A 115,343-nucleotide genomic window follows, 5' to 3' on the forward strand; every position below is an offset into this window, starting at 1 on the left:
AACCCGGAAGCTAAGCCTCACAGCGCCGATGGTACTGCAGGGGGGACCCTGTGGGAGAGTAGGACGCCGCCGAACAATTCTTCTGAAAAGCCCCTTCCCATCCGGGAAGGGGCTTTTTGCGTTACCCTCTGCCAATGCAGAACCTGACCCTGACCTGGCAGTCCGCCGGGGCCGCCGCGATCGGTCTCCACGCGGGCGCGTACGTCGCGGCGAAGGGGCGGAAGTCGGCGCTGTCCGCGCTGCTGCGGGAGGCCGGCACGCTGCTGGCGCTGTTCGCGCTCTGGCAGTTGGTCGGGCACCTGTCGGTGATGAGTACGGACCACGCGCTGGACCGTGCGAGCTGGATCCACCACACCGAGCAGGTGATCGGGCTGCCAGACGAGGCCTCCTGGCAGAAGGCGGTCACGCCCTACCCGGTGCTGGTGAGGCTGGCGAACTACTACTACGCGGTCATGCACTTCGCCGTGATGCTCGTCGTCCTGCTCTGGGTGTTCGTGCGGCACCGCGAGCGCTACGCGTGGGTGCGCAACACGGTGGTGATCACGACCGCGGTCTGTCTGCTGGTGCAGTTCATCCCGGTGGCGCCGCCGCGGATGCTGCCGGAGAGCGGCTTCGTCGACGTGGCCGCCCAGTACGGGCAGTCGGTGTACGGCGGCGCGGTCGGCGGTGTGGTGGTGGCCGACCAGCTGTCGGCGATGCCCTCGGTGCACGTCGCCTGGTGCGTGCTGGCGGCGGTCGCGGTGATCCGGGTGTCAGGCAGTTCACTGCGATGGGTGATGGTGCTGCATCCGGTGCTGACGGTGGCGGTGGTCGTGGTGACGGCCAACCACTTCTGGTTGGACGGCATCGTGGCCGTGGCGATCCTGCTCCTCGCCTACTCCGTGCTGGCGTTGGCGGCACGCCGACGGGGCCGGGTCTCCGTCGGGACGGAGGTCCGGCCCTGCGGCACCGCCGAGGAGCGGCTGGAGCAGGTCACCTGAGCGGCAGGGCGACCTTCCCCCAGACGCCGTTGCTCAGCGCGGAGGTGGCCCAGTACCAGGCGGCGAGCCCGGACACGGCGGCGATCCAGCCGGCGGCCTTGCCCAGCCCGCCGTAGCCGCCGAAGGTGGCGATGGCGGAGAGCAGCAGGGAGACCGTCAGCAGGCCGTAGACGACGCGGCTGAGCAGGTTCGCGCCCCAGCTCGCGGCGGTGAGGGTGAGGGCGAGCAGGGCCCACAGCAGCAGGAAGAGGCCGGCGGCGTTCTTGCCGGCCCCGCCGGCCGCGGACCATGTCGCCCAGAAGGCGCCGAGGCTGGTGAAGGCGGTTCCGGTGAAGCCGTCGCCGCCGCGGAGCTGCCAGAGGCCCGCGATGAAGAGGGTTGCGCCGCCGAGCAGATGGGCGAGGTGGGCCGCGTTCCCGACTCCGACGCCGTGCAGGACGCCGGTGGAGAGCAGGCCGTAGGCGAGGAGTGTCAGGCCGAGCGCGAGGTAGCCGAGGTTACTCGCGTCGGCGCCGGTGGATCGGGCGTTCGTTGCCCCGGTAGCGTCGTTGCTCACCGGAGGCTCCTTTCACTCTGGGCGCGCGCAGGGCGCGGTGACGCCGTGGTGTCGTCAGGAGGAGTGGAGGCGGGTGGAGACGAGCGGATGCGCGCGACCGCGCCGAGGGCGCACGGCGGTGAGCGTGCGCGGGCCGCGGTCGGAGGTGATGGGCCGTCGGACGTGCCGGGCCTGCGGAGAACCCGCTGGTCGCGTCCCCGGCCGGGGGAGTTCCCGGTGAGATCGGTCTACCCGACCCGGCCCGCTTGTACCATTGTGAATATAACAATTTGTGACTGCGTCAGTACGGCATGAGCCGCGGGGGTCTCACGCCTTGCGCTGGGTGGGCACCCGCAGGGTCAGGATCGCCATGTCGTCCGACGGCGGCTCCGGGGCGAAGCGCTCGACCGCGCGCTGCACCCGTGCCGCTACCGCGCCGGCGGTCAGGCCGGTGCAGCCGGTGAGCACCTCGGCGAGGCCGTCGTCGCCCAGCATCCGGCGGCCCTCGCGGCGTTCGGTGACCCCGTCGGTGACGCAGAGCAGGACCTCGCCGGGGGCGAGCACCAGGTGTTCGGCGGTGAGGTCGAGGTCGTCCATGACGCCGAGCAGCGGCTGCGGGGTGGCGGCGCGGTCGACCTGGCCGTCGGTGCGCAGTCGCAGCGGCAGCGGGTGGCCGGCGCAGACCAGGGAGAGTTCGGTGCTGCCGTCCGGGCGGGGCGTCAGCTCGCCGTAGAGCAGGGTGAGGAAGCGGCTGCGCGCCCCCTCGTCCAGGATGGCCGCGTTGAGCCGGCGCAGCACCTGCGGGGCGTCCAGGCCCTCGCGGGCGAGCAGCCGCAGCGAGTGCCGGGCCAGGCCGGTGACCGAGGCGGCCTCGGGGCCGGTGCCGCAGACGTCGCCGATGGCGAAGCCGTAGGTGCCCTCGCGGATGGTGAACAGGTCGTAGAAGTCGCCGCCGACCTCGTTGCCCTCGCCGGCCGCCTGGTAGTAAACGTCCACCTCGACGCCGGGGATCTCCGGCAGGTCCGGCGGGAGCAGGCTGCGCTGGAGGGCCTGGCTGGTGGCGGTGCGCTCGGAGTAGAGGCGCGAGTTGTCCAGGGCGAGGGCGGCCCGGCGGGAGAGGTCCTCGGCGAGTTCGAGGATCTCCTGGCGGAACCGGACGCCGGCCGGGACGCCGAGCGCCAGCAGGCCGATCACGCGGTTGCGGGCGGTCAGCGCGAGGACGACGGTCTCGCCGAGCAGGCCGGCGAGTTCCGAGCCGTCTGTGAGGCCGCCGGCCTCGGCGGTGTCGGCGGGGGCCGTCCAGAACCGGACGCCGTGGGTGGGGCCGGTCTCCGGGACGGGGGTCTTGTCGAGCAGGTCGCGCAGCGGGTCGATGCGGTCCTCGTCCTCGTGCAGGACGAAGGCGAGCCGGGCCGGGGAGGAGTGGTCGGCGGTGGTGTAGACGGCGCACCAGGAGGCGAGGGTGGGGACGGCCATCTGGGCCATCAGGGCGAGGGTCTGCTCGTGTTCGAGGGTGCCGGCCAGCAGGTCGGAGGCCTCGACCAGGAAGGAGAGCGAGCCGCGGCGGAGCCGTTCGAGCTCGGTCAGCCGGGTGCTCTCGACGGCGAGGGCGACCCGGTCGGCGGCGAACTGGAGGCGCAGCGCGTCCTCGTTGTCGTAGCGGCCCGGCACGGCGGCGGCGATGCCGAGCGAGCCGATCAGCCGGCCCTCGACCTTGAGCGGAACGGTGATCAGGGAGCGCATGCCGCTGTCGGAGAGCAGCGGCAGGCCGGTGGGCCGGGCGGAGAGGTCCTCGTGGACGGAGGGAAGCCGGGCGGAGTCGTAGCGGTTGCCGGTCCCGACCGGGAAGCGGGCGTGCCGGCGGTGTCCTGCGGTGAGGCCGGTGGCGGCGCGGACCTCGAACTCGGCCTCGTCATCGGTGGTGAGCAGCAGGTACGCGGCGTCGCCGTCGAGCAGGTCGCGGGCGCGTTCGACGGTGCGCTGGAGCAGGGTGTCGAGGTCGTCGGTGGCGACCGGACCGGCCAGCAGGTCGAGCCGGGGGCCGGCCTGCTCGGGGCGCTCGCCGGGCAGGGCGCGGGCGGGGGAGCGCAGCACCGCTCTGTCGGGTTCGAGGACGAGCAGACAGAGCGTGGAGGGGACGCCCTCGGTGTCGCGCAGCCGGACCTGGACGCCGTACACCTCGACCTCGCGGCCGTCCTGGCGGCGGATGCCGTAGCCGCCCTCCCAACGGGCCATCCGCAGGGTGTCGGTCAGGTCGAGGCCGCGGGCCGGGGGCTGCGGCCAGACCGCGAGGTCGGCCCAGGGACGGCCGAGGACGGCGGCGGCGGGGTAGTGGAAGAGCGCCTCGGCGTCCGGGTTCCAGGCCAGCACCCGGCCGTCCTCGTCGAGTTGGACGACGGCGACGTGCACCGGTCCCGGGCCGCTGGGCAGGTCGCTGCCGGGGGTGGCGGGAACGGCGTAGCGGGTGCCGAGCACGTGTGCGGGCAGGGTGAGGCGGAACCAGACGGTCTTGCGGCCGGCCGCGTACTCGACGCCCCACCGTTCGGCGAGGGCGGAACACATCAGCAGGCCGCGGCCGCCTTCGCCGTCCGGGTCGGCGTAGCGGTCGGAGTCGGTGACCGGACCGTCGCCGAGCGAGGGCAGGCCGCGCTCGGGGTGGTGGTCGGTGACCTCGATCCGGACGCTCTCCTCCTCGCGCAGGCAGCAGACCTCCGCGGCGGTGCCGGCGTGCACGACGGCGTTGGTGACGAGCTCGCTGACCAGCACGACCGCGTCGTCGACGACCTCGGGCAGGCCCCAACCGAGCAGCGCGTCCCGGACGAAGCCCCGCGCGGCGGCCGCGGACCGGCCGTCGGGGTCGAAGGTGGCGGCTGCGCGCGCGGTGACCACGTTGCCACTTCTCCTCTGCTGCTCTTGCCCTGGCTGTCCGGGGTGCGGCGCCGAATCCCCGTGCGCGCCGTCGGGGTGATCGGCGGCGCTGGGTCGGGTCGTGGCCCGGTGCAGCGCTCCACCCTACTTTCCGCTTGGTTCCCCGTGGGGGCGGGGAGTCGAAACAGGCACCAGAGGGTGATTCTGCCCACCATGTTTCGGACGGTGCGGTACCAACCGAGCGCAACCGGCCGTGCACCCGGTGCCAGTGCTGCCAGACTGGGGGGTCCGCGACGGCCCGTGCGAGCAGTACGGTCGTGTGGGTGCCGGCGCGTCGAGGGCCGCCGGTACGCAGCCCAGCCGGGTCGGTGCCCGGGTGCGTGCCGCACCGGCACGGTCGGTCACCGGACAGTTCACGATGTGGGAGGGGCCCGTTGAGTTCGGCCACCAAGGACGCAACCGGAACGACGCCGCCCGCTCCGCGCGGTGGGCGCCCCGGGGCCGTGCCGCGGAACGCGGCCGGCCGTCGGGCGAGCCACAACCGTGGCGCGGAGCCCGCCGAGCTGCGCAAGCTGCTGTCGGCGCTGACCGCGATGCGGGACGGCAACTTCCGCCGCCGGCTGACCGTCCCGGGGGACGGGCCGCTGGCCGAGATCGCGGCGGTGTTCAACGAGGTCGCCGAGCGCAACCAGCACCTGACCGGTGAACTGGCGAGGGTGCGGCGGGCGGTGGGCCGCGAGGGCCGGCTGAACGAGCGGCTGGAGACCGGCGCGGGCGAGGGCGCCTGGATGGCGGCGGTCGACAACTGCAACGCGCTGATCGACGACCTGGCCCGCCCGATGGCCGAGGTGGGCCGGGTGCTCACCTCGATCGCCGAGGGCGACCTGGACCAGAAGATGGAGCTGCGCTCGCTGCACAGCAACGGGGTGAGCCACCCGCTGCGCGGCGAGTACCTGAAGATCGGGCGGACCGTCAACGGACTGGTGGACCAGCTCTCCGAGTTCACCGACGAGGTGACCCGGGTGGCCCGCGAGGTCGGCACCGAGGGCAAGCTCGGCGGCCAGGCCAAGGTCCGCAGCGTGTCCGGCAGTTGGAAGGACCTGGCGGACTCGGTCAACACCATGGCGGGCCGGCTGACCGCCCAGGTGCGCAACATCGCCCAGGTGACCACGGCGGTGGCCAAGGGCGACCTCTCCCGCAAGGTCACCGTCGAGGTGGCCGGCGAGATGCTGGAGCTGAAGAACACCGTCAACACGATGGTGGACCAGCTGAACGGATTCGCCGCCCAGGTCACCGCGGTGGCCAGGGACGTGGGGACGGAGGGCCGGCTCGGCGGTCAGGCCCAGGTGCCGGGCGTGGCCGGGGTCTGGCGGGACCTGACCGACTCGGTGAACTTCATGGCCGACAACCTGACCGGCCAGGTGCGCAACATCGCCCAGGTGACCACGGCGGTGGCGCGCGGGGACCTCTCGCAGAAGATCGAGGTCGACGCGCGCGGCGAGATGCTGGAGCTGAAGAACACCGTCAACACGATGGTCGACCAGCTCTCCGGCTTCGCCGAGCAGGTGACCAGGGTGGCCCGCCAGGTGGGCACCGAGGGACGGCTCGGCGGTCAGGCGCAGGTGCCCTGGGCGGCCGGGGTCTGGCGGGATCTGACCGACAACGTCAACTTCATGGCGAACAACCTCACCGATCAGGTGCGCAACATCGCCCAGGTGACGACCGCGGTCGCCAAGGGCGACCTGTCGCAGAAGATCCAGGTGGACGCGCGCGGGGAGATCCTGGAGCTGAAGAACACCATCAACACGATGGTGGACCAGCTGGGCGCGTTCGCGGACGAGGTCACCCGGGTCGCCCGGGACGTCGGCACCGAGGGCATCCTCGGCGGCCAGGCCAGCGTGCCCGGCGTGGCCGGGATCTGGAAGGACCTGACCAACTCCGTCAACCTGATGGCCAACAACCTGACCAGCCAGGTCCGGAACATCGCCGAGGTGACCACGGCGGTGGCGCGCGGCGACGTCTCCAAGAAGATCACCGTCGACGCCCGGGGCGAGATCCTGGAGCTGGTGACCACCGTCAACACCATGGTCGACCAGCTGTCGGCGTTCGCCGACGAGGTGACCAGGGTCGCCCGCGAGGTGGGCACCGAGGGCATCCTGGGCGGCCAGGCCCGGGTGCGCGGGGTGTCGGGCATCTGGAAGGACCTGACCGACAACGTCAACTTCATGGCGTCGAACCTCACCGGGCAGGTGCGCAACATCGCCGAGGTCGCCGGTGCGGTGGCCCGCGGCGACCTCTCCAAGAAGATCGCCGTCGACGCGCAGGGCGAGGTGGCGGCGCTCGCCGCGACCCTCAACACCATGGTCGACCAGCTGTCCTCCTTCGCGGTGGAGGTCACCAGGGTGGCCCGCGAGGTCGGCACCGACGGCACCCTGGGCGGCCAGGCGAGCGTGCCGGGTGTGGCCGGGATCTGGAAGGACCTGACCGACAACGTCAACCAGATGGCCAACAACCTCACCGGTCAGGTGCGGAACATCGCGCTGGTGATCACCGCGGTGGCCCGCGGCGACCTCTCGCAGAAGATCGACGTCGACGCGCGCGGCGAGATCCTCCAGCTCAAGACGAACATCAACACGATGGTCGACCAGCTCTCGGCCTTCGCCGACGAGGTCACCCGGGTCGCCCGCGAGGTGGGCACCGACGGACGGCTCGGCGGCCAGGCCCGGGTGCCCGGCGTGGACGGCACCTGGCAGGACCTCACCGAGTCGGTGAACGAACTGGCCAACAACCTGACCCGGCAGGTGCGGGCGATCGCCCAGGTCGCCACCGCCGTCACCAGGGGCGACCTGAGCCTGCGGATCGACGTGGACGCCGCGGGCGAGCTCGACGAGCTCAAGGACAACATCAACCAGATGATCGCCAACCTGCGCGAGACCACCCGCACCAACCAGGAGCAGGACTGGCTCAAGACCAACCTGGCCCGGATCTCCGGCCTGCTCCAGGGCCGCCGGGACCTGGAGGCGGTCGCCTCGCTGATCATGACCGAGCTGACCCCGGTGGTCTCCGCCCAGCACGGCGCGTTCTTCCTCGCCCAGCCGGCCGGCCGCACCGCCGAACTGATCACCGAGGACGACGACGAGAACGACACCGTGCTGCGCCTTATCGGCAGCTACGGCTACCAGCGGCGGGCGATGCCGACCACCTTCCGGCCCGGCGAGTCGCTGATCGGCCAGGCCGCGGTGGAGAAGCGGGCGATCATCCTCAAGGAGGCGCCGCCCGGGTACCTGAAGATCGCCTCCGGGCTCGGCGAGGCCTCCCCGGCCCACATCGTGGTGCTTCCGGTGCAGTTCGAGGGCCGGCTGCTGGGCGTGATCGAGCTGGCCACCTTCAGCTCCTTCACCACCGTCGCGCTGGACTTCCTGAACCAGATCGCCGACCTGATCGGCGTCACCGTCAACACCATCAGCGTCAACACCAAGACCGAGGGCCTGCTGCTGGAGTCCCAGCGGCTGACCGCCGAACTCTCGATGCGGTCCGCCGAGTTGGAGGCCCGCCAGGAGGAACTGGAGCGCACCAACGAGGAGTTGCAGGAGAAGGCAGAGCAACTTGCCCAGCAGAACCGCGACATCGAGATCAAGAACGGCGAGATCGAGGAGGCCCGGCAGGTCCTGGAGGAGCGTGCCGAGCAGCTCGCCCTGGCCTCCCGGTACAAGAGCGAGTTCCTCGCCAACATGTCGCACGAGCTGCGCACCCCGCTCAACTCGCTGCTGATCCTGGCCAAGCTGCTCTCCGACAACAACGAGGGCAACCTCTCGCCCAAGCAGGTCGAGTTCGCCGACACCATCCACGGCGCGGGCTCCGACCTGCTCCAGCTGATCAACGACATCCTCGACCTGTCCAAGGTCGAGGCCGGCAAGATGGACGTCCGCCCGGCCCGGATCGCCCTGGTCCAGCTGGTCGACTACGTCGAGGCGACCTTCCAGCCGGTCGCGCTGGACAAGAGCCTGGACTTCGCCGTCCGGGTCTCGCCCGCCCTGCCGGTCACCCTGCACACCGACGAGCAGCGGCTCCAGCAGGTGCTGCGCAACCTGATCTCCAACGCGGTGAAGTTCACCGACTCCGGAGCCGTCGACTTCTCGATTCGCCCGGCGGGCCGGGAGGTCCCGCAGCACGTGCGCGAGCGGCTGCTGGAGTCCGGCTCGATCAAGGGCCCGGACGACGAGCTGATCGCCTTCGCGGTCTCCGACACCGGCATCGGCATCCCCGGCAACAAGCTGCGGGAGATCTTCGAGGCTTTCAAGCAGGCCGACGGCACCACCAGCCGCAAGTACGGCGGCACCGGCCTCGGCCTGTCCATCAGCCGCGAGATCGCCCGGCTGCTCGGCGGCGAGATCCACGCCGAGAGCGAGCTGGGCAAGGGCTCCACGTTCACGCTCTACCTGCCGCTGCGCACCGAGGCCCCGGAGACCGTCGGCGAGCCGCGCCAGGGCGCGCCGAACGGCCTGACGCCGCGCGCCTCGGTCGGGGTGACCCCGGTGGGCCTGCCGGTGCCGGTCGGCGAGAACCCGGCCGACCACTGGGCCCAGGAGGTCCGCGAGCTGGCCGAGGAACGCCGCCGGGGCGCGCTGGAGCGCCGCCGCAGCGCCGCCCTGGAGAGCGCCGCCGGACCGCGGACGGTGGAGCCCGCCCCGCCCCGCCCGGTCGACGGGGGCCGCCGCTTCGACGGCCAGCAGGTGCTGATCGTGGACGACGACGTCCGCAACGTGTTCGCCCTCACCAGCGTGCTGGAGCAGCACGGCCTGACCGTCCTGTACGCGGAGAACGGCCGCGAGGGCATCGAGATGCTGGAGCAGCACGAGAGCGTGGCGCTGGTCCTGATGGACATCATGATGCCGGAGATGGACGGCTACGCGACCACCGAGGCGATCCGCCGGATGCCCCAGTTCGCCGGCCTGCCGATCATCGCGCTGACCGCCAAGGCGATGAAGGGCGACCGGGAGAAGTCGCTGCAGGCGGGCGCCACCGACCACATCACCAAGCCGGTGGAGACCGACCACCTGCTGTCGGTCATGCACGAGTGGTTGAGCGGGAACCGCGCGTGATCGCGAAGGGAGGAGTGAACCCCGGGCCGGGCCCCGGGGTTCGCTCCGGCCGGGCGGTCGGTTTGCTGGCGGTGGGGCCCGGGAACCGGGTAGGGTCACCGATCGTTGCGAACAGTGACCGGACGGCGACACGCTGCTGAGCGTGCGCCGGAGCACTGGCAGCGCGCCGCTCCGGATCGGTCACGACGGGGCGATGTGCCGGGCGAGGGGGTGCGGCTAGCATGACCGGGGTAGCGGTGGGCAGTACGCGGGTGCCTGCACCGGGCGGCAGGCAGGCGACAGGAGGGCGAGCCCTGATGCAGAAGGCCAAGATCCTCCTGGTCGACGACCGACCGGAGAACCTGCTGGCGCTGGAGGCGATCCTCTCGGCCCTGGACCAGACACTGGTCCGCGCGGCCTCCGGTGAGGAGGCGCTGAAGGCGCTGCTCACCGACGACTTCGCGGTGATCCTGCTGGACGTCCAGATGCCGGGGATGGACGGCTTCGAGACCGCCGCCCACATCAAGCGCCGCGAGCGCACCCGGGACATCCCGATCATCTTCCTGACCGCGATCAACCACGGTCCGCACCACACCTTCCGCGGCTACGCGGCCGGCGCGGTGGACTACATCTCCAAGCCCTTCGACCCGTGGGTGCTGCGCGCCAAGGTCTCCGTCTTCGTCGACCTGTACGCGAAGAACTGCCAGCTGAAGGAGCAGGCGGCGCTGCTGCGCCTGCAGCTGGAGGAGGGCGGCGACGGGCAGGCCCTCGGCGGCGCGCTGCTGGGCGAGCTGTCCGCGCGGCTGGCGGCGGTCGAGGAGCAGGCCGAGGCGCTCGGCAAGCAGCTGGACGGCGGCGAGGACGCCGGGGTGGCCGCCACCGCCGCGCACCTGGAGCGCAAGCTCGCGGGGCTGCGCCGGGCCCTGGACGCGATGCGCCCGGGCAGTTCCTGATCCCTGCCGCCGGTTCACCCGTCCGGGTGGTCGTGATGCGGCGACCGGGTGAATCCCGGTCAGGGTGACGGTGTGTCTGCGACACGTCCGGGCGCCCGGGCTCGGGCACATGTGCACTGGTCGCCCGCCCCGGTAGGCTGCTGACCCATGGCCACTCGCACGCCCGGGAACGCAGCACGTAAGACGAGTCCGGGACCGTCCAAGAAGGCCGCGGCGAAGGCACCGGCCAAGCCGCCCGCGAAGAAGGCGGCGGCGAAGAAGGCGGCTCCCGCGAAGCGGACGGCGGCCAAGTCGGCCCCGCCCGCCCCGAAGCCGTCCAGGTCGGTGCTGATGGGCGCGCTCAACGCGCTGGGCAGCCCGATCGCCGCGATCTTCCGGGGCTTCGGCGACGGTGCCAAGAACCTGCACCCGGACCACCGCAAGGACGGCGTGGGCCTGCTGCTGTTCGCGCTCGCGCTGGTGACCGCGGCCGGCACCTGGTTCACCCCGCAGGGCTGGCTGGGCGAGGGCGCCACCGCCGTGGTGTCCGGGCTGTTCGGCCGGCTCGACGTACTGGTGCCGTTCCTGCTGGCCGCGATGGCGATCCGGCTCTGGCGCCACCCCGAGCTGCCGGAGGCCAACGGACGGATCATGATCGGGCTGAGCGCGCTGCTGGTCGGCGTCCTCGGCCTGGTCCACATCGGCTGCGGCGCGCCCATGATGGGCAGCGGCGCCTCCCGGATACGGGCGGCCGGCGGGATCATCGGCTGGGCCGCGTCCACCCCGATGATGGCCGCCGCCGGGCCGGCGCTCGCGGTGCCGCTGCTCCTGCTGCTGGCGTTCTTCGGCCTGCTGGTGGTCACCGCCACGCCGATCAACCGGATCGGCGAGCGGGTGCGGGGGATCGGCATACGGCTCGGCGTGGTCGAGCCCAGGCCCGAGGACGAGCTGCACTGGGGGCGCACGCCGGAGCGCGAGCCGTCCACCGACCCGCCGGAGGACGCCGACCCCGACGCGCTGCCGTTCACCGTGGACACGGACGGCGACGACCCCTCGGACGAGGTGGCCGCCCGCCGTCGCCGCCGCCGGCGCAAGCAGACCGAGGAGCCGGAGGACGCCGAGCGGATCTCCCTGGACAAGGAGCCGCTGGACCCGTACGCCACCCGCGACCTCGCCGCCGGCGCGGCCGCCGACCTGGACGGCGCGCTGGTCTACGGCGTGCCCGCCTCCTCCGCGGTGGCGGACATGATGCACCAGGTGCAGGACCGCACCGCCCCGCCGGAGGAGCCCGCCGTCCCGGCCGCCCGCAGCGGTGGCCCGGGCGCGCCCGAGGAGCACGGCGCGGCGCCGGTGCGGATGGAGCAGCTCCAGCTCGGCGAGGGCATCACCTACGCCCTGCCCTCGCTGGACCTGCTGGAGCGCGGCGGTCCGGCCAAGGCCCGCAGCGCCCTCAACGACGAGGTGGTCGCCCAGCTCACCGGCACCTTCTCCGAGTTCAAGGTGGACGCCAAGGTCACCGGCTTCACCCGGGGCCCGACGGTCACCCGCTACGAGGTCGAGCTCGGCCCGGCCGTCAAGGTCGAGCGGATCACCGCGCTCGCCAAGAACATCGCGTACGCGGTGGCCAGCCCGGACGTGCGGATCATCAGCCCGATCCCGGGCAAGTCCGCGGTCGGCATCGAGATCCCCAACCGGGACCGCGAGATGGTCAACCTCGGCGACCTGCTGCGCTCGCGCACGGCCGCCGAGGACACCCATCCGATGGTCGTCGGCATGGGCAAGGACGTCGAGGGCCACACGGTGATGGCCAACCTCGCCAAGATGCCGCACATCCTGGTGGCCGGTGCGACCGGTGCGGGCAAGTCGTCCTGCATCAACTGCCTGATCACCTCGATCCTCGCCCGGGCCACCCCGGACGAGGTGCGGATGGTGCTGGTCGACCCCAAGCGGGTCGAGCTGACCGCGTACGAGGGCATCCCGCACCTGATCACGCCGATCATCACCAACCCCAAGAAGGCCGCCGAGGCCCTCCAGTGGGTGGTGCGCGAGATGGACATGCGCTACGACGACCTCGCGGCGTTCGGCTTCCGGCACGTGGACGACTTCAACGCGGCCGTGCGGGCCGGCAAGGTCACCCCGCCGCTGGGCAGCGAGCGCGAGCTGACGCCGTACCCGTACCTGCTGGTGATCGTCGACGAGCTGGCCGACCTGATGATGGTCGCGCCGCGCGACGTCGAGGACTCGGTGGTCCGGATCACCCAGCTGGCCCGCGCGGCCGGCATCCACCTGGTGCTCGCCACCCAGCGGCCCTCGGTGGACGTGGTGACCGGCCTGATCAAGGCCAACGTGCCGTCCCGGCTGGCCTTCGCGACCTCCGCGATGGCCGACTCCCGGGTCATCCTGGACCAGCCCGGCGCGGAGAAGCTGATCGGCAAGGGCGACGCGCTCTTCCTGCCGATGGGCGCGAGCAAGCCGATCCGCATGCAGGGCGCGTTCGTCACCGAGGCGGAGATCGCCAAGGTGGTGCAGCACTGCAAGGACCAGCTGACCGCCGTCTACCGGGACGACGTGACGGTCGGGGGCGGGCCGAAGAAGGAGATCGACGAGGAGATCGGCGACGACCTGGACCTGCTGATCCAGGCGGCCGAGCTGGTGGTCTCCACCCAGTTCGGCTCGACCTCGATGCTCCAGCGCAAGCTCCGGGTCGGCTTCGCCAAGGCCGGCCGGCTGATGGACCTGATGGAGTCGCGCGGCATCGTCGGCCCGAGCGAGGGCTCCAAGGCCCGCGACGTGCTGGTCAAGCCGGACGAGCTGGACGGGGTGCTGATCACCCTTCGGGGTTGACGGACCGGGCCGTGCGGGGCCCGGCCCGTGTCCTGACCCAGGTGTCACTCGTTCGGAGGAGGGTAGGCGCCGTGAGGGGAACCGAACGTCCGTACGTCGCGTCACACGGCGGAAAGCGGACGCAGGGTTCCCCGCGCGGCTCCGCTGACGGCTCGTCAGTGGAGTGTCGGATCCAGGTCGGACAGGGCGCGCGCATTCGGGCCCGTTCCGCTTGAGAAACGATCCGCCCACGCCCCTAGACTGTTCCCCAGCAGGTGGCCATCCGCTCGAAAGGCGTGCCCCGTGACCATCGGCAAGTCCCCCGACCGCGAGAACGCCACGTCGTCCGCCGAGCCGACCGACGACGCGGTGCAGGCGGCCGATGCCCCGAGCATCGGCCGGGTGCTGTCCACCGCCCGGATCGACGCGGGGCTCACGGTGGAGCAGGTGAGTGCCGCCACCCGGGTGCGGGTGCCGATCGTCCACGCCATCGAGGGGGACGACTTCGCCCGCTGCGGCGGCGACTTCTACGCCCGCGGGCACATCCGGCTGATCGCCCGGGTGGTCGGCCTGGACGGTGAGGAACTGGTCGCCCGGTACGACGCCGCGCACGGCGGCTCGCCCGCCGACAAGCGCCCGGCGACCCAGCTGATCGACAGCGGCCCGATCAGGGTGCCCCGCCGCGGCCGGCCGAACTGGGCGGCCGCCATGGTCGCCGCGATCGTCGCCGTGGTCGCGCTGATCGGCTTCAACCTGGTCAGCGGCAAGGGCGGCCACGGCACCACCGGCTCGGCCAGCGCGCCGCTGCCCAGCGGTTCCGGGACCGGCTCGCTCGCCCCCGCGTCCACGCCCGCCGTCCAGCCGCCGGCGCCCGAGCCGAGCGCCGCCGCGATCGCCGCCGTCCCGGCCGACAAGGTCACCGTGAAGCTGGTCGCCGAGGGCACCAGCTGGGTCTCGGCGATGGACGGCAACGGCAAGTCGCTGTTCCAGAACAACATCAGCAAGGGCCAGGACCAGACCTTCACCGACCCCAAGCAGATCAAGCTGGTGCTCGGCAACGGCGGGGCCGTGCACGCGTACGTCAACGGGAAGGACCTCGGTCTCCTCGGCAAGGACGGGCAGGTGGTGCACGTCACGTACACCCCCGGAGACCCGCAGGCTGGCTGACCACAGGGGTCGGAACGCCCACTGATGATCAGCTGATCCGAGGCGCGCGGCCTCCGGGGCGAACGGCACCGGAGCCCGCGCGTTAATCTTGGCCCTATGCCTGAACGCCGTACTGTCGCCCTTGTCACGCTCGGATGCGCCCGCAACGAGGTGGATTCCGAGGAACTCGCCGGGCGACTGGAAGCCGACGGCTGGTTGCTCGTCGACGACGCCGCCGAAGCGGACGTCGCCGTGGTCAACACCTGCGGCTTCGTCGAGGCCGCCAAGAAGGACTCCGTGGACGCCCTGCTGGAGGCCAACGACCTCAAGGGGCACGGCCGCACCCAGGCCGTCGTCGCGGTCGGCTGCATGGCCGAGCGGTACGGCAAGGAGCTCGCCGACGCCCTGCCCGAGGCGGACGGCGTCCTCGGCTTCGACGACTACACCAACATCTCCGACCGCCTGCAGACCATCCTCTCCGGCGGCCACCACGCCCCGCACCTGCCGCGCGACCGCCGCAAGCTGCTGCCGATCAGCCCGGCCGAGCGGCAGTCCGCCGCCGAGGCCGTCGCCCTGCCCGGCCACGGCACCGAGGCCGCCGCCGAGCCGATCGCCGACCTGCCCGACGGCCTCGCCCCCGCCTCCGGCCCGCGTACCCTGCGCAAGCGGCTGGACGACAGCCCGGTCGCCTCGGTCAAGCTCGCCTCCGGCTGCGACCGCCGGTGCTCGTTCTGCGCCATCCCGGCCTTCCGCGGCTCCTTCATCTCCCGCCGGCCCTCCGACGTGCTGAACGAGGCCCAGTGGCTGGCCGGGCAGGGCGTGCGCGAGATCGTCCTGGTGAGCGAGAACAACACCTCGTACGGCAAGGACCTCGGCGACATCCGGCTGCTGGAGACGCTGCTCGGCGAGATCGCCGCGATCGAGGGCGTAGAGCGGGTCCGGGTCTCCTACCTCCAGCCGGCCGAGATGCGCCCCGGTCTGATCGACTCGATGACCGGGACCGCCGACGTGGTGCCCTACTTCGACCTGTCCTTCCAGCACTCGGCGCCCGCCGTGCTGCGCCGGATGCGGCGCTTCGGCTCCACCGACCAGTTCCTGGAACTGCTGGGGACCATCCGCGACAAGGCCCCGCAGGCCGGCGCCCGGTCCAACTTCATCGTCGGCTTCCCCGGCGAGACCGAGGAGGACTTCGCCGAGCTGGAGCGCTTCGTCACGCACGCCGGGCTGGACGCGATCGGCGTCTTCGGCTACTCGGACGAGGACGGCACCGAGGCCGCGACCTACGACGGCAAGCTCGCCGAGGACGTGATCGCCGACCGGCTGGACCGGCTGAGCCGACTGGCCGAGGAGATGACCGCCCAGCGGGCCGAGCAGCGGATCGGCACCGAGGTCGAGGTGCTGATCGAGTCGATCGAGGACGGCGTGGTCGAGGGCCGCTCCGCCCACCAGGCCCCGGAGACCGACGGCCTGACCACCCTCACCGGTGTCGAGGCCCCCGAGATCGGCCAGTTCTGGCGGGCCAGGGTCGTCGCCAGCGAGGGCGTCGACCTGATCGCCGAGGCGCTGGAGCAGGTGCGGTCGCCCAAGACCTCGGGAGTCGGGGAATGACCAAGGGGCCCGGCGCTCCGGCCGCGGCCCACCCGGGCAGACCGGCGGCCGCGGTGCCGTCGACCCCGGGGGTCTGGAACATCGCCAACGTGCTCACGATGGTCCGGGTGCTGCTGGTGCCGGTCTTCGTGGCGCTGCTGTTCGCCGACGGCGGGCACAACCCCAAGTGGCGCTCGGTCGCCTGGGCCTCGTTCGCGATCGCGATGATCACCGACCTGTTCGACGGCGAACTGGCCCGGCGCAAGGGCCTGGTCACCGACTTCGGGAAGATCGCCGACCCGATCGCCGACAAGGCGATCATGGGCTCGGCGCTGATCGGCCTCTCGCTGCTCGGCGACCTGCCCTGGTGGGTCACCGCGGTCATCCTGGCCCGGGAACTCGGCATCACGCTGATGCGGTTCTGGGTGATCCGCTACGGGGTCATCCCGGCCAGCCGCGGCGGCAAGCTCAAGACGCTGACCCAGGGCACCGCGGTCGGCATGTACGTACTGGACCTGACCGGCTGGCTGGCCACCGGGCGGGCCGTGCTGATGGGGCTGGCGGTGCTGCTGACCGTCGGCACCGCGCTGGACTACATCGGGCAGGCGCTGCGACTGCGCCGCGAGGGACTGGCCGCGGCGCGGTCGGGCCGCTGAGCGACGGGGGAGCCGGGTGGCGGAGCGGGACGTGGCGGAGCGGGACTTCCGGCTGGCCGAGCGGGCGCACGCCGCGCTGCGCGCCGAGGGCGGCACGCTGGCCGTCGCCGAGTCGCTGACCGGAGGTCTGCTGGCCGCGGCGCTGGTGGACGTCCCCGGGGCCTCCGCGACCTTCCGGGGCTCGGTCACCGCGTACGCGACCGAGCTGAAGGCCTCGGTGCTCGGGGTGGACGAGGGCCTGCTGGACGTGTACGGGCCGGTCCACCCGGTGGTGGCCCGGCAGATGGCCGAGGGCGTGCGCGGGCTGCTGGGGGCCACGTACGGGCTCGCGACGACCGGAGTGGCCGGGCCCGACCCGCAGGACGGACAGCCGGTCGGCACCGTACACCTGGCGGTCGCCGGCCCGGGGGGAACTCTGGTCAGTTCGCCCCTGCTGTCGGGCGGTCGTGCCACAATCCGTCACGAGGCGGTGACCGCCGCGCTGGAGCTGCTGGTCGATCGCTTCGCACGCCAGGAGCCCTAGGGGAGGGCTCCACCGGAGCGGGACCCGCCGGTCCGGCGCGCGGGTACGGGACAGCTGGAGGATCGTGTTACATCCAACACCCTGGTTGGGCAGAAACCAGGTGGCGAACGAGTTGCATGACGGTGGCGGGGCGGGTCGCGACGGGTACCACGACGGACCCGCGAACCCGGGTGCGACACCGGAACGAGGAGGGGGACGGCCTTGCAGCCCAGAGTGAACACGACCAGGGTCCCCGCACGCGAAGCGGGCAAGGCGGTACGGTGGGGTCGTGACATCTCGATCCGCAGTCCGAGGAGGGAGGCACCGATGATCCTGCTCCGTCGCCTACTGGGCGATGTACTGCGTCGGCAGCGCCAGCGCCAGGGCCGCACACTCCGCGAGGTGTCGGCGGCCGCCAGGGTTTCGCTCGGGTACCTCTCCGAGGTCGAGCGGGGACAGAAGGAGGCCTCCTCGGAGCTGCTCTCCGCCATCTGCGACGCGCTCGACGTCCGGATGTCCGAGGTCATGCGCGAGGTCAGCGACGAACTGTCGCTCGCCGAACTTGCGGCGATGGCCACCCTCTCCGAAGGTGATCTGCTGAGGCCGGTACTCGAACCGGTTCCGCTGCCCGCCCCCGGCACCGACCGGGCGAACCTCTCGCCCAAGGCCGCCGCGATGGACGTGGTCGCCGCCTGATCCCGGCCTCGACTCCCGGGCGCCCCTGTCCGGGGCGAGCGAAGGGAGGGCGGTCGTGCGAACAGACGCGCAGACGCGCCCGACGGCCCGAATACTGGCCCGGGCGCCGCTGTTCCTCCGGGGACGGCGTCCGGTGCGGTGGGTGCTGGCGGTCTCGGTGGCCGGGCTCGTCTGGTGGCTCCTGGTGGTCCGGGGGCAGCTGACCGACGGTGCGGTGCTGGGGCTGCTCGCGGCCGGCGGCTGGGGGCTCGGTCTCATCCCGGTCCACGCCGACTGGAACGCGACCGGACCGTCCCGGCGCCCGCGCGCGGAGCCGGTGGGACCGGTGGAGGCGCAGCCGCCGCCGATCGGGTGATTCGACGTGGCCGGGGGCCGCGGGGTTCTCGACCCCGCGGCCCCCGGCCTTTTCCGTGCCCCGGCGGTTCGTCGGTTCAGGGGCGCAGCCGCAGGCCGCGTGGGGTGGCGTGGAAGCCGGCCTCCTCCAGGGCGCGGCCGAGGGCCGAACCCAGGGCGGGCTCGCCGTTGGTCCGCTCGACCGTGACGCTGCCCAGGGCGCCCTCCCGGACGGCGGCCGCGAGCGCCCCGGCCGCCAACGCCCGGGTGGCCTCGTCCTCGGGCCAGGCCAGCAGGGACTTCCCGCCGCGCTCGACGTACAGCGCCAGCTCGCCGTCCACCAGGACCACCAGGGCGCCCGCCTTGCGGCCCGGGCGGTGGGCCGTGGACTCCCTGCCGCCGGGGGCGGTGGGCGGTTCGGGCCAGGGCAGGGCGGCGCCGTAGGCGTTGGCCGGATCGGCGGCGGCCAGCACCAGCGTCTGCGGCGGCTCGCCGGCCGGGGCGGCCGGCCACTCGGCGGCCCGGGCCCGCTCCAGCCGGCCGTTCACCGAGCGCAGCCGGTCGGCCGCGCCCTCCATGGCGAACTGGGCGCCGCCCAGGCCCTCGACGAAGTACCCCCGGCGGGCCCGGCCGCGCTCCTCCATCGCGGCGAGCACCCGGTAGACCCCGGCGAAGCCGCCGGGCACCCGTTCGGCCGCCACCGTGCCCCGGGTGAGCAGGCCGTGCCGGTCCAGCAGGTTCTGCGCCTGGGCGGTGGCCCGGACCGTCGGGTCGGCGGCGAAGGCGGGCAGCAGCGACCAGCGCCCGGCCACCGTCGGCGGGCCGCTGCGCAGGGCGCCGCCGACCCGGTCGAAGGCACGGCCGGCACCGCCGTAGCGGCCGCGCGGGGTGGACCGGGGCGCCCGGTGGGCGGTGGCGCCCGCCGTCCGGCCCGAACCCAGCAGGGCGCGCAGCGGGGCGAGGGTGTCATTGGTGACGTAGCCCGCCCAGACGAGGTCCCAGAGCGCCTCGACGACCTCCGGCTCGGAGGTCTCCTCCGGGAGCTGCTGGACGAGTTGGCGGAAGAACAGGCCGTAGCCGCCGGCCAGCGCGGACATCAGGGCGCTGTGCACCGGGGTGAGCGTGGGCGGCACGGGCTCGGGGCGCAGCAGGTGGGCGTTCTCGGCGAGGTGCAGGCTGAGCCAGCCGTCCTTGCCGGGCAGGGCGCCGGCCCCGCACCAGCCGACCTCGCCGGCCGCCATCAACTCGTCCAGCAGCCCGGGCGCGTAGTCGGTGAGCCGGGCCGGGAGGATCAGCTTCTCCAGCGCGGAGGCGGGCAGGGCGGTGCCCTGGAGCTGTTCGACCACGCGCAGCAGGCCGTCCGGGCCGCGCAGCCGGTGGCCGGCCAGGTGCTGCCACTGCGGCAGGAAGGCGGCCAGGGCGCGCGGCGGGACCGGTTCGACCTCCTGGCGCAGAGCGGCCAGCGAGCGGCGGCGCAGCCGGCGCAGCACCTCGGCGTCGCACCACTCGGGGGCGGTGTGCTCAAGAGGGGCAGCGCGAAGCGCTTCCGGCGACGGGTGGGCGGGGGGTGGGAGGTACCGGCCCTGGACCAAGCGGCCTGCGGCGGTCAGGCGGTGCAGGGTGCCGGTGACCACGGCGGTGCCGAGGCCGTAGCGGGCGGCGGCCTCGGCGGCGGTGAACGGGCCGTGGGTGCGGGCGTGGCGGGCGATCAGATCGCCCAGCGGGTCCTTGACCGGCTCGGTGAAGGCCTCCGGGACGCCGACCGGCAGCGGGGTGCCCAGCGCGTCGCGCAGCCGTCCGGCGTCCTCGATCGCGGCCCAGCGCTGCTCGCCGGCGATCCGGACCTGGATCACCCGGCGGGCCGCCTCCAGCTCCAGGGCCCAGAGCGGCTCGGCGCCGCGGAGGGTCAACTCGGCCTCGGAGAGCGGGCCGAGCAGGCGCAGGGCGTCGGCGACGCCCTCGGCGTCCCTGATCCGGCGCTCGGGGGTGAGGCGTTGGAGCTCGGCCTCCAGCTCGATGAGCACCTGGGGGTCGAGCAGTTCGCTCAGCTCGGCCTGGCCGAGGAGTTCGGACAGCAGCCGGGAGTCGAGCGAGAGGGCGGCGGCGCGGCGCTCGGCGAGCGGGGAGTCCCCCTCGTAGAGGAACTGGGCGACGTAGCCGAACAGCAGTGAGCGGGCGAAGGGCGAGGGCTCCGGGGTGGTGACCTCGACCAGGCGGACGGCGCGGGACTCCAGATCGCCCATCAGCTCGACCAGGCCGGGGACGTCGAAGACGTCCTGCAGGCACTCCCGGACGGCCTCCAGGACGATCGGGAACGAGCCGTACTCGGAGGCGACTTCGAGCAGCTGGGCGGCGCGCTGGCGCTGCTGCCAGAGCGGGGTGCGGCGGCCGGGGCTGCGGCGGGGGAGCAGCAGGGCGCGGCCGGCGCACTCCCGGAAGCGGGAGGCGAACAGGGCGGAGCCGCCGACCTGGTCGGTGACCAGCTGCTCGATCTCGCCGGGGTCGAACAGGGCGGCGTCGGCGCCGACCGGGGCCTCGTCCCGGCCCGACTCGTCCGAGGGGCCGCCGAACCGGCTCGACGGCTCCGCGGGGCCGGCGAAGTCGAAGTCGAGGGCCAGCAGGTCGGCGTCGGGCAGGCGGAGCACGATGCCGTCGTCGGCGTGCATGACCTGGGGGTCCAGGCCGTGCTTCTCGCGCAGCCGGGCACCGAGGGCGAGCGCCCAGGGGGCGTGCACCTGGGCGCCGAAGGGGGAGTGGATGACGATCCGCCAGTCGCCGAGCTCGTCCCGGAAGCGCTCGACCACGATGGTGCGGTCGTCCGGGAGGTGGCCGCAGGCGGCGCGCTGCTCGGCCAGGTAGTCCAGCAGGTTGGCGGCGGCCCAGTCGTCCAGGCCGGCCTGCTTGAGGCGCTCGGTGGCGGCCTCGGGCCGCAGGGTGCCCAGTTCGCGGGTGAAGGCGCCGAGGGCGCGGCCGAGTTCGAGCGGACGGCCGAGGGCGTCGCCCTTCCAGAACGGGAGCCGGCCGGGGACGCCGGGGGCGGGGGTGACCAGCACCTTGTCGTGGGTGATCTCCTCGATCCGCCAGGAGGTGGTGCCGAGGGTGAACACGTCGCCGACGCGGGACTCGTAGACCATCTCCTCGTCGAGTTCTCCGACGCGGCCGCCACCCTTCTTCGGGTCGGCCCCGGCGATGAAGACGCCGAACAGGCCGCGGTCGGGAATGGTGCCGCCGGAGGTGACGGCCAGGCGCTGGGCGCCGGGGCGGCCGGTCACCGTGCCGGCCACCCGGTCCCAGACCAGGCGGGGGCGCAACTCGGCGAAGGCGTCCGAGGGGTAGCGGCCCGCCAGCATGTCGAGCACGGCGTCGAAGGCGGACTGCGGGAGGGACGCGAAGGGGGCGGCCCGACGGACCACGGCGAGCAGGTCGTCCACCGGCCAGGCGTCCAGGGCCGTCATCGCGACCAACTGCTGGGCGAGCACGTCCAGCGGGTTGCGCGGGATGCGCAGCGCCTCGATCCGGCCGGCCCGCATCCGCTCGGTGACCACGGCGGACTGGACGAGGTCCCCCCGGTACTTGGGGAAGAAGACGCCGGTGGAGACGGCGCCGACCTGGTGGCCGGCCCGGCCGACGCGCTGCAGACCGGAGGCGACCGAGGGCGGGGACTCGACCTGGACGACCAGCTCGACGGCGCCCATGTCGATGCCCAGCTCCAGGCTGGAGGTGGCGACCACGGCGGGCAGCCGGCCGGCCTTCAACTCCTCCTCGACGAGCGACCGCTGCTCCTTGGAGACGGAGCCGTGGTGGGCCCGGGCGATGACCGGGGGCGCGCCCCTGGCCGCGCCCGAGCCGCCCATCAGCTCGGCCGGGGCGTGCGCCTCGGGGATCGCGGTGCCGGTGGCGCGCTCGTGGGCGATCTCGTTCAGCCGGTTGCACAGCCGCTCGGCCAGCCGGCGGGAGTTGGCGAACACGATGGTCGAGCGGTGCGACTCGACCAGGTCGACGATCCGCTCCTCGACGTGCGGCCAGATGGAGGCTTGTCGCTGCGGGTCGCCGCCGGCGGCGGTGCCGGGGCTGCCGTCGGCGGCCGGGGCGGCGGGCAGGTCGTCCAGGTCGGGGACCGGGACGACCACCGAGAGGTCGAACTCCTTGGCGGCGGCGGGCTGGACCACGGTGGCGCCGCGCCGGGGGCTGAGGAAGCGGGCCACCTCCTCGACCGGGTGGACCGTCGCGGACAGGCCGATCCGGCGGGCCGGGCGGTCCAGCAGTTCGTCCAGCCGCTCCAGGCTGAGGGCGAGGTGCGCGCCGCGCTTGGTGCCGGCGACGGCGTGCACCTCGTCCAGGATCACGGTGTCCACTCCGCGCAGGGCCTCCCGGGAGGCAGAGGTGAGCAGCAGGAACAGCGACTCGGGGGTGGTGATCAGGATGTCCGGCGGGTGGGTGGCGAAGCGGCGGCGGTCGGCGGCCGGGGTGTCGCCGGAGCGGATGGCGACCTGGACCTCGGGCTCGGGCAGGCCGAGCCGGACGGCGGCCTGGCGCAGGCCGGCCAGGGGGGCGCGCAGGTTCCGCTCGACGTCCACCGCGAGGGCCTTGAGCGGGGAGACGTAGAGGACCCGGCAGCGGCGCCTGGGCTCGGCGGGGGGAGGGGTGTTGCTGAGGCGGTCGAGGGCGGAGAGGAAGGCGGCCAGCGTCTTGCCGGAGCCGGTGGGGGCGACGACCAGGACGTCCGTCTCCCGCTGGATGGCCTGCCAGGCCTCGGCCTGGGCGCTGGTGGGGGCGGAGAAGGCACCGGTGAACCAGGCCCGGGTGGCCGGGGCGAAGCCGGCCAGGGGGTCGGGGGTGGACGAGGTCGGGTGCTGGGACGCCATGCCCCCATGGTGCCGGGTGGGACTGACATGCGGGGGTGCGGCGGGACGGGGGCCGAGAGGGGTGCAAGCCGGGGAGCGGAAGTGATGATCCGCTCATATGGTGAGGAATCGGATGCTTGATCCATCCGTGACCGACCGGACCGACGAGCGGAGACCGTGCGATGGTGCAGGCGCACTCGTCGGGCGGGACCGCCCGGCGCCGCCGGGTCCGCGGGCCCGCCCGGGCGCTGCTCGCGATGTTGCTCACCGCGCTCGTGGTGGGGGGCGCCGTTCCGTACGTGTCCGGTCCCGGGCGGGCGTACCTCAGCTACCTGGTGCTGGCCGAGGGCGAGGACGCCGCCGGTGCGGCCCGGGCCGGGGCGGAGAGCCGGGCGGCGGGCGGGCAGGTGGTCCAGGAGTACCCGCAGATCGGGGCCGTGCTGGTGTACGCGACCGGGCCGTTCGCCGACCGGGTGCGGGCCCGGCCCGGGATCGCCGCCGTCGGGGCGACCAGGACCGCGCCGGTGGTCGCGCCGCCGCGGGCGGTGGCGGGGGCGGGGGGCTTCACGGCGGCGACGGCCGCGGCGGCGCGCGCGGGCGCGGGGCCCGGCGGGAGACGGGGCGGCGACCGGGCGGACACGGGGACCCAGACGGTGCCCGATCCGGGGGAGGGGGACGCCTGGAACATCGCCATGGTCGGGGGCACCGCCGCCCGGACGGGGGACGCCTCGGCGCTGTCCGGCGGTGGGGTGCCGAGCCCCGACGCGCTGCGCAAGGTGCTGGTCGCGGTGCTGGACTCCGGGGTCGACGACACCCACCCGGACCTGCGCGCCGCCGTCGATCCGAAGGCCTCCGCCTCCTGCGCGGACGGCCGGCCCGACGGACGCACCGGCGCCTGGCGGCCCGAAGCCGGGGTGGTCGAGAGCGGCCACGGCACCCACGTCGCCGGGATCGTCGGGGCCGCCAGGGACGGCCACGGGGTCACCGGGGTCGCTCCGGGGGTGCGGATCGCCGCCGTCCGGCTGCTCGGGCCGCTCGGCCAGTACTACGCGGAGAACATCGTCTGCGGCATGCTCTGGGCCGCCGACCACGGGGCCAGGGCGATCAACAACAGCTACTTCGCCGACCCGTGGAAGTACAACTGCCCGGAGGAGCGGGACCAGGCCGCGCTGATCGCGGCCGTCGGGCGGGCCGCGGGGTACGCCCGGCGCAAGGGCGCGGTGGTGGTCGCCTCGGCGGGCAACGACGGGCAGGACCTCGGTGCCTCGCGGACCGACGACCGGAGCCCCAACGACCGGCTGTCGGGGCCGGCGCTCGTCCGCCACCTGGGCACCGAGTGCGTACGGCTGCCCGGCGAGCTGCCCGGGGTGGTGACCGTCACCGCGGTCAACCGGGACGGGCACCCGGCGGCGTACTCCAACTACGGGCGCGGGCGGGTCTCGCTGGCCGCCCCGGGCGGCGATCCGGACGGCGGGCCGCACGGGGCGATCGTCTCCGACTGGCCGGAGGGGCAGTACGCGGCGCTGGCGGGGACCTCGATGGCGGCCGCCCATGTGACCGGGGCGGTGGCGGTCGCGGCGGCGTCGCATCCGGAGCTGGGGGCGGACGAGCTGGCGGGGCTGTTGGCGAGGGGAGCGGTGGCGGGGTGTCCGGTGGCGGCTCCGGGGTGCGGGGAGCGGCAGTACTTCGGGGCGGGGCTGGTGGCGCTGCCCCGTTGACCGGGGGGCGGGCGCCGGCGGAAAAGCGGGTGACGGGGTGGTGGGACGGGGGTGAGGATCGGGGCATGGATGATTCGGGTGGGGCCGTGTTCCTGGCGACGGAGCGGTTGCTGTTGCGGCGCTTCACACCGGCGGACGTGGACCGGCTGGTGGAGTTGGACGGCGATCCGGAGGTCATGCGCTTCCTGACCGGGGGGAAGCCGAGCGCGCGGGAGTGGCTCGAGGAGGAGGTGCTGCCGCTGTTCCTGGAGCACTACCGGCGGTACGGCGATCTCGGGTGGTGGGCGGCCGAGGAGCGGGTCGGCGGGGCGTTCCTGGGGTGGTTCGAGTTCCGGCCGACGCGCGAGGGGGAGCGGGGCGAGGTCGAGCTCGGCTACCGGTTGCGGCGGGCCGCGTGGGGGCGCGGGTACGCGACGGAGGGCGCGCGGGCACTGGTCCGGCGCGGGTTCGCGGAGCTGGGGGTGGAGCGGGTGGTGGCGTACACGATGGCGGTGAACGCGGGCTCCCGGCGGGTGATGGAGAAGAGCGGGCTGTCGTTCGTCCGCACGTTCCACGAGGACTATCCGGAGATGATCCCGGGGAGCGAGCACGGTGAGGTCGAGTACGCGGTGACGGCCGAGGAGTGGCGGGCCCGGTCCGGGATACTTGGGGCATGAGGCTGACGGAGTTCTGGCGACGGATGCACGCGCACTTCGGGGAGGCGTACGCGGAGTCGTTCGCGACCGACCACGTGATGAGCGAACTGGGCGGGCGGACGGTGCGGCAGGCGCTGGAGGCGGGCTGGGAGGCCAAGGACGTCTGGCGGGTGGTCTGCGACACCCAGGGCGTCTCCGGGTCGCTGCGCTGAGTGCCGGCCTCCGGGCGGCATGGGACAGACTGTCCGGGTGACAATTAGCGCGGAACAGAAGAATTCGGACCGGGACACCGACGGCGCCCCGGCGGGTGGGGGACCGTGGGGCGGGATGCCGCGTTGGCTGCCGCGGGCGATGGTGCTGTTCCTGGTGCTGGTGGGGCTGTTCCAGCTCGCCGACTGGGCGTTCCGGCAGCTGATCGACCTGTTCGTGATGCTGCTGGTGTCGTTCTTCCTGTCGTTGGCGCTGGAGCCGGCCGTGGACCGGATGGCGGCGCGGGGGGTGCGCCGGGGCGTCGGGACCTTCCTGGTGTTCGTGGCGGTCGGGGTGGCGGTGGTGGGGTTCCTCGCCGCGCTCGGCACGCTGCTGGTCGACCAGGTGGCGAAGATCGCCGGGGACCTGCCGCACCTGGTCGACAGTCTGATCGGGTGGATCAACCGGACCTTCCATCAGGAGCTCTCGCTGGGTGAGCTGCAGAATCGATTGCTCAAGGACTCCGGGGCCATCGAGAGCTACGTCCAGCAGGCCGCCGACAACGTCTGGGGTGTCTCCTCCACCCTGATCGGCGGGCTCTTCCAGGCCTTCACGGTCGGGCTGTTCACCTTCTACTTCACCGCCGAGGGGCCGCGGGTGCGCCGGACGGTCTGTTCGATGCTGCCGCCCGCGAAGCAGGGCGAGGTGCTGCGCGCCTGGGAGATCGCGCTCGCCAAGACCGGCGGCTACCTGTACTCCCGGGCGCTGCTCGCGGTGGTGTCCTCCGCCGGGCACTGGGTGATGTTCGAACTGCTCGGCCTGCCGTACGCGGCGGCGCTGGCGGTCTGGGTGGGCGTCATGTCGCAGTTCGTGCCGACCATCGGGACCTATCTGGCCGGGGCGCTGCCGGTGCTGGTGGCGCTGACGGTGGATCCGGTGGACGCGCTCTGGGTGCTCGGCTTCGTGGTGGTCTACCAGCAGATCGAGAACTACCTGCTGCAGCCGCGGATCACCGCGCGGACGGTGGACGTGCACCCGGCGCTGGCCTTCGGCTCGGTGATCGCCGGGGCGGCACTGCTCGGCGCGGTGGGCGCGGTGATCGCGATCCCGGCGGCGGCGACGCTCCAGGGCTTCGTGGGGACGTACGTCCGACGGTACGAGGTGGCCACCGACCCGCGGATCGACCGGGGCGAGCAGCGCAGGGTCCGGCGGGAGCTGCGCCGGGAGGCGGCCCGGCGGCTGCGCCGGATGGTCGCCGGCGACGGGGCGAGGCGCGGGGAGTGATTCGGAGGCGCCGTCCCCGGGGTGTCCCGGGGGCGGCGTGGGCCGGACGTGCGACGCTTGAATCGAACAGATGTTCTTTGTACTCTCCGGCGTGGAGTTTTCCACAGGCCGGGTCCGATCGGGCTCGTTTGTCAGTGGGACGCGCTAGCGTCGAGGACGATGAAGCGCACAGCACAGAACCCGAGGGAAAAAGCCATGGCAGGTACGGACCGCGAGAAGGCCCTGGAGACCGCTCTCGCCCAGATCGAGCGGCAGTTCGGCAAGGGCTCGGTGATGCGCCTCGGCGAGAAGGCCAACGAGCCGGTCGAGGTGATCTCCACCGGGTCCACCGCCCTGGACGTCGCCCTCGGGGTCGGCGGCATCCCGCGCGGCCGAGTGATCGAGATCTACGGCCCCGAGTCCTCCGGTAAGACCACTCTGACCCTGCACCTGGCCGCCAACGCCCAGAAGGCCGGCGGCACGGTCGCGTTCGTCGACGCGGAGCACGCGCTCGACCCCGAGTACGCCAAGAAGCTCGGCGTGGACACCGACGCCCTGCTGGTCAGCCAGCCGGACACCGGTGAGCAGGCGCTGGAGATCACCGACATGCTGATCCGCTCCGGCGCGATCGACCTGGTGATCATCGACTCGGTCGCGGCGCTCGTCCCGCGCGCCGAGATCGAGGGCGAGATGGGCGACTCGCACGTCGGTCTGCAGGCCCGACTGATGAGCCAGGCACTGCGCAAGATCGCCGGTGCGCTGAACCAGTCGAACACCACCGCGATCTTCATCAACCAGCTGCGCGAGAAGATCGGCGTGATGTTCGGTTCGCCGGAGACCACGACCGGTGGCCGCGCGCTGAAGTTCTACGCCTCGGTCCGCCTCGACATCCGCCGGATCGAGACCCTGAAGGACGGCACCGAGGCGGTCGGCAACCGCACCCGCGTCAAGGTGGTCAAGAACAAGGTCGCCGCGCCGTTCAAGCAGGCCGAGTTCGACATCCTCTACGGCGTGGGCATCAGCCGCGAGGGCGGCCTGATCGACATGGGCGTGGAGCACGGCTTCATCCGCAAGTCGGGTGCCTGGTACACCTACGAGGGCGACCAGCTCGGCCAGGGCAAGGAGAACGCCCGCAACTTCCTGCGGGACAACCCGCAGCTCGCCGACGAGATCGAGCGGAAGATCAAGGGCAAGCTCGGCATCGGCCCGAAGGTGGAGGAGCCGGCCGAGGCCGGGGCCGAGGCCGCCGCCGACGGTGCCGCCAAGCCGATCACCGCGACCGCCACCAAGACGGCCGCGGCGAAGAAGACGGCGGCGGCCAAGGCCTGAGCCGTTGACGCAGCACGACAGGGTGGGCGGCGGCCCGGAGGACGACGACTACGGGCCGCCGGACTGGTTCGCCGCGGTCGCGGAGGAGCCGGAGCCGGTGGCCGAGGCGCCCTGGGGAGCGCGCCCCCGGCGCGGTCGGCGGTCCACCGCGCAGTGGGCATCCGGCCCCGAGCCCGAGCTCGACCGGGCTCCGACCCGGGCGGTGCGCGGCGCGGCGTCCGGGCCGGAGCCGGCGGAGGCGTCGGTCGAGGCGCTCGGCCTGGTCTCCGCCTCCGAGCTGCCCACCGGCCGTCGCCGACGGCGCTCGGCCCTCGCGGCCGAGGAAGCCGAAGCGGTCGGGGGGGCCGCTTCGACACCGACGGCCGTGGCGAGCGGCCGCGGCGGGGCCGAGGCGGCCGATCGCGAGGGTGCGGCCGCCTCGGCCTCCCGTCGTGGCGGGCGCCGGGGCCGTGGCGCCACCGGGCGCGCCGGGGATGAGGACGCCGGCCGTGCCTCCCGGAAGCAGGCCGAGGAGTCGGCCGATCCGGAGAGCCGCGCCCGGGACATCTGCCTGCGGCTGCTGACCGGCGCCGCCAAGACCCGCAAGCAGCTCGCCGATGCCCTGCGCAAGCGGGAGATCCCGGAGGAGGTCGCCGACGAGGTGCTCACCCGGCTCGAAGAGGTCGGGCTGATCGACGACGCGGCCTTCGCCGCGGCCTGGGTGGAGTCCCGGCACGCCGTCCGGGGCCTGTCCCGGCGGGCACTGGCCCAGGAGCTGCGCACCAAGGGCGTCGCCGCCGACCTGGTCGAGCAGGCCGTCGCCCAGCTCGACCACGACGACGAGACGGACGCGGCCAGGGCGCTGGTCGAGCGCAAGCTGCGGTCCACCCGGGGGCTGGACCCGCAGGTGCGCACCCGGCGGCTGGTGGGGATGCTGGCCCGCCGCGGTTACTCCGAGGGGCTGGCGTTCCGGGTGGTGCGCGGCGCGCTGGAGGAGGAGCAGGGTGAACCGTCGGGTCGGGAGTAGTGGCAGTTCTGTAGGTGTCTTGGAGTGAAACAGGTCAACTCTTGACCGTTTCGTGACCCCCACCTAGCCTCGCCTTCAGCGCCAGGGGGGCCTGTGGACGGCACCCGTGCGGCGACGGGGGAGTGGGCGGCAATGGGGATCTCGGCGGGCACCGGCTCGAGTGGCTCGCTGGTGTCGATCGCCGGATCGGCCGCGCTGCTCCTGCTGGCGCTCGCGGTGGCCGCCGGGCTGGCGGTCAGACGGCTCCGGGCGGCCCGGAGCGGCGCGCTGGCCGAGGCCGAGCGGGCCCGCCGGTGGGCCGAGGAGCAGACCGCCGGGCAGCGGGCCGAACTCGCCCGCCGCGAGGAGGACCTGGCCGAGGAACTGCGCAGGCTGCGCCGCCGGGAGGACGAACTGGCGGAGCGGTCGGCCGAGTTGGAGCGCTCCCGGGGCGAGGCCGAGGCGCTGGTCACCCGCCGGGTGAGGGCGCTGGAACGGGCCGCAGGGCTCTCCGCCGAGCAGGCCCGCGCCGAACTCCTGCGGGAGGCCACGGAATCGGCCCGGCGGGAGGCCGCCGTCACCGTCCGGGAGATCGAGCGCGAGGCCAGGGAGGAGGGCGAGCGCCGGGCCCGGGACATCGTCGCCGGGGCGGTCCAGCGGCTGGCGACGGAGCAGACCGCGGAGAGCGTCGTCACCGTCCTGCGGCTGCCGAACGAGGACATCAAGGGCCGGATCATCGGCCGCGAGGGCCGCAACATCCGTGCCTTCGAGGCGGTCACCGGCGTGAACCTGATCGTCGACGACACCCCCGCGTCGGTGCAGCTGTCCTGCTTCGACCCGGTCCGCCGGGAGACCGCCCGGCTCACCCTGGAGCAGCTGGTCGAGGACGGCCGGATCCACCCGAGCAGGATCGAGCACCTGCACGAGCGCAGCCGCGAGGAGGTCGGACAGCGCTGCGTCCGGGCCGGCGAGGACGCCCTGCTGGAGGCCAGGATCGGCGGGATGCACCCCGAACTCGTCCGCACCCTGGGCTCGTTGCGCTACCGGGCGTCGTACGGGCAGAACGTGCTCGGGCATCTGCTGGAGTCCGCGCACCTGGCCGGGATGATGGCCGCCGAACTCGGGGTGGACCCGGAGCCGGTGCGGCGCGCGGCGCTGCTGCACGACATCGGCAAGGCGCTCACCCACGAGTCCGAGGGCAGCCACGCCGCGATCGGCGCGGAGCTCGCCCGGCGGTACGACGAGTCCCCCGAGGTCGTGCACGCGATCGCCGCCCACCACAACGAGGTCGACCCGCGCACCGTGACGGCCGTGCTGACCCAGGCCGCGGACGGCTGCTCGGGCGGCCGGCCGGGCGCGCGCAAGGAGTCGCTGGAGCTGTACGTCCGGCGGCTGGCGCGGCTGGAGGAGATCGCGCGCTCGCACGAGGGCGTCGCCGAGGTGTACGCGATGCAGGCCGGTCGGGAGGTGCGGGTGATGGTCCGTCCGGACGCGGTGGACGACCTCGGCGCGGAACTGATCGCCCGGGAGGTCGCCCGCCAGGTCTCCACCGAGCTGACCTACCCGGGCCGGATCCGGGTGACGGTGGTCCGCGAGAGCCGGGCCACGGCGGTGGCGGGCTAGGCGGCCTTCCTAGGAGACGCCCTGGCTCGGGGAGTCCACCTGCCGGGCCGCGGGCCGGTCGGACGGGTCGGGGGCCGGAGTGAGGGTGGCCGGGCCGCCGCGGGCGCGGTCGGCGAGGGCGAGGAGCTCCTCGGCGACGGCACCCTGGGTGACGCCGACCAGGTGGCCGTCCGGGCGGATCAGCAGGACGGTGTGCGGGCCGGCGCCCGGGTAGTCCTCGGTGACCAGCACCTCGGCGGGGACGGGCAGCGCGGCGGCGACCTCGGCGAGGCGGGGCATCAGGCCGGCGCCGAGCCAGTGCTCGGAGGACCAGACGGCGGTGCCGGGGGCGACCAGCAGCAGCAGGAAGGCGGTGCCGAGCCGGGCGTGCAGGTGGTCGGGGGTGCCGTCGTCGGCGAGCACCGGCAGGTCCGGGACGAGCACGCCGGGGGCGGTGGCGGGCAGCAGCTCGCTGAGCGAGGTGGTGCCGCGCGTGCCGCGCTGCGCCGGGACCCGGCCGGGGACGCCGGAGGGCGCCGCCGGGTAGGCGGGCGCGCCGCCGAACCGGCCGGTGCCGAGCTGGCCGTCGGCGAGCAGCGGGGCGTGCTTGCGGAAGCCGCCGACCAGCAGTGAGCGCCGGGTCTGCTGCCAGCCGCGCAGCGGGCGCAGCAGCGGCATGGACTGGTCGACCGCGCGCAGTCGGGCGCCGACCGCCCCGCGCCGCTCGGCCTCGTAGCCGTCCAGCAGGGCGCCGCCGGGCTGCGGGCCGCCGGAGTGGAGGTGCCAGGCGAGGGCGAGCCGCCAGGCGAGGTTGTCGGCGTCGCGCAGCCCGTCCACGAGGTTCTGCATGCCGAGGGCGCCGTGCAGGTGGGCGGCGTCGCCGGCCAGGAAGCAGCGGCCGACCCGGAAGCGGGCGGCGAGCCGCTGTTGGGCGGTGTGGTCGGCGGCGGCCAGCAGCTCGAAGCGGGGCAGTTCGCCGCACCAGCCGGTGAGGGTGGAGGTGACCCGGTTGAGCAGGGTGTCGCCGGTGACGATGCCGGGCCAGGTGGCGTGCGGGTCCACCGTCTCAGTGGCGGCGGGGCGGCCGGGGGGCAGCCGCCAGTCGAGCCGCCAGACGCCGTCCGGCAGCGGGCGGGCGGAGGCCTCGCGGTCGCCGCGCCACGGGGGCTCGCGGTGCAGCCGGGCGCCGTCGAAGGGCAGGTCGACCCGGACGGTGGCGATGGCGTTGCGGTCGACCGCCGGGCGGCCGGGGAAACGGATCTTCAGGAGCTTGCGGACGCTGGATCTCGCGCCGTCGCAGCCGACCAGGTGGCTGCCGCGCCACCAGGTCGTGGAGCCGTCCTGGGTGCCCGTGGTGCGGATGCTGACGCCGTCCCGGTCCTGTTCGAGTTCGACGACCCGGTTGAGCGGGACCAGCCGGATCAGCGGGGTGCCGGTCAGGGCGTCGCGCAGCCCGCGCTGGAGGCGGTGCTGGGGCAGGTGGAAGGTGGGCGAGTCGGTGAGGTCGATCCGCAGCATCTCCTGGCGGCGGCGCCAGACGGCGAAGGAGTCCCACAGCGCGGAGTCCGAGACGGCCCGCGAGTAGCCGATCCGGGTCAGGAAGGCGGCGGTGTCGGCGCCGAGCACGAGGCTGCGGGGGCCTTCGGGGCAGAGTCCGGAGCCCTCGTCCAGGACGATGGCGGGCACCTCGTGCCGGGCCAGGGCGAGGGCCAGGGCCAGACCGACCGGTCCGGCCCCGACCACGATCACCGGGTCCATGAGGGAACCTCCGGGCACGAACCGGCCGATCGGCCGGCGTCAGTTACCGCTGCCGCATATGCCGTGTGGATGCTCCCGGGAGGTGTCACGAAGAGCAATGCAACAGTTCACCTGCGTGTCCGTCAAGCAGAAGCCGAAGTGCGCCGGTTCGCGCCGCGACGGCCGCGTGCTTCGATCCAGCGTGCGAGCGCGGTCAACAGCAGGCACATCGCGATGTAGATCGGGCCGATCACGAGCACCACGGGGATGTAGGGGAAGCCCGCGGCGTTGATCGGCTGGCTGGCGAGGGCCTTTCCGACGAACAGCAGCTCGTGGTAGGTGATGATGAAGCCGAGCGAGGTGTCCTTCAGGGTGACGACCAGCTGGCCGATCATCGAGGGCAGCATCGAGCGGACGGCCTGCGGCACCAGGATCGACGTCATCACCTGCGTCTTGCGCATGCCGAGCCCGTACGCCGCCTCGCCCTGGCCGCGCGGGACGGCGTTGACGCCGCTGCGGATGATCTCGGCCTGGACCGCCCCGTTGTAGAGGGTGAGGCCGAGCACCAGCGCCCACATCGGCTGCTGGGCGAAGAAGGCGTAGTAGAGCCCGACGATCAGGATCAGCAGCGGCATCGCCCGGAAGAACTGGGTGAAGGCCGTGCAGACCCAGCGGACCGGCCGGTGGTCGGAGAGCTGACCGGCCGCCAGCAGGGCGCCCAGGGTGAGCGAGAACGCCGCGGCCAGCCCGAAGGCCTCCAGGGTGGACAGCAGGCCGTCCACGATCTGCTGCTGGACGTAGGTGTACTGGAAGGCGTCCCAGAGACCGGGGTCGAACTGGCCGTTGTCGTTCAGCGCGCTGAAGACGTACCAGAGGAGTCCCGCGATGGCGAGCACCGAGAGGACGCCGAGCGCGCGGTTGCGGGTGCGGGCCTTCGGGCCGGGGGCGTCGTAGAGGACGCTGGCGGAAGCCTGGCGCTGGAAGATGCTCATGCGCCCACCTCGCTGCGCTCGGCAGGGGCGTGCGCCCGTGCGCGCCGTTCGATCGTTCGCTCGCTGCGCTCGCTCATCGGGCCACCGCCAGTCGGGATTCCAGGAAGCGGAAGAACGTGGCGACCGTCGCGCTGATCAGCAGGTAGGCGCAGGCCACCCAGAAGAAGATGGCGAAGATCGAGTAGCCGCGCTCGGAGAAGGTCTGCTGGGCGCTGTACAGCTCGGGGACGCTGAACGCGCCGGCGATCGCCGAGTTCCTCGGCAGGGCGATGAACACGCTGCTCATCGGGCCCAGGACGGTCCGGGCGGCCTGCGGCAGGACGACCAGGGTGAGGGTCTGGCCGAAGCCCATGCCGAGGCTGCGGGCGGCCTCCGCCTGGCCGAGCGGCACGGTGTTGATGCCGGAGCGGATCACCTCGCAGACGAACGAGGCGGTGTACGCGCCGAGCGCCAGCACCGCGAACGCCAGGTGGCTGAAGTGCACGCCCAGCGGCGGCAGCCCGAAGGTGACGGCGAAGAACAGCAGGGTCAGCGGGGTGTTGCGGAAGAGCGTCACCCAGGTGGTGCCGAAGGCGCGCAGGACCGGCACCGGGGAGACCCGGAAGGCCGCCAGCAGGGTGCCCAGCAGCAGGGCGAGCAGCGCGCTGAGCGCGCTCACCTCGATCGTCTGTAGGAAGCCGTCGCGGAACAACGCGAAGTTGTCGTCCTCGAACAGGAACCCCATCCGGCGGCCCTCCTCTCAACTCATGGTCGGGAAACCGACGTACGGCGGGCGGATCAGTAGCGCTCGAGGGCGGGGACCTCGGGCGCCGGGGAGCCGGAGGCGCCCAGGGTGGCGTCGTAGGCCTTCTTCCAGTCGCCGTTGTCCTCGTGGGCCTTGAGGGCGTCGCTGATCGCGTCGCGCAGGGCCTTGTCGTCCTTGTTGAGGCCGACGCCGTAGTTCTCCTTGGTGAACGGCTTGCCGACCACCTTGAGCTTGGGGGCGTACTTGGAGGCGTAGCCCTTGAGGATCGCGTCGTCGGTGGTGACCGCGTCGACCTCGCCGGACATCAGCTTCTCGACGCAGGCCGAGTAGGTGTCGAACTGGGTGACCTTCGGGTTGTACTGCTGGATGTTCTTGATCGAGGTCGAGCCGGTGGCGGTGCAGACGTTCTTGCCGCCGGTGCTCTCCGGGCCGGTGATCGAGGTGTTGTCGGCCTTCACCAGCAGGTCCTGGCCGGCGATGTAGTACGGGCCGGCGAAGGAGACGCTCTTCTTGCGCTCGTCGTTGATGCTGTAGGTGCCGACGTAGAAGTCGATCTGGCCCTTGGCGATGGCCGGCTCGCGCTGCGAGGAGACCAGGGTCTGCCACTTGATCTGCTGCGGGGTGAAGCCGAGGTCGGCGGCGATCATCTTGGCGATCTCGATGTCGAAGCCGCTGCGGTCGCCGCTGGCCACGTCCTCCCAGCCGAGGTTCGGCTGGTCGGCCTTGGCGCCGATGATCAGCTGGCCGCGCTTCTTGGCCTCGGCGAGGACCGCGGAGTCGACCTTGACGTCGGTCTTGACGGTGTAGCTCGGCAGCGCCGGGGCGGCGGCGCCGCTGCTCGCGGCGGTGGCGCCGGGCTTGCCGTCCTTGCCGCAGGCGGCGGTGGCGGTGAGCGCGACGGCACAGAGCGCGACGGCGAGGGTGCGGGAAGTCCTCATGAGGTTCTCCTGGGGGTGGGCCGCGGTGTCAACCGGGCTCTGGCGTCTGGAAGGCGGGCACGGGGCAGGGCCTCCGGCGCCGATGCCGGAGGCGCCCCGCTGGTCTCGAAGCGTCAGTGGTGGAGGATCTTCGAGAGGAAGTCCTTGGCGCGGTCGGAGCGCGGCGCGGTGAAGAAGGCGTCCGGGGTGTTCTGCTCGACGATCCTGCCGTCGGCCATGAACAGCACGCGGTTGGCGGCGGAGCGGGCGAAGCCCATCTCGTGGGTGACCACGACCATCGTCATGCCGTCCGCGGCCAGCTGGCGCATGACCTCCAGCACCTCGTTGACCATCTCCGGGTCCAGCGCCGAGGTGGGCTCGTCGAAGAGCATCACCTTGGGCTTCATCGCCAGTGCCCGGGCGATCGCCACGCGCTGCTGCTGGCCGCCGGAGAGCTGGGCCGGGTACTTGTCCGCCTGCGCGCCGACGCCGACCCGCTGCAGCAGCTCCCGGGCGGTCTTCTCGGCCTGCGGGCGGGGCACCTTGCGCACCTTCACCTGGCCGATGACCACGTTCTCCAGCACGGTCTTGTGCGCGAACAGGTTGAAGCTCTGGAACACCATGCCGACCTCGGCGCGCAGCCGGGCCAGTTCCCTGCCCTCGTCCGGCAGCGGGCGGCCGTCGATGGTGATCGTGCCGGAGTCGATCGTCTCCAGCCGGTTGATCGTCCGGCAGAGCGTCGACTTGCCCGAGCCGGACGGGCCGATCAGCACGACCACCTCGCCCTGGCCGATCCGCAGGTCGATGTCCTGCAGCACGTGCAGCGCGCCGTAGTGCTTGTTGACGTTGCTCAGCACGACCAGTGGGGCGGCTGCGGGGGTGGAGTCCTCGACCGGGCTCTCGGTCATCGCGCCTGCTCCCTCTGTCGTCGAATCACGCCTGCCCGAGAAGTCTCAACTCCCTTGGGAGGCAATGGTGGTACGAAATCCGGGGGCCGCGGCCGGCGGAGCCGCAGCCCCCGGTGGGCCGACCTTAGGAGCCACGGCCGCGCGCCGTCAGCCGATCTGAGCGGAACTTGAGGATCACGAAACGGCCACACGGCGCCCACCTGCTGTTCGTGCGGACGCCGACGGGGCATGTCACAGCGGGAATCCGTTCCGGTGCTCCCCGTTCCGCACGTGCCCGGTGCGCGGTCGAGCCTGGCGTCGGGCCGTTCACTGGCCCATACTGCGCAGGACCGGGACCTGAACGATCGGCCCGGTGATCACGGGTGATCACGTGGGGGAAGGAGGAGAACAGGATGCGACTGCTGCTCGTCGAGGACGACGAACGCGTGGCCGCCGCGCTGGTCGCGGTGCTGGGCCGGCACGGCTTCCAGGTCCGGCACGCCCGCAGCGGGCACGAGGCGCTGGACGCCCTGGTGCCGGACGGCAACGAGCCGTACCGCGTGGTGCTGCTCGACCTCGGGCTGCCCGACCGCGACGGCTTCGAGGTGTGCAGCCGGATCAGGGCGGGCAGCGGCGTTCCGGTGATCATGGTCACCGCCCGCGCCGACGTCCGCTCCCGGATCCACGGCCTCAACCTGGGCGCCGACGACTACGTCACCAAGCCGTACGACATGGGCGAACTGCTCGCCCGCATCCACGCCGTGGCCCGCCGCGGCGCCGCCCCCGCCGCGGTGCCTGCGCCCACGACCGACACCGTGCCCCAGCAGCGCGGCCCGCTGGAGTCCCGCGGCATCCGGATCGACCGGGAGCGCAGGCGGGTCAGCGTGGACGGCCGCGACGTGCCGCTCACCCGCAAGGAGTTCGACCTGCTCGCGCTGCTCGCCCAGAGCCCGGGCGTGGTCTACCGGCGCGAGCAGATCTTCAGCGAGGTCTGGCGCAGCGGCTGGGAGGGCAACGGGCGCACCCTGGAGGTGCACATCGGCTCGCTGCGCAACAAGCTGGCGCTGCCAGGCCTGGTCGAGGCCGTGCGCGGGGTCGGCTACCGGCTGATCCCCGACCGTCCGACGGCCCCCGCGCCCGAACCCGCCTCGCCCGCACCCGCGGAGCACTGACCGCACGTGCGCACCCGCCTGCTCGGCATCCTGATCGCCCTCATGCTCTGCGTCCTGGCCGCCCTGGGGCTGCCGCTCGCGGCGGCGGTCGCGGCGGCCGAGCAGACCAAGGTGGTCGTCGACCGGCTCGACGACGCGGCCCGCCTCGCCCAGGACCTGCCCACCTCCGGCGCCGCCGACTCCGCCCGCAAGGGCGACCCGGAACCCGCCCCGGGCGACCTCAGCCGCAAGCGCGCCATCGAGGCCGAGGTCCGCCGCTACCACGACCTGTACGGCGTGCGCCTGGGCATCTTCCAGCGCGACGGCCAGCCGATCGCCGCCGCCCCGAAGGACTGGCGGGTGCCCGTCGGCGGCTGGGGCGCCCAGGCCTTCCAGGAGGCGCTGGACGGGCGGCGCAGCCACAACCCGCCGCAGGTCTGGCCCTGGACGCCGGACCGGACGGTCACCGTCGCCGCCCCGGTGGTGCGCGACGGCGACGTGGTCGCGGTGGTGCTGAGCGAGTCCCCGACCGAGGCGCTGCGCACCCGGGTGCTGCACCAGTGGCTGGTGATCGGCGGCGGCGAGGCCGCCGCGATGATCGTCGCCGTGCTGCTCGCCGTCCGGCTCACCGAGTGGGTGCTGCGCCCGGTGCGCACCCTGGACCGGGCCACCCACGACATCGCCACCGGCCGGATGGCCGCCCGGGTCGCCCCCGGCGGCGGACCGCCCGAACTCCAGCGGCTGGCCCGCTCGTTCAACGAGATGGCGGACCACGTGGTGCTCGCCATGGACCAGCAGAAGGCCTTCGTCGCGGACGCCTCGCACCAGCTGCGCAACCCGCTGTCGGCGCTGCTGCTGCGGGTCGAGCTGCTCGGCCTGGAACTGCCCGAGGGCCACGAGGAGGAGCTCAGCGGCGTACGGGAGGAGGGCGCCCGGCTGGCCCGGGTGCTGGACGACCTGCTCGGACTGGCCACCGCCGAGCACGCCCGCCCCGAACCGGAGCGCACCGACCTCGCCGAGCTCACCCTGGCCCGGGTGGACGCCTGGCGGCCGACGGCGGAGCAGTGCGGGATCGGGCTGCGCTGGGAGGGCCCGGCGCGGGCGATCGGGATGGCCGACCCGATCGGCTTCGGCTCGGCCCTGGACGCCGTGCTGGACAACGCGCTCAAGTTCAGCCCGGCCGGCAGCGAGGTGCGGCTGCGGGTCGCGGTTCGCCGGGACGAGGTCGCGGTGACCGTCACCGACGCCGGGCCCGGCCTCACCGAGGACGAGCTGTCCCGGGCCGGGGACCGGTTCTGGCGCAGCCCGCGGCACCAGAACGTGGACGGGTCGGGGCTCGGGCTGTCCATCGCCCGCACCCTGCTGGCGGCCGGCGGCGGCTCGCTCGGCTTCGCGCCGGTCACGCCGACCGGGCTGGCGGTGACGCTGGCGGTGCCGCGGCCGGAGTAGCCGCGGCCGGAGCGGTGCGGGCCGGAGCGGTGCGGGCCGGAGGGGGCCGAAGCCGCCGCGGCCGGAGAGGTGCGGGCCGGAGCCGTGTGGGCGGCCCCTACGGCTTCACCGAGCGGTAGTAGCGCGCCGCGCCGGTGTGCAGCGGCAGCGGGTCGGTGTAGACGGCGGTGCGCAGGTCGACCAGCTGGGCGGCGTGCACCTGGGCGCCGATCTGGTCCCGGCTGTCGATCACCGCGCGGGTCACGCCCTCGACCAGACCCGGGTCCGCGTCGTCCCGGGTGATCAGCAGGTTGGGCACGGCCACCGTGGCGACGGCGTCCTTGGGCTCGGCGTTCGGGTAGGTGCCCTTGGGCATGGTGGCCGCCCGGTAGGCGTCGGTGCCGCCGCCCTCGGCGTTGTGCAGGGCCTCGGAGAGGTCGCTCAGCGGCACGAGCCGGATCGGGAAGCGGTCGGAGAGGTCGGTGAGCGCGCTGGTGGGCAGGCCGCCGGACCAGAAGAAGGCGTCCAGCCTGCCCGCGCGCAGGTCGTCGGCGGCCTCGCCGATCCCCTTCGGCACCGGGACGATGTCGTGGTCCGGGTCCAGTCCCGCGGTGGCCAGCAGCCGCTTGGTCACCAGGTTCACCCCGGACTGCGGCAGGCCGACGCCGACCCGCAGGCCCTTGAGGTCGGCGGTGCGGCGCACCGGCGAGGAGGCCGGGACGATCAGCTGCAGGTAGTCGTCGTACAGCCGGGCGATCGCCCGCAGCTTCTCCTTGCCGGGGCGCTGGTAGTCGGCGACCGCGTCGGCGGTGGCTATCGCGAAGGTGTCCCGGCCGTCGATCACCCGGGTGAGGTTGTCCACCGAGCCCTCGGAGTTGTCCAGCGCCAGCCGTACGCCCGGCATCGCCCGGGAGACGTGCGCCTGGAGCAGCTGCCCGTACCGGTCGTAGACGCCGCGCTGCACCCCGGTGGCGAAGCGGACCTCGCCGCGCGGGTACCCGGGCGAGCGGCCCGCCGACAGCCACCAGCCGCCGAACCCGGCGACCAGCAGTACCAGCACCAGCACCGTCCGCCACAACGGGCTGCGGGCCGCGGCGCGGACGGCGGCGCCGAGACGGGACGGGGTGGAGTGGGCCATGCAGGGATACTGCCAGGCGCTCCGGCCGAACGGGAGTGGAACGGGGGGTGGAAGCTCCGGGAAAAGCGCTTCGCCGCTGCCCGTACCCTGGTCTGGTGAGCGGTGAGAGCGGATTGAAGAGCTACAAGGTCGTCACGCACGGCTGTCAGATGAACGTCCACGACTCCGAGCGGCTGTCCGGCCTGCTGGAGGACGCGGGCTACGTCAAGGCCGGGCCCGAGGGCGACCCGGACCTGGTGGTGTTCAACACCTGCGCGGTGCGCGAGAACGCCGACAACAAGCTGTACGGCAACCTCGGCCAGCTCGCGCCGGTCAAGACCCGCCACAAGGGCATGCAGATCGCCGTCGGCGGCTGCCTGGCGCAGAAGGACCGCGAGACCATCGTCAAGCGCGCCCCCTGGGTCGACGTGGTCTTCGGCACCCACAACATCGGCCACCTGCCGGCGCTGCTGGAGCGGGCCGCGGTCGAGCGCAGGGCCCAGGTCGAGATCCTGGAGTCGCTGGAGACCTTCCCCTCCACGCTGCCGACCCGCCGCGAGTCCGCGTACGCCGCCTGGGTCGCCATCTCGGTCGGCTGCAACAACACCTGCACCTTCTGCATCGTCCCCGCGCTGCGCGGCAAGGAGGAGGACCGCCGCCCCGGCGACGTCCTCGCCGAGATCGAGGCGCTGGTGGACGAGGGCGTCATCGAGGTGACCCTGCTCGGCCAGAACGTCAACGCGTACGGCTCCGACCTGGGCGACCGCGAGGCCTTCTCCAAGCTGCTGCGCGCCGCCGGCCAGATCGAGGGCCTGGAGCGGATCCGCTTCACCTCGCCGCACCCGCGCGACTTCACCGACGACGTGATCGCCGCGATGGCCGAGACCCCGAACGTGATGCACCAGCTGCACATGCCGCTGCAGTCGGGATCGGACCGCGTCCTCAAGGCGATGCGCCGCTCCTACCGGCAGGAGCGCTTCCTCGGGATCATCCGCAAGGTCCGCGAGGCGATGCCGGACGCGGCGATCTCCACCGACATCATCGTGGGCTTCCCCGGCGAGACCGAGGAGGACTTCGAGGAGACGATGCACGTCGTCCGCGAGGCCCGCTTCACCAACGCCTTCACCTTCCAGTACTCCAAGCGCCCCGGCACCCCCGCCGCGGAGATGGAGGACCAGGTGCCGAAGGAGGTCGTGCAGGCCCGCTACGACCGGCTGATCGCCCTCCAGGAGGAGATCTCCTGGGAGGAGAACAAGAAGCAGGTCGGACGCACCCTGGAGATCCTGGTCGCCGAGGGCGAGGGCAAGAAGGACGACCAGACCCGGCGGCTCTCCGGGCGCGCGCCCGACAACCGGCTGGTGCACTTCAACCCGAGTCTTCGAGGGTTGAACGACGAGCACAGCGCGAAGCCGGAGGAGCCGGTGCGTCCCGGCGACATGGTGACCGTCGAGATCACCTACGCCGCCCCGCACCACCTGCTCGCCGAGGGCCCGGCACTCGCGGTGCGCCGCACCCGGGCCGGCGACGCCTGGGAGAAGCGCCAGACCGCGGCCGCCGCCAAGCCGGCCGGCGTGATGCTGGGCCTGCCGAAGATCGGCGCCCCGGCCGAGCTGCCGCTCGCCGCGCCGGCGGGCGGGGCCTGCTGCGGCGACTGACGCCACGGTCCGTACGGCGGCCCGGCCGGAGCTCCCCAGCTCCGGCCGGGCCGTTCGGCTTCCCGGCTAGAGTGATCCGCATGCTGGTAGCCGCCGCCGTGTGTCCCTGTCCGCCGCTGCTCGTCCCCGAGGTCGCCGCCGGGGCCGCGCCCGAGCTGGACGGCCTGCGCGCGGCCTGCGACGAGGCGCTGGCCGCGCTGGTCGAGGCCGCCCCGCAGCTGGTCGTGGTGGTCGGCACCGGGCCGGCGGCCGAGGTGTGGACCGAGGGCGGGGCCGGCTCCTTCCACCGCTACGGCGTGCCGCTGGTCGCCAAGCTGCCCGGCGAGCGGGTCGAGGGGCCGGAGCTGGCGCCCTCGCTGACCGTCGGCGCCTGGCTCCTGGAGCGCGCCGGGGTGAGCCTGCCGACGCACGCCTGCGCGGTGCCCGCGGACGCCCCCGCCGACCGGATGCTCGGCCTCGGCCAGGGCCTGGCCGGCCTCGCCGACCGGGTCGCCCTGCTGGTGCTCGGCGACGGCAGCGCCTGCCGTTCGGTGAAGGCGCCCGGCTACCTGGACGAGCGGGCCGAGGACTTCGACACCGCCCTGGCCGCCGCCCTGGGCACGGCCGACCTGCCCGCCCTGGCCGCCCTGGACCCCGGCCTGGCCGCCGAACTCAAGGCCGACGGCCGGGCGCCCTGGCAGGTGCTGGCCGGCGCCGCGGAGGGCGCCGGCCTCACCGGGCGGCTGGGCTACCAGGACGCGCCGTACGGGGTCGGGTACTTCGTGGCGTCCTGGTCCTAGCCGACCGGGACGGGGGCAGGCCGCGAGGCGGGAACGGCCGGGTCGGGACTGTCGGTCAGGACTGCCGGTCAGGACTGCGGGGGCTGCTCCGCGCCGCCCGGCTTCGGCTTGTGGGCGAAGTCGCCGACCGCGCCCTTGGCCTTGTCCGCGCCGTGCTCGATCTTGTCGCTGTACTTGCCCTTGGTCGCCTTGTCGATCGCGCCGCCGGCCTTGTCCACGGCCTTCTCGATCTGGTCGCTGTGCTTGCCCGCGAACTCGCTGGCCTTGTCCTTGAGTTCCTCGGCCTTGCCCTTGAGGTTGTCCATCAGGCCCATGGCGTCTCCTTCGTCCGCTGTTTCCCGGAGAACGTCCGGGCCCGGCAAAGCGTTCGCAAAACCGGCTCAACCGGGGAAACGGCCGGAAAATGTCCGGGAAACAGTCATATCGTCGCGCAGCCGCAGGCGGGTGGCAGCCCGGTCTCCGGTCACCCGGCGGTTTTGGGAGACTGGAGCGGTGAGCAGCTCCAGTACCCCGCATGTCGTCTCGGTTGTCGGCGCGACCGCCGCCGGCAAGTCCGACCTGGCCGTCGCCATCGCCCGCAGTCTCGACGGCGAGGTGATCAACACCGACTCGATGCAGCTGTACCGGGGCATGGACATCGGCACCGCCAAGCTCACCACGGCCGAGCGCGGGGGAGTGCCGCACCACCTGCTGGACATCTGGGACGTCACCGAGGCCGCCAGCGTCGCCGAGTACCAGCGGCTGGCCCGGGCCGAGATCGACCGGCTGCTCGCCGCCGGCCGCACGCCCGTCCTGGTCGGCGGCTCCGGGCTGTACGTCCGGGCGGCGATCGACGAGATGGAGTTCCCGGGCACCGACCCGGCGGTGCGGGCCCGGCTGGAGGCCGAGCTGGAGCAGTCCGGCCCGTACGAGCTGCACCGGCGGCTCGCCGAGCTGGACCCGGCGGCCGCCGAGGCGATCCTCACCGGCAACGGCCGGCGGATCGTCCGGGCCCTGGAGGTCATCGAGATCACCGGGCAGCCGTTCACCGCCAACCTGCCGAGCAACACCGCCGTCTACCAGGCGGTGCAGATCGGCGTCGCCGTGCCGCGCCCCGAGCTGGACGAGCGGATCGCCCTGCGGGTCGACCGGATGTGGGAGGCCGGGCTGCTGGACGAGGTGCGGGAGCTGGAGAAGGCCGGGCTGCGGGAGGGGCGGACCGCCTCCCGGGCGCTCGGCTACCAGCAGGTGCTCGACCACTTCGCCGGCGAGTGCACCGAGGACGAGGCCCGGGCCGAGACCGTCCGGGCCACCAAGCGCTTCGCCCGCCGTCAGGAGTCCTGGTTCCGCCGCGACGACCGGATCAACTGGCTCTCCCGACCGGCCGGCACCGACCCCGTCGAGCTGCTGGAACTGTCCCTCGAACTGATCGGCCGTCAGGGAGTTCCGGCCGCGTAGGAAGGGTTTCCGGCCAATCCGGCGGTGCACCTGCGCGCGCAGGGGACCGTGCAGGACGAACCGGCGGTCACGGCCCGATCACGTGATGGCCACGGATCACCCGTCGACCCCGGTCAGGCCGGGAACGCCCCTCTGGACATGCCATCATCGATGCCGTAGGGGTCGGCCGAACGGGCCGACCGTGCCCGGCCGCGAGTCCGCTCGTGTCGAACTGTCAGGGGAGGCCGTGTGTCGACGGGTACCGGCCCCGATTCCGGCCAGAGCGGAAGCGTCACCGCACCGGCCGAGGAGTTCGACGAGTCGACGATGGGCGACCTCCCCGTGCTGACCGGCCTGGAGGCGCCGACCTCCTACGCGGCCGCGGTGCCCGCCCTGGACACCCGCACCCCGCCCGGCGGCGCGGTGCACGAGCGGGAGATCCGCCCGCTGCGCCGGCTGCGCTGGTGGCAGACCCTGCCGATCGCGCTGCTGGGCACCCTCGGCTCGCTGATGTTCGCCTTCCCGCTCGCCTTCGGCTCGGCCGGGGCGCGCGCCACCATGGTCGGGATGCTCGGGCTGCTGCTCACCGCCGCCTCGATGGGCTGGGGCGCGATGGCCGCCCGGCACGCCGGCTACAAGTGGCCGGGGCTGCCGCGCCGGGGCTCCGGGCAGCGGGCCGGCTGGAAGGCCATCGTGGTCTACACCCTGATCGCGGTGGCCGCCTGCGCGCTCGCGGTCTGGCGGGTCGCGTACCTGCGCTGAGCGCCCACCGGTGGCGCCGGTCCGGGAGCGTCCACCGGCGGCGCCGGTCCGGGAGCGTCCGGGGTGGCGCCGGTCCGGGAACGCCCGGGGCGAGCGGGTGGTTCGCCGCTCAGTACCATCGGAGGGGTGAGCGCATCCTCTCCCCAGCAGGTCGGCATCCCCTTCTTCAAGGGGCACGGCACCCAGAACGACTTCGTCATCGTCCCGGACCCGGACGGCGCGCTGGAGATCGGTCCCGAGACCGTCGCCGCGCTGTGCGACCGGCGGGCCGGTGTCGGCGGGGACGGGCTGCTGCGCGTGGTGCGCGCCGCCGCCGACCCGGCCGCCGCGGGGATGGCCGACCGGGCCGAGTGGTTCATGGACTACCGCAACTCGGACGGCAGCATCGCCGAGATGTGCGGCAACGGCCTGCGGGTCTTCGCCCGCTTCCTGGTCGAGGCCGGCCTGGCCGAGCCGGGCGAGCTGGCCGTCGCCACCCGCTCCGGGGTGCTCACCGCGAAGGTCGCCGGGGCCGCCGAGGACGGCACGCCCGGCGACGTCACCATCGACATGGGCCGGGCCCGGCTGCCCGGCCCCGACGGCATCGAGGTCGCGGTCGGAGAGCGGCGCTGGCCGGCCCTGAACGTCAACATGGGCAACCCCCACGCGGTGGCCTTCGTGGAGAGCCTGGACCACGCCGGCGACCTGTTCGACGCGCCGCTCACCAGCCCCGCCGACGCCTACCCGGAGGGCGTCAACGTCGAGTTCGTGGTGGACCGCGGGCCGCGGCACGTCGCGATGCGGGTGCACGAGCGCGGCTCGGGCGAGACCCGCTCCTGCGGCACCGGCGCCTGCGCGGTGGCGGTGGCCGCCATCCGCCGGGACGGCGCCGACCCGGCCGTCACCGGCCAGGCGGTCTCGTACACCGTGGACGTGCTGGGCGGCCGACTGGTCATCACCGAGCACCCGGACGGCCGGGTGGAGATGGCCGGGCCGGCGGTGATCGTGGCCGAGGGGCGCCTGGACGGGCGCTGGTGGGAGTCGGTGCGCTGAGGTCTGCCGGGCCCGAGGCCCGGTTTGCCCAATTCGTGCGGTGACGAATCCCCCCGATCGGGTGATACCGGTCGCGGACGGGAATCAGGGCGTCGCGGAACGTGCTCTGCTCGGTAGCATGGACCACCGGGTCGATCACCCCATGGGGAGGGGTGTCGAGATCACCCCCCTCGCGCGGGGCGGCGCCCGGCGACCGTTGCCGGAGGTGCCGATGACCATCGAAGCAGCCGGGCAGCCCCTGACGGGGCAGCCGACGACCGTACGGCCGGCCGGGGCCAGGAGGCCCCTCGGAGAGCTCGGCCTGGCCGCCCTCGGCCGGGCCGGGCGGGCGGCACTGCTCGCCACCGGCCGGCCACCCGTGCCGGACGCCCTGGAGCCGCTCGTGCGGGTGCACCGCCGGCACCATCCGCAGGCCGACCTCGGCCTGCTCGCCCGGGCGTACCGGCTCGCCGAGGCCAGCCACCGCGGCCAGAAGCGCAAGAGTGGCGAGCCGTACATCACCCACCCGCTGGCCGTCACCATGATCCTGGCCCAACTCGGCGCCGGGACGACCACCTTGGTCGCCTCGCTGCTCCACGACACGGTCGAGGACACCGAGTTGACGCTGGACCAGGTCGGTGCCGGGTTCGGGCCCGAAGTCGCCTACCTGGTCGACGGGGTGACGAAGCTGGAGAAGGTCGACTTCGGCGCCGCCGCCGAGGCCGAGACCTTCCGCAAGATGCTGGTCGCCACCGGGGACGACGTCCGGGTGATGGTGATCAAGCTGGCCGACCGGCTGCACAACATGCGCACCATCCGGCACATGAAGCCGGCCAGCCAGGTGCGGATCGCCAAGGTCACCCGGGACGTGCTGATCCCGCTGGCCGAGCGGCTCGGCATCCAGGTGCTCAAGGCGGAGCTGGAGGACATCGTCTTCGCCACCCTGCACCCCGAGGAGCACGCCCGCACCCGCGCCCTGATGGCCGGTCACGAGTCCGAGCCGGACACCCTGCTGGAGCCCTTCGCCCGCCGGCTGGCCCGCCAGCTGGCCGAGGCCGGGGTGTCCGCCGAGGTGACCGTACGGCCCCGGCACTGCGTCTCGCTGCACCGGGTGCTGCTCCGGCGGGCCGCCGTGCCCGGCCCGGACGGCCGGCCGCAGGGGCCGCGTCCGGCCGACTTCGGGCGGCTGCTGGTGGTGGTCGAGGAGAACGCCGACTGCTACGCGGTGCTCGGCGAGCTGCACACCTGCTGGACGCCGCTGCCCGGGGAGTTCAAGGACTTCGTGGCCGCGCCCAAGTTCAACCTCTACCAGTCGCTGCACACCGCCGTGGCGCTCAGCGGCGGCGCGGTGGTCGAGGTGCTGGTCCGCACCCGGCGGATGCACGAGGTGGCCGAGACCGGGGTGGTCGCGCTCGGGGACCCGTCCCCGGCCGGCGCCGTGCAGGACACCGACGAGCTGGACCGCACCGACCCGGCCCGCCCGGGCTGGCTCAGCCGGCTGCTGGAGTGGCAGCAGGAGACGCCCGACCCGGACGCCTTCTGGTCCACGCTCACCGCCGACCTGGCCGGCGACCGCGAGATCACCGTGGTGACGGAGGGCGGCGAAACGCTTCAGCTGAGGGCGGGCGCCACCTGCGTGGACGCGGCCTACCTGCTCGGCGAGGAGACCGGCCACCGGTGCATCGGCGCGCGGGTCAACGGGCGGCTCACCGCGCTCTCCACCGTGCTGGAGGACGGCGACCAGATCGCGGTGCTCACCGAGACCCTCCCGGCCGGCGGCGGGCAGCCCTCCGGCCCCGCCCCCGAGTGGCTGGCGCACGCCCGCACCCCGGCCGCCCGGCTGGCCATCGAGCGCTGGCTGGCCGGCCACCCGGCCCGGCAGCCGGTGGTCCGCACCGGCCCGGCCGGCGGCCAGCCCGCCCCGCCCGGGCGCCCCGCCACCCGGCGGCCGGGCGCCCCGGTCGCGGTGGCCGGCCGGCCCGGGGCTTCGGTCCGGCTGGCCCGCTGCTGCACCCCGGTGCCGCCGGACGAGGTGGCCGGCTACCCGATCCGCGGCGGAGCGGCGGTCGCGGTGCACCGCACCGGCTGTCCGGCGGGGGAGCGGATGCGCGCGGACGGGCGGGTCGAGCTGGAGGTCCGCTGGTGCCCGGAGGGCGCGCCGGCGGCCGGACACCGGGCGACCCTGCGGGCCGAGGCGCTGAACCGGCCCCGGCTGCTCGCCGACCTCACCGCGGCGATCTCCGGCGCGGGCGTCGGCATCGTCTCGGCCGAGGTCGAGCCGCCGCAGGAGTCCAGGGTCCGGCACACCTACACCGTCGAACTGCCCGAGCCGGCCGCGCTGCCGGGGCTGATGCGGGCGATGCTCAAGGTGTCCGGGGTGTACGACGTGAGCCGCCCGCACGCCCCGGAGGGCGCCCGGGAACCGGGGGAGCGGCCCCCGGGGCGCGCCCCCGGCCCGGTGGCGCGGGGGAAATGGGGATGACCGGCCCGCGCCGGGCGTGCGACCATCATGGGGAATTCACGGCCGGTCCACGGCGTTCTCCGGGCACAGGAGCCCGGGTTCGCGTCCGCGGACCTGAGGGGTAGCTCACCCCGCCCGGACGGTAGCCGGGGCGGCAGCTGGGCAGACTCCGTACGGGACCGCCACCGCGGCCCCCGAAGGCCACCCGTACCAGCGAGCCAAAGGACAGAATGACCTCCACGTTCGACACCCGCGACCACGCCGACGCTCCGCGCCGCCTCGACGGTCTGCGGGCGGAAGCCCTCATGGACGAGGACCTCGCGGCCATCGACGAGGACCTCGGCCACCACTACGACGGCGACCAGTACGACCGCAGCGAGCGAGCCGCCCTGCGCCGGGTCGTCGGCCTCTCCACCGAACTCGAAGACGTCACCGAGGTCGAGTACCGCCAGCTCCGCCTGGAGCGCGTGGTGCTCGTCGGCGTCTGGACGGACGGCACGCTGGAGGAGGCGGAGAACTCGATGGCCGAGCTCGCCGCGCTCGCCGAGACGGCCGGCTCCCAGGTGCTGGACGGCGTCATCCAGCGCCGTGACAAGCCCGACGCGGCCACCTACATCGGCTCCGGCAAGGCGAAGGAGCTGCGGGACATCGTCGCCGCCAGCGGCGCCGACACCGTGGTCTGCGACGGTGAGCTCACCCCCGGGCAGCTGATCCACCTGGAGGACGTGGTCAAGGTCAAGGTCGTCGACCGCACGGCCCTGATCCTGGACATCTTCGCCCAGCACGCCAAGTCCCGGGAGGGCAAGGCGCAGGTCTCGCTCGCGCAGATGCAGTACATGCTGCCGCGGCTGCGAGGCTGGGGTCAGTCGCTGTCCCGGCAGATGGGTGGCGGTGGCTCCGGCACCTCGGGCGGCGGTATGGCCACCCGTGGTCCCGGTGAGACCAAGATCGAGACCGACCGGCGCCGGATCCGCGAGAAGATGGCGAAGCTCCGCAAGGAGATCGCCGACATGAAGAAGGGCCGCGACACCAAGCGCCAGGAGCGCAAGCGCCACCAGGTGCCGTCCGTGGCCATCGCCGGGTACACCAACGCCGGCAAGTCCTCCCTGCTCAACCGGCTCACCGGCGCGGGCGTGCTGGTGGAGAACGCGCTGTTCGCCACCCTGGACCCGACCGTGCGCCGGGCCGAGACCCCGAGCGGGCGGCTCTACACCCTGGCCGACACCGTCGGCTTCGTCCGGCACCTGCCGCACCACCTGGTCGAGGCCTTCCGCTCGACCATGGAGGAGGTCGCCGACGCGGACCTCATCCTGCACGTGGTGGACGGCTCGCACCCCGAGCCGGAGACGCAGCTGGCCGCCGTCCGCGAGGTCATCGTCTCGGTCGACGCGCAGAACGTGCCGGAGATCGTGGTGATCAACAAGGCGGACGCCGCCGATCCGCACGTGCTCCAGCGGCTGCTGCGCCGCGAGCCGCACGCCATCGTGGTGTCGGCCCGCAGCGGCGCGGGCATCGATGAGCTGCTGCAGCTGATCGACGACGAGCTGCCGCGTCCGGCGGTCGAGGTGCGGGCCCTGGTGCCCTACACCCAGGGCGCGCTGGTCTCCCGGGTGCACGCCGAGGGGGAGCTGCTCTCCACCGAGCACACCGGCGAGGGCACCCTGCTGCACGCCAAGGTGCCGGCCGAGCTGGCCGCCGAGCTGGAGTACTTCGCGGTGGCCCTGCAGGGCTGACGCCGGAGCGTACGCGGGGCCCCGGGACGGTGTTCGTCCCGGGGCCCCGCGCGTGCCCGGGCGGGCCGGGTCACCTGACGTTCTTGGCGAAGTAGTCGAAGGCCTGCTTCGCCTGGTCCTGCAGGGAGGGGCCGGCCTGGTAGCCGGCCGGGTTGCGGTCGCCGACCGCGCCGACGCTGATCAGGTTGGGCTTGCCGTCCCTGGTGACGAACCAGCCGCCGCCGGCGGCGCCGGCCGTCATGGTGCAGCCGATCACGTACATCGGCGGCCGGGTCCGGTCGAAGGACAGCCGCCCGGGTGCGGCCGGGGAGTCGCAGTGCGCGAGCTCCAGCCCGTCGAACGGCCGCTCGGCCGGATAGCCGTAGGCGGCGGCCGCGGTGATCTGCTCGCGCGGGGCGTTGAACCAGATCGGCACCGCCCCGCCGACCGCCTCTTCCAGGGACCTGCCGGAGCCGTCCTCGCCGCTCACCCGCAGGACGCCGTAGTCGTACTGGTGGCGGGCGCCGACGCCGCCCTCCTGGAGCCAGGTCGGCGAGACCAGCGCGCGCACCGCCGTCCACCGGCCGTACGGGGCGGCCCGCTGGTCGGGGTTCGGCTTGCCGTGGACCAGCAGGCCGTCCCGGTTGTAGCCCGGCACGAAGACCAGGTTCCGCAGCCAGCCGCCGCCCTTGCCGTCGTGCAGGCAGTGCGCCGCGGTGTACACGAGGTTGCTGCGGCCGGGGTTGACCGGGTCGGAGACCACGGTGGCGGAACAGGCCGCGTCACCCTGCGGCGTGGTCATGAAGAGCCGGCCGACCACCGAGCCGGCCGGGCCGTACGGGTGCGGCTGCGGCGCGGCCGGGACGGCGGCGGGCGGGGCGTCCCGCTCGACGCCGGGCGCGGCGGGGGCGGTCAGGGAGTGCTCCGGGGTGGGCCGGGGCCTGGCGGCGTCCATCCGGGCCGCCGTCCAGGGGCGGGGCGCCGGATCGTCGGCGAAGGCGCTGTCCGCGACGTAGCGGGCCCAGTCCTCCACCTTCCAGCCGCTCAGGTCGCCGGTGCTGGTGGGCGCGGACCGCGGCAGGGCGAGTGGCGCGGTGGGGGGCCGGGCGGGGCCGTCCGGGCCGCACCCGGCCGCGCCCAGCGCGAGCGCGGCGAGCAGCGCGGCGCCGGCCGTCGCGGCCCGGCGCCCGCGGCTGGTGGTTCTCGGCATGCTGGCTCGTCCCCCGTGCTGTGCTGGTGGTTCCGTCACCGCCCCCGGTGGCGGCCGCTGCCGCGTCCCGGGTGGCCGGTCACTTCTTGGAGATCCAGTCCAGCGCCTGCCGGGCGACCGCCTCCAGGTACGGGCCGCTCAGCGAGGTGTGCTCCTGGGTGCCGATCGAGGTGTTGCTGACCAGGGCGGTCCTGCCGTCCGGCATGGTGGCGAACCAGCCGCCGCCGCTGGCGCCCTGGGTCATGTTGCAGCCGATGGTCAGCATGGTCGGGCGCTTGGCGTCGAAGGAGAGCCGGGTGGGCTTGCCGCCTTCGCACCTGTACAGCTCCTGGCCGTCGAACGGCTTCATCAGCGGGTAGCCGACGGCCGCGACCTTGAGCTGGTCGCGCGGGGCGTCGAACCAGACCGGGACGGCCGAACCGACCGTCTCCTCCAGGGACTTGCCGGTGTCGTTCTGGTTGTGCACGCGCATGACCGCGAAGTCGTACTGGTTGGCGGCGTCGCCGCTGCCGCCGCCCTCGACCATCCACTGCGGCGAGGTGGTGACCTGGTCGGCCCACCAGGTGCCGAGCGGGGCCAGCTCGGACAGCGGGGCGCGCTTGCCGCCGCTGGAGGCACCCGAGTTGTTGTAGGCGGGCACGAAGACCAGGTCCTTGTAGAAGTTCCCGCCCTTGCCCTCGTGCACGCAGTGGCCGGCCGTCCAGACCAGGTTGCTCTTGCCCGGGTGCTGCGGGTCGGCGATCACCGTCGCCGAGCAGTTGCCGCGGCCGCCCTGGGCGGAGAAGAACACCTTGCCGGAGGGCTGCTTCGTGTACGGGCGGGGCATCGCCACGGCCTTGACCAGCGCGGGCTCGGGGTCGGTCACGCCGTCGTCGGTGGCCGGCGCGGGCGTGGCCGGGGCGGGCTTGGCGGCGGGCGGCGCCGGGTCGGCGGGCTTGGAGTCGCCCATCTTGTCCGGGTCCCAGAAGTCCTTCACCACCGGGTTGTTGAAGACGTGCTTGGACGCCCACTTGTCCCAGTCCTCGTACTTCCACTTCTTCAGGTCGTCCCAGCTCCTGGGCAGCCCCTCCAGCAGGCTGGTCGGGATCCCGGACGGGAGGGTGATCCCGCCGATCACCCCGCCCGAGCCCGCGGCCGGGGCCGTGGAGGAGGAGGGCGGTGCCGCGGCGGCGGTCCCGCCGCCGCCCGCCGGGCCGTCCGGCCCGCAGGCGGTCACGGCGAGCAGGGTGCCCGCGGCCAGGGCGGCGGCCAGGGCTGACCGGTGGATCGTGGGCATCTGTGCGCTTCCCCCTGTGCTCGTTCGATCGGTGCCGGGTGCCGGGCGGTGCCGGGCCCCCTGACGGTGCCGGGCCGGCGGCTTGGGACCGGAGCGGTACGGGCCCGGCCGGTTCGCGGTGCGGCGCTCCGCCGTCCTGGAGTCTTCCATCGCAGACGAGGACGGCGGTGCCCGCCCCCCGGGTTGCGCCGCGGGCCGGAGGTCACCGATCCGTGACCCGGGCTCGGCCGGCGCACCGGCCCAGCAGGGCGATCGGCCCCGGAGGTGGACAATCGCCGATTCTCACCCGGACGAGTGAGCCGTCCTTGTGATCACCCGTCATGGATAGGTAACCCTTACCTGACGCGACGGTGCGGGTGCCCGCCGATCCCCTCCACCACAGTGCGCGTCCGCACCCCCACGCGCCCCAAGGAGCAGCCTTGAGCACCGCCGCCCTCACCGGAGCCCCGCCCGTACCGCCGCCCGCTGTGGAACGGGCGGACCCCGAGCACGACCTGCTGCTGCACCCCGACCCGGCCGTCGCCGCCGAACAGGCGGGACTGGAGGCCCTGCTGCGCTGCTGGACGCGCGAGACCGGAGCCCGGCCCGGACCGGACGGCCGGCTGCGGATCGCCGTCCTCGGCGGGGCCGCCCGGCTCACCGCCCCCGTCCGCTACTGGTCGCCCGGCGGCTGGCACCGCTTCGGGCCCGCCACCCTCGCGGTCGGGGAGGCCACCGCGGCGGGCGACGTCTCCGAAGCCCCGGTGGACGCCGTCACCACCGCCGCGCTGCTCGCCGCCGCGGCCGCCGAACGGCCCGACCCCGGGCAGGTCGCCGACCTGGCCGCCAGGGTCGCCGACTCGGTCGTGCGCACCGCCGAGATCCTCGCCCACCGCCGCACCGCCGCCACCCCCGGCGGCCCCGAGCGCTCCCGCTTCCTCGCCGCCGAGCAGTCCCTGCTGCTCGGCCACCCGCTGCACCCCACGCCGAAGAGCCGTGACGGCCTCGGCCCCGCCCAGAGCGCCGCCTACTCGCCCGAACTGCACGGCTCCTTCCAACTGCACTGGTACGCCGTGGACCGCGAGCTGCTCGCGGCCGGCTCCGCCGTCGCCGAGAGCGCCGAACAGCTCACCGCCGGCCTCCTCGACGGCGGCGCGGCGCTGCCGCCCGGCACCGCCGCCGTCCCGCTGCACCCCTGGCAGGCCCGCGAACTCGCCCACCGCCCGGCCGTCGCCGCACTGCTCGCCGACGGGCTGCTGCACGACCTCGGCCCGGCCGGCGAGCCCTGGTACCCCACCTCCTCGGTGCGCACCGTCTACCGGCCCGGCACCCCGTGGATGCTCAAGCTCTCGCTCGGCCTGCGGATCACCAACTCCCGCCGGGAGAACCTGCGCAAGGAACTCCACCGCGGCCTGGAGATGCACCGGCTGCTGGAGAGCGGACTGGCCGCCGAGTGGCGGGCCGCCCACCCCGGCTTCGACATCGTCCGCGACCCGGCCTGGATCGGCGTCGACCACCCCGACCTCGGCGACCCGGGCGGCCTGGACACCGTGCTGCGCGCCCAGCCCTTCGCGCCCACCGAGCGCGCGCTGTGCGTCGCCGGACTGGTCGCCGAACAGCCGCTGGGCACCGGCGACACCGTGCCCTCCCGGCTCGGCGACACCCTGCGGGCGCTCGCCGCCCGCTTCGCCCGCCCGCTGCCGACCGTCGCCGCCGAATGGTTCCTGCGCTACCTGGACGCGGTCGTGCTGCCCATCCTCTGGCTGGACGGGCGGGGCGGCATCGCCCTGGAGGCGCACCAGCAGAACAGCCTCGTGCTGCTGGACGCCGCGGGCTGGCCGCGCGGTGGCCGCTACCGCGACAACCAGGGCTACTACTACCGGGAGAGCGCCACCGCCAGGCTCGCCGCCCGGCTGCCCGGGCTCGGCACGGACAGCGACACCTTCCTGCCGGACGAGGTGATCGACCACCACTTCGCCTACTACCTCGGCATCAACCACGTGCTCGGCCTGATCGGCGCCTTCGGCTCCCAGCGGCTCGCCGACGAGACGGTGCTGCTGGCCGCGCTGCGCCGGTTCCTGACCGGCCCGCGGGTCGCCGCCACCGGCTCGGCGCTGCCCGCGCTGCTGCTGGACGCGCCCACTCTGCCCTGCAAGGCCAACCTGCTCACCCGGATCAACGGCATGGACGAGCTGGTCGGCCCGGTCGCCAGCCAGTCCGTGTACGTGGACATCCCCAACCCGGTGGCGGGCGCCTGATGCTCTGCGACCCGCCCGGGTGGGGCTCCGTCCCCACCCCGGCCGGCGAGTTCCGGCTCGGCCCGGTCCGGCTGCCCGCCGACCTGGCACTGCTCGCCGGGTGGATGAACGACCCCGAGGTCGACGCCTTCTGGGAACTCGCCGGGCCGCCGGAGGTCACCGAACGGCACGTCCGGGCCCAGCTGGACGGCGACGGCCGCAGCACCCCGTGCCTCGGCCTGCTCGACGGCGAGCCGCTGAGCTACTGGGAGGTCTACCGCGCCGACCTCGACCCGCTCGCCGCGCACTACCCGGCCCGGCCGCACGACACCGGCGTGCACCTGCTGCTCGGTCCCGCCGCCAGCCGTGGCCGCGGGCTCGGCGCCGTCCTCCTGGCCGCCCTCGCAGAATTGATTCTGCTCCGGAACCCGCGCTGCGAACGGGTGGTGGCCGAGCCGGACGTCCGCAACCGGCGGTCCGTCCGGGCCTTCGAACGAGCCGGATTCCGGGCCGTCGCCGAACTCGACCTGCCCGACAAGCGCGCCGCCCTGATGGTCCGCGACCGGGCCGACGGGCCCGTCGCGCAGGCCCAACTCCCCGCCTAGGACAACCCTGTGGACACCACGACACCCCCTCCGTACGACCTGCTCGGCGTCGGCATCGGTCCGTTCAACCTCTCGCTCGCCGCACTCGCCGAGCCCGTCCCCGGCCTGCGCACGCTCTTCTGCGACCAGCGCCCGGAGTTCCGCTGGCACCACGGGATGCTGGTGGACGGAGCCCGGATGCAGGTGCCGTTCCTCGCCGACCTGGTCTCCCTGGTCGACCCGACCAGCCCGTGGTCCTTCCTCAACTACCTGCGCGACCAGGACCGGCTGTTCCCGTTCTACTTCGCCGAGCGCTTCCAGCTGCCGCGCCGCGAGTACGACCACTACTGCCGCTGGGCCGCCGAGCGGCTCGCCAACTGCCGCTTCGGCACCGAGGTCACCGCCCTGCGCTGGGACGCCCCCTGGTACCGCGTCGAGCTGACCGACACCGCCACCGGCCGGCGCTCCGAGGCCAGGGCCCGCAACCTCGCCCTCGGCGTCGGCACCCGGCCGGTCCTGCCCGAGGCCTTCGCCGCGCTGGCCGGCCACCCCCGGGCCTTCCACTCCGCCGAGTACCTGGACCGCCGCGCCGACCTGGCCGGCACCCGGGACATCACCGTGGTCGGCAGCGGACAGTCCGGCGCCGAGGTCTTCCTCGACCTGCTCCGGCACCACGAGGGCGACGGCGTCCGGCTGCGCTGGCTCACCCGCACCAGGGCGCTCGCCCCCATGGAGTACTCCAAGCTCGGCCTGGAACACTTCACCCCCGACTACACCCGCTACTTCCACGGCCTGCCCGCACCCGTCAGGGACGCGCTGGTCGCCGCCCAGTGGCAGCTGCACAAGGCCGCCAGCGCCGAGACCCTCGCCGAGATCCACGACCACCTCTACGAGCGCACCATCGGCCGCCCGATCGACACCGCCCAGGTCGAGATCACCCCCGGCACCGCCGTCACCGCCGCCCGCCCCGGCCCCTGCGGCGGCCTCGAACTGCACTGCCGGCACACCGACTCCGGCGCCGAACACCTGCTGCGCACCGACGCCGTGGTGCTCGCCACCGGCTACCGGGCGGCCCGCCCGGCCGCCCTCGAACCGCTCGCCGAACTGATCGACTGGGACGAGGCCGGGCGCTACCGGGTCGACCTGGACCACCGGGTCGCCACTCGGCCCGAACTCACCGGCGGGCTGTACGTCCAGAACGCCGAACTGCACACCCACGGCGTCGGCACCCCCGACCTCGGACTCGGCGCCCACCGGGCCGCCGTGATCCTCAACGCCGTCACCGGGCGCACCGTCCACCGGCTGCCCGGCCGCACCGCCTGGACCGGCTTCGCGCCGCCCGTCACGGCCGCCGCGTCCGCGACCTTCGACCAGACCACCGTCGTCCCCCGCCCCCAGGAGTTGACCCGTGCCGCAACCGTCGGCCGCTGAACCGCCGCTCCACCTGCCCCCGCACCTCACCGCTGGGCACTGGCAGCGGGCCGGCCGCGCCCTGCTGGCCAAGATGCTGGGCGAGTTCGCCTACGAGGAGCTGCTCCGGCCCGTCCCCGGGGACGCGCCCGGCGAGTACCGGCTGGAGCTGCCCGAGGCCGAGTACCGCTTCACCGCCCGGCGCGGCGCCTACGACAGCTGGCAGGTCGACCCCGAGTCCGTCCGCTGCTCCCGCCCCGACGGCCTGGACCCGCTGCGCTTCCTCCCGTACGCCCGGCAGACCCTCGGCATGCGCGGCGAGACCACCGGCCACCTGATCCGCGAGCTCTCCGCCACCCTGACCGCCGACGCCCGCCAGCTCGCCACCGCGCTGACCGCCGCCGAACTCGCCGACCTCGACCACACCGCCCTGGAGGGCCGGCAGACCGGCCACCCCTGGATCGTCCCCAACAAGGGCCGGATCGGCTTCTCCTCCGCCGACGCCGCCCGCTGGGCCCCCGAGGCCCGCAGCCCCCGCCCGCTGCCCTGGATCGCCGTCCACCGCCGGCTCGCCGAGTACCGCGGCGTGCCCGGACTCGAGCGGCCCGAGCAGCTGTACGCCCGCGAGCTGGACGACGTGGACGCGCTGCGCGCCGCGCTCGGCCCGGACGCCGAGGACTACCTGCTGCTGCCCGTCCACCCCTGGCAGTGGGACGAGACGATCCTGCCGCTGTTCGCGCCCTGGATCGCCTCCGGCGAGATCGTCCCGCTGCCCTCGGACGGGGACCCACGGCTGCCCCAGCAGTCCATCCGCTCCTTCTTCAACACCGCCCACCCCGAGCGCTGCACGGTCAAGCTGCCGCTGTCCATCCTCAACACCCTGGTCTGGCGCGGCCTGCCGGTCGAGCGCACGCTGGCCGCGCCCACCGTCACCGCCTGGCTGCTCGGAGTGCGCGACGCCGACCCGTACCTGCGCGACGAGTGCCGGGTGATCCTGCTCGGCGAGATCGCCTCCGTCACCGTCGACCACCCGCTCTACCGCGAGCTGCCCGAGGCGCCGTACCAGTACAAGGAACTGCTCGGAGCGATCTGGCGCCAGCCGCTCGGGCCCTTCCTGGCCGAGGGCGAGCGGGCCCGCACCCTGGCCGCGCTGCTGCAGACCGGTTCCGACGGGCGGGCGCTCGCCGCCGAGCTGATCGACCGCTCCGGCCTCGCCCCCGCCGAGTGGACCGCCCGGCTGTTCGCCTCGATGATGCCGCCGCTGCTGCACTTCCTCTACCGCTACGGGCTGGTCTTCTCCCCGCACGGCGAGAACGCCATCGTGGTCTTCGACTCCTCCGAGGCGCCCGCCCGGCTCGCGGTCAAGGACTTCGTGGACGACGTCAACCTCAGCGCCCAGGGCCTGCCCGAACTCCACGGCCTGCCCGCCGAGGTGGCCGAGGTCCTGCTGCGGGAGAGCCCGCAGGGGCTCTGCCAGTTCATCCACTCCGGGCTGTTCATCGGCGTCTTCCGCTACCTCGCCCCGCTCCTGGAGGCGCAGACCGGACTGCCCGAGACCGAGTTCTGGGCGCTGCTGCGCGCCGAGGTGCTGCGCTACCAGGACCGCTTCCCCGAGCTGAGCGAGCGCTTCGAGCTGTTCGACCTGTTCCGCCCCCGGATCGACCGGCTCTGCCTCAACCGCAACCGGCTGCTGCTGGACGGCTACCAGGACCGCCCGCACCGCCCGCACGCCGCCCGGTACGGGACCGTGCCCAACGCGCTGGTCGCCGTGGACGTGCGACTGCCCGGGCAACGGAACCGGATTGTCACCCCCGCCCCGTAGGGTGGGAGGGTCATGACGAACGACTCCGAATCCCACGACTCCGAATCCCAGCGGGCGGCGGACCTCGGCGACGAGGCCGAGGAAGCCGTAGCCGTCCCGCGCTCGCGGATCCCCGAACTGCTGCACGCCGCGGTGGCGGCCGTCGGCGGTGTGGAGCGCCCCGGTCAGGTCCGGATGGCCGAGGCCGTCGCCGATGCCGTCGACCACGGCGAGCACCTGCTCGTCCAGGCCGGCACCGGCACCGGGAAGTCCCTGGCCTACCTGGTGCCCGCGCTCGCCCACGGCGACCGCGTGGTGGTCGCCACCGCCACCCTGGCGCTGCAACGCCAGCTGGTGGAGCGGGACTTGCCGCGCACCGTCGACGCGCTGCACCCGGTGCTGCGCCGCCGCCCGCTGTTCGCGATGCTCAAGGGCCGCTCCAACTACCTGTGCCTGCACCGGGCCAACGAGGGCACGCCGAGCGACGAGGGCGAGGGCCTGTTCGACCCGGTGGACGCGCTCGGCGGGCCCACCGGGAAGCTCGGGCAGGACGTGCTGCGGCTGCGCGACTGGGCCGACGAGACCGACACCGGGGACCGCGACGACCTCAGCCCCGGCGTCTCCGACAAGGCCTGGGCCCAGCTGTCGGTCACCTCCAAGGAGTGCCTGGGCGCCACCCGCTGCCCATACGGGCAGGAGTGCTTCGCGGAGAAGGCGCGGGAGCGGGCCAAGCTGGCGGACGTCGTGGTCACCAACCACGCGATGCTCGCGATCGACGCGATCGAGGGCGCGCCGGTGCTGCCCGAGCACGGGCTGCTGATCGTGGACGAGGCGCACGAGCTGGTCAACCGGGTCACCGGCGCGGCCACCGCCGAGCTGACCGTCGGCGCGGTCAACCGGGCGGTGAAGCGGGCCGCGCGGCTGGCCAACGAGAAGGCCGTCGACGCGCTCCAGGCCGCCGCCGAGAACTACCACGGCCTGATGGAGACCGCCCAGCCCGGGCGGGTCGAGGAACTGCCCGAGTACCTGGCGTACGCGGTCACCGCGATCCGGGACGCCTCCCGGCAGGTGATCACCTCGCTCGGCGAGACCAGGGACAAGGGGCTCAGCGACGAGGACGCCGTCCGCAAGCAGGCGATGGCCTCGGCCGAGGCGCTGCACGAGACGGCCGAGCGGCTGTTGGAGGACTCCGAGTACGACGTGGTCTGGATCGAGCGCAGCGACCGCTACGGGCTGGGCACCGCCTCGCTGCGGGTCGCCCCGCTGAGCGTCTCCGGGCTGCTGCGCGAGGGCCTGTACAAGGAGCGCTCGGTCGTCCTCACCTCGGCCACGCTCAAGCTCGGCGGGGACTTCAACGGTGTCGCCGCCTCGGTCGGCCTGCCGTCCGAGACGCGGCTGCCGGACGTCCGCACCGACGGGGACAACCCCGAGCCGGGCTTCGGGGAGGACGCCGTCCCGCACTGGCGCGGGATCGACGTCGGCTCGCCGTTCAAGTACCCCAAGCAGGGCATCCTGTACGTCGCCAAGCACCTGGCCGACCCCGGGCGGGACCCGGAACGGCCGGACATGCTGGACGAGTTGGCCGAACTGATCGGCGCGGCCGGCGGGCGGACGCTGGGCCTGTTCTCCTCGATGCGCGGCGCCCAGACGGCCGCCGAGGCGATGCGCGAGCGACTGGACAACCGCGTCCTGCTCCAGGGCGAGGACACCCTGGGCGAGTTGATCCGGGAGTTCGCCTCGGACGCGACCACCTGCCTGTTCGGCACGCTCTCGCTCTGGCAGGGCGTGGACGTGCCCGGCTCGGCCTGCCAGCTGGTGGTGATGGACCGGATCCCGTTCCCCCGGCCGGACGACCCGCTGATGAGCGCCCGCCAGAAGGACGTCGAACAGCGCGGCGGGAACGGCTTCATGGCCGTCGCGGCGACGCACGCGGCACTGCTGATGGCGCAGGGAGCGGGCCGGTTGGTGCGCGCGGCCGACGACCGGGGCGTGGTCGCGGTGCTGGACCCGCGGGTGGAGACCAAGCGGTACGGGGGCTTCTTCCGGTCCTCGATGCCGGAGTTCTGGTACACCACGGACCGCAACCAGGTGCGCCGCTCGCTGGCGGCGATCGACGCCTCGGCGGCGCCGGTGCGGCCGGTGGTGAAGCGGGGCTGAGGGCCCCGCCGCGGTACACGACGCCGGAGGGGCTCCCCGTGGTCGCGGTGGAGCCCCTCTCCCGTGTACGGCGGCCCCGGGTACGGCGGCCCGGGGTACGGCGGCCCGGGTGCGGTGGTCTGTGGCGGTGCGCGCCGTACGTCAGAGGCGGCGCAGGACCGCGACGACCTTGCCCAGGATGGTCGCGTTGTCGCCGTTGATCGGCTCGTACGCGGAGTTGTGCGGCATGAGCCAGATCCGGCCGTCCTCGCGCTTGAGCCGCTTGACGGTGGCCTCGCCGTCGATCATCGCGGCGACGATGTCGCCGTTCTCGGCGACCGGCTGGCGGCGCACGGTGACCCAGTCGCCGTCGCAGATGGCCGCCTCGATCATCGAGTCGCCGCGCACGGTGAGCGCGAACAGCTCACCCTCGCCGACCAGCTGGCGGGGCAGCGGGAAGACGTCCTCGACCGTCTGCTCGGCCAGGATCGGCCCGCCGGCGGCGATCCGGCCGACCAGCGGGACGTAGGAGGTGGACGGGCGGCCGGCCGTCTCGGCGGTGTTCGGGCGGGCCACCTCGACGCCACGGACCTCGTAGGCGCGCGGACGGTGCGGGTCCCGGCGGAGGAAGCCCTTGCGCTCCAGGGCCATCAGCTGGTGGGCGACCGAGGAGGTGCTGGACAGGCCGACGGCCTGGCCGATCTCGCGCATGGACGGCGGGTAGCCGCGGCGCTGCACGGAATCCCGGATGACCTCGATCACCCGGCGCTGGCGCTCGGTGAGCCCGGCCTCGTCGGTGCGGATGCCGGGCGGGCGGCCGGGCATGGCGCGGGCGGGGGAGGAGTGGCTGTCGTCCATGGCGGCGGAGTGTTCGATCGGCTGGTCGGGGACGCGGGGCGCCCCGGAAAGGGCCGCGCCGGAGAGACGGTGGTCTTCGCTACGGTCCATGTTGATGTCCACACCCTGCTGATTCATGGTGCGCTGCCCCACCTTGAACTGGGAGTGTTCCTGCACCGGGATGGTGTTGCTTTCGATCGTGTTCACGGCGGCCCCTCTCGACGGCTGTCCTCTCCCTTTTCCAGCCCAACGCGCCTCCTATCGAAAGGTTGCGCCAAACACACGTTCGAGTGAATTATTCGGGAGTTGACTGACTCGATCAAGGCTTTGTTGTACATCGAGTAAATGTTCGAGCAGAACTCGACCTCGGCAGTCTAATCGGCACCGACACGCCAGGGCGCCCACCTCCCCCTGAGACCTAGATGTAGTGGCTACAGTCCTCTCCGTGCCCAGTACTAGTGGTCACCCCGCATGATCAGCTTGCCGAGGCCGGGGGCACATCGCATAGACTCGACTGGTCCGAACGTTCTGCCAGGGAGGGATCCCGAGGTGCACTGCCCCTTCTGCCGGCACTCCGACAGCCGTGTTGTCGACAGCCGGACCACCGAGGACGGCAGCTGCATTCGCCGCCGTCGGCAGTGCCCGGACTGCGGTCGCCGCTTCACCACGGTGGAGACGGCCGCACTGATGGTCATCAAGCGCAGCGGCGTCACCGAGCCGTTCTCCCGGCAGAAGGTCATCACCGGCGTCCGCAAGGCCTGCCAGGGCCGTCCCGTCACCGAGGACGCGCTGGCCCAGCTCGGCCAGCGGGTCGAGGAGTGCGTGAGAGCCAGCGGCAACGCCGAGCTGACCACCCACGACGTGGGGCTGGCCATACTCGGCCCGCTCAAGGAACTCGACGTGGTCGCCTACCTGCGCTTCGCCTCCGTGTACCAGGCGTACGACGGACTGGAAGACTTCGAGGCCGCCATCGCGGAACTCCGCGCCGAGCGGCCCCACACCCCGGAGACGGACGACACCTGCGTGTCCGTCTCCGCCGCCGCGCCCTAGCCGGCGCCGGGCCCCTGGCCCGCCCTGTTCCGCAACACCACGGCCCCGCGGGGCCCACGCGTGCCCGAAATCGGGGCACGAAACACTACAAACCGTGCGCAAGCAGGCTGGGTCTCCGCCTGCCCGCACACCGGAAGAACGAACCAGCAGTGCCCGGACTTTTAGGGGCACTTCGGGCGTTTGCCCAGGAGGAGGAAAAGTGACAGACACCACGAGCGGTTCCGCGCGCGGGTCGAAGTCCGAGAAGGCCGCGGCCAAGGGCGCCAAGGCCCCGAAGGGCGGTCTCCGGATGGAGCGCATCTACACCACTCCTGGCGTGCACCCGTACGACGAGGTCCGCTGGGAGCGGCGCGACGTCGTCATGACCAACTGGCGCGACGGCTCGATCAACTTCGAGCAGCGCGGCGTCGAGTTCCCCGACTTCTGGTCGGTCAACGCCGTCAACATCGTCACGTCCAAGTACTTCCGCGGCGCCGTCGGCACCCCGCAGCGCGAGTGGAGCCTGAAGCAGATCATCGACCGCGTGGTGCTCACCTACCGCGCCGCCGGCGAGAAGCACGGCTACTTCGCCTCCAAGGACGACGCCGAGATCTTCGAGCACGAGCTGACCCACGCCCTCCTCCACCAGGTGTTCAGCTTCAACTCGCCGGTCTGGTTCAACGTCGGCACCAAGCAGCCCCAGCAGGTCAGCGCCTGTTTCATCCTGTCCGTCGACGACTCCATGGAGTCGATCCTCGACTGGTACAAGGAAGAGGGCATGATCTTCAAGGGCGGCTCCGGCGCCGGCCTCAACCTCTCCCGGATCCGCTCCTCCAAGGAACTGCTCTCCTCCGGCGGCAACGCCTCCGGCCCGGTCTCCTTCATGCGCGGCGCCGACGCCTCGGCCGGCACCATCAAGTCCGGTGGCGCCACCCGCCGCGCGGCCAAGATGGTCGTCCTCGACGTCGACCACCCGGACATCGAGGCCTTCATCGAGACCAAGGTGAAGGAGGAGGAGAAGATCCGCGCCCTGCGCGACGCGGGCTTCGACATGGACCTCGGCGGGGACGACATCACCTCCGTCCAGTACCAGAACGCCAACAACTCCGTCCGCGTCAACGACGAATTCATGACCGCCGTCGAGAACGGCACCGAATTCGGCCTGCGCGCCCGGATGACCGGCGAGGTCCTCGAGACCGTCGACGCGAAGAAGCTGTTCCGCAAGATGGCCGAGGCCGCCTGGGCCTGCGCCGACCCCGGCATCCAGTACGACACCACGATCAACCACTGGCACACCTGCCCGGAGTCCGGCCGCATCAACGCGTCCAACCCCTGCTCCGAGTACATGCACCTGGACAACTCCAGTTGCAACCTCGCCTCGCTCAACCTGATGAAGTTCCTGCGCGAGGACGACTCCTTCGACGCGGAGGCCTTCGCCAAGGTCGTCGAGCTGGTCATCACCGCGATGGACATCTCCATCTGCTTCGCCGACTTCCCCACCGAGAAGATCGGCGAGACCACCCGCGCCTTCCGCCAGCTCGGCATCGGCTACGCCAACCTCGGCGCCCTGCTGATGGCCACCGGCCACGCCTACGACAGCGAGGGCGGCCGCGCCCTGGCCGGCGCCATCACCTCGCTGATGACCGGCACCGCCTACCGCCGCGGCGCCGAACTCGCCGGCGTGGTCGGCCCGTACGACGGCTACGCCCGCAACGCGACCGCCCACCGGCAGGTCATGAAGCAGCACGCGGACGCCTCACTGGACGCCGTCTCGGTGGACGACCTGGACTCCCCGGTCTGGCTGGCCGCCAACAGGACCTGGCAGGACGTGCTGCGCCTCGGCGCGCAGAACGGCTTCCGCAACGCCCAGGCCTCGGTGCTCGCCCCGACCGGCACCATCGGCCTGATGATGGACTGCGACACCACCGGCGTCGAGCCCGACCTGGCCCTGGTCAAGTTCAAGAAGCTCGTCGGCGGCGGCTCGATGCAGATCGTCAACGGCACCGTCCCGCGCGCCCTCAAGCGCCTCGGCTACCAGGACGAGCAGATCGAGGCGGTCGTCGCCCACATCGCCGAGCACGGCAACGTGGTGGACGCGCCGGGCCTGAAGCCCGAGCACTACGAGGTGTTCGACTGCGCGATGGGCGAGCGCGTCATCTCGGCCATGGGCCACGTGCGCATGATGGCGGCGATCCAGCCGTGGATCTCGGGCGCCATCTCCAAGACCGTGAACATGCCCGAGAGCGCCACCGTGGAAGAGGTCGAGGAGATCTACTTCCAGGCCTGGAAGCTCGGGGTGAAGGCCCTGGCCATCTATCGCGACAACTGCAAGGTCGGCCAGCCGCTCTCGGCGAAGACCAAGTCCTCCGAGGCCGCCGAGGCCAAGGTCGAGGAGGCCCCGGCCGCCGCGGTCGAGAAGGTGGTCGAGTACCGCCCGGTCCGCAAGCGCCTGCCCAAGGGCCGTCCGGGCATCACCACCTCCTTCACGGTCGGTGGCGCCGAGGGCTACATGACCGCCAACTCCTACCCGGACGACGGTCTGGGCGAGGTCTTCCTGAAGATGTCCAAGCAGGGCTCGACCCTCGCGGGCATGATGGACGCCTTCTCCATCGCCGTCTCGGTCGGCCTCCAGTACGGCGTGCCGCTGGAGACCTACGTCTCGAAGTTCACCAACATGCGCTTCGAGCCGGCCGGTCTGACCGACGACCCGGACGTGCGGATGGCGCAGTCGATCGTCGACTACATCTTCCGCCGCCTGGCGCTCGACTTCCTGCCGTTCGAGACCCGCTCGGCGCTCGGCATCCACTCCGTCGAGGAGCGCCAGCGCCACCTGGAGACGGGCTCGTACGAGCCGCTGGAGGCCGAGGAGCTCGACACCGAGTCGCTCGCCCAGTCCGCCCCGGTCGCCGCCAGGCCGGCCGTGGTCCCGGCCCCGGCCGTCGAGGCGCCCAAGGCGGCCCCGAAGCAGGCCCACAACTCCACGGAGCTGATGGAGATCCAGCTCGGCCTCAACGCCGACGCCCCGCTCTGCTTCTCCTGCGGCACCAAGATGCGCCGCGCCGGCAGCTGCTACCTCTGCGAGGGCTGCGGCTCCACCAGCGGCTGCAGCTGACCGCGCCCGACCCCGGTGGTCGCCTCCTGAGGTGACCCCCTGAAGCGGGGCGAGGACCTTTCCCGGTCCTCGCCCCGCTTTTTCGTGTGCCCGGGCGTGTTCTTCGTGTGCCCGGGCGTGCCGATGTCACGTCCGGGGGTGGTGTCCGGTCCGTAGGGGGTGAAGGCATGTGACGAGAGGAGCGGGGCGATGGCCGGGACGGTGCTGGTGACCGGGGCGACGGGGACGTTGGGGCGGGAGGTGGTGCGGCTGCTGGTGGCGCGCGGGGTGGCGGTGCGGGGGTTGAGCCGGCGGGTGCGGGACGGGGGCGACGGGGTCGAGTGGGTGGTCGGGGACCTGGTGAGCGGGGCCGGGATGGCGCGGGCGCTGGCCGGGGTCGAGGTGGTGGTGGACTGCGCGACCACCCAGAGGAAGGAGGACGTGGCCGGGGTCCGGACGCTGGTGGCGCGGGCCGGCGAGGCCGGGGTGCGGCACCTGGTGTACGTGTCGATCGTCGGTATCGACCGGGTGCCGATCGCGTACTACCGGACGAAGCTCGCCTGTGAGCGGGTGGTGCGGGAGTCGGGCCTGGGCTGGACGGTGCTGCGGGCGACGCAGTTCCACGACCTGGTGCTGAAGGTCTTCGACGCCTCCGTGCGGCTGCCGGTCTTCCCGGTGGTGAGCGGGGCGGCGTTCCAGCCGGTGGACGTCCGCGAGGTGGCCGAGGCGGTCGTGGACCTGGCGGGGCGGGAGCCCGTCGGCTTCGCGCCGGAGGTGGGCGGTCCACAGGTGCGTTCGTACCGGGAGCTGGCCGGGGCCTACCTTCGGGCGGCGGGCAAGCGCCGGGTGCTGCTGCCGCTGCGCCTGCCGGGAGCGGCCGGCCGCGGGCTGCGGGAGGGCGGCAACCTGACGCCGGACCGGGCGGTGGGCCGGGGGACCTTCGAGGAGGCGCTGGAGCGGCGGTTCGGCGGTCGCCGAGGCCGTTCGCACGTCAACCGGAGTTGACGGCAGGAGCGAGAGCGGAGAATTCGCGGCTGCGGCGAGCAGCCGGGGCCCCCGCGGGTGATGGCGGGAGACTGGCCGTCAACTGGCCGCTTGAGGCCTATGTCTGAATCGATATGATCGGCCGAAAGCGTGAACCGATCAGATGCCCGGAGACGATTCGCTGCGTCGCCGGGCGGTCCGGTATCGCGCCCGACCAGCTGTCGGCGGCCGCGACCGTCGCCGACCCGCTGCCCGCGCCGCCGCCCGCCGACGTTGCCGAGGACCGCACCGATGAGAGAAGCCCCCAGCCCCGACGGCCGATCGCGCCGACGGCCCGCGCCGCGCACCGTCGCCCTGACCGCGGTGGCCGTGCTGCTGGCGCTGGTCGCCGCGCCGGTCGGCGTCACCCGGGCGTTCGGCGCGCACCAGCCGCTCACCGCCCTCGCGGTGGTCGCCGTCACGGTGCTCTGGCTGATCGCCGTCGGGCTCGCGGCGACCGGCGTCGAGCGCAACCGCGGGCTGACCGAGGAACTGGCCGCGCAGCACGAGGAGACCCGGGCCGCGCTGGTCGCCGCGGGCAGGGCCCGGCAGGCCGAGACGGCCGCCGCCGACCACGCCGCCGCCGCGCTCGCCGAGCGGGACGCCGCCCGTGCCGAGCAGGCCAGGGCGGAGGCGGACGTCACCGCCGCGCACGCCGAGCTGGCCCGGCTGCGGGCCGAACTCGACGCCGAGCGCGCCGGGGCGGAGGCGGAGCGGACCAGGGCCGAGGCCGAGCGCGCCGAACTGGCCCGGATCGTCGACGGCGTACTGCCCGAGGTGGTGACGAAGCTGCGGGCCGGCGCGGCCGTGGACAGTGCGCTGGCCGTCCACCGCAAGCACCCCCAGTACGCGCTGCTGCGTGCCGTCGGCGAGGAGATCGGCCGCGGCGAGCGGCTGCGGGCCGCCGCACTCGCGGTCTGCGCGACCGCCGCCGGGCGGGTCCAGGCGCTGGCCACGAGCATGCACGCCGAGTTGCGCGAGATGCAGCACCGGCATGACGAGGAGGTCCTCGGCGATCTGCTGAGCCTGGACCACTCGACCGCCCAGGCGGGCCGGATGGCCGACAGCATCGCGGTGCTCACCGGTGCCCGATCGGGGCGCCGCTGGGCCAAGCCGATCTCGGTGGAGTCGGTGCTGCGCGGTGCGCTCGGCCGGATCGGCGCCTACCAGCGGGTGCGGCTGCACAACGCCAGCACCGCCGCGGTCGCCGGGTACGCGGCCGAGGGCGTGATGCACACGTTGGCCGAACTGCTGGACAACGCCACCAACTTCTCCGCCCCGCCGGCCGAGGTGCACGTCTACGTCGAGGAGGTGCCGGCCGGACTGGCGGTCACCGTCGAGGACAGCGGGCTGGGCCTGAGCGACAGCTGGCTGCGCCGGGCCGAGCGGGCCGTCTCCGCCGAGCCGCTGGATCTCACCACGCTCTCCGCCGGGACCCGGCTGGGGCTGGCGGTGGTCGGAGTGCTGGCGCGCAAGCACGGGCTGCAGATCTCCTTCCGGCCGTCGGCGCGTGGCGGCACCGGGGTGGTGGTGCTGATCCCGCAGCAGCTGGTCACCCACCCGGCGCCGGCCGCCGCCCCGGCGCCCGTCCAGGCGTCCGTCCCGGCGCAGGCGCCGTCCGTGGAGAACGCGCGCCCGGCGCTCACCTCGGCGCGCCCCGCCCCCGCCTCCCTGCCTCCGGTGCCCTCCGCGCAGCGGACCCCCGTCGGGGCGGGAACCGGGGCACAACCGCTGCCCAAGGCGCAGACCGCCACCGCGCCCGCGCTGCCGGCCGCGCCCGCCCGGATGACCGACAGCGGCCTGCCGCAGCGCCGTCGCGGGCAGACGCTGGCCACCGCCGCCCCCGCGGCGGACCGGGCCGCGAAGCCCGCAGGAACCGACACGGCGGTTGCGGCCGCCCGGTTCGGCGCGTTCCGACGGGCCGCCGCCCGTCCCGTAGGGGCCGAGCAGCCCCCTGCCGGGGCGCCGACCACGGACCCCGACACCATGCCCGACGCTTCCCCCGTCACCGAGAAGGACACCTGATGAGCAGTGCCAACGACCGCGACCTCGACTGGCTGTTGGAGAACCTGCTGGCGGCGACCCCCGGCACCCGGCACGCCCTGGTTCTCTCCGCCGACGGCCTCAAGCTCTGCCACACCGCCGGACTGAGCGCCGACCAGGCCGACCAGCTGGCCGCCATCGCCTCCGGCCTGCAGAGCCTGGCGCACGGCGCCTCGATCGAGTTCGGTGACGGCAGCGGCGGCGTGCGGCAGTCGATGACCGAGTTCCACGGCGGCATCCTGTGCATCGTGGCGGCCGGCGAGGGCGCCCACCTGGCGGTGGTCACGGACGACGAGGCGGACGTCGGCGTGGTCGGCCACAACATGCACGGCCTGATCGAGCAGATCGGGGTCCACCTCAGCGCGCCCGCCCGGGGTACGGAAGGCGAGGCCGTGCGAGAGAGCGCGACGATATGACCGCGGGGCCGGTGCTGCCGGGGCGCGACGACGACCCCGACCGCCTCTACACCATCACCCGGGGACGCAGCCGGGCTCCGGAGAACGCCTTCGACCTGGTGACCCTGATCGTCGCCGAGCGGCAGCCGGCGCCCGGGATGCAGTCGGAGCACGCCCGGATCCTGCGGATGTGCGAGGCCCCGACCGCCGTGGTGGAGGTGGCGGCGGAGCTGGCGCTGCCCGTCTCGGTGGTGAAGATCCTGCTCGGCGACCTGCTGGAGTCCGGGGCCGTCACCGCCCGCCACCCCCGGTTCGCGCCGAACAAGGCCCGGCTGCCCGACCTCGACACGCTGAAGCAGGTGCTGCATGGCCTCCAACAGCTCTGACGTCCGGGCCGCCGATGACGTCCGGGCCGCTGATGATGTCCGGATCGATGCCGACGTCCGGATCGATGCCGACGGCCGGCCCGATGCCGACGTCCGGTCCGCCGCCGGGGACGGCGTGCGGCCCGCCGGCTCGCGCACCCCGCTGCGGGCGACCGCCGACAACGCGCTGAAGATCGTCGTGGTCGGCGGCTTCGGGGTGGGCAAGACCACCCTGGTCGGGTCGGTCAGCGAGATCCGTCCGCTGAACACCGAAGAGGTGATGACCAGGGCGGGCGAGGGCATCGACCCGGCCGGCACCTGGGGCAAGCGCTCCACCACGGTCGCCTTCGACTTCGGCCGGATCACCCTCTCCGAGCGTCAGGTGCTCTACCTGTTCGGCGCGCCCGGGCAGGAGCGCTTCTGGTTCCTCTGGGACCGGCTGTTCAGCGGCGCCCTGGGCGCGGTCGTCCTGGTGGACACCCGGCGGCTGGAGGAGTCCTGGTACGCGATCGACCGGCTGGAGCACCACGGCACGCCGTTCATCGTGGCCCGCAACAACTTCGGCGAGCCGAGCCACACCCTGGAGCAGGTCCGCGAGGCGCTGGACCTGCCGGCCGAGGTGCCGCTGGTGGACTGCGACGCGCGCGACCGCGAGTCCGGCAAGCGGGTGCTGATCGCCCTGGTCCACCACCTGGCCGCCCTGGCCGGGGCCGACGCGGCGAGCCTGGCCGACGGGGCCGCCCCGGTCACCGCCGACGGGTCCGCCCCGGTCGCCGCCGGAGGGGAAGAGCCCGCCCCGGCAGGGTCCCGAACCGCGATCTACGAGGAGAGCACCCCGTGACCGAGCCCGCCGCCACCCCGCCCCCGGGCTGCCCGGCGCACGCCGGCGCCACGCCGCTGTACGGGCCGCGCTTCCAGACCGACCCGTCCCAGCTCTACCGCGAGCTGCGTGCCGCGCACGGCCCGGTCGCCCCGGTCGAGCTGGCCGGCGGGGTGCCCGCCTGGCTGGTGATCGGCTACCGCGAGCTCCAGCAGGTGACCGGCCAGCCGCAGCTGTTCGGCCGCGACTCCAGCCGTTGGCACGCCTGGGCGACGCTGCCCGCCGACTGGCCGCTGAAGCCGATGATGGCGCCCGTCCCCTCGATCCTCTACGCCGAGGGCGAGGAGCACGTCCGGCGCTCGCGCGCGGTCACCGACGCGCTGGCCGGGATCGACCCGTACGAGCTGCGCAAGCATGCCGAGGAGATCGCCGACCGGCTGATCGACGAGTTCGCCGGCCGCGGCGAGGCCGACCTGGTCGCCGAGTACGCGCACCGGATGCCGCTGCTGGTGCTGTGCCGGGTGCTCGGCCTGGACGAGGAGCAGGCACCGCAGCTGACCGCGGCGCTGCTGGCCATGCTGGACGGCGGCCCGGACGCGCCGGCCGGCGCCCAGCGGCTGCTGGAGCTGATGCTCGCGCTGGTGGAGGAGAAGGCCGAGCACCCGGGCGCCGACATCGCCTCGCGGATGCTGGCGCACGAGGCCGGGCTGACCCACGACGAGGTGATGCGCGACCTGCGGGTGCTCTTGATCGCCGGCCACCAGCCGAGCTCGTACTGGATCTCCAACGCGCTGCGGCTGATGCTCACCGACGAGCGGTTCGCGGCCTCGCTGGCCGGCGGCCGGCGCAGCATCAGCCAGGCGCTGAACGAGGCGCTCTGGGAGGACACCCCGACCCAGATCTTCGCCGGCCGCTGGGCGGTCAGGGACACCCAGCTGGGCGGTCAGCGGATCGGCGAGGGGGACATGGTCCTGCTCGGAATCGCCGGGGCCAACGCAGACCCGGCGGTCCGGCAGGCGGACGGCCGCCCGGCGGAGGGGAACCGGGCGCACATGAGCTACTCGTACGGCGAGCACGGCTGTCCCTTCCCGGCCCAGGAGGCGGCGGAGGTGATCGCCACCACCGCGATCGAGGTGCTGCTCGACCGGCTGCCGGACCTGAGGCTGGCGGTGGCCGAGCACGCGCTGGTGTGGCGGCCGTCGGCCTGGGTGCGCGGGCTGGTGGCGCTGCCGGTCTCGTTCACCCCGGGCCACCCGGCCTGATCATTCAACACCCGCCGTTCGAAAGAGAGTTGTCGATGACCGCTGCCCCGGCCCGAATCGTCCTCGACCCGCTGGCCCGCGACAATGCGGCCGAGGGTGCGCTGCTGAGGGCCGCCGGCCCGGCGGTGCCGGTCGAGCTGCCCGGCGGGGTCCGGGCCTGGGCGGTGACGCAGCACGCCGCCGCGCGCGACCTGCTGACGGACACCCGGCTGGTGAAGGACGCCGCGCACTGGGCGGCCTACCAGCGCGGCGAGGTGCCGAAGACCTGGCCGCTGATCGGCCTGGCTGTGCCCGGCCCGAGCATGGTGACCACCGACGGCGCCGAGCACCGCCGGCTGCGGGCGTTGGTCGCCCAGGCCTTCACCCCGCGCCGGGTGGAGCTGATGCGCCCGCGCGTCGAGGAGGTCACCCACGCGCTGCTGGACGCCCTGGCGGCGGGCGAGCCCGTGGTGGACCTCAAGACGGCCTTCGCCTTCCCGCTGCCGATGACCGTGATCTGCTCGCTGCTGGGCGTGCCGGAGTCGGACCACGGCCTGCTGCGCGACCTGTACGAGCGGTTCTTCGGCATCAAGCCGAACCCGGAGGGCATCCAGGCGACCGTCGCCGGACTGAACGCCTTCGTCAACGACCTGGTGGCGCAGCGCCGTTCGGCTCCCGGTGAGGACCTGGCGAGCGTGCTGCTGGCGGCCGACACCGAGGGTGGGGCGCTGACCGACGCGGAGGCGGCGGCCACCCTGCGGGTGATCATCGCGGCCGGCCACGAGACCACGGTGAACCTGATCGGCAACGCGGTGCGGGCCCTGCTGACCCACCCGGACCAGCTGGAGCTGGTCCGCTCGGGCCGGGTCTCCTGGGACGCGGTGGTGGAGGAGTCGCTCCGCTGGACGCCGCCGACCAGCAACTTCCTGTTCCGCTTCGCCGCCGAGCCCATCCCGGTCGGTGACGTGGTGATCCCGGCGGGCGAGCCGGTGCTGGTCTCGTACAACGCGATCGGCCGCGACCCGCTCCAGCACGGGGTGACGGCCGAGGTCTTCGACATCACCCGGGACCCGATCCGCCACCTGTCCTTCGGCCACGGCCCGCACGTCTGCCCCGGCTCCCCGCTGGCCCGGCTGGAGGCGGGGATCGCGTTGCCCGCGCTGTTCGAGCGCTTCCCAAGGCTGTCGCTCGCGGTGCCGGACGCCGAGCTGCGGCCGAGCCCCTCGCTGGTGGTGAACAGTCTGCTGGAGCTGCCGATCCAACTGTTCTGACGACACGTCATGTCACCTGCCCCCGATCGGGTTTCCGGTCGGGGGCAGTCGTGCACCTTGGCGCGGGCCGACGGCTGCGTTAACGTCTTCGATCAGTTCGGCCGCCCGTCCCGCTGCTCCCTGCGGGCCCATCTCCGGTACAGCGCAATGTCGTTCAGTCCACCGTCGGCAGCATGCCCTGGCGAGGAGAACCGCATTGACCCTCAACCCGACCGCACCGCACGTGAGTCACCGCCGTCGCCTGGCTGCCGTACCGGCTCTGGTGGCGGCACTGGCGCTGACCGCTGCCTGCTCCAACAGCTCCGGCGGTTCGGGTGGCGGCGGAGGCGGGTCGGCCGCGTCGCTGTCCGGTGACTGCGCCAAGTACCAGCCGTACGCCGGACACTCGGGCACCACCGTGACCGTGTTCGCCTCGATCCTCAGTCCGGAGTCGGACAACCTGGAGAAGTCCTGGGCCGAGTTCGGCAAGTGCACCGGGATCAAGATCAGCTACGAGGGCTCGAACGACTTCGAGTCCCAGCTGCCGGTCCGGGTCTCCGGCGGCAACGCCCCGGACTTCGCGATCATCCCGCAGCCGGGACTGCTGGCGCAGATGGTGAAGAGCGGCAAGGTGGTGAAGCCGCCCGCCCAGACCGTCGCCAACCAGGACAAGTGGAGCCCGGTCTGGAAGACCTACGGCTCGGTCAACGGCACCTTCTACGCCGCCCCGATGAGCGCCAACATGAAGTCCCTGGTCTGGTACTCGCCGAAGGCCTTCAAGACGGCCGGCTACGAGGTGCCCAAGACCTGGGCCGACCTGATGGCGCTCAGCGACCGGATCGCCAAGGCGGGTGGCGCCAGGCCGTGGTGCGGCGGCATCGCCTCCGGGACGGCCACCGGCTGGCCGGCCACCGACTGGCTGGAGGAGGTGGTGCTCGGCTCGTACGGCGGCGAGGTGTACGACCAGTGGGTCGGCCACCAGGTGAAGTTCTCCGACCAGAAGATCACCACCGCGATGAAGACCGTCGCCGACTGGATGCAGAACCCGGCCTGGGTCAACGCGGGCTTCGGCGACGTGAAGTCGATCGCCACCACCACCTTCCAGGACGCGGGCACGCCGATCCTGAGCGGCAAGTGCCTGATGCTCCAGCAGGCCTCGTTCTACGAGGCGCAGTGGCCCAAGGGCACCAAGGTCGGGCCGGACGGGGACGTCTTCGCCTTCCGCCTGCCCGCGGTGAACCCGTCGGTCGCCAACCCGGTCGAGGGCGGCGGAGAGTTCCTGGCGGCCTTCTCCGGCCGGCCCGAGGTGCAGGCGGTGCAGAACTACCTGTCCAGCTCGGACTGGGCGAGCAGCCGGGTGAAGACCGCGAGCGGCTGGGTCTCGGCCAACCAGGGCGTGGACAAGAGCCTCTACACCGACCCGATCGACAAGCTGTCGGCCGAGGCACTGACCGACCCGTCGGCGACCTTCCGCTTCGACGGCTCCGACCTGATGCCGGCCGCCGTGGGCGCCGGGCAGGAGTGGAAGTCGCTCACCGCCTGGTTCGCGGAGGGGCAGTCGATCCAGAAGACCGCCGCCGACATCGACGCCGCCTGGCCGCAGTAGCCGACGTGCCGGGGCCGCTCCCGGCGCACCCGGGACCACCTGTCGAGGGCGGTGCGGGACCACCCACCCGCACCGCCCGCCCCCTTCCCACCACGCCCGAAGGGACGCGCAGCCATGTCCGTACCCGGATTCCCTTCTCCCGGGTTCCATTCACCCGGGTTCCTTTCGCTCGGACTCCCCTCGCCCGGGTTCCATTCGCCCGGGTTCCATTCGCCCGTCGGCGGGTCGGCCGCCGAGGGGCTGCTCGTCGACAGGCTGGCGGCCGGCTCCTGGAACGACGCGGCGATCAAGTTCGGCAACACCTTCGGCGCCGTCGCGGGCTTCCTCGGCATCCTGCTGGTGGTCTTCCTGGTCGCCGGACGGGCCCGGGGCCGGCTGGCCCGTCCGCTGGCGGTCGCGGTGTTCCTCGGTCCGGCGGTGTTGCTGCTGGCCGTCGGCCTGGTGGTGCCGCTGGTCCGCACGGTCTACCTCAGCCTCCAGAACGACGACGGCACCCGGTTCGTCGGCGGTGAGAACTTCGGCTGGGCCTTCACCTCCGACTCGGTGCAGAAGGTGCTGGTCAACACGCTGCTCTGGTTGGTGGCCGTACCGCTGGTGGCGACCGGGCTGGGACTGGTGCTGGCGCTGCTGGTGGACCGGATGCGAGGCCAGTCGGTCTACAAGTCGCTGATCTTCATGCCGATGGCGATCTCGCTGGTCGGCGCGTCGATCATCTTCAAGTTCGTCTACGAGTCGCGCGGACCGGGCCAGCCGCAGATCGGCCTGCTCAGTCGGCTCGCCGTCGCGGTGGGCTGGGACGATCCGCCGAACTGGCTGCTCTCGCAGCCGCTGAACACCTTCCTGCTGATGGCGGTGATGGTCTGGGTGCAGACCGGCTTCGCGATGGTGGTGCTGTCGGCGGCGATCAAGGCGATCCCGGCGGAGGTGGTGGAGGCGGCCCGGCTGGACGGTGCGAGCGGGGCACGGCTGTTCTGGTACGTCACCGTGCCGATGATCCGCAGCACGGTACTGGTCGTGCTGACCACCGTCCTGCTCATCACCCTGAAGGCCTTCGACATCGTCCGCACCATGACCGGCGGCAACTTCGGCACCCAGGTGCTGGCGAACGAGATGTACTCGCAGTCCTTCGTGCAGTTCAACTCCGGTCGCGGCAGTGCCCTCGCGGTGCTGCTCTTCGTCGCGGTGCTGCCGCTGGTGGCCTACAACATCGTGCAGCTGCGGAAGGAGCGTGAGGTCCGGTGACCGGGACGGACGGCCGGGAGGGGGCGGCGGATCCGGCGCGGCCGGTGGAGCCGTCGCGGGAGGTGGAGCCGCCGCGGGAGGTGAAGTCGCCGCGGGAGGTGAAGTCGCCGCGCGAGGTGGAGCCGCCGCGGGAGGTGAGGCCCGTGCAGTCGGTGCGGAAGGCCTTCAGTAGTCCGCTGGCCTCGGTGTTCGTGATCGCGATGACGGTGCTCTGGACGATCCCGACGCTGGGCCTGCTGGTGACCTCGCTGCGGCCCAAGCAGGACGTGACCGACAGCGGCTGGTGGACCGCCCTCGTCCACCCGGACCTCGGCCTCGACAACTACCACTCGGTGCTGTTCGAGGGCGGGCCCGGCGTCTCCACCGGCCTGATGCCCTTCCTGGTCAACTCGCTGGCGATCGCCGTCCCGGCGACGGTCTTCCCGTTGATGCTGGCGGCGATGGCGGCGTACGCGCTGGCCTGGGTGCGGTTCCGGGGGAGCGACGTGGTCTTCTTCACGGTGTTCGCGCTCCAGGTGGTGCCGCTCCAGATGGCGCTGATCCCGCTGCTGCGGCTGTTCTCCGGCGGCGCGCACCTGGGGCCGCTGACGCTGATCCCGGCGGTGGACCTGAAGGGCAGCTACGCGCCGGTCTGGCTGGCGCACACCATGTTCGCGCTGCCGCTGGCGGTGTTCCTGCTGCACAACTTCATCGCCCAGCTGCCGCGCGACCTGATGGAGGCCGCGGTGGTGGACGGCGCCTCGCACTTCAAGATCTTCCGTTCGATCGTGCTGCCGCTGTGCACCCCGGCGCTGGCCTCGTTCGCGATCTTCCAGTTCCTGTGGGTCTGGAACGACCTGCTGGTGGCGCTGACCTTCGCGGGCGGCACCCCGGAGGTGGCGCCGATGACGGTGCGGCTGGCGCAGCTGTCCGGTTCGCTCGGCGGGCGCTGGGAGCTGCTCACGGCCGGGGCGTTCCTGTCGATCACCGTGCCGCTGATCGTCTTCTTCAGCCTCCAGCGGTACTTCGTCCGGGGACTGCTGGCCGGGTCGGTCAAGGGGTAGCGGGGGAGTCCATGGTCGCGAGGCGGTTCTGAACGCGTTCAGACTCAGCTTTTGAACTTGTTCAGAATGGTCTACAGTCGGCAGCGGCCGGGGCGCCGAACGCGCCCGCCGGCGGACCGCCCGTGGGGTGGCCTCCGCACGCCCGCCGATCACTGAGGGGGACTCATGTCCGGCCCTTCCGCGCCTGTGCCATCCGATTCGTCCGGCCCTTCCGGCGTTCCCGACTCCTCCGGGCCGCTCGGTTCGGCCGGGTCGCCCGACTCTCCCGGCCCCTCCGGGGCGCCGGGTGCGAGCGACGTGCCGGGTGCGTCCGGGGCGCCGGGGCCGACCGCGTCACCGGGTGCGGCCGACGTGCCGGGGTCGACCGAGGCGCCGGGGTCGACCGCGCCGTACGACCCGTACGACCCGTACGGTCCCTACCGCGCGGTCGGCCCCGGCCCGCAGGGCAAGCCGGACCGGGGACCGGTGCCCGGAACGCCGGCGCCCTCGGTCGGCACGTGGCTGCGCGTCAGCGATCCCGAGCGCCGGGCAGGGGCCACGCCCCGGGTCGTCCTGGCCGCCCTGCTCACCGGTCTGCTGACGGCCTGGCTGCTGTTCGACGGTCTGGGTGTCAACCTGCTGGTCTGCGGCGCCGCCACCGCTGTCGGGGCCGGGTTCGCCGCCCGGGTGGCGGGCCGTCGGATCCGGCCGTGGACGGCCGTCTGGAGCCTGCTCGCCCTCGCCCTGCTCGTCGTCCCCGCGCGGTGGGACGCCGGCTGGCCCGCGCTGCTGGCCGCCGGAGGCGCGCTCGCGCTGGCCTCACTGGCCCTGCACGGCGGCCGTCGCTGGGCCGGCGTCCTGTTCGCCCTGCCCGGTCTCCTCTGGCAGCCGGTGCCCGCCGTGGGGTGGGCCTTGACCAGCGTGCAGGGGCGCCTGCTGCCGGGCCGGGACCGGATCATCCCGGTGCTCAAGGCACTCGCGGTCGCCGCCGTCCTGCTGACCGTCTTCGGCCTGCTGTTCGCCAGCGCCGACGCCGCCATGGCGGACCTGCTGGGCAACCTCAGCCCGGACCTCGACCTCGGCCGGCTCCCGGGGCGCGCCGTGCTGTTCGTGCTCGGGACGGCGACCGCGCTGGGCTTCGCGCACATGGCCGCCGGCCCGCGCCGCTGGGACCGCACGGTGATCCGGCCGGGCCGCGAGCGGCGCCGGCTGGAGTGGGCGCTGCCGCTGGTCGCGCTCAACCTGATGTTCGGCGCCTTCACGGTGATCCAGGCCGTGGTGGTGCTCGGCGGCGCGGACGCCGTGCTGAGCAACACCGGGATGAGCCGCTCCGAGTACGCCCGGCAGGGGTTCTGGCAGCTGAGCGTGATCACCGTGCTGACGCTGGTCGTGGTGGCGGTCGCCAAGCGCTGGGCGCCGCGCACCACCGCCGCCGACCACCGGCTGGCGCGGATCCTGCTCGGGCTGCTCTGCCTGCTGGCGCTGGCCGTGGTCGCCTCGGCGCTCGGCCGGATGTGGTTCTACGTGGACGCCTCCGGGCTCACCCGGCTGCGGCTCTGGGTGCTGGTGGTCGAGGTCTGGCTGGGCGTGGTCTTCCTGCTGCTGATCGCCGCCGGGCTGACCCGCCGCGCCGGCTGGCTGCCGCGCGTCGTCGTCCTCAGCGGGATGCTCACCGTCGCGGTCTACGGCCTGATGGGCCCTGACGCGATCGTCGCCGAGCAGAACGTCACCCGGTACGAGCAGGCCCTGCGGACCGACCCGCACGGCGCGGCCATCGACCTGCGCAACGTCCGCCGGCTCTCGGCGGACGCGGTGCCCGCCCTGGAGCGCCTCCCCGAGCCACAGCGGAGCTGTGCGCTGCAGCTGATCGGACACGAGCTGGGAGGGGAGTCGAGGCCCTGGTACGCGACCAACTTCGCCGCCGCCCGGGCCCGGGGGATCCTGGCGCAGCGGCCGCTGGTGGACTCCACGGTGGTCGGCCGCACGGCCTGCGACCGGGCGGGGCTGGCGTACGAGGACCTGTAGGCCGACCCAGGGCGGGGGCCCGCGGACAGCGGCAGGGCCGGCCGGGAGCGTGCTGCTCCCGGCCGGCCCTGGGCGTTGTGGTTTGTGGCGGTGTCGCCGCATCGAGACGGTGTCAGTGCATCGAGACGGTGTCAGTGCATCGCGACGGAGCCAGTACGGCGCGACGGTGTCAGTGCATCGCGACGGCAGAGGAGTCGCTCGGCAGGTCACCGGCCTTGGCCTTGATCGCGAAGAGCGCGACCAGCAGGGCGACGGCGGCGAGCGCGGCGCCCACGATGAAGCCGTGCGAGATGCCCTCGGTGAGCACGGTGTTGGCGGCGTCGGTGCCCTGCGGGAACTCGTGGTGCTGCTGGAGGTAGGCCAGCTGTTCCGGCTTGGCGCTCTCCATGAACTTCGGCAGCTGTACGGCGGCCTCGGCCGTGGCGTAGTGCGCGAAGACCGTGGTCAGGATCGACAGGCCGAGCGAACCGCCGATCTGCTGCATCGAGTTGAGCAGGCCGGAGGCGGCGCCGGTCTCCTCGCCCGGGACGCCCGCGACGGAGATCAGCATCACCGGGACGAAGATCAGGCCCATGCCGAAGCCGAACACCACCGTGGGGCCGAGCACCCCGTCCAGGTAGCCGCTGTCCTTGCTCATCTGGGTCAGCCAGGTGAGGCCGACGGTGACCAGCAGCGCGCCGCCGGCCATGAAGGGCTTCGGGCCGTACTTGGCCTGGAGGTTGGAGGCGATCTGCGCGGCGATGATGATCGCGACGCTGATCGGGAGGAAGGAGACACCGGCCTTCAGCGGGCTGTAGCCGAGCGGACCCTGCACGAACAGCACGACGTAGAAGAAGATGCCGAACATGGCCGCGGCCAGGCAGAGCATCATCACCAGGCTGCCGGTGCGGTTGCGGTCGGCGAACAGGTGCATCGGGGTGATCGGCTGGTCGGTGCGGCTCTCGACCACGAGGAAGGCGGCGACCAGGACCGCGCCGGCCGCGAAGGAGCCGAGCGTGATGCCGTCCGACCAGCCGTCGGAGGCGGCCCGGATGAACCCGTAGACCAGGCCGACCAGGCCCAGCGTCGAGGTGAGTGCACCGGGCAGGTCGAAGCGGCCCGGGTGGCGCTCGGACTCCGCGATGTAGCGCGGCGCGGCGATCGCGATCAGGATCGCGATCGGCACGTTGACGAAGAACACCCAGCGCCAGTTCAGGTACTCGGTGAGCAGGCCGCCGGCCAGCAGGCCGATCGCGGCGCCCGAACCGGCCACCGCCGAGAACACGCCGAACGCCTTGTTGCGCTCCGGCCCCTCGTCGAAGTTGGTGGCGATAAGGGCGAAGGCGGTCGGGGAGCATATCGCGCCACCGATGCCCTGGAGCGCGCGGGCGGCCAGCAGCAGGCCGCTGTCCTGGGCGAAGCCACCGAGCAGCGAGGCCAGGCCGAACAGCAGGGTGCCGAAGATGAACACCCGGCGGCGGCCGAGGATGTCACCCGCGCGACCGCCGAGCAGCAGCAGTCCGCCGAAGGTCAGGGTGTAGGCGTTGATGACCCACGACAGGTCGGTGGTCGAGAAGCCCAGGGCGTCCCTGATGTGCGGCAGTGCGATGTTCACGATGGTCGCGTCGAGGACCACCATGAGCTGGGTGGCCGCGATGACGGTCAGGGTGATGCCCTTGCCCCGCCCCTGGGTCGTCCGCGGTGGTGCGTTCTTGCTGAGCGTGTCGGAGATAGCCACGAATGTGCCCCCTGCTGGCTATGTGCTCGGTGGTGCGGGTTCGGCGGAGTCGCCGGTCCGGGTGTGGCGCTGCGCCCTTGCGCAGGCCGAGAAGGAACGGGATCGTTCACTAATCGGGGACGATATCCCGGTCGCGATTGTGAACGCAAGCGTTCCTTAAGGATGGTGGCGGTGGCGATGGAGCGGTTGGTGCGGCGCCTGGTGGCGGACCGATCCGGTCGGCCGCTAGGTGGGCTGCTCGACGGGGCGCCGGGCGGTGCGGTGGTTGGTGCGGCGGGCGCTGCGGCGGGTGGCGTGGCGGGCGCTGCGGCGGGTGCTGCGGCGGGGCGGGCGTCGTCCGGGGAGACGGCGGCCGGGGCGGGCGCAGGATCCGATGCCGGGACAGGCTCGGGGTCGGGTGCCGCACCGGCCTTCTGTCCGGTGCGGGTCGCCCACCAGGCACTGACGCGACCGGCCCGGCGCCGGGGGAAGGAGTTGGAGAACGCGATCTTCGAGGCCGCGCTCGACCAGCTCACCTCCGGTGGATACGCGCGGCTGACCATGGAAGGCGTCGCCGGCGCGGCGCGGACCGGGAAGGCCGCGCTCTACCGACGCTGGGCGTCCAAGGACGAACTCGTCATCGACGCCCTGGACGCCACTCTCCCACGGCCCTACGACACCCCCGACCTCGGGTCCGCCCGTGACGAACTCCGCGAGCTCGTCGCGGGGTTCACGCAGGCGATGACCTCCCGGGTGGGCGCCGCGCTCAACGCGCTGATGGGCGAGATCGACCACGAGCGGGCCGAGGTCTTCAAGGCCTTCGTCAACGACCGGGTCATCGAGCCGACAGCGCGGACCATCTTGGAGATCCTGCGCCGCGGGGCCGAGCGCGGCGACGTCCGGCCCGGCGCGGCCACCCCGCTGGTGGCGGACGTCATCCCGGCGATGCTGCTCTACCAGGTCAAGATCCGCGGGCTGGAGAGCATGGGGCCGGGAATCGCCGACCGGCTGGTGGACGAGGTGCTGGAGCCGATGATCCGGGTCTGAGTCGGCCGTGGGGTCCGGGTCGGCTGCGGGGTCCGGGTCGGCCACGGTTGGGCTCGGGGAGGCGGATTCGGCGGTCGCGGGCCGGGCTTAGGCTGGAGGCTGCCCCCGCTGAACGGATTACGCCATGCCCATCGTCCCCCCGACGCACTCCGTCGAACGCTCGCTGCGCCGGGCCGGCGCCAAGATCGTCGTCGGTCTCGACGAAGTCGGGCGCGGGGCCTGGGCCGGGCCGGTCACGGTGGGCGCGGCCGTCACCGGCCTGCGCAAGGCGCCGGAGGGGCTGACCGACTCCAAGTTGCTCACCGAACTGCGCCGGCGCGCCCTCGCCCCCGTCCTCGCCGACTGGGTCACCGCGTACGCGCTCGGGCAGGCCTCCCCGCAGGAGTGCGACGAACTCGGGATGACGGCGGCGCTGCGGCTGGCCGCCGTCCGCGCGCTGGAGGCGCTGCCGGTCGAACCCGATGCGGTGATCCTGGACGGCAAGCACGACTACCTCGGCGGTCCCTGGCGGGTGCGCACGGTGATCAAGGGCGACCAGTCCTGCATCTGCGTCTCCGCGGCCTCGGTGCTCGCCAAGGTCCACCGCGACGGCCTGATGGCCGAACTGGGCGAGGGGTGCCCGGACTACGGCTTCGCGGACAACGCCGGCTACCCGTCCCCGGTGCACCGCGCCGCACTGGAGGAGTTCGGCCCCACCGAGCACCACCGACTCTCCTGGGCCTACTTGGACGCACTGCCGAAGTGGCGTCACCTCAAGCGCGTTCGGGAAGGTGTGGGCGACGCTCAGGGGTCCGCCGACGAACAGTTGACGCTCGGTTTCTGACGTTCCGTCTGGAATTGCCTGGGGGAGGGCGGCGGGAGGGCGGTGCCCAATGGGTGGGGCGCCCGTGCGCGTCCGACCGGCATTTGATAGATATCCGGGTATGCCTGTCTTCCCCGAGGAGTCGGAGATTCACGAGAGCCTCCCGAACCCCGGCGTTCCCTTCCCACGCGAGTCGGACGCACAAGCCCCCGCCACCGCATCCACCACCGTCGCCGCCCCGGCTCCGGTGCCCGGCCCCCGTTCGGCGCCCCCGCGCCCGGTTCCGCCGCGTGCCGCCCGTCCGGGCCCGCCGCAACTGATCCCCAAGCCCGGGCCGGCACCGCGCCGCCCCGCCCCCGCCGCACCGCAGGTGGAGGTCCAGCGGATCGCCGCCACCCCGGCGCAGGCGGTGGAGCGCGCCGATGACGCGGTCGACCTGCTGCTGGAGTCCGGGCGCAACCCGGGCGACATCCTGGTGCTGACGATCGGCGAGGCACACCCCTGGCAGCAGCACGAACTCTCCTTTGGCGAGGAGCGCTACTGGGCGCAGCTCGTGGAGGGCGGGGACGTGTTCTACGCGGACGCCGCGCTGACCCGCCCGGTCCGCCGCGAGGTGGTCGTCCTGGTGGCCAACGGCGGACCGTCCGCCCGTGCCGCCGAGGCGTACACCAAGGCGCTCGGCCACGCGGCCGCGCTGCTGGTGGTCTGCGGCGACGCCGGCCCGGCAGCCGTGGGTACGGCCGGAGCCGCGCCCGGCCGCCCGGTCAAGGCCTGACCGCAGTCGTCCACTTCGGGCCCGGTGCCGCCGTACGGTGCCGGGCCCGAAGTCCGTCCCACGGCGCTCGGTGGTCGGTCGCCGGCGGTCCGCAGCCGGTGGTCGGCAGCCGGTCGGCGGACCGGTAGTCGGCAACTGGTGCTCCGTGGCCGACGGTTGGAGGCCCGGCGAGTTCGGCAATCCCTGCGGAGTCAGCGCGTACCGGTGCGACGGGTCGGTTCGGCCGCAGCGACCCGCCCCGTGGCCCACGGGGGCTCGGACTGCGGGGAGCGTGCCGCGTCCTCGCCGCGCTTGGCCTGGTCGGCCGCCGACTGGAGGGTGCGCTGGCCGCGTGGGGCGTCCAGCACCGAACGCGGGGGCAGCTCCGTCACGGTGTGCACCGGCCCGTCGGCCCACGAGCCCGCATGCGGCTTGCGTCCGCCCCGCCCGTCCCCGAGGACCTGCCAGCCCGCCGGGGTGAGGCCGATGTACGCGCCGCAGCGCAGCCCGTGGAGCACGGACGAGTCCCGCAGCGCCCACATCCAGGCGCCGTCCTGTTCCGTCCAGCCGGGCGCGCCGTCGCGGCAGCGCAGCAGCACGGCCGTCCGGGTCGGCTCGGGCAGCCGCAGGTCGTGCGGGATGATCCGGCGCAGGTGCGTCAGCAGCGCGTTCCGGTGCTGCCAGCCGTCGGTGTCGTGCGCCCAGGGGGTGAACGAGGCCGAGGCGACGAGGCGGTGGAGCGCGTCCAGGACGGCGATCACGACGGTACCGGGCTGTGGCAGGTGGCGCTGGTGCAGTTCCAGGACGAACTCGCGGGGGTCGCGCAGCAACGGGATCCCCGAGGCGGTCCACGCCTCCAGGTCCAGCACCCGTCTGGGTGTCGGGCTCCCGGAGAAGGGATTCTGACCTCGGTCGATACCGTTGATCACGATCCTCCTTCCTGGCCCGGGGGCAGGCGGGTGCCTGGGTACGCCGAACGGCGGATCCAGCGGACCGGGTTTCGGGTACCTCCCAATTCTCGGGGCATCGGGGGCAGAGCGGCAACGATGAAATGATGAACGCCACCCAATAGCCCATGGTCTGTCGGATATGTTCCACAGTCGACCGAGCGCCCCGGAGCTGCCGCCAGGCCTTGATCCACAACGCCCGGAGGGCAGCGTGAACCGTCATGGGCATGTGATCGCTCCTTTCTCGGGCCGTTCGGCCGGTGTGATCGAAATCGCTTCGCCTGATCCTTTCTGTTAGGCCATTCGGGTGAGGAAGGGTTCCCGGGCCGGAGGGCCCCGCGGCGGCTTTCCGCCGCCCCGTCACCCCTGCACGGCCAGCACCAGCGGCAGCACCGCGCTCGCCCCCGCTCGGCGCAGCAGCCGGGCGGCCACGGTCACCGTCCAGCCCGAGTCGACGAGGTCGTCCACCAGCAGCACCGGCCCGCCGGCGGCCGCCACCGCCTGCTCCACCTCCGGCGGCAGGACCAGCGCGCCGGCCAGTGAGTGCAGCCGCTGGGCGCTGTTGCTGCGGGCGCCGTGCGGGGGCAGCCCGCCGGCGTACTCGATCCGGCCGAGCAGCGGCAGCCGCCCGATCTCGGCGATCCGCGCGCCCAGGCTGCCGACCAGTCGGGGCCTGGCCGAGGAGGCCATCGTCACCACGCCGACCGGCCGCTCCAGCCGGGCGCCCTCCGTCGTCGCGGGCCCGGCCCAGCCGCCCGGACCGCGGGCCCAGTCGGCGAGCACCGCCACCAGGGCGTCCACCGCCTCGCCGGGCACCGGAACGTCCGGCGCCTGGTCGGCGAGCAGGGTGCGCAGCCGGTTGCCCCAGCCGATGTCGGACAGCCGGCCGAGCGCCCGGCCCGTCTCCGCCTGCTCGCCCACCGGGATCCGGCCCTTGAGCGGCACCCCGAGCGCGTCCATCCCGGTGGGCCAGAGTCGGCGCGGCTCGAAGCTCACGCCCGGCCGGCCGAGCGCGGCCCGGGCGGCCCCCAGCGTCTCGGCGGAGACGTCCGGGGTGTGCAGCGGCCCCGCGCAGTTGTCGCACCGGCCGCAGGGCGCGGCCTGCTCGTCGTCCAGCTGGCGGCGCAGGAACTCCATCCGGCAGTCGGTGCCGGCCGCATAGTCGCGCATCGCCCGCTGTTCCGCCTCCCGGGAGGCGGCGACCTTGGCGTAACGGGCGGTGTCGTACTCCCAGCTCTGGCCGGTGGCCGTCCAGCCGCCCTTGACCCGGCGGACGGCGCCGTCCACGTCGAGCACCTTGAGCATGGTCTCCAGCCGGGCCCGGCGCAGGTCCACCCGGGGCTCCAGGGCGGCGGTGGAGAGCGGCCGGCCGGCCTCGGCGAGCGCGTCGATGGTGCGGCGCACCTGCTCCTCGGGCGGGAAGGCCAGCGAGGCGAAGTAGCGCCAGATCGCCTCGTCCTCCCGCCCGGGCAGCAGGAGCACCTCGGCCCGGTCCACCCCGCGCCCGGCCCGGCCGACCTGCTGGTAGTAGGCGATCGGTGAGCTGGGCGAGCCGAGGTGCACCACGAAGCCGAGGTCGGGCTTGTCGAAGCCCATGCCGAGCGCGGAGGTGGCGACCAGCGCCTTGACCCGGTTGGCCAGCAGGTCGGCCTCGGCGGTGCGGCGCTCGGCGTCCTCGGTGCGGCCGGAGTAGGAGGCCACCGGGAAGCCGCGCTCGCGCAGGAAGGCCGTCACCTCCTCGGCGGCGGCCACCGTCAGGGTGTAGACGATGCCCGAGCCGGGGAGCCGGTCGAGGTGGTCGGCCAGCCAGGCGAGGCGGTGCGCCGGGTCGGGAAGGGAGAGCACGCCGAGGGTGAGGCTCTCCCGGTCGAGCGGCCCGCGGAGCACTAGGGCGTGCTCGTCGGTGGCGCCGGTGCCGAGCTGCTCGGCGACGTCGGCGGTGACCCGGGCGTTGGCGGTGGCGGTGGTGGCCAGCACCGGGACACCGGGCGGCAGGTCCGCGAGCATGGTGCGCAGCCGTCGGTAGTCGGGGCGGAAGTCGTGCCCCCAGTCCGAGATGCAGTGGGCCTCGTCGACCACCAGCAGGCCGGTGGAGGCGGCGAGCTCGGGCAGCACCTGGTCACGGAAGTCCGGGTTGTTCAGCCGTTCGGGGCTGACCAGCAGGATGTCGACCTTCCCGGTGGCGACCTCCTCCTGGATCGCGGCCCACTCGTCGGTGTTGGCCGAGTTGATGGTGCGGGCGTGGATGCCGGCCCGGCCGGCGGACTCGACCTGGTTGCGCATCAGGGCGAGCAGTGGCGAGACGATCACCGTCGGCCCGGCGCCGCGGGCCCGGAGCAGGGCGGTGGCGATGAAGTAGACCGCGGACTTCCCCCAACCGGTGCGCTGGACGACCAGGGCACGGCGGCGGTCGACCACGAGGGCCTCGATGGCCGTCCACTGGTCCTCGCGCAGGGTGGCTCCGGGGCCGGCGAGCTCGCGCAGGACGGCCTCGGCCCGCGCCCGGACCTCGGCGCGGTCGGCGGTGGCGGTGGTGTGGATGTCGGGCTGCTGCATGGCGTCCATGTAACCCCGTACCGCCGACAAGCGACGAATGCGGGGGAGGAGAGGCCGGGGAAGGCGGGGTGTATTTCATCCGCTGGTCGGCTGAACGGAAGTCAAAATCCACTCTCGGGAGGGCGTGTCGCCTGCTCCGAATGAGTGAAGGGAAATTCGGGGGCGGGGTTATCCACAGAAAAAAGTCGGGTCCGGCATCTTTCGCGCATTGCGTCCACTCTTGCGGCCATGAACGCGATGAACAACGAACACGTCATTCTGTCCCTCGGCCCGGCCTCCGACCACCGGCCGGTCGTCATGCGCGGTCCGGCCGACATGGCCGAGCTGCTTCCCTACTTCCTGGGCTTCTACCCCGACGACAGCATCGTCGCGGTGGGGCTTCACGGCCCCGGCCTGCACCAGGGCGGGGTGATCCGGGCGGACCTGCCGCGCTCGCCCGAGCAGTGGCCGGCCGCGGCGGAGGAGACGGCCGCCCTGCTGATCGCCCTCTCCGAGCGGCACGGGGCCCGGCCGCTCCAGGTGCTGCTCTACCTCTGCCAGGATCGCGGCGCCGCGCACGCTCCGCCGGTGGTGGACGGGCTGCGGCCGCTGGCGGATGCGCTCCGAGCGGCCTTCGGACGTCGGGGCGTGGCCGTCAAGGAGTCGCTGTGCGTCTCGGACGGTCGCTGGTGGTCCTTCCTCTGCCGCGGTGACGGGTGCTGCGACGCGGCGGGCAATCCGGTGCGGCGCAGCCCCGAGCCCGGTCCGGCGGCCGCCGCCGCGACGGTCGCCGGGCTGGTGCCGCGTGGCAGCCGGAAGGCGATCATCGGCGGGCTGGCCCCGATCGGTCCGCCGGAGGCCGAGGTCCAGCGGAAGGCGTTCGCCCGGGTCGAGGCCGTGGACGCCCTCGCCAGGGAGCAGCGCATCGCCCTGCTCGACCAGGCAGTCGCCGAGTTCCGGGCCGGAGCCCGGGAGCTGGACGCGGAGCGGACGGCCCAGCTGCTGCTCGCCCTGCGCGACCGCCTGGTGCGGGACCGCGGCGTCGAGTACGCCCGGCCCGCCGAGCTGGCCCCGGCGGAGCGGCTCTGGCGCTTCCTCGCCCGGCGGGCCGTGGCGCCGTACGAGGGCTGTGCGGTGGCTCCGCTGACGTTGCTGGCCTGGACGTCCTGGGTCGCCGGGGACACGGCGACGGCCAGGGTCGTGCTCGGCCACGTCCTGGGGCTCGCCCCGGGCTACCTGCTGGCCGATCTGCTGTACGAGTCGCTCAACGACGGCATGACGCCCCAGGGCCTGCTGGCCGCCGTCGAGGCGCAGCGGCGCCGGCGCGAGGATCCAGGTCCGCAGGCCCCGGCCGACGGACCGAGGCCTCCGGCGGGCGGAGTTCCCGGCGCCGAGGGTGCGCCGTGCCGTGACGAAGCGGGCTCCGGGCCCGCTGCCCCGGGGTCGGGTGGTGTCCCCGAGGCGCGGACCGGGCGGTCCGCCGGCGGTCGGCGGCACCGGCGGGGCGGTCGGCGGAAGGGCTCGTCCACGGTGCCGGCGCCGGCGGCCGATCCGGGCCCGGGCGCCCCGTCCGGCCCCGAAGGCCCGGAGTCGGCGGGCGGCGGAGCCGGGGCGGCGGTGGGCCTGCTGTCGGCGCCCGGGCGTGCCGCGGCGCCCCGGCACGCCCGGGCGTGCGGGGAGCGGTCCACCCGGGGCCTGCGACTCGGCCGGGCCGCGGCCTGCGCGCCGGCCGCGGCCCGCACCGGCCTCCACCGCTGCCGGGGTGTCCGACGGGCGGCGAGAGGAGGCCACCATGCGCACTGAGCCGCTCCGCGCCGCGGCGCCGGCCCGAGGGCCGCTACGCCTCGCCCTGCGCCATCCTGATCAGGCGGTCCAGCACCTTGCCGCCGCTCACCCGAAGGCCGTCGTGCTCCCACTCGTTGGTGATCCAGGTCCGCAGGCCGCGCACCGCGCGGGCGGTCTCCAACGAGTCGGCGGTGTCCACGTACATGTCGTCGTGGTACACCGCCGCCACGACCGGCACGGTGTTGGCGGCCAGCCGCGCCCGGTCGTACAGGTCGGGCCAGTCCGTGCGGGCGGCGAGCAGGTCCGCGGTCTCCTTCAGCGGGCGCAGCGCCGGGTCGGTGTCGAACATCCAGGGGTAGATCATCTCCCCGGTGAACAGCACCGGCGCGTCGGACTCCAGCGCGGACCGGGCGTCGAACCGCGGGAACTCCTTGCGGACCCGCTCGGCCGCCCAGGCGGTGCCGCCCTGGTCCACCGACCGCTGGCCGTAGATCGACTCGTGCAGCACCGCGTACAGCGGGCCGCCCGCGAAGGAGAGCTGGGCCTGGGCGCCGGCCAGGAAGGTGTCGGAGAGCTCGGGCCCGGCGGCGCCCTCCACCCAGGCCTCCTCCAGCAGGTAGTGGAGCGTGCCGGAGCCGCTGCCGCCGCCGAGCAGCATGCCGAGCGCCTGGAACGCCTCGACGGTGAGCAGCCCGCCGTCCGGCAGGGTCGCGGGGGAGTCGGCGAGGTGGGCCGCGATCCGGCGCACCGCCTGGACGTCCTGGGGGAACCGGGCGTAGTGGTCCTCGTTCTTGCCGACCACCCGCGGGTAGGCGGCGCGGTAGACGTCGTCGGCGGAGCTGCCGAGGCCGGCGAGGCCACCGGTGATGAAGGCCTCGGTCAGCCCCTCGGGGGCGATGGAGAGGTAGGTGAGGGTGCAGAAGCCGCCGAAGCTCTGGCCGAGCACGCTCCAGCGCCGGTCGGCACCGAGCAGCCGCTCGCGGATCAGCTCGGCGTCCCGGACGATCGAGTCCGCGCGGAAGTGGGCCAGGTAGTCCGCCTGCTCCTGCGGGCCGCCGCGCCGGGCGAGGGTCTGCCGGGTCGCGGGGGTGGACCGCCCGGTGCCGCGCTGGTCCAGCAGGAGCACCCGGTAGTCGTCCAGGGCGCGGTCCAACCAGGCGTCCCGGCCGTTCGGGCGCGTGGCCTTGCCACCCGGCCCGCCCTGGAGGAAGACCAGCCAGGGAAGGTCGTCCCGCTCGCGGCCCGCCGCCACCACCTCACGGGCGTACACCTCGATCTGCTCGCCCTGAGGGGCGGCGTGGTCGAGCGGCAGCTGGAAGATGTGGTCGGTCGTGACAATCCCGGGCAGCCGGCTGATGGTGGACATGCAACTCCTCGGTCTCTGCTGGTCACAGCGGTGGCGTCGCGGTTCACGGGGTCACCGGGTGCGGGGGCCGCGACCCCCGCACCGTATCCTGGCGGCGGTCGAGCACCGGTTCGACCGCCCCGTCCGTCCGACCGGACGGCCGACCCCGGCCGAAGCCCGGCCCGAGCAGGTCCGACGGCGGCCTGTACGACGGGTGCCGGCCCCGGGCCCGCGGACGGTGACGTGGTCGCGGCGAGGGCCCCGTGACGTTCCGACGGAGGGGGTACGCCGCCCGGCAGGGCCGCCCCGACCAGCGGCGCAGCAACGGGGCGTGACCTGGTGGCGGTGCGCGGCGTTGACTCCGGTGGCCTGCACCCGGTCCGAGCGGGCCGATCGCCGGGCGGTGCGGGCCCGGCCGCCCGGGCACCGGCAGCCTCGGCCGCCGCGTACGACAGCACGACGGGTCGCCCCGCGGGGCCGGGCGGTCCGGCGGGTCCGGGCCGCGGGGAAGGGCGTCACCGGCGGTCCGGAACGATGGACCTGACGGCGTGCCGGGCACGGTGACGCGCCCCGGAACGAAGGAGCGGCGCGCCGGTACCGGTCCGGTACCGCGCACCGCATGGCACGACCCGACACCGGGTACGGCCAGACACGGCACACCGCCGACGGGACGGCCCCGTCGGCCCGGCACCAACAGCACGTGATCGAGCACGCTAGCGGCCCACCGGCCTGACCCGGCCACCGGACCGCCGAGGGGAGGAGAGTCCGGTGACCGCCATGAGGCCACCACAGGCCATGCCGGCCGAGAGCGTGGTCGGCGCGCCGCCCAGGCCGGTGGGCCGCCCCGACCAGGCCCCGGCGGCCGGGCCCGCGGGCGCACCGGCCGGTCCGGCCCGCCCCGCGGCCCCGCCGCGCCCGCAGCCGCCCGCCGTCCACCACGCGGTGATCTGTGTCAACGCCCCGGCGATGGCTGCCTCCGGCCCCGACGGCCAGCTGCGCGGCCACGGCCTGCACGGCTTCTACCGCAACGGCGTCCGGGCGCTCGCCCGGATGGAGCTGCGGCTGGGCGGCATGGAGCCGCTGCCGCTCCAGGGCACCCTGACCAGCACCGCCCAGGCCCGCTTCCTCGGCGCCGTCCGCCTCCCCGGCGACCTCGACCCGGACCCTGCGCTCACCGTCGAGCGGCTGCGGCACGCGGACGGCGTGGAGACCGTCGTCGTGCGCAACACCGGTCCGCGGCCCGCCCGGCTGCCGCTGGAGATAGCCCTCGGCACCGACCTCGGCCCGGTCGCCGAGATCGCCGCCGGGCACCGTCAGCCCGACCTGCCGGGGCAGGTGCAGTCCGCCGGACTGCGCTGGACGGGCACCGTCCACAGTGCCGTGGTCAGTGCCAAGCCCTCCCCGCACGCCGTCCTGGCCGGCGCCGGCGTGCTCCGTTGGGACCTGGAGGTCCAGCCCGGCGCCCGCTGGTCGGTCGAGCTGCACACCCAGCTGGAGAGCGCCACCGGTGGCCCGCGCCCGCCGGGCGGCCGCGGCACCGGCGTCCCGCTGCCCTGGTCCGAGCCCGAGGTCCGCAGCGACGACACCCGGGCCGCCCCACTGGTCTCACGCTCGCTGGACGCCCTCGGCGGGCTGCTGTTCGCCGACCCGGACCGCCCGACCGACCTGTACCCGGCCTCCGGCGCGCCCTGGCGTTTCGGCCTCGCTCCGGCCGACGCGCTCTGGGCCGCGCGGCTGACCCTGCCGCTCGGCACCCGGCTGGCGGCCGGCACCCTCCGGGCGCTGGCCCGCCGCCAGCAGCTCGCCCCCGCCCCGGGCCGCCCCGAGGGCCTGCTGCCCGGCGCCCTGCGCCACGGTGGTCCCGAGCTGCCGCCCACCTGCACCGCCACCGAGGCCACCCTGCTGTTCGTCACCGTGCTGGCCGAGGCGTGGCGTTGGGGCCTGCCCCCGGCGGAGGTCGCCGAGCTGCTCCCGGCCGCCGAACGGGCCCTGGCCGCCCTGCGCGAGGGCCTGGTCGACGGCTTCGTCGCCGACCTGAGCCGCCCGGTGGAGGAGCGCTCCGCCCAACCGGTCGCCGCCCGCGCCGAGGTCCAGGCGCAGGCCCACCGCGCCGCCCTGCACGGGGCCGAGCTGCTGGAGGCCTTCGGCCGGCCGGGCGCCGAGGACTGGCGAGGCTGGGCCGCCGCGCTGCGCGGGCGCTTCCGCGAGCGGTTCTGGATCGACGACCTGTCCGGCGGCCGCCCCGCGGCCGGCCTGGCCCCGGGCGGTCAGCCGCTGCCCGCCGTCGCCTCCTCCCTCGTGCACCTGCTGGACACCGGGCTCGCCGTCGACGGTGGTCGGCACGACGGCCTGCTGGACCGCGAGCAGACCCGGCTGCTCGCCCAGCGCCTGGCCGCGCCGGAGCTGGACAGCGGCTGGGGCCTGCGCACCCTGAGCGCCAAGTCGCCCCGCTTCAACCCACTGGGTCACCGCGGCGGCGCGGTGCGGGTCCACGAGACGGCACTGGCGGTCGCCGGACTGGCCGAGGCCGGTCACGAGAACGAGGCCGGCACCCTGCTGGAGGGCCTGCTCGCCGCGAGCGCCCACTTCGAGGGGCGGCTGCCGGAGATGTACGCGGGGGAGCAGCGCGTCCTCGGCTGCCCGCCGGTGCCCCACCCGGCCGCCTGCCGCCCGGCAGCGGTCTCCGCGGCCGGTGCCGTGCACGCGGTGTTCGCCCTCGCCGGGGTCCGGCCCGACGTCCCGGGTGGCCGGGTGCTGGTCCGCCCGGCGAGCACCGCACCGCTCGGCGAGCTGGAGCTGACCGGTCTGCGGGTGGCGGGCGAGCCCTTCTCCGTCCGGGTGAGCCGGATCGGCGTGGCGATGGTGGAGGAGGCGTCCGCGGACCTGCAACTCGTCGCCCGCTGAGCTCGTCGCCACCCGACCACGCCCCGGCGTCGGTGACGCTCGGTCACCGACGCCGCGCCCGCCCGCTCCCGGCCCCGCGTGGCGGTGAGCGGCTCGCGCAGGGCCGCGCAGGCCAGGGCGTGGGGCACCGGCCCTCGCGTTCCACACACGGGCCTGTGCTTATCGTCAGAGAGACGACTATGATCGTCGCCATGTCGCGTTACGATCCGTCGGCCTTCCCTCCGTTCGCTGTCACGGTTGACCTGGTGGTGCTGACGGTGCGCGACCACTCGCTCTGCGCCCTGCTCGTCAGACGAGGCGAGCCGCCGTTCCAGGGGTACTGGGCGCTGCCCGGCGGCTTCGTCCGTCCGGACGAGGGCCTGGCCGAGGCCGCCTCCCGCGAGCTGGCCGAAGAGACCGGCCTGCGCGCCCACACCGCCCCCGGCCATGACGCGGTCGGCCCCGGCGCGGCCGGCGCCCACCTGGAGCAGCTCGCCACCTACGGCCACCCGCAGCGCGACCCCCGGATGCGCGTGGTCAGCGTCGCCTACCTGGTGCTCGCTCCCGACCTCCCGACGCCCCGGGCCGGCGGCGACGCCAGCAGCGCCCGCTGGGCCCCGGTCGGCGAGCTCCTCGGCGAGAACCCGGCCGACGGCGTCCCGCTCGCCTTCGACCACGGCCTGATCCTCGCCGACGGCGTGGAGCGCGCCCGCTCCAAGATCGAGTACTCCTCCCTCGCCACCGCCTTCTGTCCGACCGAGTTCACCGTCGGCGAGCTGCGCCGGGTCTACGAGGCCGTCTGGGGCGTGGTGCTGGACCCGCGGAACTTCCACCGCAAGGTCACCGGCACCCCCGGCTTCCTGCTGCCCTCCGGCGGTACGACGACCCGTCAGGGCGGCCGCCCAGCCCAGTTGTTCACCGCCGGTGGTGCCACCGTCCTCAACCCGCCCATGCTCCGTCCGGAGTCCTGAACCCCTGCGGGCCCCGAACCCGGCCCACCGCGGCCCCGGCAGCCGAATGGCCCGGCCGGGCTGCGAACCAGGGGACGACGGCGCAGAGTATCGGTGGACGCTCCGGCCGCCGGGCCGGAGGCCTTCCGGCCCAGGGAGCCCCGCGATGGCCATCGAGGACTGCGCCAACCAGCGGATCCTCATCGAGCGGCTGGCGGCGGACTATCGGAGCCTCGACACGACCACCACCGCCACGGAACGGGAACTGGCCGCGCTGCAGGCCGAGCGCGCGGCGCCCGAGGCGATCGCCGCCGTGCAGGAGCGGCTGGCCGCCGAGCGCGAACGGCTGGGCGAGATCATGGTCGAGGGCCAGGCCGCCGTCGACGAGTTCCACGCGGTGTGCGGCGACGAGCAGCTCCCGCCCCTGCCCTGGCCCGACACGCTATAGGGACGTCCCTCGCGGGTACGGCGTTCCGCCCGGCCTCAGGCGCCACAGCCGTCGAAGCAGCACAGCCGGCGAAGCACCGCAGACAGCTCCGCGTCGGAGTCCTCCGGAACGAACCGGCCGCCGCCCGTGAATCGCAGGATCGGATTGTCCCCTGATCGGGTGAGGCGGGCAGTCGGTGGGCCCGTGCCGTTCCCGTAATGCCCGGAATAGCCGTCGCCGCCCCCTAATGTGCTGGCGCGGAGCCGAGCGGGTGCATGCCCGTCAGGGGCGCTCCGCGTCGAGCAGGTCGGCCGACGGCATGGGAGCAGCCAGCGATGATCCAGATCACCGGACTGACCAAGGTCTATTGCAAGGGTGCTCCGCCCGCGGTGCTCGATCTGACCTTCGACGCCCGGCCCGGCACGGTGACGGCGCTGCTCGGTGCCGAGGGAGCGGGCAAGTCCACCGCGCTGCGGCTGATGCTCGAACTCGAACCCGGCCAGGGGGTCACGCTCTTCGATGGCCGCCCCTACCGGCGGCTGCGCCACCCGGAGCGCGAGGTCGGGGTGCTGCTGCCCGGCACCGGGGACGCCGCGGTGGCCGGGCACCCGGGCCGCAGGGCGCGCAGCCACCTGCGGATGCTCGCCGCGGCCGTCGGCGTCCCGGTTCGGCGGGCCGACGAACTGCTGGAACAGACCCGGCTGGCCACCGTTGCCGGGCAGCGGCTGCGCAGCTTCTCGCCCGGCATGCACCGCCGTCTGGCCCTGGCCGCCGCCCTGCTCGGCGACCCCGGCGCGCTGCTGTTGGACGAGCCCGCCGAGGGCCTGTCGCCGCGCAACGTCGAGTGGTTCCACTCCTTCCTGCGCTCCTTCGGTGACGCGGGCGGCACCGTCCTGGTGACCACCCGCACCCCGCAGGAGGCCTCGCAGATCGCCGACCGGGTGGTCACCCTGGACCGCGGCCGCCTGGTCGCCGACCAGCCGGTCGCGGAGTTCCGGCGGACCAGGATCAACCCCGAAGTGGCCGTCCGGGGGCCGCAGATGGCGCGGCTGGCCGACCTGTTGGTCAGCCAGGGCGCGGAGGTCCGGCGGGACGGCAACGTGGGTCTCGCGGTGGCCGGCATCGACCGCACCGAGATCGGCGAACTCGCCTACCGTCACGGGATTCTGCTGCACGAGCTGGCCGACCGGGTGGTCGAGCAGCCGGCGCCGCGGATCGTCCTGCCGACCGGCTCGGGCGGCTCCGGCCGTCCCCGCCTCGATCCGGAACCCGGGGCCGGGCCGAGCGGCCCGGAGCGCACCACCGAACCGGCCGCCGCGTCAGCCCCGACCGAAGCGGTGCCGCCCCCGGCCGAACCCACGGCGACCCCGGTCCCGGTCGCACCGGCCGTCGCCACCGAAGCCGCGCCGGCCACTGCCCCTGCCACCTCTGCCCCTGCCGCCCCCGCCCCCGCGGCCGAGGGCACCACCGACCCGAGGCGCAGCGCCCCACACCGCCTCCTGCAGGACGGCTCGCTGCCCACTCGCGCCCTGCCCGCCGCGGCCGTCGCCGCTCTCCCCGCCGCCGCGCTCCCTGCCCTCGGCTCGGCCGCCCGTCGCCCGGAGCCCGGAGGCCGTCGCCCGGAGTCGACCGCGAAGACCGGGCCCGACGCCGCTGCCGAACCCGCCCCCACCGTGGCCGTCGACCGGCTCTTCCGCGACGACCCGGTCCCGGCCCTGCCCCAGGCGCCCATCCGGGTCCGGCCTCTGGGCTGCCGGGAGAGCACCGAGGACCTGCTCGCCGACGACACCGTCCGCCTCCGCCACCCCGCCTCGGGCTCCCCCGCGGTCCGGGCCTCCACCGCCCAGCCCACGGCCCCCGCCGTTCCTGCCACCCCCGCCCAGCCCCGCAAGACGCCCGCCACCCCCGCGGCCCCTGCCACCCCCGACGACCACCGGAGCGAGTGAACCGTGCATGTCCTGGCCTACGAGCTGCGCCGCCTGCGCGGCCTGCCTTCCACCTGGGTGCTGCTCGCCGCCGTGCTGCTCGGCGACGCCGTCCTGGCCGCCGTACTGGCGAGCCGGACCCCGGACGGGCCGTTGGGGGCCGCGGCCGGGGTGCGGCTGCTGACCGCCGCCCTCCCGCTGGTCCCGCTGCCCTTCGCGGCGCTTGGCGCAGGCGTGCTGGGCGCGCTCTCGTACGGGCACGAGGTGCGCCACCCGGGGCTGCCGGCCTCCCACGTGTCGTACCCGCGCCGGGTCCGGCTGCTGCTGGCCAAGCTGCTGGTGATCGGCCCGGTGGCGGCGCTGCTGGCGCTGGCCACCCTGTTGCTCGACACGGTGGTCGTGCACGTCGCGCTGCCGGACGGCGTCGCCGTGGCGGCCTGGGCGGACCCGGCCGCGCTGTCGGGCCGGGTGGCCGAGGCGCTGAACGGCGCCGGGCTGTCCGGGCTGTCCGACCTGCCGGGCGTGTTCGCCCCGCTCGGACTGGTGGCCGGTCAGGGGGTGCCCGCCACGCTGCTGGCCTTCGTCCTGCTCATCGTGGCGGCGGGCTGGACCGGGCTGTTGACCGCCTCGCTGACCCGCAGCGCCGCGGCCGGGGTACTGCTGCTGTGCGCCCTGCCACCGCTGCTGGAGTCCGGCGTTGCGCTGCTGCTGCGTCACACCGGAAGGCCGTGGCCGATCCGGGCGGCCGAGCTGCTGCCGTTCCAGTCCGGGATCGAGTCGGCCTACGCCTGGGTGTACGGCGGTGCGCACGGGGCGGTGGCCGGGAGCGTGGCGCTGACCGATCCGGTGCTGCTCGCCGCGGTCGTGGCCCCCGCGGTGCTCCTGCTGATCGCCGCCCTGCTGGTCCAGGCCCGCCGCCGCGCCCTGTAGCGCCCCACCGCGTGGAGCCGCCCGTGCGGGGCCCGGCCGGGCCGTGCGGCTGCCCGGCGGAAACCGTCCTGCCCGGGTCTTCCAAGATCGACCAGCAGTGACCGCAATGCGCGTTTCTTCCTGATAAGAAGTCAATTATCCAGTCACGGTCGATCACCCTTTCGTGTGCTTTTCACGAGAATTCTCAAGCCACGCCTGCCGATCGCCGACAAAGGAGGCGTGAGTACCCTTGCGCACCCCACCATGACCCCCGCCCGTTCCGCCGAAGGGCCGATCCACGGCCCCGGCGACCTGGACCGCTTCTCGTACGCCGACCGGCCGACTCCGCCGGCGCCCCGCTGGGAGGGCGCCGAGTCCGACATCGCCCGGGTCGGTCGCAAGACCACCAGCAGTCGCGGTCGCGGTCTGCACGGCCAGCTGGTCCAGCAGCTCGGCCAGATGATCGTCTCCGGCGACCTCGGCGCCGACCGCCCGCTGGTGCCCGAGGAGATCGGCCAGCGCTTCGAGGTCTCCAGGACCGTCGTCCGCGAGTCGCTGCGCGTGCTGGAGGCCAAGGGCCTGGTCAGCGCCCGGCCGAACGTCGGCACCCGGGTCCGCCCGGTCGGCGACTGGAACCTGTTGGACCCGGACATCATCGAGTGGCGCGCCTTCGGACCGCAGCGGGACGAGCAGCGCCGGGAGCTGTTCGAGCTCCGCTGGGCGATCGAGCCGCTGGCCGCCCGGCTCGCCGCCGGCCACGGCCGCGAGGACGTCCAGCAGCGCCTGGTCGAGCTGGTCGAGATCATGGGTCACGCCGCCTCCCAGGCCGACCTCTCCACCTACACCCGGGCCGACGCCGAGCTGCACGGCCTGATCCTCCAGCTGGCCGGAAACCGGATGCTGGAGCACCTGTCCGGGATCGTCGCCTGCGCGCTGCAGGTCTCCGGCGGCCCGGCGATCTCCTGCGAGCGGCCCTCCGAGTCCTCGGTCGGCCTGCACGCCCGGCTGGTGGACGCGCTGGGCGCCGGCGACGGCACCGCGGGCGAGGCCGCGATGAGGGCGCTGCTCACCGTGCATCCCGAGATCGAGCCGTCCGTCCCCGCGCCCAGGGAGCACTGAACGGGCTGTTCTCCACGAGCGGAGGCGCCGGATGGCGGCGGCCCGCTCCCGCCAGGGCCCTCCGACCGCACCGCGCGGCGCAGCCGGAGGGCCTCCGCATGCCGTCGCCCCCCGCCTGCCCGCCTGCCCGCCTGCCCGCCTGCCCGCCTGCCCGCCGCCCGGTGCCGGTGCCGGAGCCGGAGCCGGGATCGAGGCCGAGGAGCCCTTCGGGGCGTACCGCCGAAAGGCGGGCCCGGGAAAGCCGCCGGTGAGAGGCGGGCCGATTTTCGGGCCTGTCCATGACAATGGTTCGCTCCGCGAGTGCGCGATGATGGAAGCGGCCCCCGGTCGCGGGCGCCGGATGGTGTGACCCGCGACACGAAGGCCATGCGTAACACTTGACGAGTAGCAGCGATGTGTCCTGAGCGGAAGCAGCTCCGGAATACTCCAACATGTCAGAATGCTGTGTTGGTCCGCGGCGCTGCTGCCGTCCTGCAAACCCAGTCCTCAAGCCCGAGTCGGTCGGAATCGACACCGCGCGTCCGGCGCGCGATCTCCTTCCCCGCCCGCTCGGGCGGCCGGTACGGGTTCGAGTCCACTCATCGTCCGAGAGGTTGTTCGTGTCGGCCAGCACATCCCGTTCGCTTCCCCCCGAGATCGCCGAGTCCGCGGCTCTGCTGGCGCTCATCGAGCGGGGCAAGGCCCAGGGGCAGATCGCCGGTGACGACGTGCGCCAGGCGTTCGAGGCGGACCAGATCCCGGTCACCAAGTGGAAGAACGTCATGCGCAGCCTCAATCAGGTGCTGATTGAGGAGGGCGTGGACCTCATGGTCAGCGCGGCCGAACCGGCCGGCGCCAAGCGCAAGAGCGTTGCCGCCAAGAGCCCCACCAAGCGCACCGCCACCAAGGCTGTCACCACCCGGACCCCGGCCGCCCCGTCGGCCCCGACCAAGCCGCCGGTGCGGATCGCCCCCGGCGCCCCCGTCGCGGCTCCGGCCGTCGCCGCCGCCGCGGCCCCGGCTCCCACCGTCTCCGCCGAGATCACCGCCGAGGCGACGACCGGCGTCGTCACCGAGGTGAAGTCGGCCGCGAAGAAGGCCGCCCCGGCCAAGAAGGCCGCGGCCAAGAAGACCGCCGCGCCCGCCAAGAAGACCGCCGCCAAGAAGACGGCCGCCGGCAAGGGCGCCAAGGGCGACGAGGAGCTGCTCGGCGAGGAGGAGCTGCTCGAGGACGTCGCTCTGCCCGGCGACAAGGCCGAGGCCGAGGGCACCGGTCCGGAGGAGGAGTCGGAGGGCTTCGTCCTCTCCGACGACGACGAGGACGACGCGCCGGCCCAGCAGGTCGCCGTCGCCGGCGCCACCGCCGACCCGGTCAAGGACTACCTGAAGCAGATCGGCAAGGTCCCGCTGCTCAACGCCGAGCAGGAGGTCGAGCTCGCCAAGCGCATCGAGGCCGGCCTGTTCGCCGAGGACAAGCTCTCGGCCGCCGACAAGCTCGCCCCGAAGCTCAAGCGCGAGCTGGAGATCATCGCCGAGGACGGCCGCCGGGCCAAGAACCACCTGCTGGAGGCCAACCTCCGCCTGGTGGTCTCGCTGGCCAAGCGCTACACCGGTCGCGGCATGCTCTTCCTGGACCTGATCCAGGAGGGCAACCTCGGTCTGATCCGTGCGGTCGAGAAGTTCGACTACACCAAGGGCTACAAGTTCTCGACCTACGCCACCTGGTGGATCCGCCAGGCGATCACCCGCGCCATGGCCGACCAGGCCCGCACCATCCGCATCCCGGTGCACATGGTCGAGGTCATCAACAAGCTGGCCCGCGTCCAGCGCCAGATGCTCCAGGACCTGGGCCGCGAGCCCACCCCGGAGGAGCTGGCCAAGGAACTCGACATGACCCCCGAGAAGGTCATCGAGGTCCAGAAGTACGGTCGCGAGCCGATCTCCCTGCACACTCCGCTGGGCGAGGACGGCGACAGCGAGTTCGGTGACCTGATCGAGGACTCCGAGGCGGTCGTCCCGGCCGACGCGGTCTCGTTCACCCTGCTCCAGGAGCAGCTGCACTCGGTGCTGGACACCCTGTCCGAGCGCGAGGCGGGCGTGGTCTCGATGCGCTTCGGCCTCACCGACGGCCAGCCGAAGACGCTGGACGAGATCGGCAAGGTGTACGGGGTCACCCGTGAGCGCATCCGCCAGATCGAGTCGAAGACCATGTCGAAGCTGCGCCACCCGTCGCGCTCCCAGGTGCTGCGCGACTACCTGGACTGATCGACGGCAGTCGTTCCACACCGTTCCGCACGAAGGCCCGGAGCCGCACGGCTCCGGGCCTTCGTGGCTGCCCGGGCCGGGTGCGTCAGCGTCCGGGTGGTGGTTGTCCCTCGTCCGGGTGGCCGGGCGGCGGGAAGCGGTCGCACCGTGTAGCCGGTCACCTACGCTGTGCCGGTTGCCTGCTTCCGAGCCCCCTGGAGTCACGGTGCCGACCGAGCCGGACCGCACTGACCTGCCGACGCCCACCCCGTTCCCGGCCGACCTCGCCGACCGGGCCGATCCGGCCGCAGTCCGGGCGGGCCGCCGCCGCAGGGCCGCCGTGCTGGCGCTGATCGCCGCGGTGACCGTACCGCTGGTCGCCGTCGGCACCGCGGCGCCGGCCGAGGCGCAGCGCCGGGTGGTCGGCGGGACCGCGGCGAGCACCGCGGACCACCCGTGGATCGTGGCGCTGTCCAGTCGCCAGCAGTTCGGCGGCGGCCGTTCCGGCCAGTTCTGCGGGGGCGCGCTGGTCACCCCGACCAAGGTGGTGACGGCCGCGCACTGCTTCTACGACGAGGCCAGGGGTCGGGTCGAGCGGCCGGGCCTCAAGGTGATCGTCGGCCGGGACGACATGCGGAGCACGGCCGGCCGCGAGGTGGCGGTGCGGTCGGTCTGGATCCATCCCGACTACTCCTTCGCCGCCAACATGAACGACGTCGCGGTGCTCACCCTCGCCGAGTCCCAGGGCGCCCGGCCGGTGGTCGGACTGGTCGGCCAGGGCGAGACGGCACCGTACGCGGCCGGGACCACGACGCAGGTGTACGGCTGGGGCGACACCACGGGGCGGGGCGACTACTCGCCCACGCTGCGTGGGGTGTCCGTGCCGATCGTGCCGGACCGCACCTGCGCGCAGGCCTACCCGGGAGGGCCGGACGGAAAGTTCGACGCCCGGAGCATGGTCTGCGCGAGCGAGGAGCGGGGCGGCAAGGACGCCTGCCAGGGCGACAGCGGCGGCCCGATGATCGTCGACGGTCGGCTGGTCGGCCTGGTGTCCTGGGGGACGGGCTGCGCCGAGGCGGCTCACCCCGGCGTCTACACCAGGGTGTCCTCGGTCGCGGACGCGGTGCACGCGGTCCTGTGACCGCCCGCGGACGCGGTGTCGTGTCCGGCGCCATGACCATCGCAGTGGGTGAGCGGCCGATCACCTGCCGGCGCCGGAATCTGACGCCGCGTCGGCTTCACCGCCCGTGCGAGCCGGGCCGTCGGTGGGCCCGGGAAGGCGGCGCGCCGGGTACAGCAGAGCCGGGCGGTCGGCCCCCGAAGGGGTCGGCCGCCCGGCTCACCGGTCGCGCGCGGTGCGCGACCGGACACAGCACGACGCCGGCTGCTGGTTTTGGCGCCCGGGATCAGCGCTCTTCGTCTGCGGCCGTGGCGACGGTCGTGGTCAGACGGCCACTCTCGTCCTGTATCTCCACGGCGATCTTCTTGAGCTCGGGCTCGAACTTCCGGCCGTGGTGGGCGCAGAAGAGCAGCTCTCCGCCGCTGGCGAGTACGACGCGCAGGTAGGCCTGGGCGCCGCAGCGGTCGCAGCGGTCAGCCGCGGTGAGCGGGCTCGCAGGGGTCAGAACAGTAGTCACGTCGCCTCTTCTCTAGCTCGACGAGCTGTCGTACCAGGGTCAACATCCAACCAGGCCGAAAACGTTCCCGCTCGTGGCTTTTCTTCTCTGAGGATTCTGCTGTGTTGATGAGGACGTGCCCCGGGCGTCGGTGGTTCATGCGTGCCGAAATCCCGGGATCCGCCCGCCGCTCGAACGCCCGATCGGGATCGGGTGCGGCGTCCGCGTAGCATAATCCTCTGCCGGGTTGGAGCATAAGCCCCGCCCCGGGCCCCGGTAGCCTGCATAACGGCAGTTCCGGAGCCTGCACCGGGCCCCACGATCCGCCAGGACCGGTGGTACCGGGAGGAGATGGCGCCCCCGGGGCCCGCGCCCGGGTGCGGTGCTTGTTCGCGCAGCGCGTACAAGCTGCGCGGGGCCGGCCCGTCGTGCTGCGCACCCGGTGCAGGGGATCGGGCACGCAGGGCGACGGGTGTCGGTGCGGCGTGCTGCACTGGCGTTTGGTCCGGATGCGTCCGGATGTGACCGATGAGACAGAACTTCACCGAGGAGAGTGCCGCGTGAGTGCCGAAACGACCGTGCCGTCCGCGCTGCTGGCCGGCGACGACGGTTCCAACTACACCGCGCGGCACCTGCTCGTCCTGGAGGGCCTGGAGGCGGTCCGCAAGCGCCCGGGCATGTACATCGGCTCGACCGACAGCCGCGGCCTGATGCACTGCCTCTGGGAGATCATCGACAACTCCGTCGACGAGGCGCTCGGCGGCTACTGCGACCGCATCGACGTCGTGCTGCACCCCGACTCCTCGGTCGAGGTCCGGGACAACGGGCGCGGCATCCCGGTCGACGTCGAGCCCAAGACCGGGCTGTCCGGCGTCGAGGTCGTGATGACCAAGCTGCACGCCGGCGGCAAGTTCGGCGGCGGCTCCTACGCGGCCTCCGGCGGTCTGCACGGTGTCGGCGCCTCGGTCGTCAACGCGCTCTCCGCCCGCCTCGACGTCGAGGTCGACCGCGGCGGGCACACCCACGCGATCAGCTTCCGCCGCGGCACTCCCGGCATCTTCACCGAGACCAGCCCGGACGCGCCCTTCGAGCCCGGCAACGGCCTGACCAAGGCCCGCAAGGTGCCCAAGACCCGCACCGGCACCCGGATCCGCTACTGGGCCGACCGGCAGATCTTCCTCAAGGACGCCAAGCTCTCCCTGGAGACGCTGCACAGCCGCGCCCGGCAGACCGCCTTCCTGGTCCCCGGGCTGACCATCGTGGTGCGTGACGAGCGCCTCACCGAGAGCGAGCAGATCGAGGAGTCGGTCTTCCGCTACGACGGCGGCATCGCCGAGTTCTGCGAGTTCCTGGCCCCCGACAAGCCGGTCTGCGACGTGCTGCGGCTGCGTGGCGAGGGCACCTTCAAGGAGACCGTGCCGGTCCTGGACGACCTCGGCCACATGACCCCCACCGAGGTCACCCGCACCCTCGGCGTGGACATCGCGCTGCGCTGGGGCGCCGGTTACGACACCACCCTGCGCTCCTTCGTCAACATCATCGCCACCCCCAAGGGCGGCACCCACGTCACCGGTTTCGAGCGCTCGCTGGCCAAGACGGTCAACGAGGCGCTGCGCGCGAGCAAGCTGCTGCGCGTGGCCGAGGACGACATCACCAAGGACGACGCCACCGAGGGCCTCACCGCGGTGGTCACCGTCCGGCTCGCCGAGCCGCAGTTCGAGGGCCAGACCAAGGAGGTGCTCGGCACCTCGGCGGCCAACCGGATCGTCGCCGCCGTCGTCGCCAAGGAGCTCAAGGCCTTCCTCACCTCGGCCAAGAAGGACCAGAAGCTCCAGGCCAGGGCCGTGCTGGACAAGGTCGTCGCGGCCGCCCGCACCCGGGTCGCCGCCCGGCAGCACAAGGAGGCCCAGCGCCGGAAGACCGCGCTGGAGACCAGCTCGCTGCCCGCCAAGCTGGCCGACTGCCGCAGCGACGACGTCGACCGCAGCGAACTGTTCATCGTCGAGGGGGACTCCGCGCTCGGCACCGCCAAGCTCGCCCGCAACTCCGAGTTCCAGGCGCTGCTGCCGATCCGCGGCAAGATCCTCAACGTCCAGAAGGCCTCGGTGAGCGACATGCTCAAGAACGCCGAGTGCGCCGCGATCATCCAGGTGATAGGGGCCGGTTCGGGCCGCACCTTCGACATCGACCAGGCCCGCTACGGCCGGGTCATCTTCATGGCCGACGCCGACGTCGACGGCTCGCACATCCGCACTCTGCTGCTCACCCTCTTCCACCGCTACATGCGGCCGATGGTCGAGCAGGGCCGGGTCTTCGCCGCCGTGCCGCCGCTGCACCGGATCGAGCTCACCAACCCCAAGCGCGGCCAGGAGAAGTACCACTACACCTACTCCGACTCCGAACTGCGCTCCACGCTGCTGGAGTTCCAGCGCAAGGGGCAGCGCTGGAAGGAGCCGGTGCAGCGCTACAAGGGTCTGGGCGAGATGGACGCCGACCAGCTGGCCGAGACCACCATGGACCCGCGCCACCGCACGCTGCGCCGGATCAACCTGGGCGACCTGGAGCAGGCCGAGAGGATCTTCGACCTGCTGATGGGCAACGACGTCGCCCCGCGCAAGGAGTTCATCGTGGACTCGGCGGCCACCCTGGACCGCTCGCGCATCGACGCCTGACACGGGCGGGCGTCCCGCGCGCCCCGCACGTCCCGTACGGCCGGGCCTCCACCCGTGGGTGGAGGCCCGGCCGTTCGCGTTCCACCCTGGGTCCACCCCGGCTCCGATCAGCGGGAACGGGCGAATCCGTAGCGTCGGAGAGGTCAGCAACAAGCCTCTCCACGGGACGGAGTAGTCCGATGACCACCCTCACCAACCTGCTCGTGGTCGCCGCGGTGCTGGTCCTGGTCGTCCGGCGCCAGATGCGCGTGCAGCGCCTGGACTCCGAGCGCCGCTTCTGGATCCTTCCGCTGATCCTGGGCGCGCTCGCGCTGCGGGACCCGCAGATCATCGACCACCGGCACGCCGTGCTGTCCGGGGGCCTGCTGGCCGTCGGGCTGGTCGCCGTGCTCGCGATGGGCTCCGTCTGGGGCTGGACCGTACGGCTCTGGCGGGCCGCGGACGGCTCGGTCCTGCTCAAGGGCACCAAGGCCACGGTCGCCGCCTGGATCGGGATGCTCGCCATCCGACTCGGCCTGTACGGGATCGGCGGGGCGCTGCACGTCCACCAGTCCGGCAGCTCCCTGATGCTCGGCATGGCGGTCCTGCTGCTGGTCCGCTCGCTCGTGGTGAACTGGAGGGCCCGGGCGCTGGAGCCCGCGCCCCCCACGGCCCTCCTGCACTGAACCGCACCGATCCCGCCGCACCGACCCATCGCCGTGAGCACCGCCCTGAGTGCCGCCGTGAGCACCGCCCTGAGCACCGAGGAGGCAGCCGTGGCCGGCTGGTACTGGACCCGCTGGCCGTCCCGCGAGGGGATGGACCGCGAGGCCGAGAGCCGGCCGCGGCGGGCCCTGACCGTGCTGGGCCGCATCGTGCTGGTGGCCACCGTCACCTGGGGGACCCTCGCCGACGGCAGGTACGCCGGCTGGGCGGCGGTGGCCGCGACGGCCGGACTGGTCGCGGCCTTCGGGCTCTGCGCGGCCTGGCTGCGCGCCACCCGGGAGCAGCGTGCGCTGCCCGCGTACCTGCTGACCGGGGCGCTGGTCGGCGCCGCGTGGCTGGCCAACACCGGTGGGGCGAGCCTGCTCGCCGATGTGCTCTGGTACGGCCTGGCGGTGATGGCGCTGGTCCGGATGCCGCCCGCGCCCGGGCTGATCACCGCGGCGGCCACGCTGGCCTCGTACGCGGCGGTGACCACGTCGAGCTGGCTCAGCATCGCGGCCACCGTCGGCGGGATCACCCTGCTCGGCTACCTGCTGCGGCTGGACATCGAGGCGCGCGGCACCTCCCGCCGGCTGCTCGCCCAGGAGCGGGCCGCCCGGGCCGCCGAGGCGGAGAGCGCGGCGCTCGCCGAACGGGCCAGGATCGCCCGGGAGATCCACGACGTGCTCGCCCACAGCCTGTCCGCGCAGCTCGTCCACCTGGAGGCGGCCCGGCTGATGCTGGACGCCGGGACGGACCGCGAGCAGATCCGCGAACGGGTCGTCGCCGCACGGCGGATGGCGCAGGACGGGCTGGCCGAGACCCGGCAGGCGCTGTCCGCGCTGCGCGGGGAGTTCACCCCGGTCGGGGAGTTCCTGGTCGAGCTGGCAGGGCGGGAGCGTGCCGAGCTCACCGTCACCGGCACGCCCCGGCCGCTCGCCGCCGAGGCCGCCCTCGCGGTGCGGCGCACCGCGCAGGAGGCGGTGACCAACGTCCGCAAGCACGCGGCCGGCGCCCGCTGCTCCGTCCGACTGCGCTACCTGGAGGGGGCGGTGGAGCTGGAGGTGCGCAACGCCCGGCCGCCGCGCGGCCCGTCCGAGGACCGGCCGCAGCCGGGGGAGCTGGCCGACAGCGGCAGTGGGTACGGTCTGCTGGGAATGCGCGAACGCGCGGAACTGCTCGGCGGCACGCTGCTGGCGGGCCCGGAGGACGGAGGGTGGCGCGTGCTGCTGCGGGTGCCGGCATGACGGCGGCGGGGGCGACCAGGGTGCTGGTCGCGGACGACCAGACGGTGGTGCGCGAGGGCATCGTGATGCTGCTGGGGCTGCTGCCCGGCATCGAGGTGGTCGGTGCGGCGGGGGACGGGGAGGAGGCGGTCGCCCTGGTGGAGCGTCATCACCCGGACGTGGTGCTGATGGATCTGCGGATGCCGCGCTGCGACGGCGTCGAGGCGACCCGGCGGATTCGTGCCGCGCACCCGGAGACCGAGGTGGTGGTGCTCACCACCTACGCCGACGACGACTCGCTGTTCCCGGCGCTCCAGGCGGGGGCCCGCGGCTACCTCACCAAGGACGCCGGCGCCGAGGAGATCGCGAGGGCCATCGCGGACGTCCGCTCGGGCGCGGCCGGGCTCTCCCCGCAGGTACAACTCCGCCTGCTGGAAAGGCTTTCGGAGCAGCCGACCGGCTCCGGGAAGACCGCCGATCGGCCTGCGGCGCGGCTGGGGGAGCTGCCCGACGGGCTGACCGTCCGGGAGGCCGAGGTGCTGGCGCTGATCGCCGAGGGGCTGTCCAACGCCGAGATCGCCCGGAGGCTCTTCGTCAGTCCGGCGACCGTGAAGACCCACATCAACAATCTGTTCGCCAAGACGGCGGTGCGGGACCGGGCGCAGGCGGTCGCCTACGCCTTCCGACACGGAATCACCGGGACGCAGCAGTAGTCGGATGAGTGTCTGTCGGATGATCGATCACCTCATCGAGTGAACGTATCTGCGATGGTCAGGGGCGCTGTCCGGGGGCCGCCATCATGGTTCGGGTCAGAACATCCGGCCGTCCAGGAGCAGCAGTGCCACAGCAGCAGACGAGCAGTCCCGGACCGGGACAGCAATTCGACTGGTGGGCCGCTCCGGCCGCCGGCACCCCCGTTGAGTCCGCCGAGCCATCGGCCGCGCACCGCCGGACGGCGGTGCCGGCGCAGTCGGGCCCCGACCGTACGGACCACGCCCGTACGGCCCAGTCGGCGGAGGCCGTCGTCGGGTCAGTGGCCGTCGGCGCACCGGTCCACGGGGCCGCCGACGAGCCGTTCGCCCAGTCCGACCCCGACGACGGGGAGTCATCGGTCGTACCGCACGCGCCACTTGACGAGGAGCCGGTCGCCGACCGCACCGAGGTCTACCGGGCGGTCCAGGCCAGCGACACGTTCCGCGAGATCCGCCGCAGCTACCGGACCTTCGTCTTCCCGATCACCAGCGCCTTCCTCGCCTGGTACCTGCTGTTCGTCGCCGCCCAGGCCGGAGCTCCCGACCTGATGCGCAGGACGGTGGCCGGTCCGCTCAACGTGGCCTGGCTGCTGGGCCTGCTGCAGTTCGCCTCGACCTTCCTGCTCACCTGGCTCTACGCCCGCAACTCCCGGACCAAGCGCGACCGCGCCGCCCTGGGCCTGCGCTGGGACACCCAGGACCAACTGCGATGACGACCGTGATGCCCACCATGCCCACCGACGCCGCCGTGGCCGCCGTACGGACCGCGGTGCGCACCGCGGTGACGACCGCCACCCCGCCGCCCGTCGCCCCCACCGGCGACCACCACTCGCTCGCGATCGCGCTCTTCGCCGTCGTCGTCCTGGTCACCCTGGGGGTCACCCTCTGGGTCGGCCGCCAGGGCAACGCCGCCGAGGACTTCTTCGCCGGCGGCCGCGACTTCACCCCCCTGCAGAACGGCTTCGCGCTCTCCGGGGACTACCTCTCCGCCGCCTCCTTCCTGGGCGTCGCCGGGCTGATCGCGCTGTACGGCTACGACGGCGTGCTCTACAGCATCGGCTTCCTGGTCGCCTGGCTGGTGGTGCTGATGCTGGTCGCCGAACTCGTCCGCAACGCCGGCCGGTACACCCTCGCCGACGTGCTCGCGCTGCGGCTGCGCCGCCGCAGGGTGCGCGCCGCGGCCGGCGGCGCCAGCGTCGTGGTCACCCTGCTCTACCTGGTGGCCCAGATGGTCGGCGCCGGCTCGCTGGTCGCCCTGCTGCTCGGCACCGGCAGTCCGCATGCCCGCACCTGGACCATCATCGCCGTCGGCGCCCTGATGATCGTCTACGTCACCATCGGCGGGATGCGGGCCACCACCTGGATCCAGATCATCAAGGCCTTCCTGCTGACCGGCGGTTCGGTCCTGCTCACCGTGCTGCTGGTGGTCCGCTTCCACGGGGACCTCGGCGAGCTGATGCGCCAGGCCGCCCAGCACAGCGGCGCCGGGCACCGCTACCTGGAGCCCGGACTCAAGTACGGCGGTAGCCTCACCAGCCGGCTGGACTTCGTCAGCCTCGGCCTCGGCCTGGTGCTCGGCACCGCCGGCCTCCCGCACATCCTGTCCCGCTTCTACACGGTGCCCACCGCGCGGGCCGCCCGCCGCTCCACGATGTGGGCGATCGGCCTGGTCGGCAGCTTCTACCTGATGGCGATCGTGCTCGGCCTCGGCGCCACCGCGCTGATCGGCTCGGCCGAGGTGCGGCACGCCAACTCGGCCGGGAACACCGCCGTTCCGCTGCTCGCCCTGATGCTCGGCGGCGGCAACGGCAGCACCGGTGGGGTGGTGCTGTTCGCGCTGATCTCGGCGATCGCCTTCGCCACCATCCTCGCGGTGGTCGCCGGGCTGACCCTGGCCTCCTCGGCCGCCTTCGCCCACGACATCTGGGCCGGCGCCTGGCGCGCCCGGCCGGGGCGTGAGCAGACGCAGGACGGCCGCGGGCGGCGCCGCCGGGGCGAGGCCGTCCCGGCCTCCCGGGCGGCGAAGGAGTCGGAGTCCGAGGTCAGCGAACAGCAGGAGGTGGTGGTCGCCCGGATCGCCGCCGCCGGGATCGGTGCGACGGCGATCGTGATCAGCCTCTTCGCCCAGCAGCTGAACGTCGCCTTCCTGGTCGGCCTGGCCTTCGCCGTCGCCGCCTCGTCCAACCTGCCGGTGCTGCTGTACAGCCTGTTCTGGTCGCGGTTCACCGCGCGCGGAGCGGTCTGGGCGGTGTACGGCGGGCTGATCCCGGCGATCGTGCTGGTGTGCTTCTCGCCGGTGGTGTCCGGCTCCGCCGAGGCGCTGTTCCCGGGCGTCGACTTCCACTGGTTCCCGCTGGAGAACCCGGGCATCGTCTCCATCCCGCTCGGCTTCCTGGCCGGCTGGATCGGCACGGTCACCTCGTCCGAGCCCGCCGACCCGGACCGGTTCGCCGAGCTGGAGGTACGTGCCCTCACCGGTGCGGGCGCGGCCTGAGCCGTCGCGCCCGGGGAACCCCGGCGGGCCTGGGGCCGCCGGGGTTCCCCCCTGTCCGGCCCCGGGCCGGAACCGGGGCGCGCCTCAGGCCCGGGCCGCCGGCGCGTAGCGGTGCTCCGGGCGGCCGGTGTCGCCGTACCGCAGGGTCAGCCGCAGCCGGCTGTCCCGCTCCAGCTGCTTGAGGTAGCGCTGCGCCGTGGAGCGGCTCAGCCCGGTGGCCTCGGCGACCTCCTGGGCGGAGAGCGGCCGGCCGGCTCGGCGCAGCACGCCCATCACTAGGTCGGTGGTGGGCGCAGAGTGGCCCTTGGGGAGCGTTCCGGCCGGGGCGGCGGCGCTGCGCAGGGTCGCGAACAGCCGGTCCACCTCGTCCTGGCCGGCCTCCCTGGCCGGGGCGGCGAGCGCGTGCCGCAGCTGCGCGTACGCCACCAGCTTGTCCCGCAGTCCGACGAAGGTGAACGGCTTGACCAGGTACTGGAGCGCGCCGTGCTGCATCGCGGCGTGCACCGTCGACACGTCCCGGGCGGCCGTCACCATCATCACGTCGCAGGCCACCTGGCGGTCCCGAAGGCGGCGCACCAGGGCCAGGCCGGTCTCGTCGGGCAGGTGGTGGTCGAGCAGCAGCAGGTCCACCGGGCGGCGCTCCACGGCGGCCAGTGCCTCCCCGGCCGAGTGCGCGGTGCCGGTCACCCGGAAGCCCGGGACCTTCGCCACGTACGCGGCGTGCACGTCCGCGACCCGGAAGTCGTCGTCCACCACGAGTACGTCGATCATCACGCCTCCACGAGCCGAGTGGTGAGCAGGGCCTCGGGCAGCTCGACGGTGAAGCGGGCGCCGCCGAGCGGCCCGCCGTCGAGCACGATCCGGCCGCCGGTCCGTTCGACCAGCCGCCGCACCATCGCCAGCCCCAGCCCGCGCGGACGGTGCGCGGGCGCGTCCTTGCTGGTCCACCCCTCTTCGAAGACCTGCTCGCGCAGTTCCTCCGGCACCCCCGGGCCGCTGTCCGCGACCTGCAGCAGCAGGGTCGGGCCGGCCGCGGCCAGGCTCACCTCCACCCGGCCCCCGCCGCCCGCGGCCAGTGCGTCCACCGCGTTGTCGATCAGGTTGCCGAGCACCGTGACCAGTGCCCGGGCGTCCACCACGGCGTCCGGCAGGTGCGCCGCCGGGGCCAGCACCAGCCGTACCCCGCGCTCGCCCGCCACCGCGGTCTTGCCCGCCAGCAGTGCGGCCACGTGCGGGTCCTGCACCTGTTCGGCGATCCGCGCGGCGACCACCGCGTGCGAGCCGGACTGCTCCGAGATGAACGCCACCGCCTGCTCGTGGCGGCCCAGCTCCAGCAGGCCCAGCAGGGTGTGCATCCGGTTGGCGTGCTCGTGGTCCTGGGCCCGCAGGGCCTCGGTGAGGCTGCGGGTGGTGTCCAACTCGCGGACCAGCGACTCCAGTTCGGTGCGGTCGCGGAGGGTCACCACCGCGCCTCCCTCGGGCGTGGCCATCCGGTTCACCACCAGGACGCGGTCGTCCCGGACGGCCGGCAGGTCGGTGCCGGGGATCCGTCCGGCGAGCACGTCCGCCAGCCGGCCGGGTGGCAGCACCGCGCCGATCGGGCGGCCGGCGCAGTCCTCGGGCAGGCCGAGCAGCCGCAGGGCCTCGTCGTTGGCCAGCCGGATCCGGCCGCGCTCGTCCAGCGCCACCATGCCCTCGCGGATGCCGTGCAGCATCGCCTCCCGCTCCACCAGCAGCGCGGAGATGTCGGCCAGCGCGATGTTGTGGGTGCGGCGCTTGAGGCGGCGGGCCAGGAGCAGGGTGGCGATCGTCCCGGCGGCCAGGCCGGCGGCCGCGCACAGCAGGATCCCGGTGAGCATCGTCAGCAGCCGGCGGCGGATCGAGTCGTCGCTGATGCCGACCGACACCTCGCCGACGATCCGGCCGTCCGCCATCCGCAGCGGCACCTTGCCGCGGGCGGTGCGGCCCAGGGTGCCCTCCTGGATGGCGGTGACGCTGCGGCCGCTGAGGGCCGGCTCCGGGTCGGTGCTGACCCGCTGGCCGATCCGGCCCGGGTCGGTGTGCGAGAGCCGGATGCCGTCCAGGTCGGTGACCACCACGAAGCTGGCGCCGGTGGCCAGCCGGATCTGCTCGGCGTTGCGCTGCGCGGCCACCACGTCGCGGGCGGCGGCGGCCCGGGCGATGCTCTCGTCGGTGGCGGTGGCCTGGGCGATCGACAGCGCCCGCTGCATCGCGTCGTGGTCCAGCTCGCTGCTGACCGGGGCCAGGAACAGTCCGGCGGTCACGGCGGTGACCCCGACGGTGACGACGGTCTGGCTCAGCAGCAGCTGGGCGAAGACCCGGCGGGGTCCGCGGGGGAGCTTCATCCGGGCCTCCTCTCGGCGGCTGCGGGGGATCGGGCGTCCTCGGAGGGCGGTCGGGGGCGCCGGTGGGTGGGTCGGGACACCCTATGTTTCCGGGGTGTTCCTGTCAGCCGCGTCCCCGCAGTTGTAGCGGAAGCAAAACGAGCAGAACACCCCTCTATGCGGAGAAGTCGCACTACGCGAAGAAGGCTCCCGCCGGGGCCGGGCCCGCTCCTACCTTTCCGGGGCAGGCACAGACCCCGGAGGATGGACATGAGCAACACCCCGGCGATCGAGCTGACCGGCGCGACCAAACGGTTCCGCACCCCGTCCGGGGCGCTGCACACCGCCGTCCGCGATCTCGATCTGACCGTCGCCCAAGGCGAGTTCGTCGCCGTCGTCGGCCCCACCGGCTGCGGCAAGTCCACCACGCTGACCCTGGTCAGCGGCTTGGAGGAGCCCACCGAGGGCGAGGTCCGGGTGTACGGCGAGCCCGTGCGCGGGATCGACCCCAAGGTCGGCTTCGTCTTCCAGCAGGACGCCGTCTTCCCCTGGCGCACCGTCCTGTCCAACGTGACGGCCGGCCCGCGCTTCCGCGGCGTGCCCGCCGCCGAGGCCAGGGAGCGGGCCCGGGACTGGCTCGGCCGGGTCGGCCTGGCCGCGTTCGAGGACCGCTACCCGCACCAGCTGTCCGGCGGCATGCGCAAGCGCGTCGCGCTCGCCCAGACCTTCGTCAACGACCCGGCGATCCTGCTGATGGACGAGCCGTTCTCGGCGCTGGACGTGCAGACCAGGGCGCTGATGTCGGACCAGCTGCTGGAGCTGTGGGCCGGTACGGGCTCGTCCGTCGTCTTCGTCACCCACGACCTGGACGAGGCCATCGCGCTCGCCGACCGGGTCGTCGTCATGACGGCCGGCCCCGCCACCGTCAAGGAGGTCTTCACCGTCGACCTGCCCCGCCCGCGCACCGTGGAGGCCGTCCGGCTGGAGCCGAGGTTCGTCGAGCTGTACCGCGAGATCTGGGCCTCGCTCGGCGAAGAGGTGCGCATCACCAGGGAGAGAGGAGCGGGTCGTGCCGCTTGAGACCGAGTCCGCGTCCGAGTCCGCGCCCGTGCCGGCCGGCGCCGGGAAACCCACGGCCGTCACGACGAGAACCGAGGCCCGCGAACGGGCCGCCCGCCAACGGAAGTCGCTCGTCCACGGCGCCCGGGCCGCGGTGCTGCTCGCCTTCCTCGGGCTGTGGGAGGTCTGCGCCCGTACGGACGTCATCGACCCGTTCAACTTCTCCCAGCCGTCGAGGATCTGGGACCAGATATGGCAGTGGATCACCCACGGCACCGCCCAGGGCTCACTCGGCGAGCAGATCGGCTACACCCTCTACGAGGCCCTCACCGGCTGGGTGATCGGCGTCGTCGGCGGTGTGCTGCTGGGCATCGCGCTCGGCCGGATCCGCTTCCTGGCCGACGTGTTCGGGCCGTACATCAAGGTGCTCAACGCCATCCCGCGGATCGTGCTCGCGCCGATCTTCCTGATCTGGTTCGGCCTGGGCCCGGCGTCCAAGGTCGCCTCCGCGGTGGTGCTGGTGTTCTTCCCGGTGTTCTTCAACGCCTTCCAGGGCGCCCGCGAGGTGGACCGCAACCTCGTCGCCAACGCCCGCATCCTCGGCGCCGACAACCGCAAGGTCACCCTCCAGGTGGTCATCCCCGCCGCCACCACCTGGATCTTCACCAGCCTGCACGTCAGCTTCGGCTTCGCGCTGATCGGCGCCATCGTCGGCGAGTACATCGGCGCCACCAAGGGCCTCGGCCTGCTCGTCGCGGCCGCCCAGGGCACCTTCAACGCCGCGGGCGTGTACGCGGCCATGACCATCCTCGCCGTCGTCGCGCTGCTCACCGAGGGGCTGCTGACCTTCGCCGAGAAGAAACTGTTCCGCTGGAAGCCCGCCGACGCGGGCGACGGCCGCTGAACTCCCCTGCCAGAACCGAGAAAGAGGCCCCACCCATGCGCCCCAACCCGACCGGCAGATCAGCCGCGGCCGCCCTCGCCGCCCTCCTGCTCCTCCCGCTCTCCGCCTGCGCCAACGACGCTGCCACCGCCGGCCACGGAGCCGTCGCCGCCCCCGCCGGGCAGCAGGTCGACGGGCCCAAGGTCAAGATCATGGTCGGTGGCCTGGACAAGGTCATCTACCTGCCCGCGATGCTCACCCAGCGGCTCGGCTTCTTCGCCGAGGCCGGCGTCAACGTCGAGCTGATGACCGAGCCCGCCGGCGTCAACGCCACCACCGCGCTGCTCGCCGGGGACGTCCAGGGCGCCGTCGGCTTCTACGACCACACCATCGACCTCCAGGCCAAGGGCAAGAAGGTCGAGTCCGTGGTGCAGTTCGCCCAGGCGCCCGGCGAGGTCGAGGTGGTCTCCGCCAAGCAGGCCGACGCGATCAGGTCCGGCGCCGACTTCAAGGGCAGGAAGCTCGGCGTCACCAGCATCGGCTCCTCGACCGACTTCCTCACCAAGTACCTCGCGGTCAAGAACGGCACCGCCGTCAGCGAGTTCAGCCCGATCGCGGTCGGCGCCGGCCAGACCTTCATCGCCGCGCTCCAGCAGGGCAGCATCGACGCCGGGATGACCACCGACCCGACCGTCGCCGCCGTTCTGGACAAGGGCCTCGGCAAGGTCCTCTACGACATGCGCACCCCCGAGGGCTCGCGCGAGGCGCTCGGCGGCCTCTACCCGTCCTCGTCGCTGTACATGAACACCGACTGGGTGGAGAAGAACAGGGACACCACCCAGAAGCTCGCCGACGCCTTCGTGAAGACCCTGAAGTGGATGGCCACCCACAGCCCCGAGGAGATCGCCGCGAAGATGCCCGCCGACTACGCGCAGGGCGGCGCCGAACAGTACGCGGCGGCGATCAAGGCGACGCTGCCGATGTTCACCACGGACGGCGTGATGCCGGCCGACGGGCCGAAGACCGTGCTCGCCGTGCTCGCCGCGTTCCACCCGGACGTCAAGGGCAAGGAGGGGTCGATCGACCTGGCGAAGACGTACACCACGGAGTTCGTCGCCAAGGCCGCGGGTTGACACCCCGGCGGCCACGGCTCCGGCCGCGGCGGTCCCGCGCTCACCCCCACGGGCGCGGGGCCGCCCGTCACAGGCCCCGGACCGACAGCACCTCCATCCGGGACGGCGTCCCCGCCGCCTTGCCGCAACTCTCCGGACGCGCCGGCTCGCTGACCGTCTCGATCACGTCCACCTCCCAGGACCGCCCGTCCCGGTGTAGCACCGTCACCAGCCAGCGGCCCTCGCCGTCCGGCCGCTGGGTGAGCGTCAGCACGTCCACCCCCGTCTCGTCGGTGGCCAGCCGCACCGCGTGCTCGGCCGCCTGGCCCGGACGCTCCCAGCCCGAGCAGCCGCGCGACCACTCCGGCACCGTGTGTCCGGCCGCCGTCGCCGCCAGCACCTCCTTGGCGGTCTCCGGCGTCAGCCGCCCGTACGCGTAGCCGTACGGCAGCACCAGCATGGTGGGGGAGAAGCGGTGCCCGCCCAGGTGGGTGACCTCCCAGACCTCGCTGTGCCCGGCCGCGGCCAGCTCCGCCGCGAGCGGACGGCCCAGCAGTGCGCAGCAGCGGTCCCGCCGCCCGTTGGTGCACACCAGGGCCACCGGGCCACCGACGTGCTCCGCCCCGAAACCGGTGTGGTCACCGGCGCCCAGCGCCGCGAAATCGAGCTCCAGCAGCTCCGCCGGATCCGTCACCCCCGCCCGGCGCACCCAGCCGCGGCCGGGCACGGTGTGCGCCACCAGCACCTCGTGGCGCGCGGTCGGCAGGCAGTCGGCGTGCCGCCCGGGCCGTCGGATCAGGGCCACCCGCACGCCCGTCCCGGCCGCGGCCGCCTCCAGCGCCCGCCCGACCGCGGCGTCCAGGTGGCTCTCGCCCAGCGCCTTCGCGCCCCACGGTCCGTTCTGCTCCACCAGCAGCCAGGTGGTGGCCACCGCCGCCGTCGCGGCCAGCGGCTCCGAAAGTTCACGCGACACGGTCGCACAGGTGCTCACTTGGGCAAGGCTACCCTCACCTGATCACCCCCACGCGAACACCCGAGAGCGGCCTTCGCCCGCTGCG

At 73.6% G+C, this 115,343-nt stretch carries 85 protein-coding genes, 1 rRNA gene and 1 pseudogene; 66 read left to right on the top strand and 21 right to left on the bottom strand.

Annotation, left to right across the window (positions count from 1 at the left end):
• A 5S ribosomal RNA gene (rrf, locus tag ACZ5OX_RS32600) occupies positions 1-75 on the top strand; the annotation flags it as partial.
• Between the two features lie 59 nt (positions 76-134).
• Entirely contained in the window at positions 135-980 is an 846-nt protein-coding gene (locus ACZ5OX_RS32605) for a phosphatase PAP2 family protein (RefSeq protein ID WP_465635041.1), read from the top strand.
• Here the strand turns inward: ACZ5OX_RS32605 and ACZ5OX_RS32610 are convergent.
• On the bottom strand, positions 973-1,536 hold the full coding sequence (locus ACZ5OX_RS32610) for an acetate uptake transporter (protein ID WP_465635043.1): 564 nt from the start codon (positions 1,534-1,536) through the stop codon (positions 973-975). The genes ACZ5OX_RS32605 and ACZ5OX_RS32610 overlap by 8 nt on opposite strands.
• 306 nt (positions 1,537-1,842) lie before the next feature.
• Entirely contained in the window at positions 1,843-4,404 is a 2,562-nt protein-coding gene (locus ACZ5OX_RS32615) for a SpoIIE family protein phosphatase (RefSeq protein WP_465635045.1), read from the bottom strand.
• A 482-nt stretch (positions 4,405-4,886) separates the two neighbouring features.
• Here ACZ5OX_RS32615 and ACZ5OX_RS32620 point away from each other — a divergent pair, with 482 nt between their 5' ends.
• The 9 genes from ACZ5OX_RS32620 (at position 4,887) to ACZ5OX_RS32660 (ending at position 18,161) form a co-directional block, all read left to right on the top strand.
• On the top strand, positions 4,887-9,485 hold the full coding sequence (locus ACZ5OX_RS32620) for a HAMP domain-containing protein (protein WP_449791114.1): 4,599 nt from the start codon (positions 4,887-4,889) through the stop codon (positions 9,483-9,485).
• Between the two features lie 293 nt (positions 9,486-9,778).
• Positions 9,779-10,417: a response regulator gene (locus ACZ5OX_RS32625; protein WP_392883744.1), complete on the top strand. Its 639-nt coding sequence runs from the start codon at positions 9,779-9,781 to the stop codon at positions 10,415-10,417.
• Positions 10,418-10,564: 147 nt separating this feature from the next.
• Positions 10,565-13,240 carry an FtsK/SpoIIIE family DNA translocase gene (locus ACZ5OX_RS32630; RefSeq protein WP_465635046.1) on the top strand — a complete coding sequence of 892 codons (2,676 nt, stop codon included), beginning with the start codon at positions 10,565-10,567 and terminating at the stop codon, positions 13,238-13,240.
• A 282-nt stretch (positions 13,241-13,522) separates the two neighbouring features.
• Entirely contained in the window at positions 13,523-14,386 is an 864-nt protein-coding gene (locus ACZ5OX_RS32635; protein ID WP_465635048.1) for a helix-turn-helix domain-containing protein, read from the top strand.
• Positions 14,387-14,482: 96 nt separating this feature from the next.
• Positions 14,483-15,973, top strand: coding sequence for a 30S ribosomal protein S12 methylthiotransferase RimO (gene rimO / locus ACZ5OX_RS32640; RefSeq protein WP_449791056.1), 1,491 nt, complete (start codon positions 14,483-14,485; stop codon positions 15,971-15,973).
• On the top strand, positions 15,970-16,608 hold the full coding sequence (pgsA, locus tag ACZ5OX_RS32645) for a CDP-diacylglycerol--glycerol-3-phosphate 3-phosphatidyltransferase (RefSeq protein WP_465635050.1): 639 nt from the start codon (positions 15,970-15,972) through the stop codon (positions 16,606-16,608). Before rimO ends, pgsA begins: the two co-directional genes overlap by 4 nt.
• 16 nt (positions 16,609-16,624) lie before the next feature.
• Entirely contained in the window at positions 16,625-17,131 is a 507-nt protein-coding gene (locus tag ACZ5OX_RS32650) for a CinA family protein (RefSeq protein ID WP_465635052.1), read from the top strand.
• 306 nt (positions 17,132-17,437) lie between these two features.
• Positions 17,438-17,806, top strand: a complete 369-nt coding sequence (locus ACZ5OX_RS32655; RefSeq protein WP_350739875.1) for a helix-turn-helix domain-containing protein — start codon at positions 17,438-17,440, stop codon at positions 17,804-17,806.
• A 55-nt stretch (positions 17,807-17,861) separates the two neighbouring features.
• Positions 17,862-18,161: a hypothetical protein gene (locus ACZ5OX_RS32660; protein ID WP_465635054.1), complete on the top strand. Its 300-nt coding sequence runs from the start codon at positions 17,862-17,864 to the stop codon at positions 18,159-18,161.
• 76 nt (positions 18,162-18,237) lie between these two features.
• On the opposite strand, the gene ACZ5OX_RS32665 is transcribed toward ACZ5OX_RS32660, so the two are convergent.
• Positions 18,238-23,004, bottom strand: coding sequence for a DEAD/DEAH box helicase (locus tag ACZ5OX_RS32665; protein WP_465635055.1), 4,767 nt, complete (start codon positions 23,002-23,004; stop codon positions 18,238-18,240).
• Positions 23,005-23,165: 161 nt separating this feature from the next.
• Here ACZ5OX_RS32665 and ACZ5OX_RS32670 point away from each other — a divergent pair, with 161 nt between their 5' ends.
• From ACZ5OX_RS32670 to rny, 7 genes are all read left to right on the top strand, one after another.
• A complete protein-coding gene (locus ACZ5OX_RS32670; RefSeq protein WP_465635056.1) occupies positions 23,166-24,701 on the top strand; it encodes a S8 family serine peptidase in 1,536 nt (511 codons plus the stop codon).
• Between the two features lie 65 nt (positions 24,702-24,766).
• Positions 24,767-25,357: a GNAT family N-acetyltransferase gene (locus tag ACZ5OX_RS32675; protein ID WP_465635058.1), complete on the top strand. Its 591-nt coding sequence runs from the start codon at positions 24,767-24,769 to the stop codon at positions 25,355-25,357.
• Positions 25,354-25,548, top strand: a complete 195-nt coding sequence (locus tag ACZ5OX_RS32680) for a DUF3046 domain-containing protein (protein WP_465635060.1) — start codon at positions 25,354-25,356, stop codon at positions 25,546-25,548. Before ACZ5OX_RS32675 ends, ACZ5OX_RS32680 begins: the two co-directional genes overlap by 4 nt.
• A 115-nt stretch (positions 25,549-25,663) precedes the next feature.
• On the top strand, positions 25,664-26,809 hold the full coding sequence (locus tag ACZ5OX_RS32685; protein ID WP_449809566.1) for an AI-2E family transporter: 1,146 nt from the start codon (positions 25,664-25,666) through the stop codon (positions 26,807-26,809).
• Between the two features lie 195 nt (positions 26,810-27,004).
• Positions 27,005-28,117 carry a recombinase RecA gene (recA, locus tag ACZ5OX_RS32690; protein ID WP_449791065.1) on the top strand — a complete coding sequence of 371 codons (1,113 nt, stop codon included), beginning with the start codon at positions 27,005-27,007 and terminating at the stop codon, positions 28,115-28,117.
• Between the two features lie 4 nt (positions 28,118-28,121).
• The gene (recX, locus tag ACZ5OX_RS32695; RefSeq protein ID WP_465635063.1) at positions 28,122-29,123 is read left to right on the top strand and encodes a recombination regulator RecX; all 1,002 of its coding nucleotides are present in this window, start codon (positions 28,122-28,124) and stop codon (positions 29,121-29,123) included.
• Positions 29,124-29,255: 132 nt separating this feature from the next.
• Positions 29,256-30,725, top strand: coding sequence for a ribonuclease Y (gene rny, locus ACZ5OX_RS32700; protein WP_465635065.1), 1,470 nt, complete (start codon positions 29,256-29,258; stop codon positions 30,723-30,725).
• 9 nt (positions 30,726-30,734) lie between these two features.
• On the opposite strand, the gene ACZ5OX_RS32705 is transcribed toward rny, so the two are convergent.
• The 5 genes from ACZ5OX_RS32705 to ACZ5OX_RS32725 form a co-directional block, all read right to left on the bottom strand.
• The gene (locus tag ACZ5OX_RS32705; protein WP_465635067.1) at positions 30,735-32,462 is read right to left on the bottom strand and encodes an FAD-dependent monooxygenase; all 1,728 of its coding nucleotides are present in this window, start codon (positions 32,460-32,462) and stop codon (positions 30,735-30,737) included.
• Positions 32,463-32,584: 122 nt separating this feature from the next.
• Positions 32,585-33,433: an amino acid ABC transporter permease gene (locus tag ACZ5OX_RS32710; RefSeq protein WP_465635069.1), complete on the bottom strand. Its 849-nt coding sequence runs from the start codon at positions 33,431-33,433 to the stop codon at positions 32,585-32,587.
• A 73-nt stretch (positions 33,434-33,506) separates the two neighbouring features.
• On the bottom strand, positions 33,507-34,157 hold the full coding sequence (locus ACZ5OX_RS32715) for an amino acid ABC transporter permease (RefSeq protein ID WP_449791070.1): 651 nt from the start codon (positions 34,155-34,157) through the stop codon (positions 33,507-33,509).
• A gap of 53 nt (positions 34,158-34,210) precedes the next feature.
• Positions 34,211-35,116: a glutamate ABC transporter substrate-binding protein gene (locus ACZ5OX_RS32720; protein ID WP_449791071.1), complete on the bottom strand. Its 906-nt coding sequence runs from the start codon at positions 35,114-35,116 to the stop codon at positions 34,211-34,213.
• Between the two features lie 113 nt (positions 35,117-35,229).
• On the bottom strand, positions 35,230-36,003 hold the full coding sequence (locus tag ACZ5OX_RS32725; RefSeq protein WP_402411541.1) for an amino acid ABC transporter ATP-binding protein: 774 nt from the start codon (positions 36,001-36,003) through the stop codon (positions 35,230-35,232).
• A gap of 392 nt (positions 36,004-36,395) precedes the next feature.
• Between ACZ5OX_RS32725 and ACZ5OX_RS32730 the strand changes: the two genes are divergently transcribed.
• Both ACZ5OX_RS32730 and ACZ5OX_RS32735 read left to right on the top strand, forming a co-directional pair.
• Positions 36,396-37,154, top strand: coding sequence for a response regulator transcription factor (locus ACZ5OX_RS32730; RefSeq protein ID WP_465635072.1), 759 nt, complete (start codon positions 36,396-36,398; stop codon positions 37,152-37,154).
• Between the two features lie 6 nt (positions 37,155-37,160).
• The gene (locus tag ACZ5OX_RS32735; protein ID WP_465635074.1) at positions 37,161-38,582 is read left to right on the top strand and encodes a sensor histidine kinase; all 1,422 of its coding nucleotides are present in this window, start codon (positions 37,161-37,163) and stop codon (positions 38,580-38,582) included.
• Positions 38,583-38,679: 97 nt separating this feature from the next.
• On the opposite strand, the gene ACZ5OX_RS32740 is transcribed toward ACZ5OX_RS32735, so the two are convergent.
• Positions 38,680-39,699: a TAXI family TRAP transporter solute-binding subunit gene (locus ACZ5OX_RS32740; RefSeq protein WP_465635076.1), complete on the bottom strand. Its 1,020-nt coding sequence runs from the start codon at positions 39,697-39,699 to the stop codon at positions 38,680-38,682.
• Between the two features lie 95 nt (positions 39,700-39,794).
• On the opposite strand from ACZ5OX_RS32740, the gene miaB reads away from it, so the two are divergent.
• Positions 39,795-41,333 (top strand): tRNA (N6-isopentenyl adenosine(37)-C2)-methylthiotransferase MiaB, encoded by a 1,539-nt coding sequence (miaB, locus tag ACZ5OX_RS32745; protein ID WP_465635077.1) that lies wholly within the window; start codon positions 39,795-39,797, stop codon positions 41,331-41,333.
• 80 nt (positions 41,334-41,413) lie between these two features.
• Positions 41,414-42,112: a class III extradiol dioxygenase subunit B-like domain-containing protein gene (locus tag ACZ5OX_RS32750; RefSeq protein WP_449809569.1), complete on the top strand. Its 699-nt coding sequence runs from the start codon at positions 41,414-41,416 to the stop codon at positions 42,110-42,112.
• Between the two features lie 68 nt (positions 42,113-42,180).
• Here the strand turns inward: ACZ5OX_RS32750 and ACZ5OX_RS32755 are convergent, their stop codons facing one another.
• Positions 42,181-42,426, bottom strand: coding sequence for an antitoxin (locus ACZ5OX_RS32755; RefSeq protein WP_449791077.1), 246 nt, complete (start codon positions 42,424-42,426; stop codon positions 42,181-42,183).
• A gap of 178 nt (positions 42,427-42,604) precedes the next feature.
• Here ACZ5OX_RS32755 and miaA point away from each other — a divergent pair, with 178 nt between their 5' ends.
• The 5 genes from miaA (at position 42,605) to hflX (ending at position 49,495) form a co-directional block, all read left to right on the top strand.
• Entirely contained in the window at positions 42,605-43,549 is a 945-nt protein-coding gene (gene miaA / locus ACZ5OX_RS32760) for a tRNA (adenosine(37)-N6)-dimethylallyltransferase MiaA (RefSeq protein WP_465635080.1), read from the top strand.
• A 228-nt stretch (positions 43,550-43,777) separates the two neighbouring features.
• Positions 43,778-44,290, top strand: coding sequence for a hypothetical protein (locus ACZ5OX_RS32765; protein WP_392883641.1), 513 nt, complete (start codon positions 43,778-43,780; stop codon positions 44,288-44,290).
• A gap of 126 nt (positions 44,291-44,416) precedes the next feature.
• Positions 44,417-45,322: a diaminopimelate epimerase gene (gene dapF, locus ACZ5OX_RS32770; protein WP_465635083.1), complete on the top strand. Its 906-nt coding sequence runs from the start codon at positions 44,417-44,419 to the stop codon at positions 45,320-45,322.
• Positions 45,323-45,533: 211 nt separating this feature from the next.
• Positions 45,534-47,783: a RelA/SpoT family protein gene (locus tag ACZ5OX_RS32775; protein ID WP_465635084.1), complete on the top strand. Its 2,250-nt coding sequence runs from the start codon at positions 45,534-45,536 to the stop codon at positions 47,781-47,783.
• 209 nt (positions 47,784-47,992) lie between these two features.
• A complete protein-coding gene (gene hflX / locus ACZ5OX_RS32780) occupies positions 47,993-49,495 on the top strand; it encodes a GTPase HflX (protein WP_465635086.1) in 1,503 nt (500 codons plus the stop codon).
• Between the two features lie 70 nt (positions 49,496-49,565).
• Here the strand turns inward: hflX and ACZ5OX_RS32785 are convergent, their stop codons facing one another.
• Both ACZ5OX_RS32785 and ACZ5OX_RS32790 read right to left on the bottom strand, forming a co-directional pair.
• Positions 49,566-50,684 carry a trypsin-like serine peptidase gene (locus ACZ5OX_RS32785; RefSeq protein WP_465635088.1) on the bottom strand — a complete coding sequence of 373 codons (1,119 nt, stop codon included), beginning with the start codon at positions 50,682-50,684 and terminating at the stop codon, positions 49,566-49,568.
• 79 nt (positions 50,685-50,763) lie between these two features.
• Positions 50,764-51,960: a trypsin-like serine peptidase gene (locus tag ACZ5OX_RS32790; protein ID WP_465635090.1), complete on the bottom strand. Its 1,197-nt coding sequence runs from the start codon at positions 51,958-51,960 to the stop codon at positions 50,764-50,766.
• 419 nt (positions 51,961-52,379) lie between these two features.
• Here ACZ5OX_RS32790 and ACZ5OX_RS32795 point away from each other — a divergent pair, with 419 nt between their 5' ends.
• From ACZ5OX_RS32795 to ACZ5OX_RS32815, 5 genes are read left to right on the top strand one after another with little or no spacing between them, the layout of a single operon-like run.
• Positions 52,380-54,197, top strand: a complete 1,818-nt coding sequence (locus ACZ5OX_RS32795; RefSeq protein WP_465635092.1) for an IucA/IucC family protein — start codon at positions 52,380-52,382, stop codon at positions 54,195-54,197.
• Complete coding sequence (locus ACZ5OX_RS32800; protein ID WP_392924353.1) at positions 54,089-54,781, top strand: GNAT family N-acetyltransferase; 693 nt, start codon at positions 54,089-54,091, stop codon at positions 54,779-54,781. The genes ACZ5OX_RS32795 and ACZ5OX_RS32800 overlap by 109 nt, the downstream gene beginning before the upstream one ends.
• Positions 54,782-54,790: 9 nt before the next feature.
• Positions 54,791-56,191, top strand: coding sequence for a lysine N(6)-hydroxylase/L-ornithine N(5)-oxygenase family protein (locus ACZ5OX_RS32805; protein ID WP_465635094.1), 1,401 nt, complete (start codon positions 54,791-54,793; stop codon positions 56,189-56,191).
• The gene (locus ACZ5OX_RS32810; RefSeq protein ID WP_392883654.1) at positions 56,169-57,992 is read left to right on the top strand and encodes an IucA/IucC family protein; all 1,824 of its coding nucleotides are present in this window, start codon (positions 56,169-56,171) and stop codon (positions 57,990-57,992) included. The genes ACZ5OX_RS32805 and ACZ5OX_RS32810 overlap by 23 nt, the downstream gene beginning before the upstream one ends.
• Before the next feature lie 12 nt (positions 57,993-58,004).
• Positions 58,005-60,128: an ATP-dependent DNA helicase gene (locus tag ACZ5OX_RS32815; protein ID WP_392883655.1), complete on the top strand. Its 2,124-nt coding sequence runs from the start codon at positions 58,005-58,007 to the stop codon at positions 60,126-60,128.
• Between the two features lie 141 nt (positions 60,129-60,269).
• Here the strand turns inward: ACZ5OX_RS32815 and lexA are convergent, their stop codons facing one another.
• The gene (lexA, locus tag ACZ5OX_RS32820) at positions 60,270-60,965 is read right to left on the bottom strand and encodes a transcriptional repressor LexA (RefSeq protein WP_449791116.1); all 696 of its coding nucleotides are present in this window, start codon (positions 60,963-60,965) and stop codon (positions 60,270-60,272) included.
• 528 nt (positions 60,966-61,493) lie between these two features.
• Between lexA and nrdR the strand changes: the two genes are divergently transcribed.
• The 13 genes from nrdR (at position 61,494) to ACZ5OX_RS32885 (ending at position 78,096) form a co-directional block, all read left to right on the top strand.
• Positions 61,494-61,994, top strand: coding sequence for a transcriptional regulator NrdR (gene nrdR, locus ACZ5OX_RS32825; protein WP_380695744.1), 501 nt, complete (start codon positions 61,494-61,496; stop codon positions 61,992-61,994).
• Positions 61,995-62,193: 199 nt separating this feature from the next.
• Positions 62,194-65,085 (top strand): vitamin B12-dependent ribonucleotide reductase, encoded by a 2,892-nt coding sequence (locus ACZ5OX_RS32830; protein ID WP_465635098.1) that lies wholly within the window; start codon positions 62,194-62,196, stop codon positions 65,083-65,085.
• Between the two features lie 189 nt (positions 65,086-65,274).
• Positions 65,275-66,069 (top strand): SDR family oxidoreductase, encoded by a 795-nt coding sequence (locus ACZ5OX_RS32835; RefSeq protein WP_465635100.1) that lies wholly within the window; start codon positions 65,275-65,277, stop codon positions 66,067-66,069.
• A 270-nt stretch (positions 66,070-66,339) separates the two neighbouring features.
• Positions 66,340-68,112 carry a sensor histidine kinase gene (locus tag ACZ5OX_RS32840; protein WP_465635102.1) on the top strand — a complete coding sequence of 591 codons (1,773 nt, stop codon included), beginning with the start codon at positions 66,340-66,342 and terminating at the stop codon, positions 68,110-68,112.
• Entirely contained in the window at positions 68,112-68,546 is a 435-nt protein-coding gene (locus tag ACZ5OX_RS32845) for a roadblock/LC7 domain-containing protein (protein ID WP_465635104.1), read from the top strand. Before ACZ5OX_RS32840 ends, ACZ5OX_RS32845 begins: the two co-directional genes overlap by 1 nt.
• Positions 68,543-68,911 carry a DUF742 domain-containing protein gene (locus tag ACZ5OX_RS32850; protein ID WP_392883665.1) on the top strand — a complete coding sequence of 123 codons (369 nt, stop codon included), beginning with the start codon at positions 68,543-68,545 and terminating at the stop codon, positions 68,909-68,911. Before ACZ5OX_RS32845 ends, ACZ5OX_RS32850 begins: the two co-directional genes overlap by 4 nt.
• 115 nt (positions 68,912-69,026) lie before the next feature.
• Positions 69,027-69,731, top strand: coding sequence for a GTP-binding protein (locus ACZ5OX_RS32855; RefSeq protein ID WP_465635183.1), 705 nt, complete (start codon positions 69,027-69,029; stop codon positions 69,729-69,731).
• Positions 69,728-70,972, top strand: coding sequence for a cytochrome P450 (locus ACZ5OX_RS32860; RefSeq protein WP_465635106.1), 1,245 nt, complete (start codon positions 69,728-69,730; stop codon positions 70,970-70,972). The genes ACZ5OX_RS32855 and ACZ5OX_RS32860 overlap by 4 nt, the downstream gene beginning before the upstream one ends.
• A gap of 35 nt (positions 70,973-71,007) precedes the next feature.
• Positions 71,008-72,222, top strand: coding sequence for a cytochrome P450 family protein (locus ACZ5OX_RS32865; RefSeq protein ID WP_465635108.1), 1,215 nt, complete (start codon positions 71,008-71,010; stop codon positions 72,220-72,222).
• A 196-nt stretch (positions 72,223-72,418) separates the two neighbouring features.
• Positions 72,419-73,807, top strand: coding sequence for an ABC transporter substrate-binding protein (locus tag ACZ5OX_RS32870; protein ID WP_465635110.1), 1,389 nt, complete (start codon positions 72,419-72,421; stop codon positions 73,805-73,807).
• Between the two features lie 114 nt (positions 73,808-73,921).
• Positions 73,922-75,049, top strand: a complete 1,128-nt coding sequence (locus ACZ5OX_RS32875; protein ID WP_465635112.1) for a carbohydrate ABC transporter permease — start codon at positions 73,922-73,924, stop codon at positions 75,047-75,049.
• Positions 75,046-76,092: a carbohydrate ABC transporter permease gene (locus ACZ5OX_RS32880; RefSeq protein ID WP_465635114.1), complete on the top strand. Its 1,047-nt coding sequence runs from the start codon at positions 75,046-75,048 to the stop codon at positions 76,090-76,092. The genes ACZ5OX_RS32875 and ACZ5OX_RS32880 overlap by 4 nt, the downstream gene beginning before the upstream one ends.
• A gap of 351 nt (positions 76,093-76,443) precedes the next feature.
• The gene (locus ACZ5OX_RS32885; protein ID WP_465635116.1) at positions 76,444-78,096 is read left to right on the top strand and encodes a DUF4153 domain-containing protein; all 1,653 of its coding nucleotides are present in this window, start codon (positions 76,444-76,446) and stop codon (positions 78,094-78,096) included.
• A gap of 169 nt (positions 78,097-78,265) precedes the next feature.
• Here ACZ5OX_RS32885 and ACZ5OX_RS32890 read toward each other — a convergent pair whose 3' ends face one another.
• Positions 78,266-79,813, bottom strand: a complete 1,548-nt coding sequence (locus ACZ5OX_RS32890) for an MFS transporter (protein ID WP_449791099.1) — start codon at positions 79,811-79,813, stop codon at positions 78,266-78,268.
• Between the two features lie 474 nt (positions 79,814-80,287).
• Here ACZ5OX_RS32890 and ACZ5OX_RS32895 point away from each other — a divergent pair, with 474 nt between their 5' ends.
• The 3 genes from ACZ5OX_RS32895 to ACZ5OX_RS32905 all read left to right on the top strand — a co-directional run bounded on the left by ACZ5OX_RS32895 (position 80,288) and on the right by ACZ5OX_RS32905 (position 82,416).
• On the top strand, positions 80,288-80,839 hold the full coding sequence (locus tag ACZ5OX_RS32895) for a TetR/AcrR family transcriptional regulator (RefSeq protein WP_465635119.1): 552 nt from the start codon (positions 80,288-80,290) through the stop codon (positions 80,837-80,839).
• 124 nt (positions 80,840-80,963) lie between these two features.
• A complete protein-coding gene (locus tag ACZ5OX_RS32900; RefSeq protein WP_465635121.1) occupies positions 80,964-81,662 on the top strand; it encodes a ribonuclease HII in 699 nt (232 codons plus the stop codon).
• A 100-nt stretch (positions 81,663-81,762) separates the two neighbouring features.
• Positions 81,763-82,416 (top strand): hypothetical protein, encoded by a 654-nt coding sequence (locus ACZ5OX_RS32905; protein ID WP_465635123.1) that lies wholly within the window; start codon positions 81,763-81,765, stop codon positions 82,414-82,416.
• Between the two features lie 353 nt (positions 82,417-82,769).
• Here ACZ5OX_RS32905 and ACZ5OX_RS32910 read toward each other — a convergent pair.
• Together ACZ5OX_RS32910 and ACZ5OX_RS32915 are read right to left on the bottom strand one after the other, a co-directional pair.
• Positions 82,770-83,327: pseudogene (locus ACZ5OX_RS32910) on the bottom strand (hypothetical protein); the annotation flags it as partial.
• A 375-nt stretch (positions 83,328-83,702) separates the two neighbouring features.
• Entirely contained in the window at positions 83,703-85,898 is a 2,196-nt protein-coding gene (locus tag ACZ5OX_RS32915) for a RecQ family ATP-dependent DNA helicase (protein ID WP_465635125.1), read from the bottom strand.
• 228 nt (positions 85,899-86,126) lie between these two features.
• Here ACZ5OX_RS32915 and ACZ5OX_RS32920 point away from each other — a divergent pair, with 228 nt between their 5' ends.
• A complete protein-coding gene (locus tag ACZ5OX_RS32920; RefSeq protein WP_465635126.1) occupies positions 86,127-87,680 on the top strand; it encodes a DUF4192 domain-containing protein in 1,554 nt (517 codons plus the stop codon).
• A gap of 34 nt (positions 87,681-87,714) precedes the next feature.
• Here ACZ5OX_RS32920 and ACZ5OX_RS32925 read toward each other — a convergent pair whose 3' ends face one another.
• Positions 87,715-89,028: an alpha/beta fold hydrolase gene (locus tag ACZ5OX_RS32925; RefSeq protein WP_465635128.1), complete on the bottom strand. Its 1,314-nt coding sequence runs from the start codon at positions 89,026-89,028 to the stop codon at positions 87,715-87,717.
• 756 nt (positions 89,029-89,784) lie between these two features.
• Between ACZ5OX_RS32925 and ACZ5OX_RS32930 the strand changes: the two genes are divergently transcribed.
• The 8 genes from ACZ5OX_RS32930 to ACZ5OX_RS32965 all read left to right on the top strand — a co-directional run bounded on the left by ACZ5OX_RS32930 (position 89,785) and on the right by ACZ5OX_RS32965 (position 100,583).
• Positions 89,785-91,911, top strand: coding sequence for an amylo-alpha-1,6-glucosidase (locus tag ACZ5OX_RS32930; RefSeq protein WP_465635185.1), 2,127 nt, complete (start codon positions 89,785-89,787; stop codon positions 91,909-91,911).
• Between the two features lie 191 nt (positions 91,912-92,102).
• Positions 92,103-92,861: an NUDIX hydrolase gene (locus tag ACZ5OX_RS32935; protein ID WP_359912725.1), complete on the top strand. Its 759-nt coding sequence runs from the start codon at positions 92,103-92,105 to the stop codon at positions 92,859-92,861.
• Positions 92,862-93,006: 145 nt separating this feature from the next.
• Positions 93,007-93,288 carry a hypothetical protein gene (locus tag ACZ5OX_RS32940; RefSeq protein ID WP_465635131.1) on the top strand — a complete coding sequence of 94 codons (282 nt, stop codon included), beginning with the start codon at positions 93,007-93,009 and terminating at the stop codon, positions 93,286-93,288.
• A 314-nt stretch (positions 93,289-93,602) separates the two neighbouring features.
• On the top strand, positions 93,603-95,213 hold the full coding sequence (locus tag ACZ5OX_RS32945; protein WP_465635132.1) for an ATP-binding cassette domain-containing protein: 1,611 nt from the start codon (positions 93,603-93,605) through the stop codon (positions 95,211-95,213).
• A 3-nt stretch (positions 95,214-95,216) separates the two neighbouring features.
• On the top strand, positions 95,217-96,122 hold the full coding sequence (locus tag ACZ5OX_RS32950; RefSeq protein ID WP_465635134.1) for a hypothetical protein: 906 nt from the start codon (positions 95,217-95,219) through the stop codon (positions 96,120-96,122).
• A gap of 165 nt (positions 96,123-96,287) precedes the next feature.
• Positions 96,288-97,220 carry a FadR/GntR family transcriptional regulator gene (locus tag ACZ5OX_RS32955; protein ID WP_449791110.1) on the top strand — a complete coding sequence of 311 codons (933 nt, stop codon included), beginning with the start codon at positions 96,288-96,290 and terminating at the stop codon, positions 97,218-97,220.
• A gap of 593 nt (positions 97,221-97,813) precedes the next feature.
• Entirely contained in the window at positions 97,814-99,463 is a 1,650-nt protein-coding gene (locus tag ACZ5OX_RS32960; RefSeq protein WP_465635137.1) for an RNA polymerase sigma factor, read from the top strand.
• Between the two features lie 319 nt (positions 99,464-99,782).
• Positions 99,783-100,583 (top strand): S1 family peptidase, encoded by an 801-nt coding sequence (locus ACZ5OX_RS32965; protein WP_465635187.1) that lies wholly within the window; start codon positions 99,783-99,785, stop codon positions 100,581-100,583.
• Between the two features lie 265 nt (positions 100,584-100,848).
• Here ACZ5OX_RS32965 and ACZ5OX_RS32970 read toward each other — a convergent pair whose 3' ends face one another.
• The gene (locus tag ACZ5OX_RS32970) at positions 100,849-101,079 is read right to left on the bottom strand and encodes a DUF7455 domain-containing protein (RefSeq protein ID WP_465635139.1); all 231 of its coding nucleotides are present in this window, start codon (positions 101,077-101,079) and stop codon (positions 100,849-100,851) included.
• Positions 101,080-101,618: 539 nt separating this feature from the next.
• Here ACZ5OX_RS32970 and ACZ5OX_RS32975 point away from each other — a divergent pair.
• The 6 genes from ACZ5OX_RS32975 to ACZ5OX_RS33000 all read left to right on the top strand — a co-directional run bounded on the left by ACZ5OX_RS32975 (position 101,619) and on the right by ACZ5OX_RS33000 (position 108,886).
• Entirely contained in the window at positions 101,619-103,730 is a 2,112-nt protein-coding gene (locus tag ACZ5OX_RS32975; protein WP_465635141.1) for a DNA gyrase/topoisomerase IV subunit B, read from the top strand.
• Positions 103,731-103,909: 179 nt separating this feature from the next.
• Positions 103,910-104,395, top strand: a complete 486-nt coding sequence (locus tag ACZ5OX_RS32980; RefSeq protein ID WP_465635143.1) for a DUF1453 domain-containing protein — start codon at positions 103,910-103,912, stop codon at positions 104,393-104,395.
• 132 nt (positions 104,396-104,527) lie between these two features.
• Positions 104,528-105,661, top strand: coding sequence for a sensor histidine kinase (locus ACZ5OX_RS32985; protein ID WP_465635189.1), 1,134 nt, complete (start codon positions 104,528-104,530; stop codon positions 105,659-105,661).
• Positions 105,658-106,353: a response regulator transcription factor gene (locus ACZ5OX_RS32990; protein WP_465635145.1), complete on the top strand. Its 696-nt coding sequence runs from the start codon at positions 105,658-105,660 to the stop codon at positions 106,351-106,353. The genes ACZ5OX_RS32985 and ACZ5OX_RS32990 overlap by 4 nt, the downstream gene beginning before the upstream one ends.
• A gap of 125 nt (positions 106,354-106,478) precedes the next feature.
• Positions 106,479-107,105 (top strand): DUF485 domain-containing protein, encoded by a 627-nt coding sequence (locus tag ACZ5OX_RS32995; protein ID WP_465635147.1) that lies wholly within the window; start codon positions 106,479-106,481, stop codon positions 107,103-107,105.
• Positions 107,102-108,886 carry a solute symporter family protein gene (locus tag ACZ5OX_RS33000; protein ID WP_449793424.1) on the top strand — a complete coding sequence of 595 codons (1,785 nt, stop codon included), beginning with the start codon at positions 107,102-107,104 and terminating at the stop codon, positions 108,884-108,886. The genes ACZ5OX_RS32995 and ACZ5OX_RS33000 overlap by 4 nt, the downstream gene beginning before the upstream one ends.
• Before the next feature lie 84 nt (positions 108,887-108,970).
• On the opposite strand, the gene ACZ5OX_RS33005 is transcribed toward ACZ5OX_RS33000, so the two are convergent.
• Positions 108,971-109,657 carry a response regulator gene (locus ACZ5OX_RS33005; RefSeq protein ID WP_465635149.1) on the bottom strand — a complete coding sequence of 229 codons (687 nt, stop codon included), beginning with the start codon at positions 109,655-109,657 and terminating at the stop codon, positions 108,971-108,973.
• Entirely contained in the window at positions 109,657-111,252 is a 1,596-nt protein-coding gene (locus tag ACZ5OX_RS33010; RefSeq protein WP_465635151.1) for a sensor histidine kinase, read from the bottom strand. The genes ACZ5OX_RS33005 and ACZ5OX_RS33010 overlap by 1 nt, the downstream gene beginning before the upstream one ends.
• 249 nt (positions 111,253-111,501) lie before the next feature.
• Here ACZ5OX_RS33010 and ACZ5OX_RS33015 point away from each other — a divergent pair, with 249 nt between their 5' ends.
• Genes ACZ5OX_RS33015 through ACZ5OX_RS33025 form a run of 3 tightly spaced genes read left to right on the top strand, consistent with a single transcriptional unit; the run spans position 111,502 to position 114,306 of the window.
• A complete protein-coding gene (locus ACZ5OX_RS33015; RefSeq protein WP_392883708.1) occupies positions 111,502-112,311 on the top strand; it encodes an ABC transporter ATP-binding protein in 810 nt (269 codons plus the stop codon).
• 28 nt (positions 112,312-112,339) lie between these two features.
• Positions 112,340-113,194 (top strand): ABC transporter permease, encoded by an 855-nt coding sequence (locus tag ACZ5OX_RS33020; protein WP_449810146.1) that lies wholly within the window; start codon positions 112,340-112,342, stop codon positions 113,192-113,194.
• A gap of 35 nt (positions 113,195-113,229) precedes the next feature.
• On the top strand, positions 113,230-114,306 hold the full coding sequence (locus ACZ5OX_RS33025) for an ABC transporter substrate-binding protein (RefSeq protein ID WP_465635154.1): 1,077 nt from the start codon (positions 113,230-113,232) through the stop codon (positions 114,304-114,306).
• Between the two features lie 67 nt (positions 114,307-114,373).
• Here the strand turns inward: ACZ5OX_RS33025 and ACZ5OX_RS33030 are convergent, their stop codons facing one another.
• Positions 114,374-115,276, bottom strand: a complete 903-nt coding sequence (locus ACZ5OX_RS33030; protein ID WP_465635156.1) for a sucrase ferredoxin — start codon at positions 115,274-115,276, stop codon at positions 114,374-114,376.
• Positions 115,277-115,343: the final 67 nt, after the last annotated feature.

The organism is Kitasatospora sp. NPDC032121, from assembly GCF_055580145.1.

Excerpts from the sequence above, each read along its gene's own strand:
- ACZ5OX_RS32605 (WP_465635041.1), top strand. The coding sequence starts at position 135 with ATGCAGAACCTGACCCTGACCTGGCAGTCCGCCGGGGCCGCCGCGATC.
- ACZ5OX_RS32630 (WP_465635046.1), top strand. The coding sequence starts at position 10,565 with ATGGCCACTCGCACGCCCGGGAACGCAGCACGTAAGACGAGTCCGGGA.
- rimO (WP_449791056.1), top strand. The coding sequence starts at position 14,483 with ATGCCTGAACGCCGTACTGTCGCCCTTGTCACGCTCGGATGCGCCCGC.
- pgsA (WP_465635050.1), top strand. The coding sequence starts at position 15,970 with ATGACCAAGGGGCCCGGCGCTCCGGCCGCGGCCCACCCGGGCAGACCG.
- ACZ5OX_RS32655 (WP_350739875.1), top strand. The coding sequence starts at position 17,438 with ATGATCCTGCTCCGTCGCCTACTGGGCGATGTACTGCGTCGGCAGCGC.
- ACZ5OX_RS32665 (WP_465635055.1), bottom strand. The coding sequence starts at position 23,004 with ATGGCGTCCCAGCACCCGACCTCGTCCACCCCCGACCCCCTGGCCGGC.
- ACZ5OX_RS32670 (WP_465635056.1), top strand. The coding sequence starts at position 23,166 with ATGGTGCAGGCGCACTCGTCGGGCGGGACCGCCCGGCGCCGCCGGGTC.
- ACZ5OX_RS32675 (WP_465635058.1), top strand. The coding sequence starts at position 24,767 with ATGGATGATTCGGGTGGGGCCGTGTTCCTGGCGACGGAGCGGTTGCTG.
- ACZ5OX_RS32680 (WP_465635060.1), top strand. The coding sequence starts at position 25,354 with ATGAGGCTGACGGAGTTCTGGCGACGGATGCACGCGCACTTCGGGGAG.
- ACZ5OX_RS32685 (WP_449809566.1), top strand. The coding sequence starts at position 25,664 with ATGCCGCGTTGGCTGCCGCGGGCGATGGTGCTGTTCCTGGTGCTGGTG.
- recA (WP_449791065.1), top strand. The coding sequence starts at position 27,005 with ATGGCAGGTACGGACCGCGAGAAGGCCCTGGAGACCGCTCTCGCCCAG.
- rny (WP_465635065.1), top strand. The coding sequence starts at position 29,256 with ATGGGGATCTCGGCGGGCACCGGCTCGAGTGGCTCGCTGGTGTCGATC.
- ACZ5OX_RS32705 (WP_465635067.1), bottom strand. The coding sequence starts at position 32,462 with ATGGACCCGGTGATCGTGGTCGGGGCCGGACCGGTCGGTCTGGCCCTG.
- ACZ5OX_RS32710 (WP_465635069.1), bottom strand. The coding sequence starts at position 33,433 with ATGAGCATCTTCCAGCGCCAGGCTTCCGCCAGCGTCCTCTACGACGCC.
- ACZ5OX_RS32715 (WP_449791070.1), bottom strand. The coding sequence starts at position 34,157 with ATGGGGTTCCTGTTCGAGGACGACAACTTCGCGTTGTTCCGCGACGGC.
- ACZ5OX_RS32720 (WP_449791071.1), bottom strand. The coding sequence starts at position 35,116 with ATGAGGACTTCCCGCACCCTCGCCGTCGCGCTCTGTGCCGTCGCGCTC.
- ACZ5OX_RS32725 (WP_402411541.1), bottom strand. The coding sequence starts at position 36,003 with ATGACCGAGAGCCCGGTCGAGGACTCCACCCCCGCAGCCGCCCCACTG.
- ACZ5OX_RS32730 (WP_465635072.1), top strand. The coding sequence starts at position 36,396 with ATGCGACTGCTGCTCGTCGAGGACGACGAACGCGTGGCCGCCGCGCTG.
- ACZ5OX_RS32740 (WP_465635076.1), bottom strand. The coding sequence starts at position 39,699 with ATGGCCCACTCCACCCCGTCCCGTCTCGGCGCCGCCGTCCGCGCCGCG.
- ACZ5OX_RS32750 (WP_449809569.1), top strand. The coding sequence starts at position 41,414 with ATGCTGGTAGCCGCCGCCGTGTGTCCCTGTCCGCCGCTGCTCGTCCCC.
- ACZ5OX_RS32755 (WP_449791077.1), bottom strand. The coding sequence starts at position 42,426 with ATGGGCCTGATGGACAACCTCAAGGGCAAGGCCGAGGAACTCAAGGAC.
- ACZ5OX_RS32775 (WP_465635084.1), top strand. The coding sequence starts at position 45,534 with ATGACCATCGAAGCAGCCGGGCAGCCCCTGACGGGGCAGCCGACGACC.
- hflX (WP_465635086.1), top strand. The coding sequence starts at position 47,993 with ATGACCTCCACGTTCGACACCCGCGACCACGCCGACGCTCCGCGCCGC.
- ACZ5OX_RS32785 (WP_465635088.1), bottom strand. The coding sequence starts at position 50,684 with ATGCCGAGAACCACCAGCCGCGGGCGCCGGGCCGCGACGGCCGGCGCC.
- ACZ5OX_RS32790 (WP_465635090.1), bottom strand. The coding sequence starts at position 51,960 with ATGCCCACGATCCACCGGTCAGCCCTGGCCGCCGCCCTGGCCGCGGGC.
- ACZ5OX_RS32815 (WP_392883655.1), top strand. The coding sequence starts at position 58,005 with ATGACGAACGACTCCGAATCCCACGACTCCGAATCCCAGCGGGCGGCG.
- lexA (WP_449791116.1), bottom strand. The coding sequence starts at position 60,965 with ATGGACGACAGCCACTCCTCCCCCGCCCGCGCCATGCCCGGCCGCCCG.
- ACZ5OX_RS32835 (WP_465635100.1), top strand. The coding sequence starts at position 65,275 with ATGGCCGGGACGGTGCTGGTGACCGGGGCGACGGGGACGTTGGGGCGG.
- ACZ5OX_RS32840 (WP_465635102.1), top strand. The coding sequence starts at position 66,340 with ATGAGAGAAGCCCCCAGCCCCGACGGCCGATCGCGCCGACGGCCCGCG.
- ACZ5OX_RS32845 (WP_465635104.1), top strand. The coding sequence starts at position 68,112 with ATGAGCAGTGCCAACGACCGCGACCTCGACTGGCTGTTGGAGAACCTG.
- ACZ5OX_RS32850 (WP_392883665.1), top strand. The coding sequence starts at position 68,543 with ATGACCGCGGGGCCGGTGCTGCCGGGGCGCGACGACGACCCCGACCGC.
- ACZ5OX_RS32865 (WP_465635108.1), top strand. The coding sequence starts at position 71,008 with ATGACCGCTGCCCCGGCCCGAATCGTCCTCGACCCGCTGGCCCGCGAC.
- ACZ5OX_RS32875 (WP_465635112.1), top strand. The coding sequence starts at position 73,922 with ATGTCCGTACCCGGATTCCCTTCTCCCGGGTTCCATTCACCCGGGTTC.
- ACZ5OX_RS32900 (WP_465635121.1), top strand. The coding sequence starts at position 80,964 with ATGCCCATCGTCCCCCCGACGCACTCCGTCGAACGCTCGCTGCGCCGG.
- ACZ5OX_RS32905 (WP_465635123.1), top strand. The coding sequence starts at position 81,763 with ATGCCTGTCTTCCCCGAGGAGTCGGAGATTCACGAGAGCCTCCCGAAC.
- ACZ5OX_RS32915 (WP_465635125.1), bottom strand. The coding sequence starts at position 85,898 with ATGCAGCAGCCCGACATCCACACCACCGCCACCGCCGACCGCGCCGAG.
- ACZ5OX_RS32920 (WP_465635126.1), top strand. The coding sequence starts at position 86,127 with ATGAACGCGATGAACAACGAACACGTCATTCTGTCCCTCGGCCCGGCC.
- ACZ5OX_RS32925 (WP_465635128.1), bottom strand. The coding sequence starts at position 89,028 with ATGTCCACCATCAGCCGGCTGCCCGGGATTGTCACGACCGACCACATC.
- ACZ5OX_RS32930 (WP_465635185.1), top strand. The coding sequence starts at position 89,785 with ATGAGGCCACCACAGGCCATGCCGGCCGAGAGCGTGGTCGGCGCGCCG.
- ACZ5OX_RS32935 (WP_359912725.1), top strand. The coding sequence starts at position 92,103 with ATGTCGCGTTACGATCCGTCGGCCTTCCCTCCGTTCGCTGTCACGGTT.
- ACZ5OX_RS32940 (WP_465635131.1), top strand. The coding sequence starts at position 93,007 with ATGGCCATCGAGGACTGCGCCAACCAGCGGATCCTCATCGAGCGGCTG.
- ACZ5OX_RS32945 (WP_465635132.1), top strand. The coding sequence starts at position 93,603 with ATGATCCAGATCACCGGACTGACCAAGGTCTATTGCAAGGGTGCTCCG.
- ACZ5OX_RS32980 (WP_465635143.1), top strand. The coding sequence starts at position 103,910 with ATGACCACCCTCACCAACCTGCTCGTGGTCGCCGCGGTGCTGGTCCTG.
- ACZ5OX_RS32985 (WP_465635189.1), top strand. The coding sequence starts at position 104,528 with ATGGACCGCGAGGCCGAGAGCCGGCCGCGGCGGGCCCTGACCGTGCTG.
- ACZ5OX_RS32990 (WP_465635145.1), top strand. The coding sequence starts at position 105,658 with ATGACGGCGGCGGGGGCGACCAGGGTGCTGGTCGCGGACGACCAGACG.
- ACZ5OX_RS33000 (WP_449793424.1), top strand. The coding sequence starts at position 107,102 with ATGACGACCGTGATGCCCACCATGCCCACCGACGCCGCCGTGGCCGCC.
- ACZ5OX_RS33005 (WP_465635149.1), bottom strand. The coding sequence starts at position 109,657 with ATGATCGACGTACTCGTGGTGGACGACGACTTCCGGGTCGCGGACGTG.
- ACZ5OX_RS33010 (WP_465635151.1), bottom strand. The coding sequence starts at position 111,252 with ATGAAGCTCCCCCGCGGACCCCGCCGGGTCTTCGCCCAGCTGCTGCTG.
- ACZ5OX_RS33015 (WP_392883708.1), top strand. The coding sequence starts at position 111,502 with ATGAGCAACACCCCGGCGATCGAGCTGACCGGCGCGACCAAACGGTTC.
- ACZ5OX_RS33025 (WP_465635154.1), top strand. The coding sequence starts at position 113,230 with ATGCGCCCCAACCCGACCGGCAGATCAGCCGCGGCCGCCCTCGCCGCC.